General features: G+C 43.4%; 83 protein-coding genes. 41 read left to right on the forward strand and 42 right to left on the reverse strand.

Translation table 11 applies throughout. From position 1 onward, the window contains the following. Positions 1-262 precede the first annotated feature (262 nt). Both ABIC84_RS23820 and ABIC84_RS23825 read right to left on the reverse strand, forming a co-directional pair. Positions 263-2,746 (reverse strand): glutaminase domain-containing protein, encoded by a 2,484-nt coding sequence (locus tag ABIC84_RS23820; protein WP_429265180.1) that lies wholly within the window; start codon positions 2,744-2,746, stop codon positions 263-265. A gap of 45 nt (positions 2,747-2,791) precedes the next feature. Next, positions 2,792-4,504 carry an arylsulfatase gene (locus tag ABIC84_RS23825; RefSeq protein WP_188834254.1) on the reverse strand — a complete coding sequence of 571 codons (1,713 nt, stop codon included), beginning with the start codon at positions 4,502-4,504 and terminating at the stop codon, positions 2,792-2,794. Between the two features lie 213 nt (positions 4,505-4,717). Here ABIC84_RS23825 and ABIC84_RS23830 point away from each other — a divergent pair, with 213 nt between their 5' ends. Beyond that, positions 4,718-5,185, forward strand: a complete 468-nt coding sequence (locus ABIC84_RS23830; protein WP_429265181.1) for a DinB family protein — start codon at positions 4,718-4,720, stop codon at positions 5,183-5,185. A gap of 61 nt (positions 5,186-5,246) precedes the next feature. Here the strand turns inward: ABIC84_RS23830 and ABIC84_RS23835 are convergent, their stop codons facing one another. Then, positions 5,247-5,780, reverse strand: a complete 534-nt coding sequence (locus ABIC84_RS23835) for an OmpA family protein (protein ID WP_090530934.1) — start codon at positions 5,778-5,780, stop codon at positions 5,247-5,249. A 279-nt stretch (positions 5,781-6,059) separates the two neighbouring features. Between ABIC84_RS23835 and ABIC84_RS23840 the strand changes: the two genes are divergently transcribed. After that, complete coding sequence (locus ABIC84_RS23840) at positions 6,060-7,241, forward strand: alginate lyase family protein (RefSeq protein WP_429265182.1); 1,182 nt, start codon at positions 6,060-6,062, stop codon at positions 7,239-7,241. A 366-nt stretch (positions 7,242-7,607) separates the two neighbouring features. After that, positions 7,608-9,020, forward strand: coding sequence for a glycosyl hydrolase family 18 protein (locus ABIC84_RS23845; RefSeq protein ID WP_429265183.1), 1,413 nt, complete (start codon positions 7,608-7,610; stop codon positions 9,018-9,020). Between the two features lie 95 nt (positions 9,021-9,115). Here ABIC84_RS23845 and ABIC84_RS23850 read toward each other — a convergent pair whose 3' ends face one another. Continuing rightward, positions 9,116-9,928 carry a hypothetical protein gene (locus ABIC84_RS23850; protein WP_429265184.1) on the reverse strand — a complete coding sequence of 271 codons (813 nt, stop codon included), beginning with the start codon at positions 9,926-9,928 and terminating at the stop codon, positions 9,116-9,118. A 235-nt stretch (positions 9,929-10,163) separates the two neighbouring features. Between ABIC84_RS23850 and ABIC84_RS23855 the strand changes: the two genes are divergently transcribed. Together ABIC84_RS23855 and ABIC84_RS23860 are read left to right on the forward strand one after the other, a co-directional pair. After that, entirely contained in the window at positions 10,164-11,183 is a 1,020-nt protein-coding gene (locus ABIC84_RS23855) for a sensor histidine kinase (RefSeq protein ID WP_429265185.1), read from the forward strand. Further along, positions 11,180-11,890: a LytR/AlgR family response regulator transcription factor gene (locus ABIC84_RS23860; RefSeq protein WP_429265186.1), complete on the forward strand. Its 711-nt coding sequence runs from the start codon at positions 11,180-11,182 to the stop codon at positions 11,888-11,890. The genes ABIC84_RS23855 and ABIC84_RS23860 overlap by 4 nt, the downstream gene beginning before the upstream one ends. Before the next feature lie 126 nt (positions 11,891-12,016). On the opposite strand, the gene ABIC84_RS23865 is transcribed toward ABIC84_RS23860, so the two are convergent. The 5 genes from ABIC84_RS23865 to ABIC84_RS23885 all read right to left on the reverse strand — a co-directional run bounded on the left by ABIC84_RS23865 (position 12,017) and on the right by ABIC84_RS23885 (position 17,015). Next, a complete protein-coding gene (locus ABIC84_RS23865; protein WP_429265187.1) occupies positions 12,017-13,039 on the reverse strand; it encodes an asparaginase in 1,023 nt (340 codons plus the stop codon). Between the two features lie 37 nt (positions 13,040-13,076). Continuing rightward, positions 13,077-13,844 carry a TatD family hydrolase gene (locus tag ABIC84_RS23870; protein ID WP_429265188.1) on the reverse strand — a complete coding sequence of 256 codons (768 nt, stop codon included), beginning with the start codon at positions 13,842-13,844 and terminating at the stop codon, positions 13,077-13,079. Between the two features lie 121 nt (positions 13,845-13,965). Continuing rightward, positions 13,966-14,958: an FKBP-type peptidyl-prolyl cis-trans isomerase gene (locus tag ABIC84_RS23875; protein ID WP_429265189.1), complete on the reverse strand. Its 993-nt coding sequence runs from the start codon at positions 14,956-14,958 to the stop codon at positions 13,966-13,968. Between the two features lie 61 nt (positions 14,959-15,019). Beyond that, a complete protein-coding gene (locus ABIC84_RS23880) occupies positions 15,020-15,997 on the reverse strand; it encodes an FKBP-type peptidyl-prolyl cis-trans isomerase (protein ID WP_426582272.1) in 978 nt (325 codons plus the stop codon). Positions 15,998-16,004: 7 nt separating this feature from the next. Then, a complete protein-coding gene (locus ABIC84_RS23885; RefSeq protein ID WP_429265237.1) occupies positions 16,005-17,015 on the reverse strand; it encodes a DHH family phosphoesterase in 1,011 nt (336 codons plus the stop codon). A 210-nt stretch (positions 17,016-17,225) separates the two neighbouring features. Here ABIC84_RS23885 and ABIC84_RS23890 point away from each other — a divergent pair, with 210 nt between their 5' ends. Continuing rightward, positions 17,226-17,645 carry a nucleoside-diphosphate kinase gene (locus tag ABIC84_RS23890; RefSeq protein WP_091172728.1) on the forward strand — a complete coding sequence of 140 codons (420 nt, stop codon included), beginning with the start codon at positions 17,226-17,228 and terminating at the stop codon, positions 17,643-17,645. Positions 17,646-17,793: 148 nt separating this feature from the next. Further along, positions 17,794-17,991 carry a hypothetical protein gene (locus tag ABIC84_RS23895; protein ID WP_091172734.1) on the forward strand — a complete coding sequence of 66 codons (198 nt, stop codon included), beginning with the start codon at positions 17,794-17,796 and terminating at the stop codon, positions 17,989-17,991. Here ABIC84_RS23895 and ABIC84_RS23900 read toward each other — a convergent pair. Next, positions 17,978-18,268 (reverse strand): DUF721 domain-containing protein, encoded by a 291-nt coding sequence (locus tag ABIC84_RS23900; RefSeq protein WP_090530976.1) that lies wholly within the window; start codon positions 18,266-18,268, stop codon positions 17,978-17,980. The two genes, ABIC84_RS23895 and ABIC84_RS23900, sit on opposite strands and share 14 nt — an antisense overlap. After that, positions 18,261-19,361 carry a DNA replication/repair protein RecF gene (gene recF / locus ABIC84_RS23905; protein ID WP_429265190.1) on the reverse strand — a complete coding sequence of 367 codons (1,101 nt, stop codon included), beginning with the start codon at positions 19,359-19,361 and terminating at the stop codon, positions 18,261-18,263. Before recF ends, ABIC84_RS23900 begins: the two co-directional genes overlap by 8 nt. A 233-nt stretch (positions 19,362-19,594) precedes the next feature. On the opposite strand from recF, the gene ABIC84_RS23910 reads away from it, so the two are divergent. The 6 genes from ABIC84_RS23910 to ABIC84_RS23935 all read left to right on the forward strand — a co-directional run bounded on the left by ABIC84_RS23910 (position 19,595) and on the right by ABIC84_RS23935 (position 23,954). Further along, entirely contained in the window at positions 19,595-20,272 is a 678-nt protein-coding gene (locus ABIC84_RS23910; RefSeq protein WP_090530982.1) for a tetratricopeptide repeat protein, read from the forward strand. 181 nt (positions 20,273-20,453) lie between these two features. Next, a complete protein-coding gene (gene ribH, locus ABIC84_RS23915; protein ID WP_413321160.1) occupies positions 20,454-20,948 on the forward strand; it encodes a 6,7-dimethyl-8-ribityllumazine synthase in 495 nt (164 codons plus the stop codon). A 229-nt stretch (positions 20,949-21,177) separates the two neighbouring features. Further along, positions 21,178-21,507, forward strand: coding sequence for a bacillithiol system redox-active protein YtxJ (ytxJ, locus tag ABIC84_RS23920; protein ID WP_426582280.1), 330 nt, complete (start codon positions 21,178-21,180; stop codon positions 21,505-21,507). A 160-nt stretch (positions 21,508-21,667) separates the two neighbouring features. Beyond that, entirely contained in the window at positions 21,668-22,549 is an 882-nt protein-coding gene (gene lipA, locus ABIC84_RS23925) for a lipoyl synthase (RefSeq protein ID WP_429265191.1), read from the forward strand. A gap of 48 nt (positions 22,550-22,597) precedes the next feature. Further along, positions 22,598-23,125 (forward strand): RNA polymerase sigma factor, encoded by a 528-nt coding sequence (locus tag ABIC84_RS23930; RefSeq protein ID WP_373615301.1) that lies wholly within the window; start codon positions 22,598-22,600, stop codon positions 23,123-23,125. A 1-nt stretch (position 23,126) separates the two neighbouring features. Next, positions 23,127-23,954 (forward strand): anti-sigma factor, encoded by an 828-nt coding sequence (locus ABIC84_RS23935; protein WP_429265192.1) that lies wholly within the window; start codon positions 23,127-23,129, stop codon positions 23,952-23,954. 345 nt (positions 23,955-24,299) lie between these two features. On the opposite strand, the gene ABIC84_RS23940 is transcribed toward ABIC84_RS23935, so the two are convergent. Next, positions 24,300-25,805: an NAD(P)H-hydrate dehydratase gene (locus ABIC84_RS23940; RefSeq protein WP_429265193.1), complete on the reverse strand. Its 1,506-nt coding sequence runs from the start codon at positions 25,803-25,805 to the stop codon at positions 24,300-24,302. Between the two features lie 299 nt (positions 25,806-26,104). Between ABIC84_RS23940 and ABIC84_RS23945 the strand changes: the two genes are divergently transcribed. The 4 genes from ABIC84_RS23945 (at position 26,105) to ABIC84_RS23960 (ending at position 33,444) form a co-directional block, all read left to right on the forward strand. Further along, positions 26,105-27,040: a hydrogen peroxide-inducible genes activator gene (locus tag ABIC84_RS23945; protein ID WP_090531001.1), complete on the forward strand. Its 936-nt coding sequence runs from the start codon at positions 26,105-26,107 to the stop codon at positions 27,038-27,040. A 313-nt stretch (positions 27,041-27,353) separates the two neighbouring features. After that, the gene (locus ABIC84_RS23950; RefSeq protein ID WP_429265194.1) at positions 27,354-29,768 is read left to right on the forward strand and encodes a TonB-dependent siderophore receptor; all 2,415 of its coding nucleotides are present in this window, start codon (positions 27,354-27,356) and stop codon (positions 29,766-29,768) included. Between the two features lie 85 nt (positions 29,769-29,853). After that, the gene (locus ABIC84_RS23955) at positions 29,854-32,265 is read left to right on the forward strand and encodes a TonB-dependent siderophore receptor (protein ID WP_429265195.1); all 2,412 of its coding nucleotides are present in this window, start codon (positions 29,854-29,856) and stop codon (positions 32,263-32,265) included. Positions 32,266-32,268: 3 nt separating this feature from the next. Next, a complete protein-coding gene (locus ABIC84_RS23960) occupies positions 32,269-33,444 on the forward strand; it encodes a PepSY-associated TM helix domain-containing protein (protein ID WP_429265196.1) in 1,176 nt (391 codons plus the stop codon). 50 nt (positions 33,445-33,494) lie between these two features. Here ABIC84_RS23960 and ABIC84_RS23965 read toward each other — a convergent pair whose 3' ends face one another. The 12 genes from ABIC84_RS23965 to ABIC84_RS24020 form a co-directional block, all read right to left on the reverse strand. Further along, the gene (locus ABIC84_RS23965; RefSeq protein WP_429265197.1) at positions 33,495-34,526 is read right to left on the reverse strand and encodes a 2Fe-2S iron-sulfur cluster-binding protein; all 1,032 of its coding nucleotides are present in this window, start codon (positions 34,524-34,526) and stop codon (positions 33,495-33,497) included. Positions 34,527-34,538: 12 nt separating this feature from the next. Further along, on the reverse strand, positions 34,539-35,990 hold the full coding sequence (locus ABIC84_RS23970) for an amino acid permease (RefSeq protein WP_188834243.1): 1,452 nt from the start codon (positions 35,988-35,990) through the stop codon (positions 34,539-34,541). A 180-nt stretch (positions 35,991-36,170) separates the two neighbouring features. Beyond that, the gene (locus ABIC84_RS23975) at positions 36,171-36,782 is read right to left on the reverse strand and encodes a superoxide dismutase (protein ID WP_091172779.1); all 612 of its coding nucleotides are present in this window, start codon (positions 36,780-36,782) and stop codon (positions 36,171-36,173) included. Positions 36,783-36,940: 158 nt separating this feature from the next. After that, positions 36,941-37,411: a nucleoside deaminase gene (locus ABIC84_RS23980; protein ID WP_176844544.1), complete on the reverse strand. Its 471-nt coding sequence runs from the start codon at positions 37,409-37,411 to the stop codon at positions 36,941-36,943. After that, on the reverse strand, positions 37,412-37,747 hold the full coding sequence (locus ABIC84_RS23985) for a tRNA-binding protein (protein ID WP_091172783.1): 336 nt from the start codon (positions 37,745-37,747) through the stop codon (positions 37,412-37,414). A gap of 215 nt (positions 37,748-37,962) precedes the next feature. Continuing rightward, complete coding sequence (locus tag ABIC84_RS23990) at positions 37,963-39,051, reverse strand: efflux RND transporter periplasmic adaptor subunit (protein WP_429265198.1); 1,089 nt, start codon at positions 39,049-39,051, stop codon at positions 37,963-37,965. Positions 39,052-39,055: 4 nt separating this feature from the next. Beyond that, positions 39,056-42,301, reverse strand: a complete 3,246-nt coding sequence (locus ABIC84_RS23995; RefSeq protein ID WP_429265199.1) for an efflux RND transporter permease subunit — start codon at positions 42,299-42,301, stop codon at positions 39,056-39,058. A gap of 13 nt (positions 42,302-42,314) precedes the next feature. Further along, a complete protein-coding gene (locus ABIC84_RS24000) occupies positions 42,315-43,709 on the reverse strand; it encodes a TolC family protein (protein ID WP_429265200.1) in 1,395 nt (464 codons plus the stop codon). Positions 43,710-44,484: 775 nt separating this feature from the next. After that, positions 44,485-46,740: a response regulator gene (locus ABIC84_RS24005; protein ID WP_429265201.1), complete on the reverse strand. Its 2,256-nt coding sequence runs from the start codon at positions 46,738-46,740 to the stop codon at positions 44,485-44,487. Between the two features lie 24 nt (positions 46,741-46,764). After that, positions 46,765-47,361, reverse strand: a complete 597-nt coding sequence (locus ABIC84_RS24010) for an AhpC/TSA family protein (protein WP_429265202.1) — start codon at positions 47,359-47,361, stop codon at positions 46,765-46,767. Positions 47,362-47,542: 181 nt separating this feature from the next. Beyond that, the gene (locus tag ABIC84_RS24015) at positions 47,543-48,631 is read right to left on the reverse strand and encodes an acyltransferase family protein (protein WP_429265203.1); all 1,089 of its coding nucleotides are present in this window, start codon (positions 48,629-48,631) and stop codon (positions 47,543-47,545) included. 67 nt (positions 48,632-48,698) lie between these two features. Continuing rightward, positions 48,699-49,157 carry a DUF1569 domain-containing protein gene (locus tag ABIC84_RS24020; protein ID WP_429265204.1) on the reverse strand — a complete coding sequence of 153 codons (459 nt, stop codon included), beginning with the start codon at positions 49,155-49,157 and terminating at the stop codon, positions 48,699-48,701. A 208-nt stretch (positions 49,158-49,365) separates the two neighbouring features. Between ABIC84_RS24020 and ABIC84_RS24025 the strand changes: the two genes are divergently transcribed. The 5 genes from ABIC84_RS24025 (at position 49,366) to ABIC84_RS24045 (ending at position 53,703) form a co-directional block, all read left to right on the forward strand. Continuing rightward, on the forward strand, positions 49,366-49,818 hold the full coding sequence (locus tag ABIC84_RS24025) for a carboxymuconolactone decarboxylase family protein (RefSeq protein WP_426582317.1): 453 nt from the start codon (positions 49,366-49,368) through the stop codon (positions 49,816-49,818). Positions 49,819-49,852: 34 nt separating this feature from the next. After that, complete coding sequence (locus tag ABIC84_RS24030) at positions 49,853-50,197, forward strand: YciI family protein (protein ID WP_426582319.1); 345 nt, start codon at positions 49,853-49,855, stop codon at positions 50,195-50,197. Between the two features lie 47 nt (positions 50,198-50,244). Beyond that, the gene (locus tag ABIC84_RS24035; RefSeq protein WP_429265205.1) at positions 50,245-51,486 is read left to right on the forward strand and encodes an RNA polymerase sigma factor; all 1,242 of its coding nucleotides are present in this window, start codon (positions 50,245-50,247) and stop codon (positions 51,484-51,486) included. A 210-nt stretch (positions 51,487-51,696) separates the two neighbouring features. Beyond that, complete coding sequence (locus ABIC84_RS24040; protein ID WP_090531057.1) at positions 51,697-51,888, forward strand: hypothetical protein; 192 nt, start codon at positions 51,697-51,699, stop codon at positions 51,886-51,888. 108 nt (positions 51,889-51,996) lie between these two features. After that, positions 51,997-53,703: a sodium:solute symporter gene (locus ABIC84_RS24045; protein WP_429265206.1), complete on the forward strand. Its 1,707-nt coding sequence runs from the start codon at positions 51,997-51,999 to the stop codon at positions 53,701-53,703. A gap of 100 nt (positions 53,704-53,803) precedes the next feature. Here the strand turns inward: ABIC84_RS24045 and ABIC84_RS24050 are convergent, their stop codons facing one another. Then, complete coding sequence (locus ABIC84_RS24050) at positions 53,804-54,658, reverse strand: DUF2911 domain-containing protein (protein ID WP_429265207.1); 855 nt, start codon at positions 54,656-54,658, stop codon at positions 53,804-53,806. Between the two features lie 165 nt (positions 54,659-54,823). On the opposite strand from ABIC84_RS24050, the gene ABIC84_RS24055 reads away from it, so the two are divergent. From ABIC84_RS24055 to ABIC84_RS24085, 7 genes are all read left to right on the forward strand, one after another. Next, positions 54,824-56,011, forward strand: a complete 1,188-nt coding sequence (locus ABIC84_RS24055) for a class I SAM-dependent rRNA methyltransferase (protein ID WP_429265208.1) — start codon at positions 54,824-54,826, stop codon at positions 56,009-56,011. A 506-nt stretch (positions 56,012-56,517) separates the two neighbouring features. Next, positions 56,518-59,691 (forward strand): SusC/RagA family TonB-linked outer membrane protein, encoded by a 3,174-nt coding sequence (locus ABIC84_RS24060; protein ID WP_429265209.1) that lies wholly within the window; start codon positions 56,518-56,520, stop codon positions 59,689-59,691. Positions 59,692-59,704: 13 nt separating this feature from the next. Then, positions 59,705-61,615: a RagB/SusD family nutrient uptake outer membrane protein gene (locus tag ABIC84_RS24065; RefSeq protein WP_429265210.1), complete on the forward strand. Its 1,911-nt coding sequence runs from the start codon at positions 59,705-59,707 to the stop codon at positions 61,613-61,615. 13 nt (positions 61,616-61,628) lie between these two features. Then, positions 61,629-62,378, forward strand: coding sequence for a DUF3823 domain-containing protein (locus tag ABIC84_RS24070; RefSeq protein WP_429265211.1), 750 nt, complete (start codon positions 61,629-61,631; stop codon positions 62,376-62,378). A gap of 73 nt (positions 62,379-62,451) precedes the next feature. After that, positions 62,452-64,638: a hypothetical protein gene (locus ABIC84_RS24075; RefSeq protein ID WP_429265212.1), complete on the forward strand. Its 2,187-nt coding sequence runs from the start codon at positions 62,452-62,454 to the stop codon at positions 64,636-64,638. 333 nt (positions 64,639-64,971) lie between these two features. Next, the gene (locus ABIC84_RS24080) at positions 64,972-67,248 is read left to right on the forward strand and encodes a GH92 family glycosyl hydrolase (protein WP_429265213.1); all 2,277 of its coding nucleotides are present in this window, start codon (positions 64,972-64,974) and stop codon (positions 67,246-67,248) included. A 217-nt stretch (positions 67,249-67,465) separates the two neighbouring features. Further along, positions 67,466-68,023, forward strand: a complete 558-nt coding sequence (locus tag ABIC84_RS24085) for a hypothetical protein (RefSeq protein WP_429265214.1) — start codon at positions 67,466-67,468, stop codon at positions 68,021-68,023. Positions 68,024-68,064: 41 nt separating this feature from the next. Here ABIC84_RS24085 and ABIC84_RS24090 read toward each other — a convergent pair whose 3' ends face one another. The 3 genes from ABIC84_RS24090 to ABIC84_RS24100 form a co-directional block, all read right to left on the reverse strand. Further along, on the reverse strand, positions 68,065-68,973 hold the full coding sequence (locus tag ABIC84_RS24090; protein ID WP_090531094.1) for a prohibitin family protein: 909 nt from the start codon (positions 68,971-68,973) through the stop codon (positions 68,065-68,067). Between the two features lie 246 nt (positions 68,974-69,219). Continuing rightward, positions 69,220-69,435, reverse strand: a complete 216-nt coding sequence (locus ABIC84_RS24095) for a DUF6358 family protein (RefSeq protein ID WP_429265215.1) — start codon at positions 69,433-69,435, stop codon at positions 69,220-69,222. A gap of 2 nt (positions 69,436-69,437) precedes the next feature. Beyond that, positions 69,438-69,752, reverse strand: coding sequence for a rhodanese-like domain-containing protein (locus ABIC84_RS24100; RefSeq protein WP_129569838.1), 315 nt, complete (start codon positions 69,750-69,752; stop codon positions 69,438-69,440). Positions 69,753-69,868: 116 nt separating this feature from the next. On the opposite strand from ABIC84_RS24100, the gene ABIC84_RS24105 reads away from it, so the two are divergent. Continuing rightward, complete coding sequence (locus ABIC84_RS24105; protein WP_090531102.1) at positions 69,869-70,987, forward strand: DUF4407 domain-containing protein; 1,119 nt, start codon at positions 69,869-69,871, stop codon at positions 70,985-70,987. Between the two features lie 266 nt (positions 70,988-71,253). Beyond that, on the forward strand, positions 71,254-71,916 hold the full coding sequence (locus ABIC84_RS24110; protein WP_429265216.1) for a DNA-3-methyladenine glycosylase family protein: 663 nt from the start codon (positions 71,254-71,256) through the stop codon (positions 71,914-71,916). A gap of 272 nt (positions 71,917-72,188) precedes the next feature. On the opposite strand, the gene cphA is transcribed toward ABIC84_RS24110, so the two are convergent. Next, a complete protein-coding gene (cphA, locus tag ABIC84_RS24115; RefSeq protein WP_429265217.1) occupies positions 72,189-74,816 on the reverse strand; it encodes a cyanophycin synthetase in 2,628 nt (875 codons plus the stop codon). Between the two features lie 171 nt (positions 74,817-74,987). Here cphA and ABIC84_RS24120 point away from each other — a divergent pair, with 171 nt between their 5' ends. The 5 genes from ABIC84_RS24120 (at position 74,988) to ABIC84_RS24140 (ending at position 81,145) form a co-directional block, all read left to right on the forward strand. Beyond that, the gene (locus ABIC84_RS24120; RefSeq protein ID WP_090531111.1) at positions 74,988-75,908 is read left to right on the forward strand and encodes a cyanophycinase; all 921 of its coding nucleotides are present in this window, start codon (positions 74,988-74,990) and stop codon (positions 75,906-75,908) included. A gap of 71 nt (positions 75,909-75,979) precedes the next feature. After that, positions 75,980-76,822: an isoaspartyl peptidase/L-asparaginase gene (locus ABIC84_RS24125; RefSeq protein WP_091172868.1), complete on the forward strand. Its 843-nt coding sequence runs from the start codon at positions 75,980-75,982 to the stop codon at positions 76,820-76,822. A 181-nt stretch (positions 76,823-77,003) separates the two neighbouring features. Beyond that, on the forward strand, positions 77,004-77,627 hold the full coding sequence (locus ABIC84_RS24130; RefSeq protein ID WP_413321378.1) for a hypothetical protein: 624 nt from the start codon (positions 77,004-77,006) through the stop codon (positions 77,625-77,627). 189 nt (positions 77,628-77,816) lie between these two features. Beyond that, positions 77,817-79,958, forward strand: a complete 2,142-nt coding sequence (locus ABIC84_RS24135; RefSeq protein ID WP_429265218.1) for a carboxy terminal-processing peptidase — start codon at positions 77,817-77,819, stop codon at positions 79,956-79,958. A 257-nt stretch (positions 79,959-80,215) separates the two neighbouring features. Continuing rightward, positions 80,216-81,145 carry an NAD(P)-dependent oxidoreductase gene (locus ABIC84_RS24140; protein ID WP_429265219.1) on the forward strand — a complete coding sequence of 310 codons (930 nt, stop codon included), beginning with the start codon at positions 80,216-80,218 and terminating at the stop codon, positions 81,143-81,145. A gap of 185 nt (positions 81,146-81,330) precedes the next feature. On the opposite strand, the gene ABIC84_RS24145 is transcribed toward ABIC84_RS24140, so the two are convergent. The 11 genes from ABIC84_RS24145 to ABIC84_RS24195 all read right to left on the reverse strand — a co-directional run bounded on the left by ABIC84_RS24145 (position 81,331) and on the right by ABIC84_RS24195 (position 97,478). Then, positions 81,331-81,609, reverse strand: a complete 279-nt coding sequence (locus tag ABIC84_RS24145) for an Atu4866 domain-containing protein (RefSeq protein ID WP_112651662.1) — start codon at positions 81,607-81,609, stop codon at positions 81,331-81,333. Beyond that, complete coding sequence (locus ABIC84_RS24150; RefSeq protein WP_429265220.1) at positions 81,570-82,415, reverse strand: oxidoreductase; 846 nt, start codon at positions 82,413-82,415, stop codon at positions 81,570-81,572. The genes ABIC84_RS24145 and ABIC84_RS24150 overlap by 40 nt, the downstream gene beginning before the upstream one ends. Positions 82,416-82,502: 87 nt before the next feature. After that, positions 82,503-83,234 (reverse strand): SDR family oxidoreductase, encoded by a 732-nt coding sequence (locus tag ABIC84_RS24155; RefSeq protein WP_429265221.1) that lies wholly within the window; start codon positions 83,232-83,234, stop codon positions 82,503-82,505. Between the two features lie 41 nt (positions 83,235-83,275). Then, positions 83,276-84,109 carry an oxidoreductase gene (locus tag ABIC84_RS24160; protein WP_429265222.1) on the reverse strand — a complete coding sequence of 278 codons (834 nt, stop codon included), beginning with the start codon at positions 84,107-84,109 and terminating at the stop codon, positions 83,276-83,278. Positions 84,110-84,202: 93 nt separating this feature from the next. Beyond that, positions 84,203-85,105 carry a helix-turn-helix domain-containing protein gene (locus ABIC84_RS24165; protein WP_429265223.1) on the reverse strand — a complete coding sequence of 301 codons (903 nt, stop codon included), beginning with the start codon at positions 85,103-85,105 and terminating at the stop codon, positions 84,203-84,205. Between the two features lie 850 nt (positions 85,106-85,955). Beyond that, positions 85,956-86,951, reverse strand: a complete 996-nt coding sequence (locus tag ABIC84_RS24170) for a hypothetical protein (RefSeq protein WP_429265224.1) — start codon at positions 86,949-86,951, stop codon at positions 85,956-85,958. Between the two features lie 11 nt (positions 86,952-86,962). Further along, complete coding sequence (locus ABIC84_RS24175; RefSeq protein WP_429265225.1) at positions 86,963-90,583, reverse strand: DUF6443 domain-containing protein; 3,621 nt, start codon at positions 90,581-90,583, stop codon at positions 86,963-86,965. Between the two features lie 101 nt (positions 90,584-90,684). Next, positions 90,685-94,605: a DUF5977 domain-containing protein gene (locus ABIC84_RS24180; RefSeq protein WP_429265226.1), complete on the reverse strand. Its 3,921-nt coding sequence runs from the start codon at positions 94,603-94,605 to the stop codon at positions 90,685-90,687. A 65-nt stretch (positions 94,606-94,670) separates the two neighbouring features. After that, complete coding sequence (locus ABIC84_RS24185; protein WP_429265227.1) at positions 94,671-95,558, reverse strand: hypothetical protein; 888 nt, start codon at positions 95,556-95,558, stop codon at positions 94,671-94,673. A 28-nt stretch (positions 95,559-95,586) separates the two neighbouring features. Continuing rightward, positions 95,587-96,549 (reverse strand): hypothetical protein, encoded by a 963-nt coding sequence (locus ABIC84_RS24190; protein WP_429265228.1) that lies wholly within the window; start codon positions 96,547-96,549, stop codon positions 95,587-95,589. Then, the gene (locus tag ABIC84_RS24195; protein WP_429265229.1) at positions 96,546-97,478 is read right to left on the reverse strand and encodes a hypothetical protein; all 933 of its coding nucleotides are present in this window, start codon (positions 97,476-97,478) and stop codon (positions 96,546-96,548) included. Before ABIC84_RS24195 ends, ABIC84_RS24190 begins: the two co-directional genes overlap by 4 nt. A 993-nt stretch (positions 97,479-98,471) precedes the next feature. Here ABIC84_RS24195 and ABIC84_RS24200 point away from each other — a divergent pair. The 5 genes from ABIC84_RS24200 to ABIC84_RS24220 all read left to right on the forward strand — a co-directional run bounded on the left by ABIC84_RS24200 (position 98,472) and on the right by ABIC84_RS24220 (position 101,806). After that, positions 98,472-99,245, forward strand: a complete 774-nt coding sequence (locus ABIC84_RS24200; protein ID WP_429265230.1) for a hypothetical protein — start codon at positions 98,472-98,474, stop codon at positions 99,243-99,245. A gap of 198 nt (positions 99,246-99,443) precedes the next feature. Then, complete coding sequence (locus ABIC84_RS24205) at positions 99,444-99,713, forward strand: helix-turn-helix domain-containing protein (protein ID WP_429265231.1); 270 nt, start codon at positions 99,444-99,446, stop codon at positions 99,711-99,713. Next, complete coding sequence (locus tag ABIC84_RS24210; RefSeq protein WP_429265232.1) at positions 99,710-100,036, forward strand: hypothetical protein; 327 nt, start codon at positions 99,710-99,712, stop codon at positions 100,034-100,036. The genes ABIC84_RS24205 and ABIC84_RS24210 overlap by 4 nt, the downstream gene beginning before the upstream one ends. Then, positions 100,033-100,827, forward strand: coding sequence for a BfmA/BtgA family mobilization protein (locus ABIC84_RS24215; RefSeq protein WP_429265233.1), 795 nt, complete (start codon positions 100,033-100,035; stop codon positions 100,825-100,827). The genes ABIC84_RS24210 and ABIC84_RS24215 overlap by 4 nt, the downstream gene beginning before the upstream one ends. Positions 100,828-100,885: 58 nt before the next feature. Further along, positions 100,886-101,806: a DUF5712 family protein gene (locus tag ABIC84_RS24220; RefSeq protein ID WP_429265234.1), complete on the forward strand. Its 921-nt coding sequence runs from the start codon at positions 100,886-100,888 to the stop codon at positions 101,804-101,806. 295 nt (positions 101,807-102,101) lie between these two features. On the opposite strand, the gene ABIC84_RS24225 is transcribed toward ABIC84_RS24220, so the two are convergent. Both ABIC84_RS24225 and ABIC84_RS24230 read right to left on the reverse strand, forming a co-directional pair. Beyond that, entirely contained in the window at positions 102,102-103,214 is a 1,113-nt protein-coding gene (locus ABIC84_RS24225) for a tyrosine-type recombinase/integrase (RefSeq protein ID WP_429265235.1), read from the reverse strand. 95 nt (positions 103,215-103,309) lie between these two features. Next, positions 103,310-103,645, reverse strand: a complete 336-nt coding sequence (locus ABIC84_RS24230) for a transcriptional regulator (protein ID WP_429265236.1) — start codon at positions 103,643-103,645, stop codon at positions 103,310-103,312. Positions 103,646-103,755 lie beyond the last annotated feature (110 nt).

Genomic DNA, 103,755 nt, shown 5'->3' on the forward strand with positions numbered 1-103,755 from the left:
CATGCTCATTGAACCTAAGAAACGGAAAAAAGCAGCCTTTGAGATTGTTTACGACATATTCAATCCCTTAGGTTAACGGATATGGTGACAACACCGACCACAAGCTGTATCAGTACAAGGTAAGACCTTCGCTTACTAGCTGAAGTTTAGTGGTCGTAACTTTGACCAGACTTTAACAAAAAAGGGGAGCTTGCGTAGCGGGCTCCCCTTTTTCAATTGATATTTTAGCCTGTGGTCGGTGTTTTCACCGCACCACTCATCATCAAGGCTTATTACCCGCCAATTTATCTCTTAAAGTTTTCATATAATAACCACCAATTACACTCCGAGCCTGGAAGCCTACCATTTTACCATTGGTAGTTTCATGCCAGTCGCTTAGTGGTACGCGCGATGAAGTTTCGGTAGCAAATTTGTAAACCGGGGCAACTAAAGCGTTGAAATCAACTCGGTTATCGGCCATTGCTGCTGTCCAAAGGATCCAGTCGCTTTTTGTGTAGGTTTTACGGCTATCAAGCGGCAAACCAAACTCTTTTTGGTGTGCTAAATAGTATTTAAGCTCGGTATCGTACACTTTTTGAGGGAATAATTTCAAGCCCAACACTTTATCCCAAACCATGTTGTATTTCTGGCTCCAGGTATCTTTGCTGTCAAACACCAGGCCGTAGTGATCGCCCGCGTTGGCTTTGTCTTCCCATTTTTTAGCCATGTCTTTAGCCATAGCTTTGTACTTTTTAGCTGTTGCGGCATCACCTAACATACCGGCTAATTCGCCGTAGGCGTCAATGGCTACAATAGCTTTTACTGATAAGTTGGCATTGTGTGCCAGGTGACCGGCAAAGTCATCAGTACACAATTGGCTACCTGGATCAAAACCTGATTTAGCAAGGTATTCAGTCCAGATAGTTAATGTTTTCCAGTGTTTTTTAGCATAGTTGGCATTGCCTTCAACTTTTGCTAAAGCAGCGTTAAGGATGATCATATTACCACTTTCTTCAACCGGCATGTCCTCGCCATAAGTTTGGCCGTTAGCCAATGGATAAGTACCTAAATCGTGCGATGAGTAAGGTTTATTCCATTTACCGCTTTCGCTGAAATAGAAGATGCCGTTCATCATGCCCTTCAACAAATCAGGATTGTATAGCAGGTACATTGGAGCCGAAGGGTAAGTAATGTCAACCGTGTTGATTGAGCCATTGCTAAAGTTCTCTTTAGATAGGAACAGCAATTCACCCTCCGGGCTTTTAACCAATTGGTGTGCGGCAATACTTTGACGATAAGCCATTACACATAACTTGGCATATTTTTCACCGCCGGCTTTAACCGCGTCGGCCCAGATCTTAGCATCTGTTTTTACACAAGTGCCAATCACTTTAGCGTAGGTTTTAGTAGCATCGCTCAGTACGCCTTCAATAGTAGCGCCTGGACTATTTCTCCACCATGGCCTTAAATTCGTTTTAAAGTATTGAATAGCATAAATATCATCATACCCAACCGAAATAAATTTAGATACCGGCGCAGCAGTCACTTTACCAAATGGTAATACTGTGCTTAACATGAATTGTTTACCAGTAGCCGTATTTTCACCTTTTTGGGCGCCCAGGAATGATGAAACAGCATCACCTTCGGGAGTGATGTATTGCTTAGCACCGGCAGTTGATGAAGCTACATAAACATAGCCCCAGTCAATACGCAGGTTATCACCTTTTTTCTGTAATACGGGTTGTTCCACAGTGCCTGCTTTTAACAGCTTAAGGCCGTTTTGACTGTATTTTGATGCCGTAACTTCCTGTGATGGTGTATTCACAGCCAGATTGCTTGATACCCCCTGATAGATCTGAACATCATGAGCCTTCCCATCGGTTGATTTCAATTGGTAAGTGATGTATGATACCGGGGTGGTAAGCAATTTCAAATCACCCATAACCAATGGCGAAGTGAAAGTAAGCTTCAGGTTTACCTCACCTGCTTTAAAGTTATATACGGTTTGGGTAGCAGTAACTTTAACGCTGGTTTGTTCAGCCAGTTTAACGGCTTCGTCATCCTTACTCAACACTTCTTCAGCAAGACCGGCATCAATAAACGAGCCTCCGCCGGTGTTTTTGCAATGAATAGCCAAAACGTTTTCGCCTACTTTCAGATTCGATTTTGCACTGGCCGGTAATGCAACTGTTTCAAAATCGCCGTTAGCACCACCTTCGGCAGCAATCCGCTGGCCGTTCAGGTATACTTCGGCTTCATCATCATGATAAATTTTCAGCATTAAACGGCCTTTCGGTAATTCGGCAATATTGAATTTCCGACGAACCCAAATGTCTTTCCCTCTCCAGTCGGTGCCTTTACTTGCACGTTCATCGCCAAATGGCGCAGCGCTGCTTTTCCAGGCCTGATCATTAAAGCCCGGTTTTTCCCAACCTTCTGCCGGGGCAGTTTCGGCCAGGTATTGGCTGTTGTACGATTTTTCGTCGGTGGCTGCTAAAATGGTTTTATAATTAACGGCCGATGCGCCCATAAAACGGTAGTAATTGCCATCAACCTTAATGAGGCCCAGTAACGATTGGTCTTTCCCGGTCCAGTGTTTGGTGGTTGATTCATTTAACTTATCGGTGTTTGACCAGATGCTGAAATAAGTGTTGTGCGTGATCAGCGGATAAGACGGCATCTTATCTTGTGCCAGCGCTGTTTGTGCAACAAACGATGCTGCCAGTCCGGAAACAAGCAAGTACGTTTTTTTAAAAATGCGGTTCATAAACTACGTTTTACTTTTGGTTTTAATTTATTGTTGGTTTTTTTATTATTTACTCTTATTTCCAGGCTTTGGAAAAACCTGGTGCGTATTTGCCCAGATATGCCAAAGGCTATCCAGTTGGTGCACTTTTTCCGGGTATTTCGATTTCAGATCGGCAGTTTCGGTTTTATCCCGCGACAGATCGTACAAATGCCAGGTAGTATCATTACTCAGCGATACCAGCTTCCAGTTTCCTGAACGCGCATACCTCGCGCCGAAGTGCTCGTTAAACAAATCCTCATGACCCGGAGCATATTTTCCTTTAAAGCTTGGCACCAGGCTGATACCTGTAGTCGGTGGAATGTTGTACCCCTTATATGTTTTAGGATATTTGGCCCCGGCCAGCTCAACAAAAGTGCTCATGAAATCCATCACATGGCCCACATGGTCATTAAAGCCACCTCTATTAGCAGTAATTCCCTTTGGCCAAAAGGCGATCATCGGTGTATGGATACCACCTTCATATGATTCGGCTTTCCAATATTCATACGGCGTGTTGGCTACGTTTGCCCAATGCGGCCCGATTGACGAATAAGTAGTCTCCGGGCCCGGCAAAGCTTCTTTCTTTGTGGCATAAACAATTTTCCGTCCGTCGCGGGTTTCGTTAGGGCGGTCAAAACCCGGGCCATAAGCAGCGCAGTTTTCGGCACTTGCCCCATTGTCCGACAGGAAAACGATAAGCGTGTTATCCAGCTGACCCGTTTCTTTCAGCGTTTTAACAATGCGGCCAATACCCTGGTCCATCCTGTCGATCATAGCGGCATGAACAGCCATAGCCATGGCGTCCCATTCTTTATCAGGATTGTTTTCCCATTGCAGATCACCTTTCCAGCGATCTGACAGCTTTGTTTTTGCAGGGTCGATAAGGCCAAGCTGCACCATCTTTTTGTATCTCGCTTCGCGGATTGCCTGCCAGCCCGCTTTGTAGGTGTCTTTATATTTGGCAATATCCTCTGGCTTTGCCATCAGCGGCCAGTGCGGTGCATTTTCGGCAACGTACAAAAAGAACGGCTTTAACGATTTAGCGTAGCCTTTGATATAAGCTACCGCTGTATCGTTAATGGCATCTGTATGATAGTAGTTTTTGGGGACTGTTTTAATGGGCTTAGTACCGCTAACCAAACTAAAAGGATCGTAAAAATCGACCACGCCCCAAATGGTTCCAAAAAATTTCTCGAACCCGCGGCTGGTTGGGTACTGGCTAATGGGCGAAAAATCGCCAAAATCTTTATGATGATTTAACCAGGCCATCTGGTCCTGCGCGTTAGGCTGTCCGTTGGTGTTGGACACATGCCACTTTCCCGACATGGCGGTATGGTAACCTGCGGATTTCAAAACTTCGGCAAGGGTTACTGCATTTTCTGTAATATGACCGAGATAGCCGGGTTCGTCTTCGGCGTCGGTCATTTTGCCTATGCCCGCCTGCTGATTGTATAAACCGGTAAGTAAAGATGCTCTTGTTGGGCAGCAACGCGATGTGTTATAGAATTGCCTGTAGCGGATACCATTTTGAGCAAGGTAATTGATGTTGGGGGTATTCACCTCACCGCCATAACAGCCCAGATCAGAAAAACCCATATCATCGGCCAGGATCACGATAATATTCGGGCGTCTCCTTGCCTGCTCAGGTTGCTTCACGACTTTAGTTTGCCACGCAACTGAAACAAGCGCTATTGCACCGGCACCAACTAAACCGGCATATAGTTTATATTTATTCATAGGTGATCAAAATACCTGCGCCAGTTCGGTTAAATTTACGTCTTAATAAAGCAGGAAGGTTAAAAAATGACCGAGGCTTTTATGCCTGAACATATAGCACTACGGACAGTTTTACACATTCCAAATTAAAGCAATCATTTTACACAAAACGGCTCAATCATTGGTAAAATCGTATCATTTTTGTGATGAATTTTTAAATTAACCGTAAGGCATATGAGCTTATATACATCACTCTCCGAAAGACTAAAAACCCAGCATCTTACCATAGAACAATTGGTTGCCTATATAAGCAACGATAAATTAATTACGCCACCGGTACCCGGCAAATGGAGCGCTTTAGATAACATAGCCCACCTGGCCCGGTACCAGAAAATATTTACAGACCGTATACACCTGATATTGAATAAAGATACGCCTGTTTTTGATCGTTACACCGGAGATCTCGATCCTGAGTTTATACCTTTCAAATCAATGGGTTTAAGAGAACTGCTGGACACGATAAATACGGACAGGACAACAATTATCGATCTGTTGTCGGGGCTTAGCGACAGCGAATTATCGTGCATTGGCGTACATCCTAAATATGGCAGGCTAACCATCTTAAAATGGGCCGAGTTTTTTGTATTACATGAGGCCCATCATTTATTCACTATTTTTCAGTTGGTTAACGGTACCGAATAATTTTATCTAACAAAAAAGGCAGCCCAATGAGCTGCCTGTGGTTTCCATTGAAAATTTTTATTTACTGTGCCAGCTTAACCTCAACACGACGGTTAAGTACACGGCCATCTTCGGTAGTGTTATCAGCTATCGGTTTGCTTTCGCCCCAGCCTTTTACAGTAAGGTTATCGCCATTAACACCGCTGTTTACCAGGTACAATTTTACAGAGTTTGCTCTATCTACAGATAACGACATGTTATGCTCGGCAGTACCTTCGGCAGAAGCATTGCCATTTAAAACGAATTTCGCCGACGGGTCTTTTTTCAGTTCTTTAACAATATGATCTAAAGTTTGGTACGAAGCAGTTTTTAACACTGCTGAGTTAAACTCAAACTGGATATTGCTGAAATTATAATCTGGTTTCTCCGGTGCAGGAGCAGGTGCCGGCGGAGGGGTTGGCGCCGGTTTTGGTGCGGGCGGAGGGGTTGCAGCTTGTTGTGTTGGCTGGGCCGGTGGCGGTGTTTGCACAACCGCTTTTTTGGTTTTGCAGGCTTGGGTAGTGATAGCTAAAACAGCTATTGCAAGAGCTAATAAAGGTGTTTTTAGAGTTTTCATATCTAATGATTTGCGTAAACATAAAAAACGTTGGCATAATGTTTATAGTGCCTAACCATAATTTTATGGCTGGATAACGCTTTTTACATACTGATGTAGATTATTTAATCAATAGTTATGCCATTTGCCTGGAGAACCTGCAAATCCTAATGAAGAATAAATGCGCTAAGCGTTTTTTACTTCAACGTTGTCGTGAAAAAACGCCTCCACCAATCCCCTACACACCAAAAACAATTATCCACTATGCTTATCTTGTCGGCACCATTATAAACCATCGCCATGAAAAAATTATTTGCTGCAATTTTAATTGCTGTTACAACCTTAACGCAATTTTCTTTTACGCCCCTACAATCAAAACCAGATAAATCTCCGGTAGAAAAAGCTGCAGAACAAACTCTCAAAAAGCAAATAATGACCGAGGCCGCCTGGGCCATGCAACAGCAGCCGGTTACAGTTACAGCGTCATCTTCACCCAGGAGTGCGGGCGGTAAACACGACTTTTTTTCGGAAGCCGATTATTTCTGGCCTGATCCCAAAAATCCCGACGGGCCTTACATCAACCGCGATGGCATGACCAACCCGGATAACTTTGTAGAACACCGCAAAGCCATGATCCGCTTTAGTAAGATCATCGGCGCCCTGGCATCGGCCTATAAAATAACCGGAGATGTAAAATATGTTAAACAGGCTGTAATCCACCTTAAAGCCTGGTTTATTGGTTCCGAAACGTTGATGAACCCAAGTCTTTGGTTCGCCCAGGCAGTTAAGGGACAGTTCACCGGCCGTAATTATGGCATTATCGACACCATTCATCTCATGGAAGTTGCGCAAGGCATTATCGTGATGGAAAAGGCCATGGATGCCGAAACTACAGCCGCTGTTAAAAAATGGTTTACCGATTATACCAACTGGCTCATGACCAGTAAACCCGGCATCCAGGAAAGGGATGTTAAAAACAACCACGCCACCTGCTGGGCTATGCAGGTAGCCTCCTTTGCCAAACTTTGCAAAAATGAAGTAGTACTCGATTCGATTCGCGTGCGATACAAAACGATATTGCTCCCCCGCCAAATGGGTACCGACGGCAGCTTCCCCTTAGAGATGGCTCGTACCAAACCCTATGGCTACTCTATTTTTAACCTCGATGCCATGACCATGCTGTGCCAGATCCTTTCAAGCCCGCAGGATAATTTATGGAACTTTGAAACACCGGATGGCAAATCCATCAAAAAAGGAATAAGTTATCTATATCCTTTCGTGGCAGATAAAAGTAAATGGACTTTAAAACCCGATGTAATGTACTGGGACAACTGGCCAATTGCGCAGCCTTTCCTGCTGTTTGGCGCTAATGCCTACCATGAAAAAGTGTGGTTAACAACCTGGCAAAAACTGGATCATAATCCTCAGGTTGAAGAAGTTATCCGAAATTTACCCATCAGGCACCCGCTCATCTGGTTTTAATCGGGTAAGCGACTTCCCCCATCAGCGCTTTTTCCTGTCTATAATAATATATAAACTGTGAGTTAAGCGTATCATCAAAATATTTTTTTGTCGGGAAGGCAAGTTTTCTCCGTATATCATCACACTACAAAAGCACTACCACGCTTGTGATCGAATCGTATTGAGGTTATTATAAGGTATTTATAATAAGATGTTTATATAATTTTACCAATACAAAAACGTCTATTATACCTATTAACGCGCCTTTCCTGGTATTAGTATATGATATTCATAAGTATCATGAATTTGGTTAACAGGTTTGTGTTTTATTGCCCGGCTTATTTATAAACCAAATAATACATCTAAAACCATTTAACAAATTAACTTATGAGATCGAAACTTAACTCTTACCTCCTTGGCCTGATCCTGGCTGCGCTCGCAGTGCTATCATCCTGTAAAAAGGATAACATGAACCAGTTTAAAACCGGCAGCGATTCAAACACCGATAATAGCAGCAAGCCGGTTACTGTTAACAATGCCGTACCTATTGCCTCATTTAAAGTAATAGGCTACCTGCCCAGCTGGCAGGGCGATGTAAATGCTGTTCAATACAGCAAACTGACCCACGTTAACTACGCCTTTCTTACCCCTACCAATACCGGAGGGCTGAACCCGCTTGATAACCTTTCAAAATTCACCAGCCTGGTATCAAACGCACACAGCCATAATGTTAAAGTAATGATATCTGTAGGCGGTGGTGGCGGCGGCGATGCCTTCCATCCTATTGTAGCCAACGCCGGTTACCGTACCACTTTTGTTAATAATATGGTCAACTTTTGTAACCAGTATAACGTTGATGGCGTGGATATCGACTGGGAGTTCCCCTCGGCAGGTACCGAAACCAGTAACTTTTATTTATTACTGCAGGAACTATCAACTGCCATGCATAACAGCGGCAGGTTATGTACCATCGCCTCCATCTCGGTTGGGGCTACTTACGTTACCAGCAATATGTTCTCTATCCTTGATTGGATCAACATCATGGATTATGACGACAACAACTTCCAGCACTCTACCTACCAATCGGCTGTTGATTGTTTAAGCTATTGGGCAAACCGTGGTTTGCCTGCAGCCAAAACTATCCTGGGGGTTCCATTTTATGCAAGGGATAACCGGTACGATTATTCGACCATGAACTATGTTGATGTTTTAGCGATAGGCGGTAGCCCTAACTCGGATACCTTTCAAACTTTTGGCTATAATGGTATCCCAACTATTAAAAGCAAAACTACCCTGGCACTTAACCAGGCAGGGGGCATGATGATCTGGGATTTGGGCGGCGACGCTTCGGGTGCCAACTCCCTGCTTTCGGCCATGAACACTATTATTACCGGCGGTACTACCAATCCCCCGCCAACTCCTCCAATAGGTACAGTAATTTCGCTTAAAGGCTTCAACGGCAAATATGTAAGCGGCGAAAACGGTACGCAGGCTATGACCTGCACCCGCACCACTGCCGGCGACTGGGAACATTTCACTGTTCTTGACGCAGGCAACGGCAAAATCTACCTGCGCAGTATGGGTAAATATGTATCATCAGAAAACGGCACACAAGCCATCACCTGTAACCGCACCACGCCAAGCGATTGGGAAAAATTTGACTGGATAGTTACCACCGACGGAAAAATAACGTTACGCGGCAACAACGGCAAATTCATTTCAAGCGAAAACGGAACGCAGGCCATGACCTGTAACCGGGCTACCGCATCGGGCTGGGAAGCATTTGGGTTGAATCAGTAAACTATTAACTGCTTATACCAAAGGCCGGGGGCTATGATTTTAGTATCATAGCCCCGGCTGTTTTTCAGAGGATTGGTATATTCTTTTAATGTATTTTACTTCGCAAACCTCGGCAGCAGGTTAGTCGCGGCACCCATCATTTTTATTTTATAGCGATACCCCCCTCCAAAAGAATCCTCCTCTTTTAAAAACTCATGATTCTTTTTACTGATCCAGTAGGTTTCGGTAAAATGGCGGCCATTGTAATCGCTTTCGTTATGTAGCTTCCAGCAATCAACTTTGTTACCATCCAATGTAGTAATTAACTCGCTGCCTGTTACTTTGTATAAAACATAAAGCGGTGCAGGGATCCCGGCCTCATAAAAGGGGATAGCAAAACTTTTGCCTTCGGCAAGCGGTAACATCTCAAAGGTTTCAATGTCTAAATTCCAATTAAAGTTGGCGAAGGTAAAATCAAGCTTAAAGTTCTTAGCCTCATTATTGGCAACGGTGTCGGCACTTATCACTTTATCGGCCGCCCAGTTAAAGGCTTTTGTTTTTTTGCCGATGGTTTCTGAATGATAAATCGGCGCGAAATCAGGTACTTTATTAACGGAATAAATTGAACGGTATGATAAGCTATCGCTGCCATACCAGTGCTGGGTTATGGTAAATACCTTTTCACCGTTACGGGTTTCGAGGTTTATATCGCGCAGCCAAAGCCAAAATTTCAAGCTTCGGTTGTCCTTTGTATTTTGAAAATACACAAGGTATTGCTTTAACCCGGGTTTAAGCGCCGATGTAAGCAGGCGTTTGTCTTTTACTCGGATGGTATCAGTTTGAGCAAATACTTTAGGCGTGTGCGATAGCAACAGCAACAAGCTAAGGGTTACAGCTACTAATTTTTCGGCTAATTGTTCGGTTTTCATGATAATTTGATGGTTTGATAAGGATACATTTTTGTTAATAATTCAAAACTGCCTTTTATCAACCATCCGACGAAACCGCTTAAACCACTGCCGCGTTCTTTTTAGCCTGCTACTGTATTTATTCAATAATATACCTGTAGACCAACTTATTGAACATTTAGTGCCATTTATTGAATAAATGCCGGCAACTATTTAAAACCGGCATCCACAAACAAAAAGCTTAGTAATTTTAAAAATGCAACTACTTAAAACCCGTCCATCCATTACACAACTCCAGCTTTTGATATGGTTAGCGGTGTCGCTGTTGCTATTTTTTTCTTATCTGCCGATGGATGGAGCAGGCCAATCGGCTGTTTATACCATTGTTAACACCACGTTTTACGCGGCCATTATATACGGTAACATCCTGTTCCTGTACCCTGTGTTTTACCAAAAGGAAAAATATGTTTGGTATGTATTACTTGTCATCATTTTTTTAGTGGCAACGGGTGTGCTCCGGGGTTATTCAACCCTACTTATTTATAATACCTTTTTTGCAAAAACACCAGAGCATATCAGTCAAAAAGCCATCATTAATTATGTTTCGGGCGGAGTGCTCATTTTCATTATGAGCCTGATCTTTCGCATAGCAATAGCTTATTTTAAGCTAAAGCAGCAAACGGAAGAGATTATGATTCAAAAAAGCCAGGCCGAACTAAACCTGCTTAAATCACAAGTTCAGCCGCACTTTTTGTTCAATACACTCAATAACATCTATTACGAAGCTTACCGTGAGGCCCCCCGTACCGCGGCATTAATTGAGCGGCTTTCGGACATTATGCGCTATTTTGTTGATGAAAGTCCCAAGGATGATGTAGCCATCGGTACCGAAGTACAGTTCATTGAAAACTACATCGCGTTAGAAAAAATCAGGATCAGGCATGAGGTGGTTGTTTTTTTTGAAAAGAATTTCAATTCGGATTTGCGCATTCCGCCTATGCTGCTCATGACCTTTGTAGAGAATATTTTCAAGCACGGCATCGACAAATCGAGCGAACAAAACCTTATTGGCATATCTTTGGTTCAGCAGGGTGATTACCTTTTTTTTAAAACCAACAATGCTATCCATACCGAAGTAGCAAGCAAGCGAGCTGCCGGTTTTGGCATTGTCAACTTAACCAAAAGGCTAACCATGCTGTACGGATCAAATTTTGACCTGAAAATTGATAAAAGTAACAACACCTTTGCCGCGTTGTTAAAGATCCCGATAGCATGAATTTAACCTGTATCATAATTGATGACGAACCTAACGCGGTTAACCTGCTGGAGATGCTGGTGCAGCAAAGTACGCAGTGGCAGCTTAAAGCCAAATGTTATAATGCGCTTGAGGCACTGGCCTTTTTAAAAACCAATAAGGTTGATTTTATTTTCCTGGATATCAACATGCCGCAATTAACGGGCATGGAGCTGGCAGGCCTTCTTCCACCGCAAACCAAAATTGTGTTCACCACTGCTTATTCGGAGTATGCTGCCGAAAGCTATACCTATCAAACTATTGATTATCTGCTGAAACCCATTACATTGAAACGTTTCCTGGCAGCCATGCAAAAAATCGAAGGGTATTTTGGCAAGTCCGAACCTGTGATGCAACAAACCCCGGTTAATAATGAGGGCTATTTCTTTATAAAATCGGGCAAGGTATTACGCAGGATCCTACTGGACGAGATCTTATACTTTGAAGGCGAAAAGGAATATGTACGGCTTGTTACCAGCCAGGAACAGCTATTAATTTACCGCAGGCTCAAGGATATTGAAGAGCAGCTTTCGGCCCCCTTTGTGCGGGTACACAACTCTTATATTGTAAATACCAAACAACTGGTAAAAATTCAGGACAACCATATTTATATTGCGGATAAACACATCCCTGTAAGCGAAAAATTTAAAGATAGTTTTATGAAGCTTATTAATAGAAGGATATTTTAAATCTTACATGAACATCCTTATTAACCAATCCAGACTTACGAAGTTTCAAAAACTTCGTAAGTCTTCAAAGGCCTCGCGTTAAAATCTGTCAAATTTTCATATTCAGTACAACAGTAATCGATGAATTTACGATACCGTAATCTCGCCTCTCAAATCCGTTTCCAGCCATTCTTTTACCTGCAAGGGATCATCGCTTTGGCCCAGCAGGTACATCATTTTGGTAACAGCCGATTCAAAGGTCATGTCATAGCCGTTGGCTACGCCGACATCTTTAAGGTGTTTGCTAGTTTCGTAACGGCCGAGTTCAACCGTACCTACCTTACATTGCGAAATATCAAGGATCACCTTACCGCTGTCAATAGCGTCTTTAAGCAAATCGATAAACCAACTGTCGGTTGTGGTATTACCGGCCCCAAAGGTTTCCATTACTATGCCCCGCACATCGGCGCTTAAAATGTTCTCAACCACTTTAGGGCTTATGCCCGGGTATAACTTCAATACGCCAACATCATTCACCAGGTTATTGTGTACAATCAGCGAGCTTTCGTCTTCTGGCTGTCTGATATCATTCGCGCTAAAGCGTAAATGAACGCCCGATTCGGCCAATATAGGATAGTTTGGCGAGCGGAAAGCCTCAAACTTTGATGAATTATATTTAAAAGCCCTGTTACCACGGAACAGTTTATAATCAAAATAGATACAAACCTCGGGCACGCGGGCGCGGTCATTCTTTTTAGCTTTAGCTATTTCAATAGCTGTCATCAGGTTTTCCTTTGCATCAGTACGGATGGCGCTTATCGGCAATTGCGAGCCTGTGAAAATAATGGGCTTGCCTAAGTTTTCTAACATAAAACTTAATGCCGATGCGGTATAGGCCATTGTATCCGAGCCGTGCAAAATTACAAAACCATCATTATCATGATAGTTTGACTGGATCAAACCGGCCAGCTCGCTCCAGATTTCAGGGTTCATGTTTGATGAATCAATGATCTCATCAAACGAGTGTACTTTAATACGGCAGTTAAGCTTTTCAAGCTCGGGCACGTTATCCATTATTTGCTCAAAGTTGATAGGCTTGAGCACCTTTGTAACCGGATCACTCATCATACCTATTGTCCCTCCGGTATAGATGATCAAAATTTGGCTCATTAATTAAGTTTATGCTGTATATAAATATTAAACAATTTTAAATTCCGAATACAAGCCTGGAATTTTCGGTAGTGACCTCTGCCACTTTTTCAAGGCTTGTTTGGTGAAGCTCCGCTACCTTTTGGGCGATATATACCAGGTATGAGCTTTCGTTAGGTTTACCCCTGAACGGAACAGGCGTAAGGTACGGAGAATCTGTTTCTAAAACGATATATTTAAGGTCAATTTCCGGTATTACTTTATCAAGCCCCGAGTTTTTGTAAGTAACTACCCCACCTATGCCAAGGTAAAAATTAAGGTCGATCACTTTTTGGGCTTGCTCAACAGTACCTCCAAAACAATGAAAAATACCCCGTAACTTTTCATCCGCTTCCTGCTTCAGCACCTCATATACCTCATCAAATGCATCGCGACAGTGGATCACAATGGCCAGATCACGGCTTTTGGCCCAGTTGATCTGTTTCACAAACGCATCTACCTGCTCCTTTAAATGCGTTTTATCCCAATACAGGTCAATACCTATCTCGCCTATGGCATAGATCCTGTTTTGCTGATGGGCATTCATAATAGCCGAAAGTTCTTCTTCCCAATTCTCCTTTACATCACAGGGGTGTAGGCCCAGCATCGGATAGCAATATTGAGGATACTCATTCGCCAAACCATAAACCAGCGGAACGGAAGCCGCATCAACATTGGGTAAAAACAAACGGGTAATGTTATTATCGATACAACGCTGCATTAACGCAGCGCGTTTTTCAGGAATGGTTTCGTAGTATTGATGGGTGTGCGTGTCGGTTAAAACCATGCTGCAAAAATAAACCTTGAATACTTAATAACGAATTTATGGCAGTAAAGTATAAACCACTTTAACTAAAAATTACGCCTTATAAACAAAAAACCTCCCGCTTTTGGCAGGAGGTTTTCTATCAGTTCTTTTTAGCGGCCGGTTTCTTTGCTCCGGCTTTTTTAAGCGGGACTTTACCAGCGGCCGGTTTCGGGGTAACCGCGGCATGTTTACCTGGTTTTACTTTTACCAGTTCGATATCGAACACCAATGTGCTGTATCCGGGGATTTCCGATCCGTAAGGACGTTCGCCGTAGGCAAGGTTTGAAGGGATGATGAATGTTGCTTTTGAACCTTCATTTAATAAAAGCAAACCTTCATCCCAACCTGATATTACCCTATGTTCGCCCAAAACAACGCTTATAGGCTCATACGGGCGGCCAGGTTGTTGTATACCTGCCGCTTTGGCGTTAGCTTCAATACTGGTATCAAACAGTTTACCGTTAAGCAACTTTCCGGTATAATTTACCAGCACGGTATCACCGTTAAGCGGCTTTCTTTTTGTTGTTGGGCTGGTTATCACGTATTTTAAGCCTGAAGCTGTTGTAACAGGTTTAAGACCATGTGCCGTAATATAGTTTTCTCTGTCGGCTGTTTCAGCTTGTTTTAGTTTTTCAAGGCCTGCATTCCTTTCGGCAATGGCATCATTTAATGATTGCACCTTCTCTATCTTTAAAATAAAAGTAAGAAAGCTGCCTTTAGGTAAAAATGGCGGACGGGCTTCTTCATGACCAACAAATACCGAATCGGTAGGAATTTTAACCAGGGCACTGTCTTTTGCTGCAAGCAGCGGGAATATTTCCATCAGGTCGCCTACATTTTGCGAGGCCTGCACCTGGGCTTGTACGGGATGCCCTGCCTTATAACTACTGAACAGTACTGAATCTTTATCGGTTTTCTGGATAAAATTAAAAGTAAGCACATCGTTGATCTTAGCTTTGTTACCCGGGTTAGCAGTATACATCTGGTAAAGCGCGCCTTTAGCGGTTTTCTGCAAACCAGTCGTTTGCGCACCTGCATTTAAAGCAAGCGCGGAAAGCGCCGGCAATAAAAAAGAAAAAATATGTTTTTTCATACGTTATAAATAAAAAAGCCTTTCCTGTTTTAAGCAGGAAAGGCTTTGTAAAACATGATAACTATTTAGTCGTCGGAGTTGGCATTTGCATTTGCGGCATAACCGGTTTTGGTGCATTTGGATTTGGGTGGACAATATTTACCAGCTCAACTTCAAACACAAGCGGCGTATAAGGCTGCATTTGCTGACTTCCCTGATCGCCATAACCTAATGATGACGGAACAACCAATACTGCCTTAGTACCTTTGTTAAACAATTGGAAGCCTTCATCCCAGCCTTTGATCACTTTACCTTCACCTACCGGAATACGGATTGGCTGATAAGGGTTCATCGGGTTGATCTGCATCTTTTCTTTTACAGCCACTGCTTTAACACTTGTTTCCAAAACTTTGCCAGTAACAAGCCTTAAAGTATAATTAATTACTGCTGTATCACCTACTGCTACGTTAGCACCGCTGCCAGGTGTAGTAACAGCATAATTTAAGCCTGATGCAGTTTTAACAAATTTCAGGTCTTTATGTGCATCCAGGTAGCCCTGGATCTTAGCAGGCTCTTTACCTTTAAGGGCGTCGGTTTGACCTTTCATGTATTGGGTAACGCGATCGCGGAAAACTTGCTCGGTAAGTGCGCCTTTAGCAACTACCTTTTCAATTTTAATAGTATAAACCAGGTACTTACCTTTAAAGCCCGGCGGGCGTTGCTGACCGCCTTTAAATACCGAATCGGCAGCAATTTTAAATGTGGCGCTATCACCTTCGCCCAATAATGCCAAGCCAGAAACAATATCACCTTTCGTTTGAGGTTTAGGCATCAGCGTTGGTATAGGCTGGCCGTTATCATAAGAGTTATTGATAATTGAATCCTTATCGGTTTTGAGGATCATGTTCAGTGTCAAAAAGTCACCTTCCTTAACTTTAGGATTGCCTTTTGAGGTGTGGATATTATAAAGCAAGCCGCCTTCGCCCTGCTTAAACCCACCGTTGCAACTTGCAAATCCAATAGCCGCAAGTGACAGAAACATCAGTTTTCTTTTCATCATTACTTTTTTACTGTATTAATAGTTTTTTATATTCGGGTAAAATTTGTTTAAATTGTTGTATAACCTGTTCAAGGCTGTCCTCAGAATGGCCGCCGGCTGCATTGCGGTGACCGCCGCCATTAAAGTATTTTTTGCAAATCTCGTTGGCCGGGAACTCACCTTTCGAGCGTAATGAAAGTTTTACCCTGTCGCTTCGTTCAACTATGAAAGCAGCCAAACGGATGCTTGCCATCGATAATGCATAATTTACCACACCTTCTGTGTCGCCTGTTTCAACATCAAAGCGTTCCAGGTCATGTTTGTTAACTGCAATTATAGCTGTATTAAACTCAGGCAATACCTCCAGGCAATTAGCCAGGCAATGACCTAAAAAACGCAGCCTGTTTTCAGATGCGCTATTATACACCAGCTCATGGATGCGCCAGTTAACCGCACCGGCATCTATCAAATCGGCAACTATGCGGTGAACTCCGGATGTAGTGTTAGGAAGCCTGAATGAAGCCGAATCAGTCATGATGCCTGTGTAAAGGCAGGTTGCCACATCCTTATTTACAAGTTCTTTGTGGTGAAGCTGGTTTACTATAAAATCATACACTAACTGCGCGGTAGCACAGGCATTGATATCCCAGTGCCTGTAATCGTCAAAATCGGCAGGCTCCAGGTGATGATCGATCATGATCTTATAGGCATTACTCTCGCCAACCAGCTCCCCCATATCATTGATACGGCTCAGCGCATTAAAGTCGAGGCAAAATATAAGTTTCGCATCGGCTATCAGGGCGGCAGCTTCTTCGCGGTGCTCGGTATAAATAATAACATTCTCGTTACCCGGCAGCCAGCTTAAAAAGTCAGGATAATCTGTAGGGGTAATAACCCTGGCATGATGACCCTGCTGTATCAAATAATTATATAAGCCTAATGACGATCCCATAGCATCACCATCAGGTTTATGATGGGTAGTGATCACTATTTTTTGAGGTTTCGTTAAAAGGTCAGTAAGCGAAGCTAAATCTAACATCAATTCTTAAAAAAAGAGTTGCAAAGCTAAATAAATAAATGAAATACAAACCATCTAATTTAATTCAAAAAGCTTTATCTTACAGTTACAAAAGCCTATTTTTGCCGCAAATTTTAAATGTCATCATAAGCAAAGTAAGCTTATGTTTTTAAACTAACGTAACAAAGGCATTTAATCTATTAATAACCCAAAAAAGAAACAATTATTTCAATGAAAAACAACAGGACATTTACCATGATAAAGCCTGATGCCGTTGCAGACGGGCATATCGGTGCTATTTTAGACATTATTACCAAAAACGGCTTTAAAATCGTGGCGCTTAAATACACTAAATTATCTGCCGAAAAAGCGGGCCAGTTTTATGAAGTGCACAAAGAACGCCCTTTTTATAACGGATTGGTTGAATTTATGTCATCCGGCCCTATTGTAGCAGCTATTCTTGAAAAAGACAACGCTATTGCCGAATTCCGTAAACTGATTGGCGCTACTAACCCGGCCGATGCCGCTGAAGGTACCATCCGTAACCTGTATGCAAGATCAATTGGTGAAAATGCCGTTCATGGCTCAGACTCTGACGAGAATGCCGACATTGAAGGAAACTTCTTTTTCTCGGCTTTTGAAAGGTTTTAAGTAACCTATTCGGGTGTAATTATATAAACCAAAAGTTACACCCGAATTTTTTACGTTTTTTTTGTAATTATGGTTACATTTTTTGTAACTTTACATTATCCACCTAAACAATATTACATAATTTAATCAACCAACAATATCACAGAACATGAAACCATTATTCAAATACATATTTTACGTACTTATATTGGTAATGTTGGTTATTGGATCGCTAATGCTTTACAGAACACACCCCGAAGCCCAGCTTGCGCTTACCATTCCCGGCCTGTTCATTCTTGCTTATTCAAAGCTTACGGATGATATCAAATTAAAACATAACAGCTTACGCATGCTTAGAGGAAGATAATTTCCTCAACAAGCACACTTTTAGCTTCGTTATTTATCTTTTCAATTATCTGGCTGCGCATCAGCATCAATTCATTTTTTATTACTGACGATTCTATCCGCAGGAATAATTTCTTATCGCGTACAAATAACTCTTTAGTGCGATTGGCTACCGATTTGCCTACCAGGTCGGGCCAGGCAGTAATAACACCGGTTTCGTCAAAACGCCGCTTAATCTTATACACATTAAGCATTTGCTCAATAGCTTCCTTAAGTGTTTTGTCATTGGTTTTACGCATCAATCGCCCCTCCCTTTACTTTAAATAGTTTAACAGGCACCCCTATTTTATTAAAAACGCTTTCAACCCGCTCAACCCCGGTGTCGGTTATAAAAACCTGGCCAAAATCGTTATTGGATACCATCTGCATTAATTTGGTAACCCGGCCGTCATCAAGCTTATCAAAAATATCATCAAGCAAAAGCAAGGGTTTAAATCCCTTTTGCTGATATAAAAAAGTATATTGAGCAAGCTTAAGGGCAATTAAAAATGACTTTTGCTGCCCCTGCGACCCAAACTTTTTCATAGCCATACCATGGATATTGAATTGCAGATCATCTTTGTGAATGCCCGCCGTGGTACGCTCCAACGCCCGGTCACGCTCAAAACTCTTTTTTAATAAACTATCGAAGTCATCAGCAAGCAGTTGCGATTCATACACCAGGTCGACATGCTCGGCATTATCGCTCAAAAAACTGTAATGCTTATTAAATATAGTAACAAAACCCTCCATGAAGGCCCGGCGCCTTTCAAAAATGCGATTGCCCGAAGCGTTCAATTGCTCATCAATCACTTCAAATAAGCCGGCATCATATCGCCCTGTATCCGCTACCTGTTTTAAAAGCGCGTTACGATTGGTAAGGATTTTATTATAGGTGATCAACTCATCTAAATAATGGTTATCTGTTTGTGATATCACATTATCAATAAATTTGCGGCGTTCTTCGCTCCCTTCGGTTATGATACTGGTATCATTTGGTGATATCATCACCAGCGGTAACAGGCCGATATGATCAGCCAGGCGCTGGTAGTCCTTTTTATTGCGCTTAAACTGCTTCTTTTGATTGCGCTTTACAGAGCAGGCAACAGCTTCGGGCTGATTGTTTTTATTAAAGATGCCGGTGATGATAAAAAAATCGCCCCCCTGCTTAATCTGCTGGCTGTCTATCGGGTTAAAATAGCTTTTGCATAAGGACAGGTAATGAATAGCATCAAGCAAATTGGTTTTGCCGGCGCCATTATTACCTGTAAAAGCGTTAACCCCCTCACTGAAAACCAGTTCGGCCTCATCGTAATTTTTAAAGTTGATAACTGACAGCTGTTGCAGGTGCATGGGATGGCAAAGTTAATGTTTTTTGAGTTGTTCATGGTTCATGGTTAATAGTTCATAGTAATCTTTAGATCTGTTAGGCATTAACATCCTTTTTAACATGTAAAGAAGCTACCAGCTAAAGCTATAAACCATGAACTATTAACCATGAACCATTCACTTTAAAGATTTAATACAAAAGGTATTGCCAGTAAATTTGAAAACCGTATTTTTGCAAACTTAATTTTAGAACAACAATGTCAAAAACCCAGGCGAACACCAAAATTGCAGCACCAGAAAACAATTTTGGTCAGAGTGGCAAATTTGTACGCGAGAACCAGAAAAGCTTACTATTTATTGTAGGGGCTATTATTGCCCTTATTGCTATTTATTTCATTTACATTAAATTATACTTAGGTCCACGTGAAGTTACTGCCGCTAACCAAATGTACAAAGCGCAGGATTTTTGGCAGCAAAAAAACTGGGACAAAGCTATTAAAGGCGATGCCGGTTTCCCTGGTTTTGAAAAGATCATCAGCGATTACAGCAATACCAAAGCTGCTAACCTTGCTTATTTTTACCTGGGTACTGCTTATTTAAATAAAGGTGACTACCGCAAAGCCATTGATAACCTAACCAATTACCGCGGTGACGACAACATGGTAGCAGCCGAAGCTTTTGGCAGCACAGGCGACGCTTATGTTGAACTGAAAGATTACGAAAAAGCAGAAACTTATTTCAGCAAAGCTGCTGATAAAGCAAAGAATAAATTTTTATCGCCGCTTTACCTTAAGAAGTTAGGCTTAACTTATGAGGCTCAAAAAAACAATAAAGAAGCTGCTGAAGCTTATAAAAGAATAAAAACCGAATATCCTGAAAGCGCTGAGGCTCAAAATATCGACGAGTATATAGCCCGCGCCGAAGCAAAACAATAATTTTAATATCGGATTTGAGAATTTCGATTTCGGATTTATCTGGTTTTAAATACCTTTAAATTCGGAATCGATTTTTTTTATAAGCAGATTTTGATCGTCGATCACAAGGCTTAACAAATCCGAAATCGAACCTTCGAAATAAAAAATATCCGAAATCGAAATTCCCAAATCCCGAAATCAAATGGCTACCCATCTTAAAAACCTTTCCGATTTTTCAAATACCGAAATACCATCTGCAGCACCGTACCGTTTTGGCATAGTTGTGGCCGAATGGAATGCCGAAATTACTAATGCACTTTACCAGGGTGCATACCAAAGCCTGATAAGCAATGGCGCACTGGCCGAAAACATTTTTTCATACCAGGTACCGGGCAGCTTTGAGCTTACATCAGGAGCAGAGCTGTTATTAAAAAAGGGCAACCTTGATGCCGTAATTTGCTTGGGCTGTGTAATCCAGGGCGAAACGAGGCATTTTGATTTTATTTGCAACGCGGTAGCAAACGGAGTAAGTAATGTTGCCATAAAATACTCAAAACCTGTTATATTTGGTGTTTTAACTACCGATAATCAGCAACAGGCTATTGACAGGGCCGGCGGCAAACATGGTAATAAAGGCGATGAGGCAGCTATCACGGCCATTAAAATGGCAGCTCTTGCTGAAACTTTAAACAGTTAAAACCCGTTAAAGCAATTAATTTTAGCTCAACATGAAAAAATTAGTTTACATAGCACTTATAGCCGCGGCAGTTGCAACAGCATCATCCTGCTCAAATAAATTATGCCCGGCTTATGGTTCATATCCTAAAACAGGCCGTTAACAGTTAATTGTCATTTTTAAACCTGTTTAAACACACTACACAGTTTTTGTGTTATAATTACGTTATAGCATTTTAACTATTAATAATATGAACTGGATTTCGTTGGAGACGGCCGATCAGCTAATGGCGATCAAACAACAAGAAGGATATAGCCTTATATTTAAACATAGCACACGCTGCTCCATCAGCATGATGGCCAAAAGGCGTTTTGAGCTTGACTGGGATAGCCTTCCCGAAAATATGCCCCTTTACTTTTTAGACCTGATCAAATATCGAGACCTGTCAAACCAGGTAGCACAATTGTTCCAGGTACACCACGAATCGCCCCAACTGTTACTCATTAAAAATGGCGAATGCATTCTTGACCAGTCTCACAGCGGCATCTCCGTTGATGAAACTTTAGAAGTGCTGATTTAGATTTTGTTCATGGATCATAGTTCATGGTTCATGGGTTCATAAAGTATTTTTAGTATTAATTACGGTACTGCAAATGCTGATGATCATTTTGCAGTCATTTGCTGCTACTATGACCTATGAACCATTCCCCATCAACTAAATATTTAACTACATTTGTACCATGATTGAATTGCCGGTAGTTCCTGCTGTTAGCCAGCCTATACGTAAGCCTGATTGGCTTAGGGTTAAGCTTCCTACAGGAAAAGAATATGCTCACGTACGCAGCCTTGTTGATACCCATAAACTGCATACCATATGCGAAAGCGGTAACTGCCCTAATATGGGCGAGTGCTGGGGTGCCGGCACAGCCACTTTCATGATCCTTGGTAATATTTGCACCCGTTCGTGCTCGTTTTGTGCCGTTGCAACCGGCAGGCCTTTAGCTGTTGATGTTGATGAGCCAAACCGCGTAGCAACTTCTGTAAAACTAATGCAGGTAAAACATTGCGTTATTACCTCTGTCGATCGTGATGATTTGAAAGACGGCGGTTCCATTATCTGGGCCGAAACCATCAATGCCATTCGCCGTGAAAGCCCCGATACTACTTTAGAAACCCTGCTGCCCGATTTTAAAGGCAACTGGGATAACCTTGCCCGCGTTTTGGAAACCAGGCCCGAAGTTGTATCACACAACTTGGAAACTGTAAGGCGCCTTACCAAAGAGGTGCGGATCCAGGCAAAATATGACCGCAGTCTTGAAGCCCTGAAACATATTTCGGAAGCGGGTTTACGCACAAAATCAGGCATTATGCTTGGCTTGGGCGAAACCGAGGAGGATGTTTTAGAAGCAATGGATGATTTGCTGGCTGCAGGTGTTCATATACTTACGCTGGGGCAGTATTTACAGCCTACACGTAACCACCATCCGGTGATTGACTGGATCCATCCCGATCAGTTTGCGCGTTATAGGGAATTTGGCCTTCAAAAAGGGTTCAGGTATGTTGAAAGCGGGCCGCTGGTGCGCTCATCTTACCATGCAGAAAAACACTTGTTTGAAATGTGATAATTCCTTTATATCTTCATCGGGTTGAGTAAGAAACGAAAAATATCGATGTCGGAGGAAGAACTGGTGTTGTCATTGCGGCACCGGGAAAAAATTGCCGTCGAAGCTTTATATGATATGTATTCGGCCTCGTTATTCGGGGTTATATCACGAATTATAAATGACACCACTATAGCCGAAGATGTTTTACAGGAAACTTTTGTAAAGATCTGGCATTCCTTTTCAAGCTACAGTACTGAAAAAGGCCGTTTATTTACCTGGATGGTTAATATCGCACGCAACCTTGCAATTGATAAGACCAGATCGAAAGATTTTAAGAATCAGAATAAAAACCAGGATATTGAAAATAACGTAACTTTCATTGACGAGCAACGAAACACGGTTTACAAACCTGAGTTAATGGGGGTTAAAAATTTAGTGCAAACACTAAAACCTGAGCAAAGACTGATCATTGAGCTGGTTTATTTTAAAGGCTATACCCATGTGGAAGCTGCCGAAGAATTGGGCATTCCGTTGGGTACCATTAAAACCCGGTTAAGAATGGCTATCCAGGAACTCAGAAAACATTTTAATTGAAGTGGAAGATTTAAAAGCATATATTGAAACAGGGATACTGGAGCTTTACGTATTAGGGGATGTTACCCCTGCCGAAAAGCTACAGGTTGAAGAACTGGCTTCAAAGTACCCTGCTATTAAGGCAGAGCTTGCCGCAATTGAACGCTCAATGGAATTGTATGCCGGAGAAAACGCGATTGAACCCTCTGAATATTTACGTAGCCGCATATTGGGAAGCTTACTTACTAATTTTGGCGACGATAATGACTTTCCTACACAAACCCATACAGAACGGGAAAGCGTTATGGTTACACGGCCCGATAAAGAAAAAGAAATCAATTTTTATAAATACGCATTTGCCGCATGCCTTGTTTTATTGTTAGCAAGCGCAGCGGTTTTGTATAACCTTTACAACCGCCTTAATGATACCAATACCCGGCTAAATGCCATGCAATTGCAAAACCAGCATTTTAGTACTACGGTTAGCGCAAAGGATAACGAGCTGAACCTCTTACGGGATACCTCATTTAAACTGATCCGTCTGAAAGGAACAGAAAAATCGTCTGAGTCGGTGATGACCGTAGCCTTTAGCCCATCTAAACAAAAAGTGGTGATTGACATGGAAGGCCTTAAATTGCCTGCAAATGACCAAGCGCATCAATACCAGCTTTGGGCACTGGTGGGCGGTAAACCTGTTGATTTGGGTGTATTTGACGCCACAGCAGATTCAAGCGGATTCAAAAATATGAAAGCCATAGCCTCGGCCGATGCCTTCGCGGTAACGCTTGAACCAAGAGGTGGTAGTGAAAGTCCAACACTATCGCAAATGGTGGTAATGGGCAAATATTAAAGTGAAAAAGGGCCTCCCAGGGCTCAATAATGATTAAAAGCTTACATTTTGGGGAATAAATCCGAAAAAATGTAAGCTTTTCGATTTTTATACGTTAATTACTTGTATTTTGTGTAAACCTAAACTACACTGGGTTAATAATTTAACATTTTTTTAACGAAAACCCAAACCAATTATTAGTTTTTTTGTAACTAATAGGAACGTGTAAACGTCTTATGATTAGTTAGGACATAAACGAGAAACAGTGAACCTGATAACCCTAACTCCCGGATTTGAGTATTTAGTTCTTTATAAGATCAGTTAATAGTTAATTAAAACGGCTGTATGATACTTGCAGCCGTTTTTTTATGCCCTTAACTTTGCCATAGTAACAGGCAATTGCGCAATAAGCTTACCGGGTAAAACAACATGCATCCGGTTTGGCAATGCGAGTTCATCGCCGGCCTTACCGTGAATATAGGCACCAATGATGCAAGCCTGATCCGGCGGATACTTTTGCCCAAGCAACGCAGCTATTACGCCGGTAAGTACATCGCCCATACCTCCGCTTGCCATAGCAGCATTTCCTGATGAGTTAAAATAAGCTTTGCCATTGGGTGTAGCGATAATGGTATAATCATTTTTCAGCAGGATACACAGGTTTAATTCCCTTGCCTTTTTTATAGCGGTTTGCAGCCGTTGCCACCAACTGGTATGTTCACCAAAAAGCCTGTCAAACTCTTTCATGTGCGGGGTTAAGATACTCCCCGCCGGTAGCTGGGTTAATAATGTCTTATTTTCTGCAAGCAGGTTCAACGCGTCGGCATCAATAACCAGCGGCTGCTTATAGTTTTTGATGATTGCTTTTAATAATGTTAAGGCTTCGGCGTCCTTACCTAAACCAGGCCCCACAGCTATCGAGCTAAATTTATCCCATTCAATATCAGGCAACCCATCCTCGTCTCTAACTATGGCCATAATTTCGGGCAGATAACTGTTTAGTGCGGTTAAACCACTTTCGGGGATACAGGCAGTTGTCAGGCCGGCACCTGCGTGTGCTGCAGCTGATGAGCTTAATAGTGCCGCTCCCATGGTTTTTGCCTGCCCTGCAATAATCAGCACATGGCCAAAAGTGCCTTTATTGCTGAAACGATGACGTGGTTTTAGTATTTGTCTCACATCTTTCTCTTCAACAAGCTGGTATGTTGAATTTAACGACTGGATAAATTTTTCATTAATGCCAATATTCACGGCCTCCCAGCAATTGATATAAGGTGCCGATTCCGGTAACAGGAAATTGATTTTAGGCTGCTGAAAAGTAATTACAAGGTCGGCTTTTATTGCAATGGTATCCCTGGCTACCTCCCCTTCCGAAAAAAAACCTGTGGGTACATCAACAGCAACAACTGTTCGGCCCAAATCATTAATGAACTTAACCAGCCGTTCATAATTGCCGGTGAGCGGTTTGTTCAAGCCGCTGCCAAGCAGGGCGTCAATAATTACCGGGCTGCTATCCGCCGGGATCTCTTCATCTTTGGCAAGTTCTTTTATAGATACGCAAGTTTGTTTTAGCCTTTCAAAATTGATGTTAAAATCCTCCGATGCCTTATCAGAAAACCGGGCTATTACAACGTTGAGCCTATTATAATGATGATCACATAAAATACGCGCAATGGCAAGCCCGTCGCCGCCATTATTCCCTGTACCACAGTAAAAAGTTATCGGCTCGTTTTTATCGGGGAAACGGTTAACGAACCAACCCACAAAAGCTTTTGAGGCACGTTCCATCAAATCAATAGAAGCAACAGGTTCATTAGCGATAGTATAAGCATCGCCCTCGCGAATTTGTTCGGCAATTAATAAAGGAAGCATATATCCTAAAGTAAGGATTTAATGGTTTTGTTTTAAGAGAAATTATTGGCAGAGATACCGAACTGCGGAACAAATAACAATATCCAAAAATCCGGCTGCAAAATTATTTTAACAGAAGGACTGGCAAGCTGTTTTACAATATTTAAGTGGCCGTTTACGGGACTTTAGTTTATTAGAAATGCGGGTATTTAACATCTTTTTTGTTTTCACATTAGTTACATTTATAATCCAGCCTTGCGAAATATTTGAATAGATAAAATCAATATTTATTACCTTTACATAGCATTTATCTATATTACATGACTATCACACAACTGGAGTATATTGTGGCTGTTGATACCTATCGCAGCTTTGTTTTGGCAGCCGAAAAATGTTTTGTTACCCAACCAACATTAAGTATGCAGGTACAAAAACTGGAGGATACGCTTGGCGTTAAGATCTTTGACCGAAGCAAACAACCCGTTGTGCCTACCGAAATAGGGATTGAAATAATTACCCAGGCACGTGTAATGCTATCTGAGAGCGAAAAGATCAAGGAAATTATATCCGACAGGCAAAAGGAACTATCGGGCGAATTACGGGTAGGCATTATCCCTACCGTTTCACCCTACATATTACCCAAAATCATCCATGGCTTTATTGAAAAATATCCGCAGGTAAAACTGATTGTATGGGAACAAACTACCGAAGAGATCATTCAACAGCTAAAACTTGGTATGCTTGACTGCGGCATCCTTTCTACCCCACTTCATGAAAACAACCTTACCGAAATCCCTGTATTTTATGAAAATTTTGTAGCCTATGTATCCAAAAACAGCAAACTTTCTAAAAAGAAAAATATTGTGCCGGATGATATAGATATGGAGGAGATCTGGATCCTGAACGAAGGCCATTGTATGCGCGAGCAGGTTTTAAATATTTGCCAGCGACGGAAATCAACCCGTGGCTTTCAGCATTTTGAATACAATACCGGCAGCGTTGAAACCCTAAAACGCATGGTCGACCAAAATAACGGGGCTACCATCCTCCCCGAGTTGGCTCTGTCTGAGCTTACCGAAAAGCAACTGGACAAGGTGCGCTATTTTAAATCACCCGAACCTGCCCGTGAGGTAAGCATTGTGATACAGCGCAACTTTTTAAAACGCCGCATGATTGAAGCACTAAAAGCTGAAATCCTGGAATTTGTACCAAAGCGGATGAAAAGCAAAAAGAAAAAGGAAGTGATGGATATTTAGTAATTGCTTATCTATCTACCAGACTCACGAAGTTTGGGGGACTTCGCAAGTCTTCATTAGATGATGACAGCCTTCAGGATCATAGAAGGAACCCGTTTACATGATTCTTAAATTTAACTACTCTTTTTCTGAATAATTTCGGTGGTATTGCTTTGACAATCCCTTACCGGATTAGCAATTTTCCATTCTTATATCCGCAAGCATCTGAACAACAGGTACATTAAGTGTACTATTTAGATTTATTATAAATAATTTGCATTATAACACCTACCTGACTACTTTTGCGCTATTATTTATATTTAGTCTAAATAAAATGGATCAACCCAAACCATCATTCTCAAAAATCTTTTCACTTTCATTTATAGTGCTACTTATAGGCACCATCCCGGCCCTTGCCCAGCAAGCCAGAGGCATCCTTAAAGGTAAAATTGTCACCATAAAAAATGGGCCTGCCGAAAACGTTTCGGCAGTACTTAAAGGCACCAGGTACGGTACCATAACCGATGAAAACGGCTTATTTGAAATTAAAGCCCCGCAAGGAGATTATATACTTGTAGTATCTGAAGTTGGCACAAAAGGACAGGAAAAACCAGTAACCGTAACAGCCGGGCAAACAACTGTGTTGCCTGTTATTACTGTTGATCATACTATTCATGGTTTGCAGGAAGTAAATATAAATGCTAATAAAACCAATAAATTTAAACGTTCACGAAGCGAGGATGTTGCCAAAATGCCTTTAAGCAACCTCGAAAACCCACAAGTTTATAATACCATAAGCAGCCAATTGATGCAGGAACAATTGATATTTTCTGTTGATGATGCTATAAAAAATGCCCCTGGGATCCAAAAAATGTGGGAAGCTACCGGTCGTGGCGGCGATGGCGGCGCTTATTATAATAGCAGGGGCTTTATTGTACAAAGTACCATGCGTAACGGCATTGCAGGGATTATAACTAATGGCATTGACGCGGCTAACATCGACAGGATTGAGATTATTAAAGGCCCCTCTGCTACTTTATTCGGAAGTTCTTTAACCTCATATGGCGGCCTGATCAACCGTGTTACCAAGAAACCTTATGATACATTTGGCGGAGAAGTGAGCTTATCTGGCGGCAATTTTGGTTTTTACCGGGGCAGCGCCGATATTAACACTCCGCTCGATAAAGATAAAAAGATACTCTTCCGTTTAAATACTGCTTTTAATCATGACGGTAGTTTCCAAAACAACGGCTTTTCGCGGAATGTGGTTATTGACCCAAGCATTGTTTATAAGGCTTCCGACAGGTTAACCATTAGTGCCGATGCTGAACTGTCATATGGTACCAATATCGGAAAATCTATTTTCTTTTTCCCTTACGGACAAACCATCGATGCCCTGGGTTACCGTCGTGCCGATCAGCTCAAGCTCGACTACAAACAAAGCTATCATGGAAATGACCTGACTCAAACGTCACAAAACAGGAATTTTTATGGCGAAGTAAAATACAAGATCTCCAACGCCTGGACAACACGTACCAACCTGAGCCTCACCCATAGCTATTCGAACGGCTTTGGCCCTTACTACTACCTGTTGCCAGGCGATTCTATTTCCCGTAACGATCAGTCAACCCGCAAAAGTAAAGATGACATGATCGAGATCCAGCAAAACTTTAACGGCGACTTCAAAATAGGTAAATTCCGTAACCGGTTTGTAGGCGGCCTGGACTTCTTCAGGGAAAACTCGCAGCAATATTTTTTTGGCAGTACGCTCGATACTATATCTGTAACCGGCAATCAAAACTACCGCAATTTCAACAAAGCGGCTATGGACGCCCTTTATGCTACCGGCATTTATGGTTTTACCTACCCTTCCATGTTTAAACGGAATACCTACAGCGCTTATATCTCTGATGTGTTTAATATTACGGATCAACTGATAGCATCGGCAGGTTTACGCGTAGACAGGTTTGACAACAAAGGCAACTATGACCCAACAACTCAAACCACATCCGGGGCATATAAGCAAACCGCCTTTTCGCCAAAATTTGGTTTGGTTTACCAACCCGTTAAAGACCACATATCGCTGTTTGCCAATTATCAAAACAGCTTTAACAACAAAACCGGTACTACCGAAAACAACCAACCGCTTAAGCCTGAGCAAGCCAATCAAATTGAAGGTGGCGTAAAACTTGACCTCTTCGATGGTAAATTGAGCGGTACGGTAAGTTACTATGATATCAAAGTGAAAAATATCGTACGTCCTTCCACCATAAATCCCATTCTTTCGGTACAGGACGGAACCCAATACAGCAAAGGTTTTGAAGCCGAAGTAATAGCCAACCCAATAATTGGCCTTAACATCGTAGCAGGTTTTTCATATAATGATTCAAAGCTTACCAAAAGCGCCGATGCAGGCGTTGAAGGTCTTCGGCCAGCAACCGCCTCGTCGCCATATCTGGCAAATTTTTGGATAAGCTACAAATTTCATCAAGGTGCAGTGAAAGGTTTTGGTTTGGGTTTCGGCGGCAACTATGCCAGCGATAATAAGATCGTAAACAGCCGGACCATTGGGGTATTTACCCTGCCGGCTTACACCGTATTAGGAGCATCAGCATTTTATGATACTAATAAATACCGGTTTGGCGCTAAGCTTGACAACCTTACCAATGAAAAATACTGGATAGGTTACACCACCATTAACCCTCAAAAACTAAGAAGTTTTGCATTAAGCGCAACCTATAAATTTTAAAACAGCCATTAAATAAAAAGCAGGAGTGTATTACAGTTCCTGCTTTAAGTTAACAACCCTATCATTCCTGTTAATCCTGAATAAAATGTCCAAATCCATACACTCTTTCTGTAAGCTTCCTCCTCTTTTATTATGTGCAGTTTTGCTGCTCTTCAACATACCCGCGCTGGCCGAGGTAAAACCCGGCACCATAACCGGCACAATCACGACTGCCGATGGCCAAACCGTTCCCGGTGTAACCGTAAGCCTTAAAGGTAATGGCATATCCGCAGGCACGGTTACCAGCGAAAGCGGAAGGTTTACCTTTAACAAGGTAAAACCGGGCAGCTACACCATTAAAGTAACGTTTGTGGGCCTGGCTTCTGAAGAAAAAGCAGTTGAACTGGCCGATGGACAACGCGTTACCGTAAACTTTATGCTGCGCGAAAACGCCAACCAAATTGGTGAGGTCTTAATTTCGGGCAGGAAACAAAAATATAAGATCGACGACCCCTCACCCAGCCTGAGGTTAAACGAGCCTTTACTTGAAGTGGCACAAAATATCCAGGTGGTATCTTCCGACCAGATCAAGGACCAGCAGATCTTTAACATGCTCGAAGGCGTATCGCGCAATGTGAGCGGCTTAACCATGCAGGAGCATTGGGGCAATTATGCCCGTGTAAATGCCCGTGGCGACAGGCTTGCACCTTTCCGCAACGGTATGAACATCGAAGCTACCTGGGGCCCGCTAACCGAGGATATGTCATTTGTTGACAGGATTGAATTTGTAAAAGGCCCTGCTGCATTCATGCTGGCCAACGGCAACCCCTCGGGTTTTTATAACGTAGTTACCAAAAAGCCTACCGGCACTACCAGCCAGGTATTCAGTTTTACTGCAGGCAGTTTTAACAGCTACCGTGCCACTGCCGATTTTGACGGCGTACTTACTAAAAACGGTAAACTGCAATACCGCCTCAACCTGATGGGCCAGCTTTCAAAATCATGGCGCCCGTATGATTTTACCAACCGTACGGCTATCGCTCCCGTATTACGCTACAAATTCGACAGCAAAAATACCCTCACTGCCGAGTATACCTACCAGTACCAGCGCATGAATGCCTTTGGTACCGCCTACCTGTTCTCCACTGATGGCTATGCAACACTGCCGCGCAACTTTACTAACGCGCCTTCAAATTCGCCATCATCGGGCATCCGGGACCAAAGTGCGTTTTTAACTTATGAGCATACCTTTAACAGCAAGTGGAAAGTTACCGCGCAGGGTGCTTATTTTTATTATAAGCAAACGGCATATAGCTATTGGATAAACAGCATCAGCAGCAACGGCGATGTTGACCGTAACCTTGGTTTATGGGATGCTGTTAACAAAAACAAATTTGCCCAGGCTTTTTTAAACGGCGAATTTAATACAGGCAAAGTTGTTCACCGCCTGTTAAGCGGCCTTGATATTGGCGACAAGTACTACATTCCGGATTATTTTCAATCAGGCTCGCTTGATCCTGATCCCGCAAACCCTTTCAATATCCACAATCCAAATAATGGCCCTGTTACTTTACCTGTGTTTGATAGATCGGTTCCGCTTAGCGAACGTGGTAAAAACGCTGTAAATACCGAAAAATATCAATCATTTTATGTACAGGATGAGTTGGGCTTTTTTGATCAGAAATTGCGTTTAACTGTAGCCGGTCGTTACACCCATGCCACTACAACCGATCCTTATGCCGGCGATACCAAAGGGCATAAATTTACGCCCCGTTTTGGGTTAAGTGTTAACATTGATCCCACTACAACTACTTATGCGGTATATGATCAATCTTTTGTGCCGCAAACAGGTAAAGTATACAGCGGCCAAAAAGTTAAGCCTATTACAGGCAACAACATGGAGCTCGGTTTAAAACGCGACTGGTTTGATGGAAAGTGGAATACTACCTTATCTGCTTACCAGATACTTAAAAACAACCAGTTGGTAACCGACCCCGACAAACATGGTGAATCTGCAGCAAATTACGTTTTGCAATTAGGTCAAACTAAAACAAAAGGTGTTGAATTTGATGCCCGCGGCGAAATCATAACGGGCCTGAGCCTGATGGTTAACTATGCGTATACCGATTCGAAGATCTCTAAAGATACCGACCCTGCAAATGTTGGCAATCCTGTTCCCGGCTTTGCAAAACATGTTACCAATGCCTGGTTAACATACCGTTTACAGCACGGCAGCTTAAAAGGTTTGGGCTTTTCAACCGGATATCAGTGGCAGCTTGACCGCCTGCCATGGAGCCTCGGCACAGGCACTTCTGATCTGCCAAACTACTTCCGTTTAGATGCAGGCGCATCCTACCAGATCAAGAAGATGAGTTTTGCGTTAAATGTAAATAACGTGCTTAACAAATACCTTTATTCAGGTGGTCATGAGGGGTTGAGCACCGACGGCAAAACTGTTTATAGCTGGCAGGCAGAAGCACCAACAAACGTACGTTTAAGTATCGGTTACAAATTTTAATGAATGACACCTTTTAAAAAAACACTGTTGTTTATACATCGCTGGCTTGGATTTATATCCGGGCTGGTGGTATTTATAGTAAGTATAACTGGCTGTATCTTTTGCTTTCAGGACGAGATCCAGGATGCGATACACAGTTACCGTAAGGTTGATATACAAGATAAACCCTACATAGCACCATCAATACTTAAAGCCGAAGCACTGAAAGACCGTAAAGGTGCTACCGCCAGTTATGTTTACTATTACGGAATCGGTCGCCCTGCAGGGGTATTGGTAACGGACAAGAAAGAGGGCCTCCTTTTTGTATATCTGAATCCTTATACAGGTAAGATCACCCATACCGAAAGCCCTACCACAAACTTTTTTATTATTGTTGAATATATTCACCTGTACCTGTTGCTGCCGGCTAATATAGGCACCCTGGTAGTAGGCATATCGGTAATAGTTTTTGTGATGCTGATGATCACCGGTATTGTACTCTGGTGGCCCAAACGTAAAAGCGACCGCAAACGCAGCTTTACTATTAAATGGGCTGGCCGCTGGCGCCGTGTTAATTACGACCTGCATAATGTTTTGGGCTTTTATGCCACCAGCGTAGCCATTATATTGGCTATAACAGGTCTGTCAATATCATTTGACTGGATGCGTGAAGCTATTTACACGGCTGCTAATCTTGGCAAAGCGCATCCCGAAGAAAAGGTAGTTTTCAAGTCTGATTCGTTATTGAACGGTAAAATGGATACCATCCAGGTTATCAATAAAGCATATTTATCAGCCAAAGCCGCCTCGCCAAATGCCGAAATGTTTTTAATTTATGACGATGCTGCTAAAGCCGGTGCCATAGGCGTAACCGCATACGCGCAAGCCCTGCACTACTATAAAAGTGATAGCTATTCTTTCGATAAATATACCGGCAAATTATTGAACCGTACCGCGCATGAGCAAAAAAGTGCCGGCATGAAAATGAATAATATGAATTATGATGTTCACGTAGGGCAAATCTTAGGCCTTCCCGGTAAGATCATTGCTTTTTTGGCCAGTTTGATTTGTGCAAGCTTGCCAATCACCGGCTTTATCATCTGGCTGGGCAAACGCAAAAAATCCAAATCAAAAAAGGTAAAAACGGTGGTGCATAGAAGGACGGTAGGCAACATTTGCCAACCGGCCGTTGATTTTTGATACACTGATTACGTTGATTATTCTTTCCGCTTCCTGATATAGCTCCCCCTTTAGGGGGCTGGGGGGCCAATAATCACCTCATCATCCAAGGGATGCCCGGTGCAGGTCAAGATCCATCCTTGTGCAAGATCCGCTTCGGTAAGTACATCATTCTTCACCATTTCAACTTTGCCGCCGGTGCATTTAACCATGCAGGTAGAGCATATTCCTCCCCGGCAGCTATAAGGTAAAGGGATATTGTTTTGCAGGGCAGCCTGAAGTATGGATTGGTTTTCGCCCACCACAATATCATGTAGCTCGCCACGGTATTTTATTTTGATGTTTTTAGGTGGAAAGTTAGTAAAGCTGCTTGTTACGGCAACTGTTTCGAGCACAAAATTTTCGCGGCGGATCTTTGCCTGATCAATCCCCATATACACCAGGTCGAACCGGATCATTCGCATAAAAGCAAACGGGCCGCAAAGGTAAAACTCAGCATTTGCCAGGTTAAAACTGGTGTATTGCTTAACCAGCTTTTCTACCTTATCGGGGTTGAGGCGGTTACCTTCGCTGCTAAGCAGGTAAATGATCGTCAACCTTTCGGGGTGTCCGGCTGCCAGTTTATCCAGCTCGTTTTTGAATAAAATGGAAGCGGCATTTTGATTACTATAAATGAGGGTTAGCCTGCTTTTACCCTCCCGGTTTAAAATATATTTCAGTTGCGAAAATATAGGGGTAATGCCGCTGCCGCCCGCAAATAAAAACAGATCCTTTTCCTGCTGATGGTCACTGATGATAAAACGGCCGGCAGGGGCTAATGCTATTAACTCATCGCCTTCCTTTATTTTAGTGAGCATAAACCTGGAGATTTCACCGTTGGTAATGCGCTTAATAGTTATTGCAGGGTATTGTTCATCGGGCGACGAGCTTAACGAATACGAGCGCCTGATCTCTTCCTGCCTGTGGTTAAATATCAGCGTGATGAACTGCCCTGCGGTATAAGGGATAAGATTACCATCAATACTGCTCAAATAAAATGTAGCCGTATCTGGAGTTTCCCATTTTATGTGTTCAACTTTTAGTTTTAAAATCTCTTCGGTCATCAATTGATGGCGTTATTGTTTATCTGCAAGCATTTTGCGGATAACGCTGTTCTTTTTGCCGTAAGTATAGTAGATAACCAAACCAATTGCAAGCCAAATGACCAAACGCAACCAGGTATCGCCGGGTAGAAACGTCATCATGGCAAAACAGGTCAGGATACCCAGCACCGGCACCAATGGCACAAGGGGTGTTTTAAACGGCCGGTGAATATCGGGCTGCTGCTTTCGTAAAATAAGCACACCGGCGCAAACCATAACAAATGCCAGCAGGGTACCAATACTGGTCATTTCACCAACCACGCGTATCGGAACAAATGCGGCAAAGAGGGCTATAAAAGCGCAAAGCATAATATTCGATTTCCAGGGTGTGCGAAATTTGGGATGCACTTCTGAAAAAACCTTCGGCAGCAAACCATCTTTCGACATAGAGAAAAACACACGCGATTGGCCCAACAGGTCGACCAAAATCACCGAGGTATAACCTATTAAAATAGCCAGCACAATAGCTTTGCTCAACCACTGGTAATGCGTTTTTTCAATGGCGATGGCAACCGGTGCGCCCGAGCCTATAAATTCCTTATAGTTGGCCATGCCGGTCATTACGTGCGCAAATACAATAAAAAGTACCGTACAGATCAGCAGCGAGCCGATGATCCCGATAGGCATATTGCGCTGCGGGTTTTTGGCCTCCTGCGCCGCGGTTGATACAGCATCAAACCCAATAAACACGAAAAACACTAACCCCGCCCCTCTCAATATGCCCGACCAGCCATAATCACCCCAAACACCTGTATTTTGCGGGATATAGGGATGATAGTTTTGCGGGTTAATAAATGACCACCCAACCGCGATAAACACCAACACCACGCCCACTTTCAAAGTTACAATAATGGCATTAACCAATGCCGAACCTTTTGTACCCCGGATAATGATACTGGTAACCAAAATTACAATGAGCGCAGCGGGCAAATTGATGATCCCGTTAATGATATCACCATTTGCTGCTTTTGCAGTTTCAAAAGGCGAAAGTGTAAGCTGTGGAGGCAAATACAGATCAAACCAGGATAAAAACTTAGTAAGGTATTGCGACCAGCTGATGGCCACTGTTGCTGCGCCAACGGCATATTCAAGCGCAAGGTCCCAGCCTATGATCCATGCAAAAAGCTCGCCCATGGTAGCATACGAATAGGTGTAAGCGCTCCCCGCAACAGGTATCATGGCCGAAAACTCGGCATAGCAAAGGGCAGCAAAAGCGCAGCCAACAGCAGCAATTAAAAAAGAAATAGTTACCGCAGGGCCCGAATGCTGGCCCGCCGCTATACCGGTTAAGGAAAATAAACCGGCCCCTATAATGATGCCTATCCCAATTAAAATAAGGTTAACGGGCCCAAGCGAGCGTTTTAATGAATGTTCCCCCTCCTCCTTCGATTCGCGGAGCAGGGTTTCTATGGGCTTTTTGATCATGATATAAAAAAGTCCACAAAGTTAGTAGATTATTGCAGGGATTAAGCGTGGGTGTATAATTGGAAGGTAAATAAACAAACTTCTCGGGCTCGTTACAAACGAGCGCAAGAGTTATGAAGTAAAACAAAAGCGGCAGAACCATCAGATCCTGCCGCTTTAAATTTATGAGCTTAAATAATATTAAGCGGTTGCTTTTGCGTAAAGCTCGGCAACGTGATTCCAGTTGATCACATTCCAGATAGCTGCTAAGTAATCCGGACGACGGTTTTGATATTTCAGGTAGTAAGCATGCTCCCAAACGTCGATACCTAAAATTGGGGTACCTTTAACTTCAGCGATGTCCATTAATGGGTTGTCCTGGTTAGGAGTGGAAGTTACAGCTAATTTTTTATCGGCAGTAACAATTAACCATGCCCAGCCAGAACCAAAACGGGTTGCACCTGCTTCAGATACTTTGGTTTTGAAATCGGCAAATGAACCGAAAGTGCTTTTGATAGCATCAGCTAAAGCGCCCGTAGGCTCGCCGCCACCGTTTGGTGATAACAAGGTCCAGAACAAAGTATGGTTGTAGTGACCACCGCCATTGTTACGCACAGCAGCGGGGAATTTAGAGATATTTTTAATGATATCATCGATATTGCTTTCAGCCTCAGGCTTACCTTCCAAAGCTTTGTTTAAATTGGTAACATAAGCCTGGTGGTGTTTGCCATGGTGAATTTCCATGGTCAGTTTATCAATGTGCGGTTCCAGAGCATCAGTAGCGTAGGATAACGCCGGTAGGGTAAATGCCATAATTTTAGTTGTTTATTTTAAAGTTTACTGTTTGTTGTGACGTAACAAATATAAGCGTTGATTGAAGTTTTTGTTCTAAATAATTGTCATGTTTTCTTTTAGTTAATAGTTGATGGTTCATAGCTATTTTTATTACTATGATCCATGAACCATCAACCCTACTTCCGCTTACTTTTAAAAAAATCTTTCACCAGCTGGCTGCATTCAGCTTCGCGGATACCGCCGGTGATCACTGTTTTGGGATGGGTTATTTTTTGGTTGATGCGGCCGAACCCGAGTTTGTTATCATAGGCCCCAAAAACGATCTTACTTACCTGGAACCAGTATGAAGCCCCGGCACACATTACACAGGGCTCCATAGTAACGTACAGCGTACAGCCTTGCAGGTATTTGCCTCCAATTAAATTAGCGGCCGCAGTAAGGGCCTGCATTTCGGCATGGGCCGATACATCGTTAAGCCGTTCGGTAAGATTGTGCCCTTTTCCTATAATGCGGCCATTGTAAACCACAATTGCCCCTATCGGGATTTCATCTTCCTCCAATGCATAGCGGGCTTCTTTTAACGCCTCGCCCATAAAATATTCATCGGGCGATATAGAGGCCTCATCCTCAAAACTGATATATCTCATTTAAATAAGTTTGCTGCCGTTTGGCACAGGCTTTTCAACAGCGGTTAACACAATGTCTCCGTTCTCGTCGGCGAAACCGGTAACCAGGAACTCCGACATGAAATTGGCGATCTGCTTTTTAGGAAAATTAACCACGCCTACAATTTGCCTGCCCACCAGCTCTTCTTTGGTATAATGCTTCGTGATCTGTGCGCTCGACCACCTGACACCAAACTCACCGAAATCGACCCTTACCTTGAAGGCAGGTTTACGGGCTTCCGGGAAATCAATTGCTTCCAATACAGTGCCTACACGTAGTTCTACTTTTTCAAAATCATGCCAGGTGATGGTTTCCATAGGGGCAAAGGTAAAAAAATATGTCTCTCCCTCTTCTCCAAAAGCTGCCCTTGCCTCAATTTTAAGTAAAGGGTTTGATATGGACATTAGTAAACAAAATCAATGCGTCATGTATCATGAACTAATGAGTTATAACAATGAAACGCAACAACTCTGCCCTTGAGGCCGGATGTAAAAGCGTTGTTCCAAACCGCTTAGCCATTGCCTCTAACTCGTCAATTAATATTCGTCCCGTCCTTCACCTCATCGCTGGCATTTTTAAGAATGATATCGTTGGCCTTCAGGTTTCCAAACACTTCGGTTGAGTCATGTCTGGATAATCCTTCCTTTATATCAATTAATGCTGCCTTGCCGTCTTTTACGGCTATTACATATTCCCTCTCGGTTGACCTGATGATGGCATTGTTGGGCACTAACAACGATTTGGCGCCCGAAAGCATCGGGATCTTTACTTCGGCATACATTCCCGGTTTTAGTATTCCATTTTGGTTTTGTACGTCTATTTCAATAGCTTCAGAACGCATACTCCCTAAAGCATTGGCCGAGCGACTGATTTTGGCTGTTTGTTCCTGCCCCGGCATAGCATTAAAAGTGAATTTTACCTGCTGCTTTAAGTCAACTTTGTCTACGAAATCTTCGGGGATGTAAACCTCTAAACGCAGCTTGCGGGTATCCTGCAAAATAAGCATAGGCAGGTCTGTACCTTTACCCGGGGCCACCAAAGCTCCCGGAGATACGTTACGCTGAATGATCATGCCATCAAAAGGAGCACGAATGTTCAGGTAATCCTGCATGGTGCGTACAGATGCTACGATCGAGCTTTCTGAACGGGCCATTGCGTCATCAGCTTTCATTTTTGCTAAAGCGTTATCCAATTCAAGCGGCGACACCGAACCGGGCTCTTTCGCAGCCTCTTTTAAACGCTGATACTTTTCCTTACTGGCAACAGCATTTTCCTTAGCTTGCATATACCGCGAATCCGCAGCCTGCAGTTGCGACTCCATTTCCGGCGCTTCTAAGGTGACCAGTAATTGTCCCTTTTTAACCAAGGTACCACGGTCAACAAAAACGGTTTTTACAAACCCGTTCACTTTCGGGAACAGGTTCACCTCATTATAGGGCTTTAACTGGCCCGGAAGGCGGGCTTCGCTTGACAGTGCTTTTTCCGACACTTTCCCAGTTTCATATTCGCTTGCTTTTTGGGTGGATTTTTTGGTTTCTGTGAGGTCCACCGGTTTTTGATTGCCTGCACATGCGGCCATTAAACTGATACTGCTTAGCAGTACAATATATTTTAGTTTCATAATATTAGCTATTGGAGGTTTCAAGTTGTTGAGGATCATTAACATTTACGTCCTTCATTAAGGACGGTGAATCATAAGTGGTTTTTTGCTGTACCCAGGCAAATACCTGCGGTAGTATAAACAGCGCGGCTAATGTTGAGGCAAATAAGCCGCCTATCACCGCGCGGCCCAATGGCGCGGTTTGCTCGCCGGCTTCCCCCATCCCGGATGCCATCGGGATCATACCTGCCATCATGGCCAAACTGGTCATGAGGATTGGCCTTAACCTGATGGACGCACTGGTAATGGCTGCCCTTGTAGAGTCTTGATAATCCAGTCTCAGGGTTTCAGCATTGGTTACGATCAGGATGGCGTTTGCCACCGATACCCCTGTAGACATGATCATACCCATATAGCTTTGCAGGTTAAGTGTTGAACCGGTAAGCAGTAATGCTGTTAGCGATCCCAATATTACTGCCGGTACGGTAGATAGTACTGTAAGGGATAGTTTAAACGATTGGTAGTTAGCGGCCAGCAATAAAAAGATCACCAAAATGGCAAACATCAAACCGTTCTGCAAGCTGTCGAGCGTTTCTGTCAACAAGCTCGACATACCCTTAACTTCAGCAATCAGGCCTTTAGGCGGTGCTCCGACAGATTTGATTACCTGCTGCACCGCGGCAGTAGCAGTGCCCAAATCCTTCTTGTAAATATTGGCGCTCACGGTTAAGAAGCGGCGCGGGCCAGTACGGTCATATTCACCAGGAACGTAATTAACCTTAAAGCTGGCGATATCACCCAGTACAGGTGTACTTTGGCCTTTCACCAGTGGGATCTCTTTCAACTCATCCATGGTATTCATCACATACTCTGGAATTTGCACCTGTACCTGGTAGGTATAGGCCGATTTATCATCCAACCAAAGGTTTTTCTCGGTAAAACGGCTTGATGATGTACTTGCTGTAACCGAGCGGGCAACATCCTTAATATCCAGGCCTAATTGAGCAGCTTTCAACCTGTCGAGCGTTATTGCCACCACAGGAAACTTTAAAGGCTGGCTGATCTGCACATCCCGCAGATAGCTGATCTTTTTAAGTCCGGCCAAAACTTTGTTCGAGTAACCTTCTATCTGCGCCATATCCTTACCCGCCACCCTTATTTCGATAGGTGTGGATGCACCCTGGCTCATGATCTTTTCGGTCATGTCGATAGGTTCAAAAGTGATGCGGAGATCGGGCATGCGCGATGCTATGTTTTTACGGAGTGCATCTTTAAGCTCATCCATATTGATGTGGTAATCCTCATCAAGGTTAACCTGTAATACCGCTTCATGTGTACCGGTATTAAATACATAAAGGTTGCTGGTGCCATAGCTGCTTGGCACAATGCCTACATAAGCCGATGTAATAGCCACATGATGGTTCACCGTGCTGTCAATGATTTGCAAAACCTGTTTCAGCCCGTCTTCCGTACGTTCAAGTCTTGTGCCATCCGGCTCTTTGATCCTGATCTGAAACTGGCCGTTGTTGAGCTTCGGCATCATATCTTTTCCAATAGTAACAAAGCAAACACCGGCCAACCCCAAAACAACCACGAGATAAACAGGCACTATTAGCTTTTTATTAGGCATCCAGCGTTCAATGATGTGTATAAAACGGATCTTTATCCGTTCAAACAGGTCATTCTTTTCGGGATGGTTTTGCTCCTGCTGCAGGTGATGGTTTACCTGCCCTTCTTCGGGCCGGTCTAAAGCTTCGCCGGCATGGGCATGCAATTTCCCATGTTCATAATGCTGATAGGTTTCGGCTTTGATAAGCCAGTTTGATAAAATAGGCACCAGTGTTTGCGCTATGATGTACGATACGATCATCGTTAAGCCAATAGATAGCGACAGGGGTAAAAACATCGCTTTAGGCACGCCGTTCATCATAAACGATGGCGCGAATACTGCAAGGATACACAGCAGGATGAGCAATAGGGGGAACGAGATTTCCTGACAAGCATCATAAATAGCCTGTGCTTTGCTTTTGCCCATCTCCAGGTGCTGGTGAATATTTTCGATGGTTACTGTAGCCTGGTCAACCAAAATGCCTATGGCGAGGGCAAGCCCGCTCAATGTCATGATATTGATGGTTTGGCCGAATAAGCCTAAAAGTAATACACCTAACAAAATAGATACCGGGATAGTAATCACCACGATCAAACTACTTCGCCAGTCGCGCAAAAACAATAATACCATCAGGCCGGTGAGCAATGCGCCCAGACCGCCTTCTGTCATAAGGCTCTTTACCGCGTTTATCACAAATATGGATTGATCAAACTCATACGAGATTTTAACGTCATCGGGTAAAAGGCCCTGAATTTCCGGAATCTTCTTTTTCAAAGCCTGTACCACACTCCAGGTACTGGCATCGGCGGTTTTTACTACCGGCAAATAAACAGAGCGCTTGCCATTAATCAATGCATAATCAACCGTAACATCGGTAGCATCGGCAACACGGGCTACATCTTTTACCAAAATGGGAACGCCGTTTTTGGTAACTACGGGGATATTGCCAAATTCATCTGTTTGGTTAATCAACGTATTAACCGTAGTTACAAACATAGTGTTGCCTAACCTTAAATTACCCGAAGGCGACATCACATTGAACTTAGCCAACGCACTTACTACCTCATCGGGCGTCAAGCCGTAACTTCTTAATTTATTTGGATCAACGTTTAAGGTGATGGACCTGGCGTTTGAGCCAAACGGCGGCGGGGCCGATAAGCCGGGAACAGTAGCAAACATCGGCCTTACTTTAGTAGCAGCCATATCATAAATATCCTTCAGGCTGCGATTGGGGGCGGATAGTACCAATTGCCCAACAGGCAACGATGAAGCATCAAACCTTACAACCTGCGGTGGCAGCGCTCCCGGCGGGAAAAAGCTCATTACGCGGCTTACCTGCAAAGCCACCTGGGCCTGTGCTTCGGCCATGTCTGTACTCTCGTAAAAACTCAGCTTAACCATAGTTAAACCCTGGATGTTTTTACTGGTAACGCTTTTGATGCCGTTCACATACAGAAACTGGTCTTGCAAACGGGTTGAAAAGAAACCCTCCATTTGCTGCGGCGACATACCGCCATATGATTCAATAACATAAATGGTGGGCAGGTTTAATTTTGGGAAAATATCTATCGGTATTTTTATAGCACTAAGCACTGCAAAGATGAGCAGGCTCAAGGTAACCACCACCGTTGTGATGGGCCGTTTAAGTGCGGATGTGACCATTGACATAGCTAAATTATTTTAAAAGGTTTAATACAGTATTTACCTGGTTGCCGGTAACGGCCTGCTGGAACAGGGCATTTGAATAGGCATATTTGGCCTGTACATAGTCAGTTTCGGCGCGGTAAAGGATATTGAGCGCGGCGTTAAGCTCAATGATATCGGTTAGCCCATTTTTGTATAATGACAGCTTTTGCCGGTACCCGTCAGAAGCCGCTTTAAGCTGATTGGGGATCTCAACCAGGCGTTCGCGGGCGGTTTGCAGCTCGACGCCCGACCGGTTGGCATTGACGGCCAGCAGTTGTTTTTGCTCATCCAGCTTTTTCCGGGAGTAATCGGTATTGGCACGTTGTGTCCGTAATTTTAACTGGCGGCGACGGATATCAAACAGGTTATAGGAAACACCTATACCTACCAGGTAATTATTCCTGTCGAACCCCCATCCGCTGCTGAGGCTGTTAAAATGGTCGTTAGCATCAACACTTGATCCCCTGCCCCAAACGGCGCCTTCCAATAATATTTTAGGATTGTAGCTTTTTTTAATGAGTGTTTCGCGCTGCAAACTGTTTTGATATACCGATTTATAATAATTGATCAATGGATGATCGGTGGTGTCGATAACCAAAGGGTCGAGGCCGGTTACGGTATTGATAAGATTTGTTTCGGCAGCGGTATCGGGTACTATTGTCTGATAGGGTAAGCCGCTGACAGCCGAAAGCTGTAACTGTACCTGCTTCACCTGGTTGTTCAGTTCGATATAGTTCAAACGGGCTTTTGACAGTTCGGCTTCCGCAATGCTGGTATCAACGCCTGCCCTTACCCCACTTTTGGCGAGCGACTGTACCGACCGGCGGATCTCCTGGTTGCGTTTTATGTTCCGCGCCTGGATGGTGAGGAAGTTTTCCAGTTCCGTTAGTAGCAGGTAATTGCCAATGGCATAAGCCTGCAATTGATATTTGGAATCAGCAAACTGGTTTTGCTGTACCTGAATATCAGAGTTGGCTACTTTATTTTGAGCGCCATAGGCACCAAAATTGTAAATCTCCCAGTCGAGCGCGGCTACCCCAACGTTGGCTGATACGGTGGTGGTATTGCTTTCCGGCCGTACCCCCCTGGAGTTGGAAGGAATGATACCAAAGCCGAAGTATGGGCCTGCAACATTGTTATTGGTCCCATAATCTGCCTGGTAATTTAGTTTCAGGTTAGGGAGCCAGCTGCTCCTGGTTTCAGCGGCCTGGGCTTGCCTAACCGCTATAGCTGCTGAATCGGTTAGCAATGTGGGTGCGTTTCGGTTTACGCTATTGAGCAGCGTTTTTAAGCTAACCGGTATGTTACCTTGTTGCTGCGCATAAGTACAGGCTGTTATTAGCAGGCCTATAAACAGGCAGCAGAACTTCTTTGAAATTCGCATATCTTGATGTACGGAATATGCTTACCGGGAAATGCCCGCACACTGATCGCTACAGATCAGTAAGTACTGCAAAAAATGCCGGTAAACGATGGATAATTAATTGAAAAAATGATCGATGATGTATCTAAAGGCAGAGCGCCTTTAATCATTCAAATCAAATGCGAAAAGTGCAAAGGGAAAGATAGGAGTATCGATACCCGGGTATAATCCTGTAGTTTCGGATTAATTGCTTCGGATTTAATTCCCAAAGCTGCAACGCAAAAAACAGCAGGATAAAACTTCCTACAACAGTGCTGATCAAATCAGTAACAGACTTTTTCTCCTCAAGAGTTGATTTGTCCGGCCTTTGAACATAGCTTGGCTCGCTAAAGCTACTGTGCAGGTTCTCCATCTTTCGTTTAAAAACCGAATTGAATCCTGTTGAACGTGTACGGCCCGACTGCGTTAAGCGGGGAAGAAAAAAAACATGACTGCTCGCGATGACCAAATAAAAGGCCATTACCGATAATATCCGCAACGATCTTAAAAATTCAGTATTTCGCTTATTCAACATATTGCTTATGCTGTACAAAAATGAAAAAAATAACCTAATTGTTTTGCAAAAGTATTGTTGCATTTATATTCTGCATACCGGGATGAGAAAACTTCACTACTATTAAGTTGAAGCAGGCCTCCGCCAGGTAATTGTCTTGCCCTCCGGAGGTTCTAAGTAACGCTTTCTTTTATTAAACATGAGCGAACCAAGAACCAAATTAACAACAAGAGTGCGGTTGCATCAACCCTGACGAACTGCGGCTTTATTAACTAAAGTGTGCCATTTCGAAAGCTTATTCATCAGTTCATCAAGCTTTACAGGCTTGCTCAGGTAATCATTCATACCGGCCTGCAAACAATCCTGTTCATCGCCGGCCATGGCGTTGGCTGTTAATGCAATGATAACAGGCTGCTTAATGTTTTCTTTACGGATTACACGAGTAGCTTCAAGCCCATCCATAACAGGCATCTGCATATCCATTAAAATAAGCTCGTAATCGTTTTTGTACAGGGCCTCTATTGCTTCGAGCCCGTTTTGGGCCATACTTGGCTTATAGCCCATTTTATTTAAAATGTGTTTAATAACGTGCTGGTTAACCTCATTATCTTCGGCAATAAGGATATTGAAGGGATATTTATCACTAAAATCAACCGAAAGCTTGCTCTTAGTTTGTTTATCATCGTTTTGGACCGATTTATTCCTGAGCGCCATAAAAACCTGTTTGCCCAGCACCTGTTGTTTTATCGGCTTGCTCATAACAGAGGTAAACAGCATTCGCTGATCTTTTATAAACTCTTCGCCAACCGAGCTTAGCAGTATAATAGGAATGTGGCTGTACCCTTCCCTAATGATGCGGGCCAGCATAACCCCATCCATTACGGGCATGTTCATGTCGGTAATAACCAGGTCAATGTCTTTGTTTCTCTGCAGGATCACTAAAGCCTCGGCGGCAGACTCTGCCGGTACCGATTTAAGGTCCCAGTTTTCAAACTGGCGGTTTAAAATAGACAGGTTGGTATGGTTGTCATCAACTATAAGGATCTTTTTGCCGCGCAGTTCCTCAAGATCAAAACTGGCAGGCTGTCGGTGGGAGATCTCGCCGGGATAGGCGTTTATGGTAAAGAAAAACCTGGTACCGGCACCGGGCTTACTTTCAACACCTATACTGCCGCCCATTAGCGCAACAAGCTTTTGGCAAATAGCCAAACCTAAACCGGTGCCCCCGTATTTGCGTGTAGTAGATGAATCAACCTGCGAAAATGCCTTGAACAGCCGGTGCAGCTTATCATGCGGAATGCCTATGCCTGTATCCCAAACATCAAATCTTAATTTCAGCAAGCCATCAGATTGTTTGTCAACACAGCTAACCTTAATACCAACCTCACCTTTCTCCGTAAATTTTATGGCGTTGCTTACCAGGTTTATAAGTACTTGTTTAAGCCGCAGCGGATCGCCGATGATACCCGGCGATATATCTTCGGCAATTTCATAAACCAGGTCGAGCCCCAATTGTCCGCCTTTAATGGCAAACATATCCATCACATCTTCAATACATTGCCGCAGGTTAAAATCATCCTGTTCAAGATCAAGACTACCTGCTTCTATCTTTGAAAAATCAAGAATATTATTGATCACATGGATGAGCGTTTCGCCGCAGCTGATGATGGTTTCGTTAAACATACGCTGCTCATCGTTAAGCTCAGTTTCATTCAATAAAGCCGACATCCCGATAACCCCGTTCATAGGCGTACGGATTTCGTGGCTCATGGTAGCCAGGAAAATACTTTTTTCCTGGTTAGCCTGATCGGCCGCGAGGCGTGCTTTTTGAAGTTCCTGGTTGGAATAGTTTAGCTCCTGGTTTGCAGCTGCCAAAACCTCTTCATTATGTTTGCGTTCCAGCGATAACTGGGCTTCCCGCTGCAGATCGGCCATTTGCAGGGTTTGTACTATTCTTAGTTCGTTATACTTGCGCAACTGGTAGGCCCAAAGTCCGCATATGAACATAATAACCCCGGTAAGCAATACATGTATGATAAATGTTTGAAGATCAAAGTAATTGAGCTGGGTAAAAAATATGCCGCCATAACCAATATCCTGCAGATAGCTAAAAACAGCATGGTGTACAATAACAACTAAAAGCAATGGCAATTGTAGCCTCCAGTTTTGGTAGGTGATCAGCAGCGCACTCGAAATAAATGCAAAAAAGTGCATCTCAAACAAGCCATGCATCTGGTAAATATACTGGGCCATAAAAATACCTAATACAGCTGCCAGCACATATTGGTATAAGGAAGAGTTAGGCAGGGCTATTTTAGCAGTATAGTACGCCAGCAGGCACAGGCCGCCAACGCCAAAGGCAATAAGCCATGTATCATAAAAATAGGCCAATGCTAAACCAACTACAAAATGCACAGGCAGGAAATAATCCATCAACCTGTCTGAGCGGTCTTTGATCTCGGTTTGAAAATTAATGTTTTGAACTATGTCTGCGGTCACTATGATTGATATTTAGGGGTAATATTAATTATGACAGTCGGGCAGTCGACAGCCGTATGACGTTAATGCAAGTTTATTAAATGTTAGGCGTGTATTGTCGTTCAGTAAACCATTAATAGCTACTTTGGCGAAGCTTGTTTTTTCGTCGGTACAATAACGGCTTACGTTATAATTGCCGCGGTAATACAGCTTGCTGCCTGTATCAATAAGGGCAGCCTGGGGTGTTGAGTAAACCCCGCAGGCCTCAGCAACCGATGGATCAAATATAACAGGCAGTTTCATCTCAAACTTGTCCTGGATTTCGCTTTCGGTGAAGTGTTTATTGCTCATGATCACAATGGCAAAATTCACCTGGCTGCGATATTGCTGGGCAATAGCCTTAAACTGTTTGATATTAAATCTTGAACAGGGACAATCCGGATTAAAAAAGTGCAGAAACAGCGGCTTACTGCGATCCTGGTAGTACCTGGGATTGATGGATAGTACCGTACCCCGCTTTACCGCTTTATAGTTTTTCGGTACAGGAGTAGGCAACTGGTATTGCAGCTCATTATACCAAAATAAAGCGCCAACAGCGATTAAAAGTATCACAAGCCAACCAATAACTAACGTTTTTTTCATGTACCAAAGGTTGGCATACTTCAACAGAACAACTGGAAATCAGCACAAAACCAATTGTAAAAATAATTATTTTTAGTGTATAAAAAACACTTTTTCAGCATTTTAAACATACAGGTTTTAAATTTAACCGTTGGCTAAACCCTTCCTAATCTTTAATTAAGCTAACGAATAGCCATTCAGTTTATTTAACAGCCTGTTTTTTTCTTTTTTCGGTTAGGTAACGCCGTAATGGAACATCGTAACCTACCATAACCAGGTAAGCAAATGTTACCAGTACAATTAATCCACCTGTAATGATATATGTTAGATGAACGGCATCGGGTTTGTTAGCTGTGTTGTAATTGGCAAACATCCATATTACAGCGTAATGGGTCATGTACAGCGGATAAGAGATATTACCGGAAAATACACAGATTTTTTTCAAACCTGGATGGAGTTGAGCGCCGGCCCCTAAAGCAATTAATAAAGGGAAGTAAATGATCACTACCAGGGGTTCAGTTAACCAGTTCCAGGTTGAAAACGGCATCAGGAAGGCCAGAGATAATAAAATTGAAAGCCCAATAAAGCCAAGTTTGTTTTTTATAATAAGGTTGTAGCGATAAATCGACAACCCGGCGGTGAATGAAAAGGCTATCCGTGCCCCGCCGTCCCAAAAGCTATGACCATCCCAGCCGCCCATTAAATTGCCCGAGTGGCAGGCTACATAGCAAATAGCCGCTCCCGATAGCATGACAAGTACGATCAGATAACGCCGGGGCAGGCGGCAAAGCACAAAAGCATAAACAATATTAGCCACATATTCCCAAAATAGCGACCATGCGGGCGCATTAAAGCTAAACAGGTTAAAATATCGCACGGACATGGCCGGGTACGGGATCAGCAATATCGAGCAAAGAAATATCAGCAGCATTCTGCTAAGGCCATATAATTGAGGGTGGGCGCCAAAGGGATCAAATAAAAAGCCCAGCAGTCCAAGTACGGATCCTAAAACAACCAACGGGTGCAGCCTGATCAACCTCGATTTGAAAAATTCCTTTATACCCATTTTGCCCATCCTGTCGTCATAAGCATAGCCAATTACGAAACCCGACAGGCAAAAGAAAAAATCGACCGCCAGGAAACCATGACCTATAAAATCCTTACTGTAATCGGAGTAAGCCACCTCCATAAAATGGAAAGTAACAACCGCTATAGCTGCTATGCCGCGCATGCCATCAAGAATTTCAAAATGCTGTTTGGTTTTAAGGATGGCGGGGTTTAGTTTTTCCATGCGCTATATCGATTTATCTGGTATGCCGGTAAAGAAAGGAAAATTTAGCCGTATGTTCAAACTGCGCTTAACAGCCAAACTGGATAAGGTGGTGGTCAATATGTTTATAGAACATATTGTTCCATTCGGTAATAGTTAAAGAGCCAAACGAATGCGACTTGCGGCCATCAAAAGCTTTTTCGCCCAGTTGTTGTGTTTTTTGGATGTAGGCTATCAATCTGTCTTTTTCGGTTTTGAAATCCCTTTCGCCGGTAATGAGAAATGCGGGCGCGGTAGGATTGTTGTGTTCATATGGGGTTTCACTCACCACCTTGTTTTTAACCAGCATTTTCAGGATCAACTTTATGAACGCGCCGGGTTTGGGGTGCTTATCTTCATACACCATTTCATACGTTACACAGCAGTGCGCCAACATTTGTGCAACGTTCATTTTACCCCATCCCGGTGAGGTATGAGGCGTAAGCTTGTTGATCCGGCTAATTACATCATCAGCTACCTGTACAGTGAAAATATTGGGTAAGGCCATGAGGGGAAGATAGGTATTTTTATGTAGAGACGTATTACATGTATATGTAGTTAAACTGGAAAATCTGCAAAGCAGGAGATAATGCCCCCTGACAGAAATTCCCGAATTGAATTCCGACCGTAAAAAAAATAAAAAATATTTTTTTCGTTTTGTCCAATCTGCTAAGCACGGTTGTCATTGGGTTTTAACAACATAAATTTAAAACAAAATGGAACAGAGAATCAACATGTGGGAAAAAGGACAAAATGCCTTAAAACCATTATTCGGTATTAATACCTATCTAAAAAAATCGCCCCTTGAGTTATCCCTTCGTGAGCTGGTAAATTTCAGGGTATCGCAGATCAATAAATGCGCTTATTGTCTTGACATGCACTATAAAGATGCACGTGCCAAAGGCGAGACCGAACAACGTTTATATGGCCTGAGCGCCTGGGAAGAATCACCTTATTATACCGATCGTGAAAGGGCCGCCTTCGCCTGGGCCGAAGCCGTTACCGCCTGCCATGTAACCGACGAAGTATACAACATAGCCAAGGCGCAGTTTACTGATGAAGAACTGATAGACCTTACGCTATCCGTTACCACTATTAACACCTGGAACCGCATCAATCTATCGTTCCCAAATACCCCGGGTACATACCAGGTTGGCCAGTTTGCATAAACAACTTATATTAACGCCATTAAAACATAGCCTTATGAATGAGTTTTTGTTAGTGATCCACAGGGATCTGAAAAGTAAAGATGCCAGTCCTTCGCCTGAGCAAATGCAGGCAGCGATAAAACCTTTCCAGGATTGGATAGGAGGCATCGCTGCCCAAAACAAACTGGTTGGCACTCCCAAACGCTGGGATGGCGATGGCCGTACAATTAAGCAAAACACCGTGATCAATGGCCCCTATGCCGAAATTAAGGAATCGATAGGCGGCATGTTCATAATCAGGGCCGAAGATTATGACGAGGCAGTGGAAATTGCCAAAGGCTGCCCGATATTGCAATGGGGAGCCACCGTTGAAGTACGAATGGCTGTGCCTGCCGTATAAAATAAAAATGCCTTTGTACTTTTGCAAAGGCATTTTTATTTTAACCTATGCAAGCCCAAGAACTTTTACCTCACCTGTTCCGCACCGAGTACCGGAAAATTGCAGCAGTGCTTTGCCGCCTTTTTGGTATTGAACATATTGAAATTGCCGAAGATATTGTAAGCGATACCTTCCTTTCAGCCACAGAAAATTGGAGCATGAAAGGCTTACCCGATAACCCGACGGCATGGCTTTATACCGTTGCAAAAAATAAAACCAAAAATTACCTGAAACGGGACACGATTTTTAAGCAAAAGCTTTTGCCCGAAATAAAATATACGACCGACAGTAGTGGCGAAATAGAGATCGACCTGTCTGCCAAAAACATAGCTGATAGCCAGTTGGCCATGATCTTTACGGTTTGCAACCCGGTTATTTCGGCCGAGTCGCAGGTGGCGCTTGCCCTTAACCTGCTTTGCGGTTTTGGTATACAGGAAATTACCGATGCTTTTTTAGCAAACAAGGAGGTGATATACAAACGGATAAACCGCGCAAAGGAAAAACTGAAGGAGGCGGGAATCCGGATTCAGCAGCCAAGCCTGAGCGAGATCGGCAGCCGGCTGGAAACTGTTTTAACAACCATTTACCTGCTGTTTTCTGAGGGTTATTACTCAACCTCCCAAAACGTCACCCTTCGCCGTGATCTTTGTACTGAAGCTATGCGGCTTAATTACCTGCTTATTGAAAATCCGGCCACCAATACTCCTGCCGTAAATGCACTTTTTGCGCTGATGTGTTTCCACGCGTCGCGGTTTGAGGCCCGCGCCAATGATCATGGTGAAATGATCCTCTATGAGGATCAGGATGAATTACTTTGGGACAGGGACCTGATCAATAAAGGCATTTACTACCTGAACCAGGCCTCAAGCGGAACTTCAATAACTAAATATCACCTTGAGGCCGGCATAGCTTACTGGCATACCATTAAGGAGGATGCTGCCGAAAAATGGGAAAATATATTACAACTGTACAATAGCCTCCTCATCTTGGAGTATTCGCCCATCGCCGCGCTGAACCGGACATTTGCCCTTGCCAAAGCCAATGGAAAACCGGCTGCAATAGCCGAAGCCGAAAAACTGAACCTGAGCAATAACCACTTTTATTATTCGCTGCTGGGCAACCTGTATACCGGCATAGATAATCAAAAAGCCTTACGGCATTACGAAACTGCTATGAATCTGGCTACTTCTGCAAATGATAAGGCAACTATGGCGGGAAATATTGAGCGGTTAAAAAACTTGCAGGAATAGCCTTTTTACAATAGTTGAAAGGCTATTGGTTCATGCATACCGCAAAGCTATTGGCATATTTACAACGATAGTGAATTTAAAGCCGACCGGACACCGAATGGATAATTGGTGTCATTTATGAACTTTTAAACCGCACAATCCTTTTACAAAACAAACTTTGGTAAAATTCAATTAATCACCTATTTTTGCTGCAATCATATACATAACATCATGGGACACCATAAAGAAGAAAAAGAAAACTTTGATTACATATACTATTTGGTAGGATTAATCTCTGGCTTATTTGTAGGCGGTATTATTGAAAAAGGCTTTACCTGGATTTTTGTAGGTGGTGTTTTAGGCTTGTTAACTGCTGCTGCATATATCGCCGTGTTAGTTCGTGGCCGTAATGAAGAGGCCTGATCCTGACCTCCCTTTATTTATAAAAAATTGGAACCAGTTTTACGGCATTGTTGCCGCATGGCTGGTTTTTTTAGTTTTAGTATTCTGGCTCATTACCAAATTCTTTGAATGAGTTTAACCGACTGGATTGTTTTAGGCCTTACCATATTTTCTATAGTGCTTTATGGCATATGGAAAAGCGGCAATAATAAAAATATCGACCAGTTTTTGATGGGCAGCCGTTCATTACCCTGGTACCATGTGGGCTTATCGGTAATGGCTACCCAGGCAAGTGCCATTACCTTTCTTTCGGCGCCGGGCCAGGCTTACTCAGACGGAATGCGTTTTGTGCAGTTCTACTTCGGGCTGCCCCTGGCCATGATCGTACTTTGTATCACCTTTGTCCCCATTTTCCATCGCCTTAAGGTTTATACTGCTTACGAATTTCTGGAACAGCGTTTTGACCTGAAAACCCGGGCGCTTACATCGTTCCTCTTCCTGGTACAGCGCGGCCTTTCAACCGGCATTACCATTTATGCACCGTCTATCATCCTCTCAACCATATTAAATATTAATACGGTTTACACTACACTGTTTATAGGCGGGCTGGTAATTGTTTATACCGTTTATGGCGGCAGTAAGGCTGTGTCATATACCCAGCTATTACAAATGAGCATTATTTTTACGGGGATGTTTTTGGCAGGAGTACTGGTTGTTTACCTGTTACCCGGCAATGTAAGTTTCATGAGCTCGCTCAAAATGGCTGGTAAAATGGGCCGCATGAACGTGATAGACTGGAAATTCGACCCTAATAACCGTTATACAGTTTGGAGCGGATTGATTGGGGGCTTCTTTTTACAGCTTTCCTATTTTGGTACAGATCAAAGCCAGGTTGGCCGTTATTTGACAGGCAGCTCGGTAGGGCAAAGCCGCCTCGGGCTAATCATGAATGGCCTGATCAAGATCCCGATGCAATTCCTGATCCTGCTGATAGGGGTGCTGGTTTTTGCGTTTTACCAGTTTAACCGCCCGCCCATGTTTTTTAACCAGTACGAGGTTAAACAAATTCAAAAAAGCGTTTACGCTGCGGAATATGACCATCTCAATCAGCAATATGGCCGGGCCTTTGAGCAAAAAAAGATCAAGGCTAATGAGTTGATAAAAGCCATCGACAGTAAAAATGAAGGTCGGATCAGTCACGCCAAAGATCAATTAAAGGTGGCCGATACAAGGGCTCATCTCATCAGGCAAAACGCCATTGAACTGATGAAAAAAAACAACCCTAAGGCCGACGATAACGATACCAACTATGTATTCCTTACCTTTGTTACCCAGTATCTACCCAAAGGCTTGATAGGATTACTGATAGCCATTATTTTTCTGGCCTCCATGGGCTCAACCGCAAGTGCTTTAAATTCATTAGCATCAACCAGTGTGGTTGATATTTACAAACGCATTGTTAATCCCAACGCTACAGATCAGAATTATTTAAATGCATCGCGCCTGGCAACCGTGTTCTGGGGCTTGGTTTGCATTGGGATGGCCCTTTACGCCAGCCGCATAGGTAATCTGTTAGAAGCCGTAAATCAATTGGGCTCTTATATTTACGGAACCATCCTTGGAGTGTTCATAGTGGCCTTCTATCTTAAAAAAATAAAAGGAACCGCAGTATTTATAGCAGCTGTTATAACGGAGGCTATTATTTGTATCCTTGGCTATTTTGACGTAATCGCTTATTTGTGGCTCAATGCTATCGGTGCTATTTTACTGATTGTGATTGCGTGGTTGATCAGTAAAGCCCCCTCTAAATCTCCCCCGGTTTGGGAGACTTTCTGAATATTATCAATTCATAAAAGAAAATCGCCATTTCCTATAAAAAACAGCGATTTTCTTTTTAAAGCCCTCCCTTCCGGGGAGGGTTGGGTGGGGCTTAGGGCTATTGCTTAGCCTGATCCAGTGCTTCCTGGTTTAAACGGGCGTATTCTTCATCTTTATCAGCTTTGGCTAAAGCGATACCGGCTTCTGCAGCTGCTATAGCACCGGCTTTGTCGCCTTTGCGTAGCAATAAACGCGATTCCCAAAGTTTATACCACGGACCTTTAGGCTCAATTTTTTCGGCTTCGTAAACCCAGCCAAGGGCTTTATCAACGTCTTTATGGTTTTCGTAGTAGTATTGTATGGCGTTGAAGTAATATGGCTTGCGGTCGCCTTTCATTAGCTCATCAATATTGGCTGTGATCTTGGCGTCGTCGTCAGTTTCCATGTGGATATATGCCGCGGTTTTGTCCCAAACCAAAACAAGGTCAGTTGATTTGGTAGTTGTATTAACAAAAGCCATAGTAAACGTTTCGCGTTTTTCGCTCACGCGGATGGGTTTTACAGTAAAACGCAGAAAATCCTGGTCTTGCTTGTAGCTGTAAGCGCCCCATTGTTTTACCACTTTATTAAGAATGATGGTCCACTCGCCTTTATTGGGGATGCTGAACAGGGAATAAGTGCCCGCAGGCACAGGGTTACCCTCAATAACAACTTTTTCGGTAAAAGTGATGGTTGTTGCCGCGTTGGCGCCTGTACGCCAAACTTCGCCGTAAGGGATAATGCCCCCGAATATTTTGCGGTCTTTAACATTTGGACGGGAATAAGTGATGGTTATTTTCCCTAATCCGAAATCCTGGATGATGGTTTGAGTTGAGCTGGCCTCAGGTATGCGAGGTATCTGAGCGTATGACTTTGAGCTAAAACAACAGCACGCTATCAGCATACTGAACAGGAGTACGTAGGTTTTTTTCATGATTATAGTTTTCGAATCTAAGATACCAAATGTTTTAATGCGGATATTATTGTGTATGACCTAAAAATATTTTCAAGGTTTAGAAGCCTTAATACAAATACGTAATAAATGAAGGCCGCGTTACTGCAAAGTTAAAATTACCGGCGCTTTATTACCTTTGCACCCATGATTGACGTTATATTAAAGAAAGGCAAAGAAAAAGCTGTTTTGCAAAGGCACCCCTGGGTATTTTCAGGAGCGATTGAAAAAGTAAAGGGCAAGCCTGCCAATGGCGACGTTGTTCGCCTGATGAACACACAAGGCGAATTTATGGCCTATGGCTTTTATAACGATCAATCGCGGGTTACTTTGCGTTTACTGGAGTGGAATAAGGATGTGCAGGTTAATGAAGCCTGGTTTCGTGAAAAAGTAGCCACTGCTGTTAAAAGCAGGGATAGCATCTTAGCTAATGGCACCAATACCTGTAGATTGATCTTCAGTGAGTCAGACTATTTACCTGGCCTTATTGTCGATAAATATGCCGGGCATCTGGCAGTACAGGTGCTTACTTCGGGTATTCAAAATGTAATGCCTATCGTTATTGATGAGTTAACCAAGTTGCTTAATCCCGAAAGTATTTCAGATAAAAGCGATAATGCTTCCCGTGCTCATGAAGGCCTGGCCGAAGCAGAAAATAAAGTACTTGCGGGTAGTCCGCCACCCGAACTGGTAGAGGTTTTAGAAAATAACGTGGTTTATGGCATCAATATCACCGAAGGCCAAAAATCCGGCTTTTATTGTGATCAGCGGGATAACCGCCATGTATTGGCCATGCATGCAAAAGATAAAAAAGTACTGGATTGCTTTTGCTATACCGGTGGCTTTACATTAAACAGTCTTAAAGAAGGCGCGACATCAGTAACCAGCGTGGATAGCTCAGCACTGGCTATTGAAACTTTGGCCGAAAATATCAGGCTAAATAAACTGGATGCAACCAAACATAGAGCCATTAAATCCGACGTGAATGTGCAGTTACGCAAATTCAGGGATGAGGGCGAGAAGTTTGATGTAATCGTACTTGATCCGCCAAAATACGCACCCTCACGCTCGGCACTTACCCGGGCTTCACGTGCTTATAAAGATTTGAACCGTTTGGGTATGCTGTTACTTAATGAAGGTGGCTTGCTGGCTACCTATTCCTGCTCAGGTGCCATGGATATGGAAACCTTTAAACAGGTAATTGCCTGGGCGGCGCTTGATGCAGGGAAACAGGTACAGTTTATTTACCAATTCCACCAGCCGGAAGACCACCCGGTACGCGCTTCTTTCCCCGAAGGTGAGTATTTGAAAGGTTTGCTTTGCCGGGTGTTTTAGTCGCCCCATCCCCCCAAATGGGGTACGTTAGTCGAAGGCCTGTTTTGCTATGCAAAACAGGCCTTCGACGTTAACACTGTCGCAGGTTTTTAAGTGTGAATAATAAACCATGTCATTGCGAAGCGCGGAACAGGAAATGAGCGGGGGGCGCGACGTGACAATCGCATGCTATACAAAACGGCCATGCTCCCATGCGATTGCCTCGTTCCTCGCAATGACATGTTTTTATGCGCTTCGTCAAGAGCGAACACAAGGCATGCTATCGCTAAACCCGCTCCATTTTTTTAAATTATACCTCCATTCGCTTAAAAAAAGGGTTAATTTCTGTCCGGTTAATAAAATTTTAGCCGAGTTAACCCCTTTTTTAACCCTTGTTTTAATACCACCCGCTATATCATTGCTGTGCCAAATGGAAAGCATGATACGTACTGAACGGGTTTAACCATCCCTGTTTAATGTTTTTGTTTTCCCCGCGGCAAGAGTTATAAACCCATTAACCAATATTTATGTACGAAAATTTTACCAATTATGATGGGTGCCATCGCATCCGTTATCGTGCTAAAATTAAAGGAGTATTACAGTGCTGCATTGCCGCTCTTTTGTTTTTAGCTATGTGTACTTCGGCTTTTGCTCAGGGCAGCAAAATTACCGGGGTAGTAAATGATGAGCATGGGCAGCCCCTGCCCGGCGTAAGCGTTAAGCTGAAAGGAACGCCTAATGGTACCACTACCAACGTAAACGGCCAGTTCAATATCAATGCTGAGCCAAGCCAAACGCTGGTATTTAGCTTTTTAGGATACACCCCACTGGAAATTGCCGTAGGTAATCAAAAAAGCATTACCGTAAAACTGTTACCCAATGCCACCAACATGAACGAAGTGGTTGTAGTAGGTTACGGTACCCAGCGTAAAGCAACAGTGACCGGGTCAGTTGCATCGGTTACCAACAGCGAGATCGTGACTACCAAAAACGAGAACGTGCTGAACATGCTTGCGGGTAAAGTGGCAGGTGTACGGATTACCCAAAATACGGCTGAGCCGGGCTCATTCAGCAACGCGTTTGATATCCGTGGTTTTGGTAACCCGCTGGTTGTTATTGACGGGATCCCCCGCGATAATATTACCCGTCTTGACCCAAACGATATCGAAAGTGTTTCGGTATTGAAGGATGCATCGGCCGCTATCTATGGTGTGCGTGCTGCAAACGGCGTGGTTATCGTAACTACCAAAAAAGGTAAAAAAGGCGCAGTTGACCTTAATTATTCAGGTACCTATGGCTGGCAGATCCCATCCTACATGCCAAAACCCGTTGGTGCTGTTGACTTCATGACCCTGGTTAACGAGCAACTGCTGCATAACGTTAACGGCGGGCAGGTGAAATATACCGATGCTGATTTTGCTGCTTACAAAAACGGTTCAAAAACCAGCACCGATTGGTATAGCCCTGTTTTCGCTAATAGTGCTCCCCAGCAACAGCATAACCTGAATGCAACAGGCGGTACCGATAACAGCAGCTATTTTGTGAGTATGGGTATTACCGATCAGGACGGCTTTTTCAAAAGCGGCGACCTGAACTACAAGAAATATAATCTCCGCTCAAACCTCACCACCAAAATCAATAAAAATCTTACCATTGATGTAAACCTGAGCGGTACGCTTGAACAAAAAAATCAACCTTACCAGGATGCATGGTGGATCATACGCTCCTTTTGGAGGCAAGTACCTACTCAAAGCATTTACGCCAATAATAACCCGGCCTACCTGAACAATGGAGAAGTTGATGGTTCAAACCCTGTTGCAATGGCCGATGCCAATGTTGATGGTTACAAACAAATTGCCAATAAATGGTTACAGTCTTCGGTATCTGCAACGTACAACGTTCCGTTTGTGCCAGGTTTAAGTGCAAAAGGCTTGTATAATTATGATTATTATTTTTCAAGCAACAAGCTCTATCAGCGTTCATACAACCAGTATAACTATGATGCTAATAGCAATACCTACGCGCCTATAGCTAACCAAACCCCGGGTTCACTCACCCGCCAGTTTTATGAAAAACCGAGCAGCTTAATGCAGCTTTCATTAAACTATGCTAAGCAGTTTAAAGGAGGGCATAATGTTACGGCCTTAGCGCTTTATGAAGAAAGCGAGCGAAAAGGCGATAACTTTAACGCACAGCGCCAGCTTTCATTACCGGTTGATCAGCTATCGGCAGGTAACGCTTTAAACCAAACAGCTACGGTTGACGGCGGCTGGCCTTATGATTTTGTGACCAAATCATTTGTTGGTCGTGTAAATTACGATTACAAATCAAAGTACCTGGTTGAGTTTAGCTTCAGGGATGATGCCAACTCTAAAAACTCGCCGCTTAAACGTTGGGGCTTCTTCCCGGGTGCGTCTGCAGGCTGGAGGATTTCACAGGAAGGGTTCTGGAAAAATGCTAAAGCCCTTTCATTTATTGACGACCTGAAGATCCGTCTATCATACGCTAAACTGGGTGATGATGACAAACTTGACGCTTATCAGTATCTTACTGGTTATAATTATCCTGCTTCCGGCGATAACAACAAGGTACCTCCGGGGTCGGTATTTGACGGCACTTTTGTTAACGGCGCGCAAAGTCGTGGTATTGCCAACCCGTATATTTTTTGGTTTGTTGCTAAAACCTACAACGCCGGTATCGATCTGCAGGCCTGGAATGGTTTGTTAGGTTTAACTGTTGACGCCTTTAGGCGCGACAGGAGCGGTTTGCTTGATACCCGTGCCGATAACCTGCCGGGTGTAGTAGGTGCAGGTTTACCACAGGAAAATCTTAATAGCGACCGCGCGCAGGGTTTTGATATTGAGATAAACCATCGTTACCACATAGGCAGCTTTAACTATTTTGTTAAAGGTACATTCGGCTATACCCGTACCCAATGGATCAGCAAGGTTCACTCTGCTTACGGTAACTCACAGCTTAATTGGCATAATAACAACGACAACCGTTACAACAACATATTCTGGGGTTTTGGTGCCGATGGCCAGTTCCAAAACTATCAGCAAATCTTGACCAGCCCGCAGTTTGTATCACGTAACGCAGTAGTTGGTGATTACATTTTGCAGGATTGGAACGGTGACGGCGTAATTAACGATCAGGACGTACACCCAATAGCACAAAACGTGAGTAACAATAACTACAGCGTACCTTCAACCACATTTGGTTTAACACTGGGCGGTTCATACAAAGGTTTTGACATCAATACCGTATGGCAGGGAGCTGCAGGTATTAACGTATCCTACATCGAACAGTTGAATATCCCGCTGTGGGGTGGTGGTAGTGCACTATCTATGTTTATGGACAGGTATCACCCAACCGATCCTAAAGCCGACCCTTATAATCCCAACACCGTATGGACTCCAGGTACATTCGCACTTACCGGTACAACAGCTAACACCAACTCGCTGTCAAATATCCACAGCGCGGCTTATGTAAGGTTGAAATCTGCTGAGATTGGCTACAGCATTCCTGCCGGAGCAGCTAAAAAGGCTGGTATTAAAGGTGCAAGGATCTTTGTGAACGGGTACAACATATTAACCATTACAGGTTTGAAATATCTTGACCCTGAACACCCATCGGCCAACTACGGCTATTTATACCCCTTAAATAAAGTTTATTCAATCGGTGTAAATGTTAAACTATAATCCATTACAGATCATGAAAAAATACACATATACAATATTGGCTTTTTTACTTTGCTGGACAACGGCGTGTAAAAAGCTGGATACCCTGCCCCCAAGTATTGTTAAAGACGATGACGTTTTTGCGACAGCCGCGGGAATTCAGGCCTACATGTCAAGGCTGTACAGCGAATTACCTATCGAAGATTTCAGGTATTCGCCCGAAAGAGGTTTAAATATGTTCTGGATCATTGCACCAACAAGCGCCACTACCGGTGAGGCCCTAAGTCGTGACCAGAACGGATCAATGCAGGAGAACACAGGTCTTTCAACCTGGGGCGATTGCTATAGGGTTATCAGGGATGCTAACTATTTTGCTGAAACCTTGCCTAAATATGCAAGCAACTTTACCAGCGACCAGGTAAATAACTGGTTAGGCGAAGCAAGGTTTGTTCGCGCGGCCACTTACTTTGCTTTAGTTAAACGTTACGGCGGCGTACCGCTGGTTGATAAGGTGCTTAACTATCCTGGGCAAAGTATTGAGGAACTGAAAATACCCCGTTCATCTGAAGAAAAGATCTATGATTTTATCGGTACCGATCTGGATTATGCCTACACTAACCTTCCTGAAACTAACCAGGCAGGCAGGGCCAGCAAATATGCAGCTGCAGGTTTCAAGTCAAGGGCAATGCTTTATGCCGGTACAGTAGCTAAATACAACCAGATCACATTGGTTGATGGCAGCGGCAACAGGCTTTGTGGTATCCCGGTTGCAAAGGCGGTTACTTATTTTAAAGCAGCTTATGATGCCGCGGCACTGCTTGACGGCAAATACAGCTTGTACAAAAAAGCATGGGCTGCGGGCGATAAAAACGCGCAGTACCTAAACTACGTGAATATGTTTTTTGATGCATCAAGCCCTGAAAACATATTTGTACGCCAGTATCACTACCCTGAATCGGTACATGGATATGATGCTTATAATGTGCCACGCCAGTTAATGGGCGCTAACGGTTACTCATCTGAAGTTAACCCTACGCTTGATTTTGTGGAGCTGTTTGACGGCTTCCCTAAAAATGCTGACGGTACTATTAAAACCACAACCGGTGGCAAATACGATCTGTACACCAACACCATGGATATATTTGCCAATGCCGAACCAAGGCTAAGGGCAACCGTAGTTTTGCCGGGGGATGTGATGAAAGGTGTAAGCATCGAGATCCGCAGGGGCATTTATACCGGTTCTTCAGTTGGTGGAATCAATCCGCTGTTGCCTGCAGGTTCAACTGCTCATTATCCTACTGATAACATTGTTCAATCAGCAAACGCAAGCCAAACGCCATATAAATTACCCAATGGCACAACTATGAACCCTGCCGGTTTAAGCGGTTATTTTACAGGCGATGGTACCAATTCTGTTTCCGGGTTCTCTATCCGTAAATACATCGTACCGGATAAGCCAACATCTGAAGTATTGGAAAACCGTTCTGATCAAACCTGGATTGAGTTGCGTTACGCGGAAGTATTGCTTAACCGTGCCGAGGCTGCTGTAGAGTTAAACGCATTAGGTCAATCTGATAAAAGCTATCTACAGGATGCCTTTACGCAGATTAACGCTATCCGTGAACGTGGTGGTGCCGACCTGTTAACCGGTACAGCCAATTTAACTATCGACGTAGTGCGCAAAGAACGCAAAAAAGAGCTTGGGTTTGAAAACAAACAATACTGGGATATGCGCCGCTGGAGAGTTGCCGATAAAGAGCAAAACAGCACCATTTACCGTACGCTGATGCCTTTCTATTCGGCCAATGACGGCAAGTACTTTTTTGATGCCCGTTTAGATGAGCGTAACTCAAGGTACACATTTGATGTGCGCTGGTACTACGAGCAGATCCCGCAGGACGAGATCCAGAAAAGCCAGAATTTAATTCAAAATCCGGGTTATTAATTTTAAGAGAGAGATGAAAAAACTATTTTATAGCATAGCATTAAGTGTATTGGTTGCCGCAGGCAGCTCATGCAAAAAAGTTGATAATTATGCCGCTCCCAATGTTACCTTAAAAGGCACCGTAACGGATGCAGGTACAGGCAAAAGCCTGCAAACAGAACAAGGTTCAGGCACCCGCATCAAATTATTGGAGATAAGCTGGAGCTCAAACCCTACTCCGTTTTATGTATCCTCATTCCAGGATGGTACTTACCAAAACACCAAACTGTTTGCAGGCAAAAACGTAATTTCGGCAGAGGGTGCTTTTGTACCATTGGTACAGGTTGACGATGCCGGCAAAACCATTGTTGATAAAAGTCAGACAGTTGACGTAAAAGACATAACTACCGTAAATTTTTCGGTTGAGCCATTTTTACGGATAGAGTGGGTTGGTGATCCGGTTTTGAATGCTGATGGCACCATAACTACCAGCTTTAAAGTTACCCGGGGTACTGCCGATCCTAATTTTCAGCAAAACGTGAGCGATGTGGCTGTATTTGTTAATTCAAACAACTACGTAGGCAATAATAACTACGATAACCGCTACACACCTAAGCTGAGCGGTAATGATGCAAATAACTCGGTTGGTAAAACTCTTAGTCTTACCACGCTTGGTGGCGCATTGCCGGGTAAAAGGAGCTATTTTATCCGCGTAGGTGCAAGGGTTTCCTATGGCCTTAATTATTATAACTATACCGACGTTAAAGAGGTAAAGGTTCCGTAAAAACAAATAATACCTGTGTGAGGGAGGGGCCGTGGGAGTGGTTCCTTCCAACACAGTTTTATAAAATATAACTATGAAGAATACGCTGCTTTTTTGTTGCGGACTTGCCCTCGCTGCCGGCGCCTATGCGCAGGATGCTAACCCCAAACCGGCTTCCCTGAAAGAGAAAACGGCTTTCCAAACCAGCAGTCCCTGGAGGCCCGAAATTGATGTGCGATCAGATATTGCCATTGTTTACGGCACTAATGATCATCCTAATATGACCTTTGAGCAACGCGTTAAATCATGGCGCGACCGTGGCTATGACGTAAATTTCATGACCGGTATTGCCTGGGGCGACTACAAAGATTACTTTTTGGGTAAATGGGATGGTAAAAACCACCTTGGCGTAGGGCAGGTAACCCAAAGAGGCGATACAATTTTCCACGGGAAGGATATGCCTTATGTTGTGCCCGATGATTCGTTTATCGAATACATGAAAACTGCCGTCGTCAAACGGGTAATAGACGTAGGGATCACCAACATTTTTTTAGAAGAACCTGAGTTTTGGGCCCGCGCAGGTTATAGCGCCGGCTTTAAAAACCAATGGCAAAAATATTACGGCTTCCCATGGAAACCACAGGATGCATCTCCTGAAAATACTTACTTATCCAACAAGCTAAAATATAACCTGTACTATGAAACCATCAAACGGGTATCATCATACGCCAAGGAGTATGGCAAAAGCAAAGGGATGAACATTAAGGTGTTTATTGCTACACACTCGCTGGTAAATTATTCGTCATGGCAAATCGTTAGTCCAGAGGCAAGTCTGGCATCACTACCGGGTATTGATGGTTACATCGCCCAGGTTTGGACGGGCACCTCGCGCGAGCCTACTTACTTTAACGGCTTAGAAAAGGAGCGTGTATTTGAAAATGCTTTCCTTGAATATGGTTCGGTAGTATCCATGACCGCGCCAACCGGCCGTAAGGTGTTTTTCCTCACCGACCCTATTGAAGATCGTGTGCATGACTGGAGCGATTACAAACGCAACTACCAGGCTACTTTTACCGCCAAACTGTTGTACCCGATGGTTGCCGATTACGAGGTAATGCCATGGCCAGAAAGGATCTATACGCACCCGTACCCTGTATTGGGCACCAATGAAAAAACGCTGATCCCGCAATTTTACTCCACCCAGATGCAGATCATGGTGAATGCGCTGAATGATATGCCTGTTTCAACCAACAAAGTATCTGGTGTTAATGGAATCGGCGTGCTGATGAGCAACACACTAATGTTCCAGCGTTTTCCTACGCATAACGGCTTTGAAGATCCGCAGTTCTCTAACTTCTATGGTCAAACGCTGCCACTGGTAAAGCGCGGCGTTCCGGTACAAACCGTACACATGGAAAACCTGGGTTATGCGGCATCGCTTAAGGATATCAAAGTTTTGGTGATGAGCTACTCCAACATGAAACCCGTATCGGCCGAAGTTCATGAGCATTTGGCCGAATGGGTTAAAAACGGCGGTGTACTGATCTACGCCGGTCGTGATGATGATCCCTATCAATCGGTAATGGAATGGTGGAATACCAAAGGCAATAATTTTAAAGCCCCATCACAGCACCTGTTTAAACTACTGGGTGTGAACCCAGCCGGCGATAACCAGCGTTTTGCTGTTGGTAAAGGTGCGGTTTATGTGTTACGGCAAAATCCTAAAGAGTATGTAATGCAGCCTGATAATGATGATAACTTTATCAAAACTGTAAAGCAGGCTTATGAAAAAGATGCCGATGGCGGTAAGCTGAAATTTAAAAATAGCATGTACCTGGAGCGCGGCCCGTATGACGTTATTTCGGTAATGGACGAAAATGCTGATAGCAAACCATACGTGGTAAAAGGCCCGATTATCGATTTGTTCGATCCGCAATTGCCGGTACTCGCCGAAAAAACGATCAACCCCAATGAGCAGGCCTTGTTATACGTAGTTAAACGTGTTGCGGATAAGAAACAGCCAAAAGTATTGGCATCGGCCTCAAGGATTTATGATGAAGCTATAACAGAAAACAGCTACAGTTTTGTAGCCAAAAGCCCGATTAATACATTAAACAGCGCCCGGATCTTATTGCCGGCGCAACCGAAAGAAACAGTAGTTACCGATAATACAGGAAAAACCATTGCTGATGTAAAATCCTCGTGGGATAAATCATCAAAAACCCTGTACCTGGGCTTTGCCAACAGTCCCGATGGTATTAAGGTGAGCATTAAATGGTAAAAGAGTCTTTTGAGAGAGAGTTGATTTATGCTTCCGTACGTGAAATTTCACGTGCGGAAGTTTTTTTGAAAAGAGATTCCGTAATTCGCTCAAAAAATTTGTCCTTGTATTGATAACGGCTATTCGGAAGATTTTTTAATTCCCTCCCTTGGGAGGGGTGCGGTGGAAAGTGTTGTGGCGGGGAGGGGTTTGTAGGCTTTGCTAATGAATATGCATGGTGATTAACCCCTCCCTACACCCTCCCGAGGGAGGGAATCGCGCGATCCCCGTTTTAAATTTCTTTGAGTACCGATAATACTGTATTGATTTGAAAATAAAGTCCCCAAATAATAAATGAAAAAATTACTTCTCCTGGCGTTTGCCTTTTTACCGGCAGCACTTTCGGCACAAGAAAAGGTGCCGTCACCTGTCGATCTGATCAACCCGCTTATGGGCACGCAATCAAAGCCATCGCTCTCCAATGGGAATACTTACCCGGCCGTAGCACTGCCATGGGGTATGAACTTCTGGACACCGCAAACCGGTAAAATGGGCGATGGGTGGCAGTACACTTATGATGCCGATAAGATCCTCGGTTTTAAACAAACCCATCAGCCATCGCCCTGGATGAATGATTATGGTATGTTTTCTGTGTTCCCCGAAACAGGTAAGTTAAAACTGGATGAAAAAGATCGCGCCAGCTGGTTCTCGCATAAAGCTGAAACAGCGAAACCATACTATTACAGCGTTTACCTGGCCGACTATGACGTAACAACTGAAATAACGCCAACCGAACGCGCTGCCAGCTTCCAATTCACTTTCCCTAAAAGTGACAACTCGCATATCGTGATCGACGCTTTTGACAAAGGCTCATACGTAAAGATTATGCCCGGCGAGCAAAAGATTATTGGCTACAGCACTAAAAATAGCGGCGCTGTACCTGCCAACTTCAAAAACTATTTTGTTATTTATGTAGATAAACCATTCGCGCTGGCCTCTGCATGGCACGATTGGAAACAGGATGCCGGGCAACTGGAATACACCGGCGATCATGCTGGTGCGGTGATCACACTGAAAACCGCTAAAGGTGAAAAAGTTCATCTTAAAGTAGCCTCATCATTCATCAGCATTGAGCAGGCCGAACTTAACCTGAAACGCGAGCTGGGCAACGATGATTTTGCTGCTACCTGCCAAAAAGCAAAAGATACCTGGAACAAAACGTTAAGTCGTTTAAATGTTGAAGGTGGTACTATTGACCAAACCCGTACTTTTTACAGCAGCCTTTACCGTATGCTGTTTTTCCCAAACAAGATGTATGAGGTTGATGCCAATGGGCAAAATGTACATTACAGCCCTTTCAATGGTAAAGTTGCGCCGGGTTACCTGTTTGCCGGTACCGGTTTCTGGGATACCTTCAGGGCATTGTATCCTTTCCTGAATTTGGTTTACCCATCTATCAACAAAGAAATGCAGGAAGGCCTCATCAATGATTACAAAGAAGGCGGCTGGCTGCCTGAATGGTCGAGCCCGGGTTATGCTGATTGTATGATCGGTAATAATTCTGCATCGGTAGTGGCCGAAGCTTACCTGAAAGGCATACGTGGTTACGATATCGAGACTTTATACCAGGCCCTTAAACACGGTGCCAACAACGAAGGGCCTAATGCTACCGGTCGCCGGGGTGTGCAGTATTATAACACTTTAGGCTATGTGCCATACAACGTAAAGATCAACGAAAATGCCGCCCGTACTCTCGAGTATGCTTATGACGATTTTGCTATTTACCAGTTGGGTAAGGCTTTGGGCAAGCCTAAAAAGGAAATTGAGATCTACAAAAAACGCAGCCAGAACTACCGCAATATTTTTGATCCGCAAACTAAACTGATGCGCGGTAAAAACCAGGATGGCACTTTTGAAACACCATTCAATCCGTTTAAATGGGGCGATGCCTTTACCGAAGGTAACAGCTGGCACTATAGCTGGGGCGTGTTCCATGATATTCAGGGTTTAATAAACCTGATGGGCGGCAAGCAGCAATTTGCAGCCAAACTGGATTCCGTATTTGAAATGCCGCCGGTATTTGATGACAGCTACTATGGTGGTGTGATCCACGAGATCCGCGAAATGCAGATTGCAGGTATGGGCCAATACGCTCATGGTAACCAGCCTATCCAGCACATGATCTATCTTTACAATCACGCAAATCAACCATGGAAAACCCAGTACTGGGTTCGTGAAGCAATGAACAGGCTTTACCGGGCAACTCCTGATGGTTACTGCGGCGACGAGGATAACGGTCAAACTTCTGCATGGTATATCTTCTCAGCAATGGGCTTTTACCCGGTAACCCCGGCCAGCGACCAGTATGTTTTAGGTACCCCGCTGTTTAAAAAAGTAACTGTTAATTTAGAGAATGGCAAAACCATCACCATCAACGCGCCAAAAAACAGCGCAGATAACAAGTATGTAAACACACTTACAGTTGATGGCAAACCATACACTAATAACTGGTTAAGCCATAAAGGTTTACTAAATGGTGCAGTACTTGATTTTGATATGCAGGCCACTCCTAATAAAGACCGCGGTACCAAAGATGCCGATGTGCCTTATTCAATGAGTAACGAGAAATAAACACCCCTCCTTAAAAATTCCCTCTTGAGAGGGGGCGCGGCGGGAATGAGCGAGAGCAGGGGTGCGTTTGTGCGATTTGATTATCAAAGCAGAAACACACCCCTCCGCCCCTCTCAAGAGGGGAATCGCATATTCCCGTCCTTTTTTATTTTTGTTTACAGAGAATTATACTATCCGAAAAGCTTTACTTTTATCTTTTTTGTAACTTGCCTTATCAATGAAAAGCCAAAAAACAAACGTTTCGGTCTTACTCGTATGTCTTTTGGCGCTGCCTGCGATATTAGCTTTTTCCTTACACCCCTCCGGCAAATACAACCTCGATTTTTTTACTACCCATAACCAATTTTACCTCTGCGATTCGGCTTTTACCGGCACCACCGGTGATACTACCTTTTGGAACAGCGATGCCCAAAATGCGCGCTTAGGTACGACCGAAGATATCATTGGCATTAAAACAGCCAGTTATGGACACATAAAGGCCGAACTTAATGTGCTCAACACGGCGGATACTGAAAAAGATTTCAGCAAATATGATCACGTTGTTGAGGGCAGTGTAAAACTAAGTTCGGGCATTATGGAAGTCCTGAATTTTCCGGATACAAAAATAATCTTAAAAGCCATTGTTACCCCGGCAAGATATCGCATACGCATTTATTCGTATGCTGTAAAAAACGTAAATCCCGATGAAGACGAAGGTACCGATCACTATAAGATTACCCTTTGGCCCGGAGAAGGTAGGGAAAGGAAGGTATTGAAAGCCTACAGGGCGGACTAATCCATTTATGCCCGCCCAAAACAAGGTACATTAATCACGCACTATTTATCGCTGATCATTATCGGGTTACCTCCCTTTCCGCCGCCAATAATGATCACCTTGGCATTGGGCGAAAGCGCTATTTCTTTTTGTGCTTTTATGGCTTCGTATTGCAGTTGCTTATCCGATAATCCGGTTGAAAGGATGCGCTGATAGTCGGCAATACCCTGTGCTTCCACTCGTTTCCGCTCGGCTTCCTGGCGTTCCTTTTGCAGTACGAACTCCATTTTTTGGGCGTCCTGCTCGGCATTGATCTTTGATTCGATGCTGGCGCGTACCGAGGCGGGCAGGGTAATATTGCGCACCAGGATCTGCTGCAGTTCAAGTCCGCGTTTTTCAAAACTGGCGGTAATGTAACGGTTTATTTTATCCTGGAACTCCTGCCGCTTGGTCGAATACAGATCGACAGCTGCATAAGCAACCGCGTTATCGCGGATGGCCGTGCGCGAAACCGGGCGAACGATCTTATCTACATAGTTTTCGCCTATGTTCTGCATTATATAAGGGGCTTTGTCGGGCTTTACTTTATAAAGCACCGAAAGATCAATGGTAACTTCCAATCCATCTGATGAAAGCACCCGGATAGCATCATCGCCTTCCTTTTGCCCTTCGTTGTTTACCGCGCTCATGGTATAGGTTTGGGTCTGGACATCAAAGGTGGTGATCTCCACAACAGGGTTTATAATGTGTAAACCACTTTCAAGCACTTGGTCCTGTACCTTGCCAAAAAGGGTTTGGACTCCTACCTTGCCCGGCTCAATAACTTTAAATATATTGAGTAATAAGCCAAGTACCACCATGGCGATACCCACCGCGGTTACTACGCCATTAAAGCGGCCGGCCGGTTCGGGCGAACGTTTGAGCACTATACCCACAATGAGTACAATAACTCCTAATACTGCTATAAACATGCAATGAAGTTAAGCTTTTTTTACATGCTGCAAGCTTATTATAAAAGAATGATTTTTAGAGGGATTAAGGCTGTTATTGCCGGGAATTAGATGGATGCGAAAGGGTGTATTTTTTTTGCCGACTTAGCATAATGGCACAAGTTAGCCGGCGCTTGTTCCCTTTACACAAAACTTGCGCCATTAGAAGTAGGGAAGACTTACGAAGTTTTGAAAACTTCGTAAGTCTGGAGCCTAATTAATATCGGGTTACTTAGTCCCTTTGCCTTTTTTATTTTGCGGGGCTTGCTGGGTCTCTTTAACCTCTTTCAAAAGCCTCAGCTTCATGAAAATCACAACTACGCCAACAGCCATGGCACCGGCCATGATCAGGTAGTTTTTTTCGGTAAACATTTTATAAGCTACAATAAAGCACAAAGCTACGCCCATGGTGTAAAGCACATTGAGCACCAGTTTAAAGCCCATTATTAGTATACGTTTAATTCAGGGTCAATTTCGGCCTGCCATGCAAGGATCCCTCCTCTTAGGTTTGAAAGGTTGGTAAAACCCTGCTGCTCCAGTTGCATAATAGCAGCCGCGCTGCGTTTACCACTGCGGCACATTACTACTACCGGCTTATCTTTACTTATCTTTTCCGATTCTATCAGCACTCCGCCAAGCGGTATAAGCACACCGCCAAGGTTTGAAGTTTCGTATTCAAAATCTTCCCTAACGTCAATCAGTTGAAAGTCTTCGCCTTTGTCAATTTTTTCTTTTAGTTCCTGTACGGTTATCTCGTTCATGTTAAATGTAATTATAATTCAAAGGTAGTTTTTTTCTTAATCAAATATTTAGGCTTGTTATTTGTAACAATCAAAGTATATGAGCGTTTCATATATGTTTACACAATAATTACTTAATGAAAAAAGTTACACGCTTTTTCTGGTTCTGTTCAGGAGCACATATCGATACCTTAAAAAAGTACCCAATTGAGCATAATAAGTATGTTGGCATTGGGGCAACTATATTTTTCACGGCACTGTTCGCCGCGTTATCCGGCGGTTACGCCATGTACTTTGTTTTTAATGGCGATGCCTTTGCTGTAGGTTTTGCTATACTATTTGGTTTACTGTGGGGAACGGCCATTTTTAACATGGACCGCTACATTGTATCCAGTATCAACAAAGAAGGCACAACCAACCAGCAGATCCTGCAGGCATCGCCCCGTATTTTGCTGGCCATTATGATCGGTATTGTGATATCACGCCCGCTTGAACTCAAGATCTTCGATAAAGAAATTCGCCAGAAACTAAAAACCGCCTATTTAAAAGGGCAACGCAGTAAAATTGATACCCTCGAAAAAACCTACATGCAGAAGTATGCCATGGAGCTGGGTAAAAACACCGATTTGAAAAAGGAAAAAGATTCATTGGAGCGGGATATTAACCGCTCACGTTATCAGCTTAACCAGGAAGTTTTCGGTGATAAAACCAACCAAACATCGGGCATTACCGGTTATGGCACTTATGCAAAGCAAAAGCAGGCCATACTGGAAGAAAAGGAAGCCCGGCTTAAATCCGTTACTGATAATTTAGGGCAGATGGACCAGTACCTGAGCGCCCGGAAAGATTATGAAGGTTTAAACAGTACCCGGCTGTTCACTGAGCATCAGTTAGATAGTTTAGCCAGTATAGCAGGATTTTCCGACCGTAACTGGGCGTTGGGCCAGCTTACCTATACCGAAAACGGTAAGCGCGACCTTGATACCTACCTTGCTATCTCTTTTATCGGCTACCTGTTCATTTTGTTTGAATGTTTGCCGGTATTTGTAAAGCTGATGTCGCCCAAAGGGCCTTATGATACGGCTATCGCCAAAACAGCCGAAGCCAATATCCACCTTGCCGAACGTGATAAAGAACGTGATATAGCGGTTACCGATAATATTTACGATCACAACCTGGATACGGATATCGAGCGGCGAAAAAAGATCATTACCTCACAATCTGATTATGATTTTGAGCGGCATAGTTACGAGTAAAATGCTTTCCTATAGAGACGCATAATTTAATAAGCTAAAAGCATGGGAGTTGTGCGATTCCCCTCTTGAGAGGGGTGGAGGGGTGTGTTTCTGTTTGGGTATTCTAATCGCAGAAACACACCCCTGCTATCGCTCTTTCCTCCGCGCCCCCTCTCGAGAGGGGATTTTTAAAATCCTGTCACTTGATAGCTTAAGGGCTACGTTCTATATCCATAATTTGCAATTGCCAACACAATCTCCCATCTTGCAAAACATAATATCAACCTATGTTTGAGCAATTTTCACATTCAAACTTCCATACTATTTGCGATAAGCTCGCCGCGGGCGATCCGGAGCTGGCCCTGATCATCAAAAACCATGGTTATCCGCCTTTATGGTCACGCCCAAATAGCCTTGAAACGCTGGTTCATATTATACTGGAACAGCAGGTATCGCTGGCTTCAGCATTATCTGCCTTAAATAAACTCCGGGAGCGGGTACAGCAGATTACCCCGGCACGGGTTTTACTGCTTACCGATGAAGAATTTAGGGCATGTTATGTAAGTCGCCAAAAAACCATCTATATAAAATACCTTGCAGAAGCCATTGTAAGCGGGCAGATCAACCTCGCCGAAATGGAACAAATGCCGGATGATGTTATCCGTACCAAACTAACCGCCCTCAAAGGCATTGGCAACTGGACGGTTGATGTTTACCTGATGTTTGTATTACAGCACACCGATGTTTTCCCTATCGGGGATCTGGCCGCAGTGAATGCCCTTAAACGGGTAAAAAATCTGCCAAAAGATATTACCAAAGAAGAGTTGTTAGCGGTGACCGAACAATGGGAACCATACCGGACGGTAGCGGCGATGATTTTGTGGCATTATTATCTGAGCCAAAGAGTACCGGCCCCACCCAAACCCTCCACGCAAGGCGTTAAAAAATAAAGATATTCGGAGGCTTAAATTTGATAACACTAACCGCAAGCTGAATATCTTTATCACATCTTTCGCGCAACCCATATATTTATTAAACAATTGATATTCAAATCATTGCACCGAATAATTCGAAATTGTGTTAACCCTGTTAACCCCCTGTTGGTGCTGGCCATGGTAGGTGTTATTACACTTGAACCTGCAAAAGCATATAAACAAAAAATGCGCTGGCTTAGCCAACGCATTAAAAATATGCTTATCAAGGCAGCCTCCTTTAGGGGCTGTCAAACATTAAATAGGCCATTCCTCTCCTGCTCCTGGTAATCCTGTACGGTTTCAATTGCATTATCAACCACATCGCTCAGGGCCGTAATGAATGTTCCGGGGCGGGCCAGGCTCATGGCGTGTTTAATAGCGTCAACTTCCTTAGGCACTACTTCAACCTGCTTGTTAGGATCAACTGATTCAATTCCCTCCCTTAGTAAACCAATAATATTTTCGGCGGTGCGGCCACGCAGGTGTTTTTCCTGGCGCAGGATGATATAATCAAACATTTCGGCCGATATTTTACCCAGTTCGCGGATATCGTCATCCCGCCTGTCTCCCGTGCCGGCTATGATACCTATTTTAAGCGGCGAGTCGATATGCTTTAAAAACTCCTTGATGCCGGTATAGCCATCCGGGTTGTGGGCAAAATCAATCATGAAGCGGAAATCTTTAAACTCGAAAATATTCATACGGCCCGGCGTCTGTGAGGCCGATGGAATAAAAGTTTCGAGCGAGATCTTGATGTCTTCTGTTTTAAATCCCCATAAAAACGTAGCCAGTGTTGCGGCAAGCACATTCTCGATCATAAAGGGCACAGTACCGCCAAACGTAAGCGGGATCAGGATGGTACGCTGTACGCGGATCTTCCAGTCGCCTTTTAAAATGGTGATAAACCCGTTTTCACAGATAGCGGCAATGCCCCCTTTTTTGCAATGTGATTTAATGATTGGGTTATTTTCGTTCCGGCTGAAATAAGCGATATTACATTCGGCCTTTTTGCCAATGCGTACGCAATACTCGTTATCGGCATTTAAAACGCCCCAGCCATCCTTCTTAACCGAGTTAAGCACTACGCTTTTCACGCGTGAAAGGTCTTCCAATGAATGAATGTCCGATAAGCCAAGGTGATCTTCCTGGATATTGGTAACTACCCCTATATCGCAAAAGCCAAAACCGAGGCCCGAGCGCAGGATCCCCCCGCGGGCTGTTTCCAATACCGCGAAATCAACCGTTGGATCTTTCAGTATAAACTCCGAGCTTACCGGGCCGGTTGTATCGCCCTTCAGCATCATATTGTTTTGTACGTAAATCCCATCCGAGGTGGTGAAACCTACCCGGTGACCGTTATTTTTAACAATGTGTGCTATCAAACGGGTGGTAGTGGTTTTACCGTTAGTCCCGGTAATAGCTATGATAGGGATGCGGGCCGATTTACCGGCAGGGTAAAGCATATCAATCACATGTCCGGCTACGTTGCGGGGCAAGCCTTCGCTTGGAGCAATATGCATCCTGAAGCCTGGTGCGGCATTAACTTCCAGTGTCACTCCACCTGTATCAGTAAGCGGCTCGGTAAGGTTTTGCGCCATGATGTCGATGCCGCAAATATCCAGGCCGATGATTTTAGAAATGCGTTCGCAAATGAAAATATTTTGCGGGTGTACATGGTCGGTAACATCAACAGAGGTGCCGCCTGTGCTTAGGTTAGCAGTTGATTTTACATAAACCACCTCATCTTTTTCGGGCACGGTTTCAAGCGTATAACCTTTCTTGGCCAGCAGATCGAGAGTATCCCTATCTATTGTTATCTCTGTAAGCACATTCTCATGACCGTAGCCGCGGCGCGGATCGGAGTTTTCAAGGTCTATCAATTCCTGGATATTCAGCCTGCCATCGCCGGTAACATGTGCCGGTTTACGAAGGGCAGCAGCAACCATTTTATTATCAATCACCAACACCCTGAAGTCGAAGCCTGTAACATATCGCTCTACAATTACGCGGCGCGAAATTTTGGCGGCGTGCTCATAAGCTTCAATAGCCTCTTCTTCAGTTTTTATGTTGATAGAAATGCCGCGGCCGTGGTTGCCATCAAGCGGTTTAAACACCAGCGGGAAGCCCACTTTGCGGATAGCATCCGGCACAGCCGATGCCGATGAAATAGTTACGCCTTTAGCAACAGGGATGGCCTGCTCCTGTAAAAGTCGTTTGGTTTCTTCCTTGTTGCTGGCAATATCAACGGCAATGCTGCTGGTTTTTTCGGTCATGGTAGCGCGGAAACGTACCTGGTTTTTGCCATAACCTAATTGCACCAATGATTGGTTGTTAAGCCTGATCCATGGGATATCCCTCGCGATCGCTTCTTCCACAATTGACCCGGTACTTGGTCCCAGGCGGGTATTTTCCCTAATCTCGCGCATTTGCTGAATATCAGCATCCAGATTGTAATCCTCGCCTTTTATCAAAGCTTCGGTTATGCGCACGGCCGATTCGGCTGCAAAAACGCCAACTTTTTCTTCCAGATAAGCAAATACTACATTGTATACGCCTTTTGTTTTGGTTTCGCGGGTGCGGCCAAAGCCGGTATCCATACCGGCAAGGGTTTGAATCTCCAAGGCTATGTGCTCAATAACGTGTCCCATCCAGGTGCCGGCAATCACCCGCTGAAAAAAGCCGCCGGGTACACCGGGAGAGCAGCGGTGGCTGTATAACGATGGCAGCAGCTTTTCAAGCCGTTCATAAAAGCCATCTATTTCGTTGGAGGGGCGGTGCTCCATCTCCTGCAGATCAAGCCGCATTTGTATTAATTTTTTGCGTCTGATGCTCCAAATGTTGGGTCCGCGTAGTACCTGAATATTTTCGATCTTCATTATGTAGGATGCTATTTTTTTGTCAGTCTAATTTCCCCTTAAAACTATAAAACATAACACGGGAATAAAATTTTTGATGGCGAAAAGCCATTATTTATTATTAGTTCCTGTGTTTGTGCAGGTTTTTGTCGTAATTTGTATATAGTTGTATTAAGATATTGTGAAATAATCATGATTGTCCCGAAAGGTAAGCTAATAATTATAGGCGGCGCGGTTGATATGGGGAGCAATGTTACCCTCCAGGAGCATATTTTGCAGCCCGATTATATCAAATTTTTTGAACAAGGCATATTAAGGCGCATAATTAACGAATCTGCTAAGCACGAAGGCTCACAAATTGAAGTGATCACCACCGCCTCTCAAATCCCCGAGCTTGTCGGCGCCGAGTATATCAAGGCGTTTGGCCAGCTCAACGTTACCAATGTTAACGTACTGCACATCAAAAGCCGCGAAGATGCGGGGAACAAGGCATACTTAGACAGGATCCGTAAAGCCGATGTAGTGATGTTCAGCGGCGGCGACCAGCTCAGGCTAACAGCCATTTTTGGCGGCACCGAATTTTTACAGATCCTTAAACAGCGTTACCAAAAAGAGAATTTCGTTATTGCCGGAACATCGGCAGGCGCTGCAGCGGCTTCAACACACATGATCTACCGCGGGCAAAGTAACGAAGCCCTGGTTAAAGGCGAAGTGCAGATAACCGCCGGCCTTGGCTTTATCGATTCGGTGATTGTTGATACTCACTTTGTACAGCGTGGCCGCATAGGCCGGTTAATGTATGCCGTGGCAACTAATCCTGGTATTTTAGGGATAGGTTTAGGCGAGGATACAGGTTTACTTATTACCGAAGGTTATATGATGGAAGCTATCGGCTCGGGCCTTATTATTTTGGTTGACGGACGCAACATCGTATCAACTAATATATACGATGTGGAGCTTGGTTCGCCAATATCTATCGAAAACCTGAGGGTACACGTCATGTCGATATTTGATAAGTACGATCTGGTGCAGCACCGTTTAATCATAAAAAAGAGCGTAAAAGTTGAAGAAGGTGTTTTTATCAATGCACCAGGCAGCAAACTTCTACAATAATTTAAACTGCATAAAGTTCTTATAAATACCCTGGCCTTATTTATGCAGTACATCTACTTTAATTTATAATTATGAAAATAATTATTCACGGCGGTTTTTTTAGCGAATCGCATACCAACCAGGAAGTAAAGCTGGCCAAACAGGAAGCCCTGAACGGCATAGTGCAGTTAGGATACAAACACCTGCAACATCACACTGCTGCCGAAACGGCCGTCTATACCGTAAGGCTGCTTGAAGATTGCGAGCTTTTTAATGCCGGAACGGGATCACAGATCCAGAGCGATGGCAAGATCCGCCTCAGTGCCTCTTTGATGGATGGCAAAACCCAACGCTTTTCGGGCGTCATCAACATTGAAGATGTTAAAAACCCTATCTGTGTAGCCGAAAAACTTCAAGCCTATGATGATCGTGTATTGAGCGGCAAAGGAGCATGCGATTTTGCTATAGAAAACGGTCATAAATATTATAACCCCGAAATCCCACAGCGACGTCACGAATACGAACAAAAACTAAGCGATTCTATAAGGCTTGGCACCGTGGGCTGCGTTGCATTGGATGTGCATGGAAACCTGGCAGCCGCAACGAGTACTGGGGGCAAAGGTTTTGAAATTCCCGGCCGTGTTAGTGATTCGGCCACTACTGCAGGAAATTATGCCAATGAGTTTGCCGGCGTTTCATGTACCGGCGTAGGTGAAGATATTGTAAGTGGCTCGGTAGCTGTTAAAATTGTTACACGAGTAACCGATGGCATGCCCCTTATGGCCGCTACCGAAAAAACCCTCGATGAAATGAAACCTTACGATGGCTTTGCCGGTGTGATAGGCATTACTACTGATGGGCAGATCTATCACTCAGACACCCACCCTTACATGGTATGGGCCCTGCATGACGGAGATATTGAAGTTTTTAACTAAAACCTAAATTTATTTTTCCCGTAGAAAGGGTATAAGTTAAGCACCTGTAAAATAACGGTGGCCTTTAGGCGTTTACGTATTTACTGCATTTTACGGGTATTGTTTTCCCGTTAACAAATAATTACATTTGTTAAGCTGATTAATTTAAAAATAAACAGTTTAAACCCAGGAAAAAGATTAGATGAGATATTTCCTACTTATTATTTTATGCGCTGTTGGGTTCGATGCATCAGCGCAATGGTATTACAAGCCATTCAATAAGCGTACCCGGTCTCCGCAAATGGCTTATGCACAAAGCCACTCTATTAAAAGGCTGCCCGCTCCTGCATTGGCTAAAGTAAAGATCCGCCCGTTTACTATTGAACATACCCCATATGTACTGGCCATGATCGAGGAATCGGTTATGAAAACCGCGCAGCACAATATGCGTTTTCATGTGTACAATGCCGCCAGCTACAACTTTAGCGACCTGGCCCAGATGTATATGAAACAAAACCGCCTGGCTGAGGCAAAATGGTTCCTGCTGCAAAGTATCACCATATCGCGCCAGCAAAACGACGACAGGCATACCATAGCCAACCTGCTTGACCTTGCGACTGTAAAAGCTGATTACGGCGATTATGCACAGGCTAAACAAGACCTGGCCGAAGCCCGACAACTGGCTGTTGCCCGCGGTTTGACTTTTGACCTGGCTACTGTAGAGAAAAAAACGCGCTATTTACAAGACAATAAATTCAACACGCTGCATACCGAAACCCATTTTGCCGAAACCGCCGATGCAGGTACAAAAACAGTTAACAAATAGTATTTTTTTGTAACAAAAACGTAAAATGGTGCTGCCTGCATACTATTAGTAAAACATAATCGTATTATTGTTATTAGTAATTAAGAGACAGCATATTGACTGTCTCTTTTTTATTTTACATTAGCAAATTAATAATAGGCACAAGTATTGATGTTTTACACCAACCCCGATTTAACTACAGTAAAAGATATGTTTAAGAAAGTATATTTGTTATTGGTGCTGGGCGCAGCCCTCGCCTGTAAAGCATCACCATCCAAACCTGTTAAAGTAGCAGGTTCAAATGATTTACAGCCCGATGAACAGCAAAGCCTTGTTTGTAAGCAGGTAGCATCATTAATCTCTAACTACAACTATAAAAAAGTTCCGCTGAACGATTCAGTATCCGCCATCATTTACGACCGGTATATCAAATCGCTCGACGAGAACCACAGCTATTTTTTAGCATCTGATATCAAGGATTTTGAAAAATATAAAACCGTACTTGATGATGATATTAAAGCCGGCAACCTGGCCGATGCTTTTTATATCTTCAACGTTTTTCAGAAAAGATATATCGAGCATGTAAAATATTCGCTTGAGCAGATCAATAAAAATTTCGATTTCAATAAAACTGAAACCTTTGTTTATGATCGCGATAAACTGCCATGGATTGCTTCGCAAAGCGAAATGGATGCCATGTGGACCAAGCGCGTAAAATACGATTTGCTAAACCTGAAACTGGCCAATGCTGATATGGCCAAGAACAAGGAAACGCTCAAAAAACGTTATGAAAACCTGTTAACCCAAAGCAACAAGTTATCTAACCAGGACGTTTTCCAATACTTCATGGATGCCTTTACCGAGGCCATCGATCCCCATACTAACTATTTTAACCCATCAAACGCAGCTAATTTCAATATCGAAATGTCGCGCCAGGTTGAAGGGATCGGCGCTTCGCTACAGGTGGAAAATGAGTATGTAACCATTAAAACCATTGTACCGGGCGGCCCGGCAGATAAAAGCCACCAGATAAGCGTCGACGACCGTATCGTTGCAGTAGCCCAGGGTAAAACCGGGGAGTTTCAGAACGTGGTGGGATGGCGTGTTGATAATGCCATCGCTATCATCCGCGGTACTAAAGGCACAACGGTAAGGCTTGAAATATTGCCTGCCGGTGCAAATGCATCAAGCAAGCCCAAAGTGGTTGAAATGGTACGTGAGAAGATCATCCTGAAAGACCAATCGGCCAAAAAAGAGATCCGCACTTACAACAGCAATGGTAAAACGGTTAGGATAGGTGTGATATCCATCCCGGCATTCTATATTGACTTTAACGACTATAAGGCAGGCAACCCTAACTATAAAAGTACCACCCATGATGTTAAGGCAATCCTTGACTCGTTAAAGAAAGAAAATGTAGATGGCCTGGTGATCGACCTGCGTGAAAACGGCGGCGGTTCATTGATGGAAGCCATTGAGCTTACCGGCTTATTCATTAAAACCGGCCCGGTGGTACAGGTGCGTGACACTAAAGACCAGGTGGAAATTGATAAAGACGAAGATCCGGATATCACTTACAGTGGCCCTATGGCAGTACTGGTTGACCGTTTCAGCGCCTCGGCATCTGAAATTTTCTCAGGTGCAATACAGGATTACGGTCGCGGGTTAATATTGGGCACCCAAACCTATGGTAAAGGTTCGGTACAAAGCGCTATCGATCTTGACAGGGTGATTGGCTCTTCGCTCCGCGATAAAATTGCGGGCGTAGTTGGTGGCGGTAAAAAAACAACCTCTACAGGCAGCCAAAGCACTTACGGGCAACTTAATTTGACCATAGCTAAGTTCTATCGTATTAGTGGTAATTCAACCCAACACAAAGGTGTAACACCTGATATTTCATTCCCGTCGGTTATTCCATTGGATAAATACGGCGAAGATACCGAGCCATCTGCAATGCCTTTTGACATCATTGCTAAAACAGATTATACCAAAACAGGCGATTTTACCGGCGTATTGCCACAACTGAAAAAATTGCATGATCAGCGTATGACCAGCAGCGATAGTTACAAATATTTGCTTGAAGATATTGCTGATTTTAAAAAGCACGACGCTGATGACAGCGTATCGCTAAAAGAGTCGGACTTGAAGAAACAACGTGACGACGATGAAACAAAAACATTTGAGCGTAACAATCTGCGCCGCGTAGCATTAGGTTTGCCGGCCCTTAAAAAAGGTCAAACCAAACCTAAAAACGAAGACCTTGACTTTGTAAAACGCGAAGCCGGCCAAATCATGACTGATTATATCAGCCTTGATAATAAGTATACAAGCGTATCGCAACCGGCTAACTAAGCAAATTATTAATAATATTCTGCGCCTGGTATTGAAAGATGCCGGGCGTTTTTATTTGCGCCACATCCAACACGTCATTATAAGGCACGAAGCAATCGCGAACTATACAGGGCGGACCTGCAAGTTGGGGATTGCTTCGTATCTCGCAATGACGCTTTTATATTTGTATAGTAAAAATCACCTCCCTGTTATAAAACTCTGCCGGCTAATACCCTGGCATTTTGTAAATTTGGCCTCTTATTAAAAATCAATTCAAGTTGAAAAATAATATTCTTATTGTTGATGATGTGCACGCCATATTTATGGAGCAGGCCGAAGCTAAAGGTTATACATGCGATTACCGTCCGCTGATAAAGGCCGACGAAGCCATGCAAATCATAGGGGACTATGCAGGCTTGGTGATCCGCTCAAAATTCAGGGTGGATAAAGCCGTGTTTGATGCTGCCACCAACTTACAGTTCATAGCCCGCGCTGGCGCTGGTATGGATAATATTGATGAAGATTATGCTACTCAAAAAGGCATAAAACTCATCAACGCACCCGAAGGCAATTCGGATGCCGTAGGCGAACATGCCATAGGTTTAATGCTGTCATTAATGAACAACCTGAACCGCGGCGACGCCGAAATTCGCGGGGGGAAGTGGCAGCGCGAGGCTAACCGGGGTTACGAGCTAAAAGGTAAAACAGTAGGTATTATTGGCTACGGCCATATGGGCAGCAGCTTTGCCCGGAAGCTTTCGGGCTTCCAGGTAAATGTTATTGCTTACGATAAGTATAAAACCGGTTTCAGTGATAAATATGCGCGCGAGGTAAGCATGGAAGAAATTGTAAAGCACAGCGATGTACTGAGCCTGCATATCCCCTTAACTGCAGAAACCGACGGACTGGTAGATGATGAATACCTTTTCCACTTTAAAAAGCCTATATTTTTCTTAAACACGTCACGCGGCAAAACTGCTAAAGTAAGTGCCGTGCTGAACGCCATACGCGAAGGCAAAATTTTAGGGGCAGGGTTGGATGTATTGGAGGTTGAAAAATTCCCGGCCCTTGCCGAACAACAATGGTTTGAGGAATTAAAACAAAGCGGCAAAGTGCTGTTAAGCCCTCACGTTGCCGGCTGGACATTTGATTCATACCGGAAGATCAGCGAGGTAATGGCCGAAAAGCTGACCGATTTTAAAGGATAGGCAAAGTGTCGGAGCCACATATCTTTAATAATTCGACAGCGTAAGGAACTCCCCTGTAAATGACATGAAAGAGAAATCTCCTGCACCATGCATACTTTATAAAGATGCATGGTGCAGGAGATTTCCGTTTAGATACATTTCCGGCTGGGTCGTAGAAATGATAACTGCATTGTTTGAGATGTTCGTTATGCCGTTTCCTTGTACAATACCATGCCGGCATGGTAAAACACCCCGTCTCTGAAATCACCTTCGGCGGTAAAGCCTGTATCGTCAAGGTATTCAACGTGGTTCCCTAATACGCTGTAATAACCTGTGTAGGCATTTTGTTTGTCGCCACGGGCCTCGGTGTAACGGCCGTTAGGCAAAAATTCGTGACGGATAAATCCATCGCGGGTAACCCATACACCTATATAATGGTGTGCGTTTATTGTTGTATTGCTGTTGAAAGTGTTAAATCTTTCCATGTTTCTAATTCGTTTTGAACGAAGGCAAGCTTCTTCTCAACCAGGCCGTAAGCATCCTCGCCCAAAAATAAATTTAGCGGTGGGTTAGCTTCGTTAGTTATGCTGATCATAGCCGCGGCCGCTTTTTCAGGGTCGCCGGCCTGTTGCTTGTCCATGTCGTTTTGGTGAAAATTTACTGTATCGCGGACGTTTTGATAGTCGGCTATCTGGTTTTGAGGTACCGCCAGTGAACTGGCCGACAGGAAATTGGTCCTGAAATAACCCGGCTGTACAATGGTAACCTTTATGCCAAACGGTGCAACTTCGGCTGATAATGTTTCGGAGAAACCATTAACGGCAAACTTGGTGGCGCAATAAATACCTCCGCCTGCAAACGCGCCGGTGAAACCACCTATCGACGATACATTTAAAATATGACCTGATTTTTGAGCACGCAGATAAGGCAACGCCTTACGGATCACATTCAATGATCCAAATACGTTAACCTCAAAGTTATCACGGGCCTCGCGGTCGGTCAATTCTTCAATACCGCCTAATAATCCGTAACCGGCGTTGTTGACAATAACGTCAATTTTTCCGAAGGTTTTTACAGTAAGCTCAACGGCTTCCTGCACACTGTCCTCGCTGGTCAAGTCAACGGCGAGGGGTAAAAACTGCTCGCTTTGTGTGTCAACTGCTTTGGTCAAATCGCTTAAATTGCGCGATGTGGCGGCTACTTTATAGCCTTCATTCAATAATTTTTTTACTAAGGCAAGTCCCAGTCCTTTTGAGGCACCGGTTACAAACCATACTTTGTTGTTTTCCATATGTTATATTTGATAGATTTTGATTTTACTTGTTACGATCTTAGTGATCGTTTATGATTTTCACTTATTTTGACCGGATGACTGACATTATCGTGTTTGTCCGAGCGGCCGTACCACCACCTCGTTAACAGAGATATTATCCGGCTGGCTTATAGCGTAAATCACCGCGTTGGCTATAGCCTCCTCATCAAGTTTTGGCATGTTCGCAAGGTTGCCGTACAAGCCCCTAATCTTAGGGCTGGTAATATCATGCCCTAATTCGGATTTAGTTGCGCCGGGGTAAATGGTGGTTACCTTAATGTTTTGGGCAACTTCCTCGCGCAGGGTTTCCATAATAGCCTTGACCGCGAACTTGGTACCGCTGTAAACGCCAATGCCCGGCGACGTTTTTAAACCACCAACCGATGACGTGGAGAGGATATGCCCCTGGCCGCGTTCAAGCATGTGGGGCAGCACAGCATTAATCCCGTACAATACACCCTTAATATTAATGTCGATCATCTTGTCCCATTCATCAACATGACCTTCTTCAAAAAAAGAGATGGGCATGATGCCGGCATTGTTCCACATTACGTCAACTCGGCCAAATTTGGCTATGGTCTGCAGAATGAGGTTATCCAGATCAGTTCGCCTAGCAACATCGGTTACTACATAAATTGCATTTTCGCCAATTTCCTGTGCCAGGTTTTTCAATTGATCTTCTCGGCGGGCAGCCAAAACCACTTTAGCGCCAAGTTGTGCCAGTTTGCGGGCAGCAGATGCGCCGATGCCACTGCTGGCACCGGTTATTACAATCACTTTATCCTTGATACTTTCCATTTGGTGTTTATATAGGTAGATATAGGGTAAACGGAATAAATTTAGAAATCAGTTGAGCAGGTTACATCCTCCCACTGCCTGATTTCATTGTGTAAAGTATCAAGCTTTGCCAAAGCACGATTGTACGCATCGCCACCTAATAAAAGGTATAACGGCGGGTTTTCTTCATAAACTGTGTTGATAATAGCAGTTGCAGCCTTTTCCGGGTCACCGGCTTGCTTGCCGTCCATTTTGAGGTATTTGTTATGAATGGCACGTACTTCTGTATAATCATCAATTTGGTTGTCAGTAATTGAAAGCGATCCTGCAGTAAGAAAGCCGGTGCGGAAAGCGCCGGGAGCAACCACGGTTACCTTAATGCCAAATTCTTTAACATCGGCTGCAAGCACTTCAGAAATGCCGATCACCGCATATTTAGATCCGGCATAAATAGCCCATCCGGTATTTGCTGTAATACCTGCTATAGACGAAATGTTAATGATATGGCCCGAACGTTGTTTGCGAAGGTATGGCATTACCGCACGGATCACGTTCAAGGTGCCAAATACATTTACATCAAACGCCATGCGGGTTTCAGCATCGCTGAGTTCTTCAATAGCACCGCCGATGCCATAACCGGCATTGTTGATCACTACATCGATACGGCCAAAAGCCTCATAAGTGTGTTGTAATGCAAGCGATACGCTGCTATCGTTTACCAGATCGACCTGTAGGGGTAAAAAATTATTGCTTGTTGTATTAACCGCAGCGGTTAATTCCTGTAAATTTCTGGAAGTAGCGGCAACAAGCTGTCCTGCATCCAGTAGTTGTTTTACTAAGCTGAGGCCAAAGCCTTTCGAAGCCCCGGTAATAAACCATACTTTGTTGTTGTCCATAAAAATTGTTTGCTTTGTTTGTTTGAGATAAAACAAAGTTACAGCAGCAACAAAGGGGGCACATTACATTAATCAAACCAAAGGTTACAAAATTCAAACATTCCGAAACGAGCTTGGCGTTTGTTGGGTTTGTTTCTTGAAAAAGTTATTAAAATGTGTCGACTCTTCAAAGCCCAGGCAATAACCAATTTCAGAAATGTTCCAGTCGGTATGCCTTAATAATGATTTGGCCTCGCTCAGCAGCCTGTCGGCAATATGGTCGGTAGTGGTTTTGCCTGTAGTTTCGCGAATTGCCCTGTTCAGATGATTTACATGCACCGAAAGCCGTTGTGCAAAATCATTGGCCGATCGCAATACAAACCGCTGTGAAGGGGTTTCAATAGGGAACTGCCTTTCAAGCAGCTCGGTAAATACTGATGTTATGCGTGATTTGGCATCTACATGCTTATAAACATTTTCGGATGGTTCCGTTTTAAGCGCATAATAAATTACTTCCGTAACATAATTACGGAGCAGATCATATTTAAAAGCATACTCGGTATTAATCTCAGACAGCATTTTCTGAAAAAGAGCGGTTACATAAGCGTCCTGTTCATCATTTAAGGCATAAACCGGCTTGGCATTAAGGCCAAACATCGGAAACTCACTTAAGCCGGTACGGAACTTCTCCAGAAAAAACTCTTCGGTAAATATGCAGAAGAAACCAGTGCGGTCATCAGACATGTGCTCAAATGTATACGGCACCATGGCGCTGAAGAACATCAGTGTTGAGCCCGAAAGCTTGATACTTTTATCGGCATAATGAATGATATTATCGCCGCGCATCAGGCTGATCTTATAAAAGGTACGGCGGCTGTAGGTTACCTGCTTTGCGTTAGGGCCAATACAATCCTCAATCCTGAACACATTAAAGTGACCGATGTTTTGCTGAAGGTTACCGGGCAGCCAGTTAACCTTTCTTTGATAAAAATCTTGAAGTGTTTCTGCTTTCGACATAAAGTAAAGTTACAAAAATCAAACCGAGGCATCAAAACGGGGATAATTAAATATTTTGAGGCAAACAAAAAGCCTTTAAATCGCATGATTTAAAGGCTTTTGCACATTCTTTGAATGTTTTTAGCGGAATGGACGGGACATGAACTATGTTCATGGATCGCTCATTATCAATATTTTACTAACTTTTATAAAAGCGACTCTCTTAAAACTCACTTTTATTTTAAAACTGTTTGATTTCAAATGATTAATACGAAAATAAGAAATAAGGTGGTTATTACAAAGAAATACATCTTAACATTCTTCAATTCAAACAATGTTTGTCGATCAAAGGATAGATAATGTTCATTTATTCGTTGTTGAGCTGATATAGGTGGGTTTAATGTTAGGAATACGTCTTCTTGGTAGACTCAAACAAGCCTATCACAAATACACCGACATCACCCGTCTCAAAAAAGAGACCGACCTCTTCCTCACCAAACTTGCCGAAGACTTCAAACGCAGGATCGACCGCAAAATAGGACTGTAAAACAAATAGGCTGCCCCCCGGTTGGCCTGCGGCCGGTGTGATCGTGTTTTATTTTTTGTAAAAACTGCTGTATCGGAGTACACTCACCTTTAATATAATGTGCTAAAAGCAGATCCGTCTCTTGCTGTTGATCTTCCATAATCCCTTGGTTATCGCTAAGACACCTGCGGAACTATCAGTGGGTATCGGAAATTAAAATAAATTATGCGCTTTGATAGAAGCCGGTTGACAACGCTTATAACCAAAATAGCCCAGCCGAAGCTGGGCTACACGAGGTAGACGTACTATCAAAATATCGAAGTAGCCTTCCGCCCGTCTTAGCAATTAAAACTGCACATTGGCAATACTGCCGTCGTCCTTCAGATAGTATACACTATCTGAAGAAATATAAACAATGTCTGAATTTACATTGATCTTTAATTCCCGAAATGATCTGTAATTATAAATATAAAGTTTGTTACTGATCCTGATAACAAAAGGGGCTATATCTTTATTTGTATACAGATCAACTTCAACTGACTTTCGGTTTGCATTCTTCCCTGAAAATAATGTTACTACTTTGCTGCTATTAAAAGAATATTGCTTAATCTCATAAAGATCTTTATTCTTGTTGCTATATCTTAAATAAATGATCCCCTCCTTGTTAAAATTAACAGAGTAACCATTACAGTCTTCTTTATTAAATGTTATAGTGCGGATATCATAATTAGCGTGCAGATTAACAGACAAAATGGAATTACAATCATTTTCGATGAGCAGGTTATTGTTTGGATCAAAAAACAATAATTTAAAAGGCGCTTCTCCGTCGTCTAATGATATTTTCAGATTGCGCTTAAGCTTTTTCATTTCCAGCCCTTTTAAATTAAGCCTGCATAAATCAACTTGTTTAGTACTGCCGCTCATCAGAAGGAAAAAAACAGAATTCAGTGCTGAATTATAATTTGCACCCAGCACCTGCTGATCTGCATCAAAATCGAACTGATCTATCTTTTTCCTATCTCTGTTAAAAACACTGATGCCTCCCCATCCGAAAACTACAATATTTCCATTCGGAACTATCCACGCTTCAGTTTTGTCAAGAACTTCATGTTTTGCTATGGTATATGTTTTTCGGTTCTTCAGATTAAACAGGCAAATATCTCCTTCAGCGTTAACATCTCCTGCATTGTTAGGATCAACCTTTTTATAAATGAATAGCGAATCATTATCTTTTAATTTGTTAAGGCCATTCAGCTGTGAACCAAATGTGTTCGGTAAGTTAGCAAAACCTGCCAGTGTTGCAGTTAGCGCAGTTATAAATATCAAAGGCAATATTTTCATATTCAAGCTTATTATTTGGAATCAACTGACCAATGGATGTGATCCATATGGTCGGCGGCAGTTTTAATTCTGTTATCGATTTGTTTTGAAGTTAAATTTGTAATGTCTAAAAATTGATTTCCGGATTTTAACATATAAATAGGTCCAAAATTTTCTCTGCGGCCCGGCTGAAACTCAAACGCAACCTGCAACATTTGTACAATGGCGTCAACTTGACCAGTTTTAATATGAATCCCATTTATCGCAGAAATATCAACCGCAAGGCCCTTACTGTGATTGCTATTAGGAGCGTGTTTGCCATTTGTAGTAGCACTTATAGTAATTGATTCTATTTGCTGAACGAGACGGGAATTGTTAGTTGCCGCTATTGACTTAACAACTGCTGTCACTAATTTGGTACTTACCTCATTATCAGAACTAGCACCACCGCTTGTGTTCTGAAAATAAACTTTTACTGTTTCACCTCCTCCTAAATCTATATCTGTAAAGTGAGATGTTTCAGGTGTAGTTGTTCCATCAGCTCCTCCCTGGTTAGAACTTTTATTTTCTTCCGGAGTTGCTTGCTGACTATTCCCTGTTGAATTGCCGATTCCACCAGCCGAAACAATGTTTGTACTATTTGCAGGCGTCACAAAGTAAGTAGCAGAGGCCATTCCCGCTATCTGTTCCATTGCCTCATAAGTGGGTACTTCCTGTCCGTTAGCGTCTCTGTAACTCCCGGTATTATAATCATAGGTAAGCATCCCGTCAAGGTCAATATTTCTGATCGGATTATCCTCCACGTAATTATACGGCGACCATCTCCTGCTTTTCTCAGCCAGCGGATCGATCGAATTCCATCTTGCAATCACCGGGTCATAGAACCGGGCACCGTAATCGTATTCGTTCAGCTCATCCTGCATCTCTTTGCTGTTGTAAAGATACTTATTTCCTGCATTTTGCTGGCGATGTACGTTTAGGCCGAAGGGGTAATAATCATCTTCACCTACTTTACCGTTTGTCTGGTCAAATGTTACTCGGTTGTTACCCAGGTGATCACTTAGTGTGTACTCATAAATATAGTTGGCGCCGGTTTTGATCGCTCGGCCTTCTTCGGTTTGAATAAAGTCTATCGTGCCATCCGACTTGTACTGGATCCCGCTTACGTAATCGGTTGGTGCGCCGCTGCTTATTTTTCTGAGTTTATTACCGGCAGCATCATAGCTGTAGGTTAAGCTTTTGCCAGGTATACTGGCCGGCAAATTCAGTAGATTGTAGTTTATCGTATTCCCCTGGCCATCACTGGTGGCATTGCCGTTAACATCATAACTATAACTCCGGGTTACGCTGCTGTTATTGCTGGTAACTGATTGCAGCTGGTTGCCGCTATAAATATAACTGAGTATGCCGCTGTTCGGCCCGAAACGGGTCATCCCTTGTATATTGCCATTTGCATCATACGCGATACTGTTTTCACTGAATGCCTCCGCCGAATTGCCCGCCGTTAAACGGTTCAGCTGATCGTAATTATAGGTAACAAATTTTTGCCCGCCGCTACCCTTGTTATATAATTGTTCGGCAATGTTGCCATTATACTGCGGCCTTCCGTTATTTGCCGGCACCGGCGTATTGTAATTAAGCGCCATGCTAAACAGCTTATCGGCAGCGGGAGCCACGTTAGGATCATTGATCCTGGAAAGCCAGCCGCGTTCATTATAAGCATAGCTTGCGTTTTGCAGAAACGATGCACCCATATTGGTGCTGTGCAGGTGTTTTATCTTCATCTGACCAATATCGTTGTAATCCACCTGACTTAGCAATACATTAACCCCGCCGTTAAGTTGTTCAAAGGTTTGCGTTTTGCGGCCCATATGGTCATAAACATAAGCGTTGGTTACGGTTAACACGGGGGTCGCGGTACTTGTAGTGTTATAATGTTTACGTATCGTAGCGGTTACTACATTGGTAAAATCGTAACTGTTCGTTATGACGTCATAGTTATTTACATTAGGTGTGCCGCCACCCAGGTAGTGCTGTTTGTAGGTTTGAATATTACGGCCGAAGTCATCATAATAGCTTACCGCCCAAAGCATGCCGGCAGTACCCAGAATATTTACTTTACTGCCGGTAAGCAGGCCTGTGGCTTGGCTGCTGGCTCCCGATGGCAGGGTATTAAATACCGGAGGCAGCCCGGTAACATTGCTAAAACTGTAGTCATCGTAATAGTTGATACTGAGATAGCTGCTGATGGCGGGATAGCTGCTAACGGCATATCCTATATTTACATCCGTTTTATCGCGGGTATCCCATTGGGCAGCCGCATAAATATTGGCCTGTAAAGTTGATTGTGCTATAACGGCACCTGCATTCCACAATCCGGTCATGACGACTCTGCCTAAAGCATCATATTTGGCCACTGCCCATTGATTAGTTAACCGCTGGATAGCATCCTGAGTAAGCACCGGCTGGTTTAGTTTATTGTATACTACATATTCCCAGCCCTTGCCAGGAAGTTTTTTTTGAATTAACCGGTTTTGCTCATCGTAACGGTACTGGTAGCACAGGTTATCAAGAACAGTCTGTACAGGCAGCACATTATCAGCATTGCTCATTGGCGGCAAGACAAAGGCCAGGTTGCCCAGGTCGTCATATACATAATAGGTAGATAGGATCTGCAGGGTTGTACCGCTGTAATTAAATGTACGTCTCAGTACCACACGCCCATCGTTGTCTTTATAGGTTTCTGTTGTGCCCCCCCGGCCGCTTCTCCAGTTTTCATCTTTGGTAATGCCAACATCAAGTTGCGCAGCCAGGTAATTGGCGTTGGTTCCGGCTGCCCTGGTAAGTGTGCGACTCCCGTCTGTATTTATTGTTACACCGTAAAGCGCAGCAATCATGGTATTAGCCGTATCCGTTATCGCTGTTGCGTTGTTAATGGTGTAAACAATTTTGACGGTATGCCCAGTAGTATTACCCGCTACGGGTTGCCAGTCGGTGCCCGGCGCGCCCAGTTCTGTTGCCCGGTTCAATGGCGATGGCTCAAAGTTAGTTACTGCAAAGGGCTTGGGGTTATAAACTATACCGTTGCTTTGCTGTGTGCCCGAAGCTGCTGTACTGCCGGCAGGGTAATAAAAATCCATCACACCGGCGCCCGATGTAAGGGCATCTGTTTTGTAGCCGCCATCAGCTGTAGTTGCTGCATAGGGCAGGTATTTTTGTACTTCCCTTCCAAAAACGTCATAGGCAAAAGGCTGCACCAAATCTTTATCCGATGGGGAGCCTTTGATCTGGATGCTTTGCAGCGGTCTGCCCAATCCGTCAAAGTATGCTACCGTTTGCATCAGCTCGCAAGTGCTGCGGTTGGCTAAACCCGCAGTAGTAGTGATGCCGCCAATCCGGGGTTCTGATGTAAATATATAGTTTTTGCTGGCACTTAAAGCCGTGGTTTGCGGTACGCAATCAGCGCCGACTATAAACAAACTCAGGCTGCTGTTACTTGCTGCCGTAAAGCTGAAAGTTGGATTAAGCAGGATACTGGTATTGCTGTAATAGGCGCCTGCTAAGGGGGTGCCTGTCATAGGCGCATTTACATATGTTTGAGCCATTGAGGCGATAGTCGACAGCAAAAGGCTGAAAACTAAGAACACCGGCATGAGTATTGATTTTATAGTGATATGGGAAATGGCCATATTTATTATAGAGGTTTAAGGTTAATGCTTTAATTTGGTATACCTGGTATTAATAACCTGTTGTTTTAATAGATCCCAACATTTCGTTCTCCCCCGGTACCGCTATTGATATTAACATTACTAAAACTAACATGATTCCCGGCAACCGCTGTTCTTGCGCCCACGTAACAGTTATGGCTGTTGCTTGAACCAATGGTAGAAAAAGATACAGTATAAATTCCTGCCGGTAATACAAGCGTAGATGAACCCGGAGGGCATACGTAGCTTCTGTTATTCCCGGTACCTGCAGAAAAATTTAATCCCGTTGAAAAATTTATGCCGATGGAATCCGAAGTGGAATTACTAAAAATAACCGTTACTGAGGCGGCACATATACAATTGGCATTGGCATAATTCTGACCGTTGGTGTTAACGTCGTTTTGTGCCTGGTTATCGGCGTCGGCCTGTGAAGTAACTGAACTGTAGGTTTGGGCAGGTACAACATAATATGTCTGTCCGGGTGTGGTACCTGCTGCGCAGTTATTTTTTGTAAAAAGTGTGGATAATGCCGAATTATAATATTTCAGGATACAGGTACCGTTCGCATTAGCATATGCCTGTCCATAGGAAGATGCCGACTGTCCGTCATACATCTCACTGACAGCCTGCGCATTTGCATCTGCCGGAGATATTAAAGAGGTATACTTACCGGCCGGAACGGTATAGGTTACCGGAGGGCCGGGAACATAATTTCCCGCCGGGCAATCGTTTTTCAAAAAGCTGGCTGACTGTGCAGTATTTAAAAATGGTGTAGCATAATGATACGCGTAGTTTTTTACAATACTGCCATTTTGATCTTTAACGTTTATAAGCCGTGTAAATTCATCGTATTCAAAATAGCTGCTTTTGTTATTGGCATCGGCTGTGCTTTCAATTTCAACTCCTTTGTAATAATTAGCGGTTATCATTTGTGTAGTTTGCGGGCTTAACGCTACCTGATCAACCAAATTACCATTGGTATTGATGGTTACAGCGGTAATGCCGGACAGCGTCCATTTGTACAGGCTCCAGTTGCTATTGATCGCAGTACTTACGCCATTTACCGTTACCGATCCGCTTCCTTTTGCCCATAAGCTTACATTGTAGCTGCCGGATAATAAACCGCTTTTGGTGATAACCCCGTTAAAGCTTTTTGAGCCTGATTTACTTGACGATGATGAAATGCCCCCCGATGCATAGGTCCAGTTACCCAAATCGTCCGTTTCAAATCCAGAGTATGCAATTGTACTAAACGATGCATTATCAGCTTTAGCCAGATTATTTCCGGATTTATCTAAAATAATAGCAGTTTTAACGCCTCCCGGGTTTTCAAATTCAACGAGCCGGCTCTTGTCGTCATAAGCATTACATATGATAACAGGTTTAAAGTTATGATCTGCAGGTAATAAAACGTTACTGGAGAATGAACCTGGCGTTCCCTGCAAAGGCTTTGTCAGCTGCGACGTGTAAGTTTTAAGTGGCCTGATAACGCCGCTACTCAGCGTTTGATATTCTGTTACATTTGATTGTACCAGGTAACTGCCCGAAGGCTTGATCAGCCACGATTCTGTTAATACCGGTTTGCTGATTATATTATTGCTTGCAAGTGCAGATAACGGACCGCCCAGGTTGTAATCAAAAGGATAATAATAATATTTTCTTGCGGTATTGCCATCGGAGTTTAGCTGCGACGATGTACGAAGCATAAAATAATTAGCATCATAAGTATTCTGTGTAAGTACTTCTTTCGGTAAAACGGAGCCGGTTGATGGATAGGTATACACATGCGTGGCTTTTAATTCCGCTCTCCCTATTACAGGATAGTAGTTATTGAATTTATATATGAATCTGATGGCGTACGGGTCAGAACCTCCTCCCCCCCCAAGGACATCAACTTCTCCATCTTTAGACATATATAACGATCTGTAGTTATCGTCAACCTTTTGCTGCTGAAATATATTATATTCATTAACGATCCGCTTTGTCGTGGCGCCGGTTGAGGAAAAATAAGTAGTCGTCAGCGGCAGGCCCACAGCCCAGTAGGGTTGGTCTATCGGCCTGTAAGGATAATAGTCCTTCGGATTCCACAAAGTAGTATAACTCAGGTCAGAATACTCGTACACGATCTTCCCGTTGTTGCTGCTGCCATTTTGCAGCACTTCTTCTACCCGCCTGTAACCGGCAAAGCTGCCGTCGATATTGGATATAGGATTTGCAGGATTTGTATAAGAAGTTGTCATCGTATATTTTACATGCGGATTAGACGGCCATCCGCCATCATCATAGTACCCGTTTTTAATAAAAGTAAATTCCGGTGTCTCGCCTATAAAGCCGGAAGACAGGCCATCAGTCTCCACATAATTATATTGTTTAACGATATCATGCTGTGGGTCTATCCCGTCGTGCAACGTCCGTTTCTTGATACGTAACCCGGCAACAGTAACATTGCCGCTTGTTCCGCGTTTATTGTTAAGTTCGTATTCAAACTCTTCTGAACCTCCGGTTGGATAGATAATTCTCTTTATAACACCTAATTTCGCATAATTCAAATCAGGTGTTCTATCTGCAGCCGGCCCCTGTTCAGTGGGTATCACAAAAGCAGTAGCATTTGTTGAAGCAGTAGCATTTGTTTTTCCATTGTAATAACCCCAAAAATCCAAACCAGCTTCTACTATGGACGCACTATTCACCGAATAGGTATGTGGCACAGCATTTTCATTTAAGTTTTGATCTAAAAAGTAATCGAACGCATACATTGTCTGATGATTATTATTGCTGCTAACCAAGTCAATGGCATTTAAATAATCATTCCTTTTTGTAGCAAAATATGTATTTGTAGTGGGTTGTGTATTGGTATAAGTGGCCTTGCCGTCCGTGCCCCAGTAGAGATATTTCAAATAATAACTCTTTACAACTTCTTGCTGGGTGTTAAGAATATCTATCGATTTTAACAAGGGTGATGTGTCTGGATCAGTTCCATCCAAAAAGTAATTTAAATTAATTTTAGTTTGATCTGAAAAAGTAATACTCTGCAGGTCTGCTCCTTTTGCTCCAATTCCCCCAGAAGTTGATGTGTTCCCGAACGGCATGTCTGATCGTTTACTATACACCCCCGTTGATCCGGCCCCTGCCCATGTTTGCCTAACTATGTATTGATAAGTTATCGATTCTTCGCTAAATGGCGCTTCTATTTTAGTTAATAACCAGGATGAGGGATACTCCTTCATATAATAGACAGCTGTAGGCGTCAGGCCAGGATTAGGATCCTCTTCTTCAGTTACCTCGGTCTGATTAAAGTAATATTTTATTCCAGCTTCGTCAATGATCATGAACGAGGCTAATTTAAATTGCGTGCTGCTGGTAAAATTGGGGATTATTTTTACTTTACTATCTGTTACTACTATCACCTGCTTGTCTTTACCGATATAAAACTTGCCGGATTTCCCAGGAATACTAAATTCAAAAATATCATGCTGGGAATCTGCAGTCCCATCAGCATAATTAAAGGTTGGATCCGCACTGTTTATTCTGCTGTCGCCATCCGGCTTGTAGGTTATGCCATTATTGTACAAAACACCATTCCATTTGGTAATCGGGGTTCCATCCGATGAAGTTTCACTGGATTGAAAATCATCGGGAATACCTCTTGTGTGCCTTACGATAGTGCCGCCGGCACGAAGCAGCCAGCCCCTGCCTGTTATATTAGTAGGCTCATTCGCTTTTATACCGCCGGCACCAGTATAAACCAGTTGCATGCTGAAATCCAAAACGGACATTTTCTTTTCATATAGCGGCAAATCTATCTTCGCCATCCCGGTGAAGTTATTCATCGGGATATTGTCAATCTTGCTGAATGCATACGCATTCGGCGAATGCATGCTAAAGTTGTGCGTATAATCAGATTGAGCCTGGACGGCTCCAGCTATAAATAAGGTAAAAAATAAGACCAGCGATAAACGGTGAAACATCGTTGTTAGGTTTAAAGAGTGTAAAGGTTTATGATAATAAAGACTATGAATATGTAACTATGGCTTTATCTCAGTTTGTCGGCAAGCAAGTTAAATTGCTTACTCAACTGATCAATTTGCTGCTGCTGTAATTTCAATTTGGCTTGAACAGCGCTATTACCTTGTGATTGCTCTTTCAACTCTTTATCTTTTTCGATCAGGTACAAGGTTAATTCTTCCACTTTCTTCATGAGTAGCTTGTTCATTTCCCCTACATTCAATCCTTCCTTTGCTATTTGCTGTTCTGATGGAATTTCTGGTAAATGCCGGTTTTGGTCGATGTATTTTTTCACCTCTGATAAGGAGGGTAGCTGATAATCCTTCCTGAAAACATAATCGGCCCAGCCGGTTTCTACCCTGATTTCTTTAGCCCTGATCTTACCATTAACCGATAAGCGGTAACCAGGATCGGGAGATGAGGTATTTAATCCAATATTACCATTGAGATCGGTGATCAGTACCGGGGTAACCGTTATAGATGATGTAATATCCGTACCCGCCGGAACTGCGGTCTGCGTAGTTATACTTACCTGCTGTGCTGTAGTAGCATACCCAAATAAATAGGCTTTTACAGCGAACGCAAAGTAGTCGCTGGCACTGTTAACCGCAAGATAAAAACTTGTTGTAGTACCGCTTTGATAGATCTTGAGACTGCCAGGTCCAAAGGAAGAACCACCTTGAGTAATCTGGTTAACACTGAGGCCTCCCCGATTTGCGATGTAAAAAGTCGTAGTTCCTTTATCATTAGAACCCCAGCCGCCGCCTATAATATCTACTTGTAACTTCTGACTATTTGCAGCATTATCGGGCGAAAATCCCAGGCTTCCTAAAAAAACATAATTAACAGCAGGGGTAATGTTGGGGCCACAGGCGATAGCCGTGTATTGCGCCTTACAGAAAGGCACCAGAATCATACTAATAAGTATACTTAAACAGAGTCTTTTAATTACCATTTTGATTTGTTTTATTTTTGACTAGTTGATTGCGGACCATCATTTTTTTTAATGTATGCTCTAATTTTTCTATGCGGATCTCCTGTTGTTTGTCTTTCCGATCTTTTTCTATCAGGTACAGGGTTAATTCTTCCACTTTCTTTATTAACAGCTTGTTCATTTCTCCCAGATTCTGGCCGTTTGTCGCTATTTCCTGCTCGGACGGTATTTCTGGCAAATGCTGATTTTGATCGATGTATGCCTTAACTTCCGTTAAGGATGGTAGCTGATAAGCTGGCTTGAAAACATAGTCGGGCCAGTTGGCAGTCTCTACTTTGATTTGTTTGGCGCGGATACTACCGTTAACTGAGAGCGCCTCCCTCGGTGTATTGGTTCCAATACCTACATTCCCACTGATATACAGTTTATCCGGCGACGACCAGGCCGGCGGATCGTACCCGATCCCTACACCTGTTCCGTTAACCTGCAGCACTTTTCCGCTTTCGGTACTATTGAGATCGATGAACCTAAAATTGCTGGCATAGGCCGGGGTTCCCCAAGTTCCCTGGTAGAACATTTTCAGCGCGGTTGTCTGATTTACGTCGTACTGGTTGAAAATGTGCAACCTGGCAGCAGGCGCAGGAACACCCACGCCTATGGCTGCGGCAAAATACCCCTGACCGTCCGCCCTGACACTGAAGTTTGTGACCCCATTGGTAACCCCATCATAATAAACGTTTGCTGAACCTACGGGTTGGTCAGTCCATGCCCGAAAAATTCCGTAACCCGGAAAAGAATAGGTATTGCCCAACTGGTGGCCAACAAAAAATGACTGCCCAATTGAGGTCTGGGCGACGATCTTGGTATTATTGTTCAATGCGTCATTTGCATCTACCGTAACCGTTTTCGTTTGTGCAAATCCGGTATGGATTCCCGCCAAACCAGTTATGGCCAGTAATAAAATTTTTTTCATCGTTTATTCGATTTGCTTTTTAGTTGTTTAACCTCTTTTTTCAATGCTGTTATTTCTTCTGTTGCTTTAATCATATACAGCGTCATTTCCTCCATTTTCTTTAACAAAAGCTTATTTGCCTCGCTCACGTCAAGGCCGGTTTTGATAATCTCTGCCTGCGATGGCATTTCAGGCAAATGCTGATTTTTTTGGATATAGGCTTTAACTGAACTTAAGGCAGGTAGCTTATAGCTTTTTTCAAATACATAATCCGCCCAACCATTGAGATCTATGTTAACCTGTCTGGCATGAACAGTTCCGTTAACATCAAGCTTGTTTTGTGGATTGGCTATACCGATGCCGACATTTCCCGCATTAATAGCCAAAGGGTAAATCCCGGCAGTTGTTGGCGAGGAAGGCATTGTGCCACCCCAGGAAGGGACGTATGCGCCAGTGCCGTCAAAGTGAGCGGTTACCGTGTTCCCCCCATTCCTGTTTGCAATATTGAATACTAAATAGATAACAGAATTGTCCGAACTGAACACATAGCGGAAGTTACTCATCACCACAGTGTTGTTATAATAAGTATTGCTTAGAATTGACAGCGAGCTGTTGTAATCAAACTGGGTCGCATTAGCCAGAAGCACCACCGTCTGAACCCTATTAGCCGCTTCAAAACTGACCGTATATGTTCCTTTTATCCGGGCACCGCTCGCTATAACGTAGGTGCCATCAGATAGTACGGATATACCCTGGGTGTCATTCACATTATATCCTTTAATACTGATGGCTCCACCTACGTCAAGAGTGGTTGCCGGATTGGTTGTTCCTATCCCTACATTACCGGTGTTATTATTATAAATAGTGGTGCCACTGGTAGTCCATTGCTGTGCAAAAAGGTAGTCCGATATAAAAACAAGCAGAATTGTGATTAAGGTTAATCGTTTCATGGAGTTTATTTAAGATTGTTGGTTCGGTTAATGATTGTCTATGTATTTAAGAATGTTTCGTCTTTATCTTTGATGTTCTTTAAACGTTGGAAGTTGCTATAGTCATAATATGCGATCATTCTCATGGAAGCCTTTCATATTCGTCATACTAATCAGGGGATCATAGGTCTATGCAGTCATCGGGATAGATACTGGGTAAAAGCAAACATCATCAATCTGTGCAAAGGATATCTTGCTGTTCATAGCTGTTTCTTCCGATACATCAAGGGACGGGGAATAATTTGAAGTACTACAGTTTGGATATTTGAAGAATTCCCCGCCGGAAAATCGACCAGGAATAAAATAAGAACCAGAAGTTTTTTCATATACTTCGCAATAGAGGTTTAAGGTTTATTTTTATTACTTACTGCCTGGCTGCCCGTTAGAAATCAGCACGGTAGTATCATTTATTATTCAATGTTAATTATTAGGTGTTAAAATAACAATTATATTTAAAAATATAATCAGAGAAAATATTTTTAAATATTAATCAATATTAAAAGCAAGTAAAGAGAGATAAATTAATTAAAAATTGATTTTCAAGAAATCTGAATAAAATATAGCGCATTGAATTAATCAATCGATTCGGAATTAGTCCTGTTCGGGCTAAGGAAACGCCAGCCCGAGTAGGACTCGAACCATAAACTGTACGGTTCGAAAACTGCATAGTCACGGATCGTTAAAAGTGTTCTAATTCGCTTAAAACACGGATTTGGTCACTTAAGTGGTTCGAATTCCGCCCAGTTTGGGGACGAATTAATAGCATATAGTTAAATGATTGCCCCCGAAACTGGGCTCGAACCCGCAGCTAATAGCCGAGAATATTCTCAAATTACTCATCAAGCGGTTCGACTTTAGTCCTGTTGATATTTATATTTAAGATACTTCGATATTGTTCCGTTTTCGAATTCGAATATCTACATATATTGTTAACTTTAGGTTAAAATCTGACCTATGCGAGAACAATACTTCAAACACCGGGCAACGTTCGATTTTAACAAGGATACTAATGATATAGGCCGCCCATTTTTTTGGAATAAAAAAGTTGAGGACAACCACTTTCTTAATCTGCTTTACCGAAAGAGTGAACAACAATTCGATGAACTGTATAAATATCACCTGCAATTTTTCCTTTCCGAATACGATGATGCAACCGAGCAGGAGTTCTTCAGGTATGTGTGGGAAGTCATACAGGATGCCATCGCACAATTAAGACATAAAGACAGGTATACCTCCAGTCACGCCGACAACTTCCGGAGTAAATTTCACCTTAACCGGTTTTCAGAATATCTTCAAAGCATCGATGAGTGGAACCTTGGCCGTACCCAGGCCGAGATCATTGCGGAGAAGGAAGGCCAGATCAAGATCCTTAAGGAACAAGTACAACGCCTGATGGATGAGCGCAGAGAAGCTGAGAAGTTGGACACCGATTACCCGATCAACATTGCCAGCGGTCATTTCCTCACCGTAGTTGACCTGTTCAAGAAGATCGAGGCTTTGAAAGTAGGCGATAAGGAACTGGTATTTTCGCAGATGCCTATCACCTGGGCCAAACTGATTAGCCGGTACTTTCAGGAAGACGGTGAACCCATCAAATTAGACCGCGTGCGACGCTACTACCCGCGCGATGCAGGTAATCCGAGTGGCAGGTCATCTGCTATCCCTTCCGAAAATCAGCATTTCAACATAGTTCCGGCAAAACGCAGGCAAGTTAAGATCAAATTTTAGGTCAACTTTTCTTTTGCAGGCAAACGTTTACAATTGCCTTTAAATTATTCAGTACGCTCTTTTTCAGCACTATGCTTTGCCTGCCATTACCATAGCTTGGTTTATGGTAATGAATGATATCGCTTTGCTAACATCTTTGCTTCGTACCCGGTACCGGCGGTACAAGTATGAAGTAACGATTTAACGAAGGAGGCTATTATGCAAGCAAGTGAACTGATCACTAAAGGAGATCTGAATGAATTTAAAAGCGAACTGTTAACGGAAATCAAGAAACTGGTTCAACTGGACGAACAGGGGCAGTCCAAAAAGTGGCTTAAAAGTAACGAAGTAAGAAAGCTGCTCAAAATATCACCAGGCACCTTACAGAACCTGCGCATCAACGGGACATTAAGTCATACCCGTATCGGCAGCATCATGTATTACAAGCTCGAAGACATCAACAAACTTCTGGAAGGGGGGATGCAATGAGTACTCATAAAATTGCGGTGAGTGAACTTGCTGGTTATGGTAAGCTGCTTAAACGCATGAGCATCGACGGGCGGCTGAATACGACACACATCAGCTTGTTCAGCGCATTATTTGTCCAATGGCAACGCGGTGGTTTTAAAAGCCCATTTTCAGTCACCAGAAAAACGCTCATGGCTTTTAGCCGGATAGCATCGATTGCAACGTATCACAAGTGTATCAAAGAACTCGATGAATATGGGTACATCCGTTATCAGCCCTCTTACCATCCAAAACTCGGCAGCCAGGTTTACTGGCCTGCCGGTTGGCAAATCTCAAGATCATGATGAAAAGGAGGATCTCCAGATCGACCGATCAATGGATCAACGTATCGAAAGATCTCATGTCCTTTCGCGAAAGCGGGAGCGAGCGGAAGTCGGGCACACCCGACTTTTCCGCTCGCCCTGCGGGACTAATGCGGTTTTGCGTATACCTGCGGTATACTTCCCCCCGCTTTTATGCTACAGATAAAGAAAACAGTATACCTGGCGGTATACTCAATTATTGCAATACGAAAGATCTTATGAGCAAGGATGAAAATATAAAAACGATCAGGTTCCCGGTGAAGACAGATGAAAAGCTGGTGATCATTGCCAATAAATGCGGTCTTTCGAAGCTTGACCTGTTCGTGTTTATGGTGGACTATTTTTATAAGACCAAGAAAGATCCGAGGGATTTGAATGATGAGCTATTAAAAAATGCGATCAACAGGAAGACGGACAATATTGTTGCGTTTATCAGGACACAGGAGCAGGAACTTTTGATGCCTTTAAAGAAAGATTCAGAGCATATGATCAATTCACAATTGAAGATCGTGGATTATTTTAACCAACATATCATCACGCATAACAAAGAGCAAAAGGAAGCTTATTCGGCCCAAAGAAAAGCGATTGAAGAGATCGTAAAATACCTTCAAATCATAGACAGGCTGCAATTGGAAAAAAGAAACCTGAAAATCCGTTTCAAATCAATCCTGGACCATTACGTTTCCCAGCGGGAGAACTTAAATGTATTTGCGAAGCAGGCAGATAAGGATGAGCTGGTGCGTTTTGCAAGGGAACAGTTGGAAAGTCTTTGACAGCAATAATGAGCCAGCGCGTATTGGGGTATTTTATTTACAACTAATCAAGAAAAAAATGCACATCAATATCACGACAAGTGAAATCGGGAACAATAAAGGAAGCAGCAGCCGGCTGGTAGCCTACCTGGAAAAAGAAAACCGTATGGCCGAAGCTCAGGGTAAGCATTACCAGCCGGAGTATTGGTTTAACCACAAACGGGATAATATCCAGCCCTATGAGGTAAGGTCGGGTATCGATAATAACGTAGCCAAACTTTCAAAGGACGATGCCAAATTTTTCCTGGTGAACATCAGCCCGAGTGAAAAAGAGTTATTGTACCTGAAAGAGAAGTTTGGAAAAGAGGGTGCGAAAGATTATTTGAAAGCTTACGCCAATGAGGTGATGGATGCTTATGCTAAAAACTTTAAACGTGACCGGGTGGATGGTAACCAGGACCTGGTTTATTATGCCAAGCTGGAAAAAAACAGGTATTACACTTACAAAGACCTGGAAGTGAGAAAAGGCAAGGCCAGCAGAGGGGATGTCAAACCGGGAGAACAGATGCATGTTCAGGTCATCGTCAGCAGGAAGGATGCCAGTAATACGATCAAGTTAAGCCCATTGAACAATTCAAAAGGGACGAATGCCGAACATAGTAAGATCGTTGGGCAGTTTGACCGGGTAGCCTTTAAGCAGTCGGCGGAGCAGATATTTGACAGGATGTTTAGTTATGAAAGGGAGGTCAAAGAATCGTTCGAATATGCGAATGCTATGAAAAATGGAAGCTATGAACAAAAGGTTGAGTTCAGGGAAAAACAGAGGGTTCAGGAGTCCGGTAACCTATTCCAGCAAAGCCATAGCAAAGGCGTTCTGGATGTATTACTTGATGGTGCCGCCAAAAATTATGGGCCGCCGACGGTGGATGATGGCCGGAGGCGTAAGAAGAAAAGACGACCGGGGCAGGATTATGATCGGGGACAACAGCTATCACGCTAATTAAGGATTAAGAGGCCATGCGGCTGCGGCAGGCGGCTCCATTACACCACGCGCTTCACTCCGGGTTTCATTGCGCCGCCAGCCTCGCCGCCGCACGTGCAAGAGTGTATTCGTTCCTCATACACACCTGCCTTTCCCGCCCGCTGATTATTGGTTAGTCACAGCACCGCAGTCACAAAGTTAGCTACGCAGGAAAAAAGTCAAGGCTATATAAACCGGCTATCGCCGGGCCTTGACAGTTTTCCTGCTAACAGCTCCCGTTGTTTAAGCGGTGATATGACTGGGTGTGCGCAGATCAAAAGTCGAAGACAATCCGGTTCGCTGCTTCTTTCTTTGCCTTGTCCACGACACGGGTATATCGCTGCGTTGTCTTAAGATGTCTATGACCTAATAGCTTTGATATGGTATAGATATCTGTGCCATGGTCGAGCTGTAAGGTAGCATAGGTATGCCGGAGGCAGCTAAACGTCAGGTGTTTATTTATACCAGCTTCTTTTGGCCAGACTTTTAGCATATCGCGGGTGTAATTGTAGTTGACTTTTGGAAAGACAGTTTCTTCTGGTTCTCCACGTTCCCCCATTAAGTCAAATGCTTGGTTAGAAATGTAAACGTGCTGAGGCTTATAAGTTTTACGCTGACGGAATTGTAGATAAAAGCTATCTCGCTCACCGCGAACCTGTTTCCAAGTGAGGTATTTGATATCACAAAACCGAAGACCGGTCAAAATGGCCAGCAATATCACTCTTTTATACAGATCATCATTCACAGGAGTTTCAAGCAATTTCCGTATTTCATCCATCGTTAAATACTCAACCTCTGCTTCAATTTCTTTCAGCCCAGGCGACAAAGCATGAAGATCATCGCTGATCAGTTTTTCACGCCAGGCTTGTTTTAGTGCAGTACGGAATTTATTGAAATAACTTAGTGCGCTGTTATGCCCTATGCCACGCCTTGATTCGCGTAACTTGGGTTCACTTAGCAAGAATCGCTTAAACTGCTCGCAGAGGAAAAGATCAAGTTCAGCAAAGCTTAAATCCGCACCATCAGCAAATAATTGAAAATACCTTACACTGCTATCCCAGTTATGCCAGTTCAGACCGCGCTGCTGATCGGCAAGTTTTCTGAAATAGGTAATAAAACTTTCCTGTTTCCGGAAACTGGGAGACATTCCATGTTTCTGAGCCTGCAATTCGAGCTGGCGGCTGGCGCAGATCGTAGTTGCCAATTCCATAGTAGTCCGGTTATGATTTCTTTCGGTGGGAGTTGCCGGATTATCATATACGAAGAGTTTAAGATTTTCGTAGCCGGTCTGCTTATTTGTTTTGGGGTTTACGATTGGTGGATAGTAGTCTAAAAACAGGCGATGACGGCCCTTTGTAAGAGCGTGTTTTCTGACAGTTACTTTCATGGCGTTTAAAATTGGTTACGCATGAAATAACAGCTTGATCTGCTAAAAGCTTAAAACTAAATTAGATTAATGAACGTAAAAAAATGATTTGCTGTTTATAAGCCTTTATTTTTTAAAATCTGTACTTTTTCTCTTTCACTCGCTAAAAGTTGTTCGTAAAGTTTTTTATTCTCCTCAAATAATTCAATTACCTTATCAATTGGGTGAAAAGTAGGTTGGTAATTTATTGCATTTAATGTAGACGTGTCAGTACTTGTAAAGGTGTTTGAAATTATGTTCAAGACACTATCCTCGCTAAAGTTCTTAATTGCTTCAACAGGAACTTTTAATATCTCAGCTACCTGCCTTAAGATATCATCTTCAATGACTTCTTTTTGTTCCAATAGTGATACCCTTTTTTGACTCCATTCTTCACCAAGAGCAATAGCCAAAGCCTCTTGTTTAAGCGTAGGATGAGCCCCCGGCGCCTTGTTTTATTACTAAAGTAGGTTTCCGAGAGCTTTCCTCCAAACCGTACGTGCACCTCTCAGCGCATACGGCT

The sequence above is a fragment of the Mucilaginibacter sp. 3215 genome (genome assembly GCF_050433785.1).
In the GTDB taxonomy this organism is placed as follows: Bacteria; Bacteroidota; Bacteroidia; order Sphingobacteriales; family Sphingobacteriaceae; genus Mucilaginibacter.

Coding starts and splice junctions, on each gene's coding strand:
- ABIC84_RS23820 (WP_429265180.1), bottom strand. CDS start 2,746: ATGAACCGCATTTTTAAAAAAACGTACTTGCTTGTTTCCGGACTGGCA.
- ABIC84_RS23825 (WP_188834254.1), bottom strand. CDS start 4,504: ATGAATAAATATAAACTATATGCCGGTTTAGTTGGTGCCGGTGCAATA.
- ABIC84_RS23830 (WP_429265181.1), top strand. CDS start 4,718: ATGAGCTTATATACATCACTCTCCGAAAGACTAAAAACCCAGCATCTT.
- ABIC84_RS23835 (WP_090530934.1), bottom strand. CDS start 5,780: ATGAAAACTCTAAAAACACCTTTATTAGCTCTTGCAATAGCTGTTTTA.
- ABIC84_RS23840 (WP_429265182.1), top strand. CDS start 6,060: ATGAAAAAATTATTTGCTGCAATTTTAATTGCTGTTACAACCTTAACG.
- ABIC84_RS23845 (WP_429265183.1), top strand. CDS start 7,608: ATGAGATCGAAACTTAACTCTTACCTCCTTGGCCTGATCCTGGCTGCG.
- ABIC84_RS23850 (WP_429265184.1), bottom strand. CDS start 9,928: ATGAAAACCGAACAATTAGCCGAAAAATTAGTAGCTGTAACCCTTAGC.
- ABIC84_RS23855 (WP_429265185.1), top strand. CDS start 10,164: ATGCAACTACTTAAAACCCGTCCATCCATTACACAACTCCAGCTTTTG.
- ABIC84_RS23860 (WP_429265186.1), top strand. CDS start 11,180: ATGAATTTAACCTGTATCATAATTGATGACGAACCTAACGCGGTTAAC.
- ABIC84_RS23865 (WP_429265187.1), bottom strand. CDS start 13,039: ATGAGCCAAATTTTGATCATCTATACCGGAGGGACAATAGGTATGATG.
- ABIC84_RS23870 (WP_429265188.1), bottom strand. CDS start 13,844: ATGGTTTTAACCGACACGCACACCCATCAATACTACGAAACCATTCCT.
- ABIC84_RS23875 (WP_429265189.1), bottom strand. CDS start 14,958: ATGAAAAAACATATTTTTTCTTTTTTATTGCCGGCGCTTTCCGCGCTT.
- ABIC84_RS23880 (WP_426582272.1), bottom strand. CDS start 15,997: ATGATGAAAAGAAAACTGATGTTTCTGTCACTTGCGGCTATTGGATTT.
- ABIC84_RS23885 (WP_429265237.1), bottom strand. CDS start 17,015: ATGTTAGATTTAGCTTCGCTTACTGACCTTTTAACGAAACCTCAAAAA.
- ABIC84_RS23890 (WP_091172728.1), top strand. CDS start 17,226: ATGAAAAACAACAGGACATTTACCATGATAAAGCCTGATGCCGTTGCA.
- ABIC84_RS23895 (WP_091172734.1), top strand. CDS start 17,794: ATGAAACCATTATTCAAATACATATTTTACGTACTTATATTGGTAATG.
- ABIC84_RS23900 (WP_090530976.1), bottom strand. CDS start 18,268: ATGCGTAAAACCAATGACAAAACACTTAAGGAAGCTATTGAGCAAATG.
- recF (WP_429265190.1), bottom strand. CDS start 19,361: ATGCACCTGCAACAGCTGTCAGTTATCAACTTTAAAAATTACGATGAG.
- ABIC84_RS23910 (WP_090530982.1), top strand. CDS start 19,595: ATGTCAAAAACCCAGGCGAACACCAAAATTGCAGCACCAGAAAACAAT.
- ribH (WP_413321160.1), top strand. CDS start 20,454: ATGGCTACCCATCTTAAAAACCTTTCCGATTTTTCAAATACCGAAATA.
- ytxJ (WP_426582280.1), top strand. CDS start 21,178: ATGAACTGGATTTCGTTGGAGACGGCCGATCAGCTAATGGCGATCAAA.
- lipA (WP_429265191.1), top strand. CDS start 21,668: ATGATTGAATTGCCGGTAGTTCCTGCTGTTAGCCAGCCTATACGTAAG.
- ABIC84_RS23930 (WP_373615301.1), top strand. CDS start 22,598: ATGTCGGAGGAAGAACTGGTGTTGTCATTGCGGCACCGGGAAAAAATT.
- ABIC84_RS23940 (WP_429265193.1), bottom strand. CDS start 25,805: ATGCTTCCTTTATTAATTGCCGAACAAATTCGCGAGGGCGATGCTTAT.
- ABIC84_RS23945 (WP_090531001.1), top strand. CDS start 26,105: ATGACTATCACACAACTGGAGTATATTGTGGCTGTTGATACCTATCGC.
- ABIC84_RS23950 (WP_429265194.1), top strand. CDS start 27,354: ATGGATCAACCCAAACCATCATTCTCAAAAATCTTTTCACTTTCATTT.
- ABIC84_RS23955 (WP_429265195.1), top strand. CDS start 29,854: ATGTCCAAATCCATACACTCTTTCTGTAAGCTTCCTCCTCTTTTATTA.
- ABIC84_RS23960 (WP_429265196.1), top strand. CDS start 32,269: ATGACACCTTTTAAAAAAACACTGTTGTTTATACATCGCTGGCTTGGA.
- ABIC84_RS23965 (WP_429265197.1), bottom strand. CDS start 34,526: ATGACCGAAGAGATTTTAAAACTAAAAGTTGAACACATAAAATGGGAA.
- ABIC84_RS23970 (WP_188834243.1), bottom strand. CDS start 35,990: ATGATCAAAAAGCCCATAGAAACCCTGCTCCGCGAATCGAAGGAGGAG.
- ABIC84_RS23975 (WP_091172779.1), bottom strand. CDS start 36,782: ATGGCATTTACCCTACCGGCGTTATCCTACGCTACTGATGCTCTGGAA.
- ABIC84_RS23980 (WP_176844544.1), bottom strand. CDS start 37,411: ATGAGATATATCAGTTTTGAGGATGAGGCCTCTATATCGCCCGATGAA.
- ABIC84_RS23985 (WP_091172783.1), bottom strand. CDS start 37,747: ATGGAAACCATCACCTGGCATGATTTTGAAAAAGTAGAACTACGTGTA.
- ABIC84_RS23990 (WP_429265198.1), bottom strand. CDS start 39,051: ATGAAACTAAAATATATTGTACTGCTAAGCAGTATCAGTTTAATGGCC.
- ABIC84_RS23995 (WP_429265199.1), bottom strand. CDS start 42,301: ATGGTCACATCCGCACTTAAACGGCCCATCACAACGGTGGTGGTTACC.
- ABIC84_RS24000 (WP_429265200.1), bottom strand. CDS start 43,709: ATGCGAATTTCAAAGAAGTTCTGCTGCCTGTTTATAGGCCTGCTAATA.
- ABIC84_RS24010 (WP_429265202.1), bottom strand. CDS start 47,361: ATGAAAAAAACGTTAGTTATTGGTTGGCTTGTGATACTTTTAATCGCT.
- ABIC84_RS24015 (WP_429265203.1), bottom strand. CDS start 48,631: ATGGAAAAACTAAACCCCGCCATCCTTAAAACCAAACAGCATTTTGAA.
- ABIC84_RS24020 (WP_429265204.1), bottom strand. CDS start 49,157: ATGGCCTTACCCAATATTTTCACTGTACAGGTAGCTGATGATGTAATT.
- ABIC84_RS24025 (WP_426582317.1), top strand. CDS start 49,366: ATGGAACAGAGAATCAACATGTGGGAAAAAGGACAAAATGCCTTAAAA.
- ABIC84_RS24030 (WP_426582319.1), top strand. CDS start 49,853: ATGAATGAGTTTTTGTTAGTGATCCACAGGGATCTGAAAAGTAAAGAT.
- ABIC84_RS24035 (WP_429265205.1), top strand. CDS start 50,245: ATGCAAGCCCAAGAACTTTTACCTCACCTGTTCCGCACCGAGTACCGG.
- ABIC84_RS24040 (WP_090531057.1), top strand. CDS start 51,697: ATGGGACACCATAAAGAAGAAAAAGAAAACTTTGATTACATATACTAT.
- ABIC84_RS24045 (WP_429265206.1), top strand. CDS start 51,997: ATGAGTTTAACCGACTGGATTGTTTTAGGCCTTACCATATTTTCTATA.
- ABIC84_RS24050 (WP_429265207.1), bottom strand. CDS start 54,658: ATGAAAAAAACCTACGTACTCCTGTTCAGTATGCTGATAGCGTGCTGT.
- ABIC84_RS24055 (WP_429265208.1), top strand. CDS start 54,824: ATGATTGACGTTATATTAAAGAAAGGCAAAGAAAAAGCTGTTTTGCAA.
- ABIC84_RS24060 (WP_429265209.1), top strand. CDS start 56,518: ATGTACGAAAATTTTACCAATTATGATGGGTGCCATCGCATCCGTTAT.
- ABIC84_RS24065 (WP_429265210.1), top strand. CDS start 59,705: ATGAAAAAATACACATATACAATATTGGCTTTTTTACTTTGCTGGACA.
- ABIC84_RS24070 (WP_429265211.1), top strand. CDS start 61,629: ATGAAAAAACTATTTTATAGCATAGCATTAAGTGTATTGGTTGCCGCA.
- ABIC84_RS24075 (WP_429265212.1), top strand. CDS start 62,452: ATGAAGAATACGCTGCTTTTTTGTTGCGGACTTGCCCTCGCTGCCGGC.
- ABIC84_RS24080 (WP_429265213.1), top strand. CDS start 64,972: ATGAAAAAATTACTTCTCCTGGCGTTTGCCTTTTTACCGGCAGCACTT.
- ABIC84_RS24085 (WP_429265214.1), top strand. CDS start 67,466: ATGAAAAGCCAAAAAACAAACGTTTCGGTCTTACTCGTATGTCTTTTG.
- ABIC84_RS24090 (WP_090531094.1), bottom strand. CDS start 68,973: ATGTTTATAGCAGTATTAGGAGTTATTGTACTCATTGTGGGTATAGTG.
- ABIC84_RS24095 (WP_429265215.1), bottom strand. CDS start 69,435: ATGGGCTTTAAACTGGTGCTCAATGTGCTTTACACCATGGGCGTAGCT.
- ABIC84_RS24100 (WP_129569838.1), bottom strand. CDS start 69,752: ATGAACGAGATAACCGTACAGGAACTAAAAGAAAAAATTGACAAAGGC.
- ABIC84_RS24105 (WP_090531102.1), top strand. CDS start 69,869: ATGAAAAAAGTTACACGCTTTTTCTGGTTCTGTTCAGGAGCACATATC.
- ABIC84_RS24110 (WP_429265216.1), top strand. CDS start 71,254: ATGTTTGAGCAATTTTCACATTCAAACTTCCATACTATTTGCGATAAG.
- cphA (WP_429265217.1), bottom strand. CDS start 74,816: ATGAAGATCGAAAATATTCAGGTACTACGCGGACCCAACATTTGGAGC.
- ABIC84_RS24120 (WP_090531111.1), top strand. CDS start 74,988: ATGATTGTCCCGAAAGGTAAGCTAATAATTATAGGCGGCGCGGTTGAT.
- ABIC84_RS24125 (WP_091172868.1), top strand. CDS start 75,980: ATGAAAATAATTATTCACGGCGGTTTTTTTAGCGAATCGCATACCAAC.
- ABIC84_RS24130 (WP_413321378.1), top strand. CDS start 77,004: ATGAGATATTTCCTACTTATTATTTTATGCGCTGTTGGGTTCGATGCA.
- ABIC84_RS24135 (WP_429265218.1), top strand. CDS start 77,817: ATGTTTAAGAAAGTATATTTGTTATTGGTGCTGGGCGCAGCCCTCGCC.
- ABIC84_RS24145 (WP_112651662.1), bottom strand. CDS start 81,609: ATGGAAAGATTTAACACTTTCAACAGCAATACAACAATAAACGCACAC.
- ABIC84_RS24150 (WP_429265220.1), bottom strand. CDS start 82,415: ATGGAAAACAACAAAGTATGGTTTGTAACCGGTGCCTCAAAAGGACTG.
- ABIC84_RS24155 (WP_429265221.1), bottom strand. CDS start 83,234: ATGGAAAGTATCAAGGATAAAGTGATTGTAATAACCGGTGCCAGCAGT.
- ABIC84_RS24160 (WP_429265222.1), bottom strand. CDS start 84,109: ATGGACAACAACAAAGTATGGTTTATTACCGGGGCTTCGAAAGGCTTT.
- ABIC84_RS24165 (WP_429265223.1), bottom strand. CDS start 85,105: ATGTCGAAAGCAGAAACACTTCAAGATTTTTATCAAAGAAAGGTTAAC.
- ABIC84_RS24170 (WP_429265224.1), bottom strand. CDS start 86,951: ATGAAAATATTGCCTTTGATATTTATAACTGCGCTAACTGCAACACTG.
- ABIC84_RS24175 (WP_429265225.1), bottom strand. CDS start 90,583: ATGCCGGTGTTCTTAGTTTTCAGCCTTTTGCTGTCGACTATCGCCTCA.
- ABIC84_RS24180 (WP_429265226.1), bottom strand. CDS start 94,605: ATGTTTCACCGTTTATCGCTGGTCTTATTTTTTACCTTATTTATAGCT.
- ABIC84_RS24185 (WP_429265227.1), bottom strand. CDS start 95,558: ATGATTCTGGTGCCTTTCTGTAAGGCGCAATACACGGCTATCGCCTGT.
- ABIC84_RS24190 (WP_429265228.1), bottom strand. CDS start 96,549: ATGAAAAAAATTTTATTACTGGCCATAACTGGTTTGGCGGGAATCCAT.
- ABIC84_RS24195 (WP_429265229.1), bottom strand. CDS start 97,478: ATGAAACGATTAACCTTAATCACAATTCTGCTTGTTTTTATATCGGAC.
- ABIC84_RS24200 (WP_429265230.1), top strand. CDS start 98,472: ATGCGAGAACAATACTTCAAACACCGGGCAACGTTCGATTTTAACAAG.
- ABIC84_RS24205 (WP_429265231.1), top strand. CDS start 99,444: ATGCAAGCAAGTGAACTGATCACTAAAGGAGATCTGAATGAATTTAAA.
- ABIC84_RS24210 (WP_429265232.1), top strand. CDS start 99,710: ATGAGTACTCATAAAATTGCGGTGAGTGAACTTGCTGGTTATGGTAAG.
- ABIC84_RS24215 (WP_429265233.1), top strand. CDS start 100,033: ATGATGAAAAGGAGGATCTCCAGATCGACCGATCAATGGATCAACGTA.
- ABIC84_RS24220 (WP_429265234.1), top strand. CDS start 100,886: ATGCACATCAATATCACGACAAGTGAAATCGGGAACAATAAAGGAAGC.
- ABIC84_RS24225 (WP_429265235.1), bottom strand. CDS start 103,214: ATGAAAGTAACTGTCAGAAAACACGCTCTTACAAAGGGCCGTCATCGC.